The following is a 113,874-nucleotide window of genomic DNA, read 5'->3' as shown; positions in this document are numbered from 1 at the left end:
TCCGGGGCGTCGACGTTGCCGCGCGTGATCACAGTGGACCCCGTGTCCGTGTCCCGGCTGGGCGTTCGACCGTGCGCCTTGTCCACCGCCGCGCGCACGGCCGAACGCCCCATCTCGAAGGGGTTCTGCGCTATCAGACCGCTGATCACGCCCTCGCGCAGCGAAGCGATCTGCTCCTGCGAGGTGTCCCAGCCGATGATCTCGATGTCCCCGGCCCGGCCCGCCTGGCGGACGGCCTCGGCCGCGCCGAGCACGCTGGGCTCGTTGCCGGCGTAGATCCCGTCCAGCTCCGGGTGGGCGGTCAGGATGTCCTGCGTGACCTGCAGCGCCGTGTTGTAGCTGCTCTCGCTGGACTGGCGCGCGACGAGTTCGAGGCCGAGATGCTTGCGCAGGCCGCGCTGGAAGCCCTCCACCCGGGTGTCGTTGGTGTTCGTGCCGGGTTGGAACTCGACCAGCGCGATCTTGCCCCGCCCGCCGAGCTGCTGCGCCAGCAGGTCGGTTCCCCGCTCGGCCGCGGCGACGTTGTTCGTGGCGTACACGGGCACGTCCGCGGGCTGCGGCGTGGTGCCCGAGTCCATGTTCACCACCTGCGTGCCCTGCTCCTCGGCCGTGGCGGTGACCTGCGCCATGGCGCGCGCGTCGGTGGCGGCGTAGACGAGTCCGTCCAGGTCGCCCTGCACGAGCAGGTCCTGCAGCAGGCTCTGCTGCCCGCTCACGTCGGTCTCCTCGGTCACGCCGTCCCAGTGCACGTCCACGCCGGGGCCGCGTGCGGCGCACTCGGCGCCGACGCGGACCTTCTCCCAGAAGCTGAAGCCGATGGCCTTCGGCACGACCGCGACCTTCACCGGGCCGCTGCCGGGCTCGACCGCGCCGGATCGCTCGTGGATCTTCACCTGGCAGCCGGCGACGAGCAGCACCGCCGCCAGCACGCAGGCCAGGGTCTGCCACTTGCGCATCTGCTCGCCTCCCGTCTCACCGAGCCGTGCGTTCCCGCGACCGGACGCGGCCGGCGGTCATCCGGGCTCGCGCCCCAACTTGCGGCGCTGGTAGATGTCCCACCACACGGCGATCCAGATGATCACGCCGATGAGCACGTTCTGGTAGAAGGTCCCGATGTCGAGCTGGACGGCGCCGTTGCGGATGACGGCGACGAGGAAGGCTCCGATCAGCGAGCCGAGCACGGTGCCGCGTCCGCCCATGAGGCTGGCACCGCCGATGACGACCGCGGCGATGACGTCGAGCTCGAGGCCCTCGCCGAAGTTCGGCTGCCCCGAGTTGATCCGCGAGGCCGCGATCATGCCGCCCAGGCCGGCCAGCGCGCCGGAGAGGACGTAGACGTAGGTGGTGTACAGCCGCACCGGAACACCGGACAGCCGCGCCGCCTCCATGTTCGACCCCATGACGTAGGCGTGGCGGCCCAGGCGCGTGCGCGTGAGCACCAGGTGACCCGCGACGGCCACGAGCGCGATCACCAGGATCGGGATCGGCAGCACGCCGATGACGCCCTGCCCGAGCAGCCGGAACGAGTCGGGCGCACCGAAGACCGCCACAGCACCCGTCATGATCAGCACGACCCCGCGGGCGACGCTGAGCATGCCGAGCGTGGCGATGAACGGCGGCAGCCCGACCACGGACACGAGCACTCCGTTGACGAGCCCGGCGAACGCGCCGATCGCGATGCCGCCGAGGACGCCCAGCAACGGGTGCATGCCGAGCTGGGACATGATCAGCACCCCGGTCACGCCGGAGAGCGCGGCCACGGACCCGACGGACAGGTCGATGCCGGCGGTGATGATCACCAGCGTGACGCCGATGGCCATCACGGCGTTGACGGAGGTCTGCGAGCCCAGGTTGAACAGGTTGTCCGCGGTGAGGAACGACGGCGCCACGATCGACAGCACGACGAAGATGACGATCAGCGCGCCGGCGGCGGCCACCTGGGACACGGCGCCGGAGACCCGGTCGGGCAGCGCGCGGAGGAAGCTCTCGGATCGTTCCGGTGTCTGCTCAGTCATGGTTGTCCTTCGCTCCCGTGGCGAGTGCGATGACGCGTTCCTCGGAGAACTCCTGGCGAGCGACTTCTCCGGTGATGCGCCCGCCGCGCATCACCAGGAGGCGGTCGCACATGTTGAGCAGTTCGGGGAGGTAGCTGGAGATGAACACGACCGCTTTGCCGCGGCGCGCGAGTTCGTCCATCTGGCCGAACATCTCGGCTTTCGCACCGACGTCCATGCCCCGTCCGGGTTCGTCGAAGAACAGCACCTCCGCCCCGGTCTCCAGCCACCGCGCGAGCACGACCTTCTGCTGGTTGCCACCGGAGAGCGTGCTCACGGGACGGCCGAGCCACGGTGCGCGGATCCGCAGCGCGTCGCGGTACCGCTGCCCCGCGCGGCGCTCCGCCCCGAGGTTGATCAGGCCGTGCCACATCGGCAGGTTCGCCAGGGTGATGTTCTTGTCCACACCGAGCTGCAGCGCGAGCCCGTCGTGCTTGCGGCTCTCGGTCAGGTAGCCGATCCCGGCGTCGATCGCGTCGGCGGGGCGGCGGATCCGCAGCCGTCGACCGTCCAATGTGATCTCACCGGTGTCGGGGAGCTCGGCGCCGAAGACGGCGCGGGCGAGCTCGGTGCGCCCGGCGCCGACGAGGCCCGCGAGCCCGAGGATCTCCCCGGAACGCACCTCGAAGGAGACGTCGTGGACGTGCGGCTCGCGCGAGAGCCCGGAGACCCGCAGCCGCACCTCGCCGGTCCGGCGCTGCGAACGCGGGTACAGGTTCTCCACGTCGCGGCCGACCATCGAGCGCACCAGCAGCGCTTCGTCCATTTCGGACACCGGCTGCGTGGCGACGACCGCCCCGTCGCGCATGATCGTCACCCGGTCGCCGATGCGGAAGATCTCGTCGAGCCGGTGCGAGATGTACAGCACGGCGATGCCCCGGTCGGTGAGTTCGCCGACGAGCTCGAACAGCTCCTCGGCCTCCTGCTCGGTGAGCGTGGCCGTCGGCTCGTCGAGGATGAGCACGCTCGCGTCCACCGCCAGGGCCTTCGCGAGTTCGACGCGCTGCTGCTGCGCCGTGGACAGGCTGCGGACGCGCCGCTGCGGGGAGACCTCCAGCCCCACGCGGCGCAGCAGCTCGCGGGCGGCGCGCCGCTCCTCCGCGCGCGAGATCCAGCCCGCGCGCCCGGGTTCCCGCCCGATGAACAGGTTCTCGGCCACCGAGAGGTCGCCGGCCAGGGCGAACTCCTGGTGCACCATCGAGACGCCCAGCCCCCGCGCCGCCGCCGGGCCGCGGTAGTGCACCGGGGTACCGCCGATCGCGATGCTGCCGCTGGTGGGCTGCTCGGTCTGGGCGATGAGCTTCATCAGCGTGGACTTGCCAGCCCCGTTCTCGCCGGCGAAGACGTGGACCTCCCCGGGCGGGACCTCGAGCGTCACGTCGGAGACGGCGACCACTCCGGGGAACCGCTTGCCCACCCCGCGCAGCGCCACAGCGGGGATGGGCTCGGAGGACGGGGGCCGCACCTGGTCGCTCACCGCGAGCCTCCCCTCAGACACCGGCGCCATCCGCTCGCAGTGGTGTGGATCATACTCATCCGTGCCACTCCGGGAAAGGGAACGAGCACGTGCAGTATTCACCCGGCTCCGCCGCCCCGCACGCCGGCGGTCCCGCGGTCGGGGTGCGGACGCGGAGTGCGCGGAACCGTAAGCTCGAAACCGGACGAGTACCGCTGAACGGGAGGGACGGACCATCGTGCAGCCGCTGCTGACAGGCGACCCGCAACGTGCCGGGGACTACCGGCTCGTCGCCCGGCTCGGCCGCGGCGCCATGGGCGGCGTGTACCTGGGCCGCTCCAAGGGCGGGCGCATGGTGGCGGTCAAGGTGGTGCGCCCCGACCTCGCCGAGGACCCCGAGTTCCGGGAACGCTTCCGCCGCGAAGTGGACATGGCCCGCTCGGTCGGCGGGTTCTGGACGGCGGCCGTCGTCGACGCCGACCCGGACGCCGAAACACCGTGGCTGGCCACCGAGTACGTCGCCGGCCCCACGCTGCACGGCGCCGTGGCCGAGCACGGCCCGCTGCCCGAACCCACGGTCCGCGCACTGGGGGCCGGCCTCGCCGAGGCGCTGACCGCGATCCACCGGCGCGGCCTGGTCCACCGCGACCTCAAACCGGGCAACGTCCTGCTGGCCCAGGACGGCCCGCGCGTCATCGACTTCGGCATCTCCCGCGCGATGACCGGCAGCACGCTCACCGCCACGGGCATGTTCCTCGGCACACCGGGGTTCTTCTCCCCCGAGCAGACCACGGGCGAGAAGGTCGGCCCGGCCAGCGACGTGTTCTCCCTGGGGACGGTCCTGGTGTTCGCCGCCGCCGGCCACGGCCCGTTCGAGGCGGACAACACCGCCGCCCTGCTGTACCACCTGGCGCACGGCGAACCGGACCTCGCCGGCGTTCCGGACGAACTGCGGCCGCTGCTGGCCGCGTGCCTGAGCAAGGATCCGCACGTGCGGCCCTCCCCCGAAGCGATCGTGGCCCAGCTGGGTGATCTGCACAGCGGGCAGGACTGGTTGCCGGCCGCGCTGACCGCCGCGGTCGCCGATCACGCCACCCGTTCGCGGCAGGTGGCGGCCGCCGGCTCGGACGCGCAGGCGGCGAACCCGCACGCCGCCGTCGCCTCCAGCCCTGCTGGCGCGGCCGGGGCTGCTGGCGCGGCCGGGGGCGAGGGCGCCGCGCCGTCCCCCGAGGCCGCCCGCGGCGACTGGCAGGCCGCGCCCGCCCGTCCCGCGACGAAGCGCCAGCCGGTGCCGGAGCGGAAGGCGCCCGAACCGGCCGAGCGGAGCCACCCGCCCGCCCCGGCGGTGCGCGCGCACGAGCCCGGCCCGGTGTTCCGCACCGCCGGACGCGCCTCGTCGCTGCTGACCGCGCTGCTGTGCGGCCTGTGCCTGTACGTGGTGCTCTGGTCCGCGCGGCACAACGGCGTGCTCCCCGAGGTGCGCCCGCTGCTCACCGCGGGCGTGGCCCTGCTCGCCCTCGCCGCGGTCGTCTCGGCGCTGAGCGTGTTCGTGCCGCGGCTGCGCATGAAGATCAACGCCGACGGCGTGGTGCTCTCGCGCGGCGGGCTGCGCCGGTGCATCCCCTGGGCGCAGGTGCGCCACGTGGCGATCGTGGGCCGCGGCAAGCAGCAGGCGGTGGCGGTGTGGTTCGCCGACGGGGTCGCGCTGCCGCGCACGCGCCTGTGGCACCGGGTGCGGCCCTACCAGGGCGGGGCGCGCGTGTTCCCGCTCGGAGCCACCGGCTGGTGGTGGGCCCGGCGGCAGCAGGCCAAGCGCATGCGCAGCGCGCTGCACCAGTACGCGCCCGGGCGCTACGACGCGCGCCTGCGCTGACCGCGCCGCACCCGCCTGCCGGGGCGCGCAACGAAATCGGCGCTCGGCGGCGGCAGGATGCAAGGAAGCGGCGACACGCACAACGCGCCGCTGCTGAAACCGGCGCCGCCTCCGACCTAGCCTGGGGCCCATGACGGCCGCCGAACTCCACACCGGTCACACCGCGGGCTACCTGCGTCTGGACGAGCGCTACAGCGCGCACAACTACCACCCGCTGCCGGTCGTGCTGCACTCCGGCAGCGGCGCACGGGTGACCGATGTGGACGGCCACGCGTACCTGGACTTCCTGGCGGGCTACTCCGCGCTCAACTTCGGCCACCGCCACCCGGAGCTGGTCGCGGCTGCGGCTGAGCAGCTCGACCGGATCACGCTGACCAGCCGCGCGTTCGGCCACGACCAGTTCGGCCCGTTCTGCCGCGAACTGGCCGAGCTGACCGGCACCGACCGGGTGCTGCCGATGAACTCCGGGGCCGAGGCCGTGGAGACCGCGCTGAAGGTCGCCCGGAAATGGGCCTACCGGCGCAAGGGCGTGCCCGACGGGCAGGCCGAGATCATCGTCGCCGCGGGGAACTTCCACGGACGCACGACCACGATCGTGTCGTTCTCCAGCGATCCGAGCGCCCGCGCGGACTACGGACCGTTCACCCCCGGGTTCGTGAGCACGCCCTACGGTGATGCCGACGCGGTCGCCGCCGCGATCACCGAGCGCACCGCGGCCGTCCTCGTCGAACCCGTGCAGGGCGAGGGCGGCGTGCTCGTGCCGCCGGAGGACTACCTGCCGCGGCTGCGCGCGCTCTGCGACGAGCACGACGTGCTGCTCGTCGCCGACGAGATCCAGTCCGGCCTGGGCCGCTGCGGCGACACGCTGGCCAGCGACGCCGCCGGGATCCGCGCCGACCTGTACACCCTCGGCAAGGCCCTCGGCGGCGGCATCCTGCCGGTCTCGGCGGTGGTCGGCCGCGACGAGGTGCTCGGGGTGCTGCGCCCCGGCGAGCACGGCTCCACGTTCGGCGGCAACCCGCTGGCCTGCGCCGTCGGGCGCGCCGTGGTCCGCATGCTGCGCACCGGCGAGTACCAGCGGCGCTCGCGGGAGCTCGGCGAGCACCTGCACGCGCGGCTGGCCGAGCTGGTCGGCGACGGCGCCGCGGCGGTCCGCGGACGGGGCCTGTGGGCCGGCATCGACCTGGACGTGGAGCGCACCACCGGGCGCGCCACCAGCGAAGCGCTGCTGCGGCGCGGCGTGCTGTGCAAGGAGACGCAGGACAGCACGCTGCGGCTGGCCCCACCACTGGTCATCGATCCCACCGACCTGGACGCGGGGCTGGACGCCGTGGCCGCGGTGCTGCGCGGCGGATAACAGGCCGCGCGGCTTGGCTGGCGTAGCGGGTCGGGTGGGGAACCCCCGTCGGATCGGCCTGCATGCGTGGTGAGGAAGCGGCTGCGCCGCTTGCCTGGCGGGCCGCTGCGGCCAGCACGCGACCCCGATCCGCGCGACGAGTAGGAACACCCGGCCAGGACGGCCGCGCCGCGGCACCGAAGAGCGCCCGCAGCCGCCTCAGTCCCGGGCGAGGGAGGTGAGCCGGCTCAGCGCCCGCAGGTACTTCTTCCGGTACCCGCCGCGCAGCATCTCCTCGGTGAACAGCGAGGACAGCGGCTGCCCGGACACGCGCACGGGGATCGCCCGGTCGTAGAGGCGGTCGGCGAAGGCCACCAGCCGCAGCGCCACGTCCTGGTCCGGCGCGGAGCGGACGTTGCGCAGGTGCACGGCCGTCGCGCCGTCGACGAGCACGCCGTACTTCGACGGGTGCAGACCGGCGAGGTAGTCGCACAGCTCGCCGAACTCGTCGAGGGTGGACCCGTCGGTGGCCTCGGCCAGGCCGAGCAGCTCGTCATCGCTCATCGGATCGGGCGCCGAGGGCATGCCGCGGTGCCGGTAGTCGGGCCCGTCGACGCGCACGACCTGGAAGCGCTCGGCCATCGCGTGGATCTCGCGGAGGAAGTCCTGCGCGGCGAACCGGCCCTCGCCGAGCTTGTCCGGCAGGGTGTTGGACGTGGCGGCGACGTGCACACCGGCCTCGGTGAGCTTGGCGATCAGCTGGGTGACCATCATCGTGTCACCGGGGTCGTCGAGCTCGAACTCGTCGATCGCCAGCAGCCGGTGCCCGGACAACCGCTGAACCGCTTCGGCGAACCCGAGAGCACCGACGAGGTTGGTCACCTCCACGAAGGTGCCGTAGGACTTCGCCCCGCTCACCTCGTGCCACAGCGATGCCAGCAGGTGCGTCTTGCCGACCCCGAACCCGCCGTCGAGGTAGAGCCCCGGCTTGCGGTCCGGCGCGGACTTGGCGCGGCCGAACATCCCCCGCAGCCACGAGCTCCGCCTGGCCGGGGCGCTGCACTGCTCGGCGAACGCGCGGCAGCGGTCCACGGCCTCGGCCTGGCTCGGTTCCTCCGGGTTCGGCACGTAGTTGTCGAAGCGCACCGCGTCGAACCGCGGGGGCGGGGTCATCGCCTGGACCAACTCGTCCGGTGTGATCTCGGGCCGACGGTCGACCAGGCGGGGGATGCTCATATCCGTCGACTGTATCGCCACCTCCCGGGGTTCCGAAGACGACCGCGCGTGCTCCACGTCACCCGACCTGCCGCGACGTTGCACGTCACACGTGGTGGGATGGCGGAATGCACGAACTCGGTGTGGACCAGCTGTGGCCGACCGGCGAGGCGGGCCTCCCGGTGGACCGCCTCGAGCGGTTCTACGCCTACCCGGAGGGGCTGGCGCGGCCGTGGGTGCGGGTGAACTTCGTGTCCAGTCTGGACGGGGCGGTCAGCGTGCAGTCGACCTCGCGCGGGTTGTCCGCTCCGATCGACCAGCGGGTGCTGGTGCTCATCCGCGACCTCTCCGACGTCGTGCTCGTCGGCGCGGGCACCGCGCTGGCCGAGGGTTACCGCGGGGTGCGGCGCACCGAGGTGCGCGCCCAGCGGCGGCAGCACCGCGGACTGGCGCCGGTGCCGCCGATCGCGGTGGTGAGCGCCCGGTGCTCGGTCTCGCCGGAGGACCCGCTCATCACCGACGCGCTGGTGCCGACCATCGTGCTGACCACCGCGGCCGTGCCGCGGCAGCGGCGCGCGGACCTCGCCGCCGCGGGCGCGGACGTGGTCATCGCGGGCGAACAGCAGGTCGACCCGGGGCGCGTGCTGGAGGCGCTGGCCGAACGCGGCCTCCACCGGGTGGGCTGCGAGGGCGGACCGCAGTGGTTCGGCACGCTCGCGGAAGCCGGTCTCGTCGACGAGCTGTGCCTGACGCTGTCACCCGTGCTGGTCAGCGGTGGAGCCGGGCGCATCGCCCAGGGCCCGGCCGTGCAGCCCCCCACGCGGATGAAGCTGGCCTCCGCGCTGCATTCGGAATCGCTGCTGCTGCTGCGTTACCTGAGAATGGCGGAGTGAGGCGGGGCTGCGCCCGGCGAGCGCGCTGCCGGGCCCTCCTCGCCCCGATCAGCACAGCGCATCGGCTTGGAGACCGCCATGGCACAGACCAGCAGCACGCAGTCGAGCGAACAGCAGCAGCACAGCACCACCGGTTCCTCCTCGGGGGAAGCGGAGCAGCGCATTCCGCAGACCCGCGCCGGTGACTCCCCCGCCCGGCTCGCCGACGAGACCTCCCAGGGCAAGACCGCCATCGCCAGCTCCGTGGTGCAGAAGGTCGCGGGCATCGCCGCGCGCGAGATCGCCGGAGTGCACGCCATGGGCGGCGGTGTGTCCCGCGCCTTCGGCGCGCTGCGCGAGCGCATGCCGGGGGGCAGCAGCGGCACCCCCACCTCCGGAGTGCAGGTGGAGGTCGGCGAGAAGCAGGCGGCGATCGACCTCGACGTCATCGTCGAGTACGGCGCGTCGATCGTGGACCTCGCCCGCGCCGTGCGGCGCAATGTCATCACTTCGGTGGAACGGATGTGCGGACTGGAGGTCACCGAGGTCAACATCTCCGTCAACGACATCTACCTGCCGGAGGAGGACGAGGGAGGCGAACCGGGCAGCAGCGGCGGCGGGACCTCCGCGTCCTCCCGCGTGGAGTGACGCGCAGGACTCCGGCGGCGGACCGCTGCCCGTCCACAGCGCTCTTCCCGGCCCCGCCGCGCGGCCGGATTCCACCGCGGTCGCGCGGGCGGAACGGAGGACCCATGGCGACTTCACCGTCGACCCCCGTCGAACCGGGTGCCGCGCGCGGAGCTCCGGACGAGGAGGAGGTCGTCGACCGCATCCGCGCCCTGCTCGACGAGCACCCGGACGTCGCCGGAGCGCACGGCGGCCGGCTCGGCGACATCGCCGCGCACCTGCCGGGGCGCCGCGTGGCCGGGGTGCGCTTCTCGGACGAGCGCGTCGAGATCGGCGTGGCAGCACGCTGGTCCCGACCGCTGCCCGCGCTCGTCGAGGAGCTGCGCGCGGCGGTGCTCGACGTGCTCACCCGGGCCGGTTCGAGCGTGCGCACCGTGGACGTGACCGTGGCCGACATCGAACCCCCGGACGGCTGACCCGCTTCCGGACCACCGCAGCAGGAGCCCCCATGACCCGCGCACCCGAGGACCCGGCCGCGCGCCGCGCGGTGCGGGAGTTCGCCCGCCGGCACCACCCCGACGCCGGCGGGGACCCGGCGGTGTTCGCCGCCGGGATCGAACGGCTCCGCCGCGGGGCCGCGGCGGAGCGGCCGGGCGCGTCCAACGGCTCGGTCCACTTCGTCCGCAGGCCTCCCGGCCTGATCACGCGCCTGCGCCGGTGGTGGGCGCGGCGCAACCGCACCCGCGTGAACTGATCCCAGGAGGGCAGCCTTGAACAGCACCCAGATCGGCCTCCTCGCCGGGCTCGTGCTCGGCACGGCCGCCGTGGCAGGCGGGTTCGTCGGCTTCCTCGTCGCGCTCATCATCGGCCTGGTCGGTCTGATCATCGGCCGGATGGTGGACGGCGAGGTGGAGTTCGGTGACCTGTGGAACCGCGTGCGGGGGCGCAGCCGATGACCGCCACACCAGCCGAGGCCGCGGGCACCGCGGTCTCCCCGCCCGCGCCGCGCGCCCCCGTCGAGGACGGGGCCGAACGCGGCCACCTGCGCATCGACCGGTCGGTGCTGCGGAAGCTGGCCGAGTACGCCGCCGACCAGGCCTGCGGAGGCGTGCGCCCGCGTTCGCGGGTACCCGGGCGCAGCGGCCGCGGACCCCGCGCGCAGCTGTCCGGACCGGACTACGCGCTGCGCGTGCGGGTGCAGGTGGCGGTGCGCTACGCCGAACCGGCCCCGGAGGCGGTCGCACGGGTGCGCGAGCGGATCCGCACCGAGCTGCGGCGCCACGCCCAGGCTGAGGTGCGCAGCGTCGACGTCACGATCACCGATCTGGTGCCCGCCGCCGAAGCCCCGCGTGTGAGGTGAGCATGCGTTCGCTGACCCGGACCCTCGCCGCCGTGGCGGCGCTCGCCGTGGCCGCGCTCGGGCTGCTCGCGGTGGTGGAGACCGCGGCGGCCCTGCTGCGACCGGCCGCGGACGGACTGCTCGTGCCGTGGCGGCCGCTGGCGGCGCAGCTCGGCGCGATCCCCTGGTCGGCCCCGGTGGTGCGCGGGGCCGGGGCGGGGGTCGCGGTGCTGGGCCTGCTGCTGCTCGTGCTCGCCACGGCCGCGCGGCGCAGGCACATCCCGCTGCACGACCCGGCCCCCGGCGTCACCGTGGTGACCGACCGGCGCTCCCTCGCCCGCCTCGTGGCGCACGAGGTGCGCGAACAGCCCGACGTCGAGTCCACCGCGGTGACGGCGCGCAGCGGGCGCGTGCGCATCAAGGCCCGCACGATCGGGGACCCGCAGCGCACGCGGCAGCAGGTCACCGAGAGCGCGCAGCAGGCGCTGTCCGAACTGCCGCTGCCCCGCCGGCCGCACGTGTCCGTGTCGGTGTCCGAAGTCAAGGAGCCGCAGTAGCCAAGGAGCCGCAGTGACCACCACGCCCGAACACCCCACCGCGTCGGCTCCCGCCGCACCGCAGGCCGCCACGGGCAGGCGGGTCGCCGCGCGCCCGGCCCCGCTGTCGCGGACGCTCGGTTTCGAACGCGCGCTGGTCGGCTTCTTCGGCATCCTCGCCCTGGCGGCCGGTGCGGCGGTCGTCGCCGTGGGCCAGGGCTGGTTCGGCGCGGGGCGGGCCCAGCGCCCGGTGGCCGATCCGCTCGTGGTCGGCTGGATCGGCGGCAACACCGCCTGGGCCGCCGTGGCGGTCATCGCCGGCGGGCTCGTGCTGCTCGCCGTCGGCCTGTGGTGGCTGGTCCGCAGCCTGAGCCCGGAGCGCAGACCCGACGTGCGGCTCGACCGGAGCCCGGCAGGCCAGTCCCGGATCACCACCGAAGCGCTCACCCGGGCGGTGCGCGCGGACGCGGCGGACGTGACCGGGGTCACGCGGGCGCACGCGCGCACGGCCGGCAGCCCGCGCGATCCGGGACTGCGGGTGCGGCTCGCGCTGGAGGAGGGCACCGACGTGCGCCGCGTGTGGGAGGAGCTCGACGCGAAGGTCCTCTCCCCCGCGCGGCAGACGATCGGCAGCGACCCGCTGCCCACGGCGGTGCGGCTGGACCTGGACCGCGCACCGCGGCAGCGGGCGCGGTGAGGCGACCGACGACCGCCCGCCGCGCGGACGCAGCCCCGCCGCGGTGCCGGTTCGCCGCGGTGCCGGTTCGGCGCAGCCGTGCCGCGGGTGCTGCTCCCCGCGAGCTCCAGCGGGGAGCGCCCGACGGGTAGCCTGCCCGCCGTGAGCACTCGACGCATCGCGATCATCGGATCCGGCGCCGTGGGCGGGGTATTCGCCCTCGCCGCGCGCCGCGCGGGCCACGCCGTCACGCTGTGCGTGCGCACCCCGTTCGACCGGTTCGACGTGGACACGCCCGGGGGAACCGAAACCGTGCACGCGGACGTGGTCACCGATCCCGCTCGGGTCGGCCCGGTCGACTGGGTCGTGCTCACCACGAAGGTGCAGGACGTGGCCCGCACCGAACCGTGGCTGCGCGCCCTGGACTCCGCTGACGTTCCGGTGGCGGTGGTGCAGAACGGGGTCGAGCACCGCGCCTCGGTCGAACCGCTCGGGCTGCGGGCGCCGGTGCTGCCGACGCTGATCTACGTGGCCGCCGAGCGCCGCAGCCCGGGCCGCGTGCAGTGCCGCTCGGTCCCGTCGGTGATCGTGCCGGACGGGGAACCGGGCGCGGGGTTGCAGCGGCTGCTGGAGGGCTCGGGCATGCGGATCCGCGCCACGGAGGACTTCCGCACGGAGGCGTGGCGCAAGATGCTCACGAACCTGGCGGCCAACCCGATCACCGCGCTGACGCTGCGCCGCCTCGACGTCTTCGACTCGCCGGACGCCCGGCAGCTGGCCTCGAACGTGCTCACCGAGGCGGTGCAGGTGGCCCGCGCCGAAGGCGCCGCGCTCGACAGCGGCGACGTCGAGGCGGTGGTCGCCAACTACGGCCGGGACTACTCCACGGAGAACGGCACCTCGATGCTCTACGACCGGCTCGCCGGGCTGCCGACCGAGCACGAGCACATCACCGCACCGCTGGTGGAGGCCGCCCGGCGGCACGGCATCCCGGTCCCGCACAACGAGACGCTGCTCACCCTGCTGCGAGCGGTCCGCCCCGCACCGGTGCCGGCACCCGAGTGACACCGGCCCGCCCGCGGGTCACATCCGCCGCGTGCGGGTCGACCCGACCGAGGCGATGACGACGCAGGCGACCGCGACCCACTGCCACGGGCCGAGCCATTCGCCGAGCACGGCCAGTCCGGCCAGCGCGGCCACGGCCGGTTCCAGGCTCATCAGCACCCCGAACACGCTCGCGGGCATGCGCCGCAGCGCCTCCAGCTCGAGCGAGTAGGGGATCACCGAGGACAGCAGCGCGACCGCCGCCCCGGCCAGCAGCACCTCGGGCCGCGCGATCTCCGCACCGGCCTGACTGGCCCCGAGCGGCGTCGCCACGAGCGCTCCGAAGGCCATGCCCAGCGCGAGCCCCGCACCACCCCGGGTGTGCTCGCCGAGCTTGCCGCCCACGAGGATGTAGCCGCCCCAGCACACGGCGGCCAGCAGGGCGAGCAGCACGCCGACCACGTCGAGGCCGCCGTCGCCGCGCGCCAGCAGCAGCACGCCCACCGCGGCGAACGCGGCCCACACCAGGTCCAGCTTCCGCCGCGAGCCGAGCACGGCCACGGCCAGCGGGCCGAGGAACTCGATGGTGACGGCCACGCCGAGCGGGATGCGTTCGATGGAGTGGTAGATCGCGATGTTCATGCCCGCGAGCACGGCTCCGTAGCCGGCGATCACCAGCCACGTGCGCAGGCTCCGCCCGCGCAGCGCGGGACGCCACACCGCGAGCAGGACGAGCGCGGCGAACAGCAGCCGCAACCACACCATGCCGCCCGCGCCGACGACGGCGAACAGGTGCTTGGCGAACGCGGCGCCGACCTGGAGGCTGATGACCCCGCAGAGCACGAGCATCGGCGGCGGGATCGCCCCGAACGCCCGGCCGAATCCGACCAGCGGACGGTGCTCCGACTGTCCTCGGGGTGCCTGCGCGGCTCGCACGGTGCGGTGTCCTCCTGTTCGCTCGACTCGTACCGCTCCAACATCTCACCCCGGGCGTGCGATGCTGGGCGCACACCCGGTTCCGCCGCATCGCTGAGGAGTCGTCGTGCCGCGCTGCCCCCGACGGGTTCTGGCCGTGCTGTCGCTGCTCGCGCTGCTGGCCGTGACCGGGTGTTCCGCTGGGCCGTCGCAGCGTCCCGCTGTGGCCGTGCGCGGCGACGGCGGCGAGCAGCAGGTCCCTCCGCAGCCGCGGGCGCCGGCACCCCCGCCCGTTCCGCCGCTGGGACCGCCGGCGCAGGGCGTGCTGCACTGGGACGACTGCACCGACCGCACGCTCGCGGAGATCGGCCGCGCCGAGCCCTCCCCGCTGCGGTTCTCCTGCGCGCGCATGCTCAGCCCGTTGGACGCGCCGGAGCAGCCCGTGCGGGGGATCACCCAGACCGCGCTGGTCAGGACCGGCAGCGGGGATATCCCCCTGGTCCTGCTGAGCGGAGTGCGCGGTGAACCCGGCACGGCAGCGGCCGCGCGGCTCGCCCACGAACTGCCGCGGGAACTGCTGGAGACCTACACGCTCATCGGCGTGGACCGGCGCGGCACCGGCGAGTCCGACGCGGCCGAGTGCATCCCGCCGCACCAGCGCGAGACGATCGTCGGCTTCGACCCGAAGGCCGCGGAGCGCGCCCGGTTGGACGAGCTGCTGGCTTCGGTGCGCAACGCGAGCCAGCAGTGCCTGCTCAGCCTCGACGAACGGCTCCAGGCCTACGACACGCAGCGCACCGCAGCGGATCTGGAGTCGCTGCGCCGCGAGCTCGGTGTCCCGCGGCTGCACATGCTCGCCCGGGGCGAGGCCTCCCGGCTGGCGCTGACCTACGCCGAGCGGCACCCGCGCACGACCGGGCGGATGGTGCTGGACGGGGCGCTCGACCCGCAGCGCGACGCCGTCGGCCGCGCCGAGGACGAAGCCCGGGCGAGCGAGGCGGCGTTCGACGCGTTCGCCGAGGACTGCGCCTCCTCGGGGAGCTGCTCCCTCGGCCCGGACCCGCGGGCGGTGGTCAGCGGGCTGGTGGAACGCACCCGGCAGCGGCCGCTGCCGGCCGGGGGCACCGAGGTCTCCGCCGGGGACGTGGTCCGGGCGATCCAGCTCGAGCTCACCGACCGCGCGGCGTGGCCGCGGCTGGCGGAGGCGTTGAGCGCGGCCGTGCGCGGCGACGGCCGCGGTATCGCGGAGATCCTCGCACCGCTGGTGCGGGGGCGGGGAGAGTCCCCGCCGCGGCTGGACGGCGAGTTGATCACCACGTGCAACGACACGACCCAGCGGGTGCCGCCGGAGCGCGTGGCCCACCACGCCGCCGACTGGGTGAACCGCTTCCCCCTGTTCGGCGGGATCGCGGCGCAGCAGCTGGCGTGGTGCTCGCAGTGGCCGGTTCCGCAGCAGCCGCTGCCGGAACCGGAGGGGCGCGGGATCGGGCCCGTACCGGTGGTGAGCACCGCCGTGGACCCGTACCTGCGGCAGGTGGGCAGTGAGCACATGGCGCGGCGGTTGCCCAGCGGCGTCCTCCTCCGCTGGCAGGGGGCCGGGCACGGTGCCCTCGCCGGTTCCCCCTGCATCGCCCGGGCGGTGACGCGGTTCCTCGTGTCGGGCACTCCCCCACCCGACGACATGGTCTGCCCCGAGTGAGCCGGGCGGGCACCGGCGCGCGGAGCAGCACGGACAGCGGCGTACGACCCCACCCCGCGCAGGAGGGCCCCGCGCAGGAGGCTCGCCGTACGGGGAGGCCAGCGGCGGGGGACCAGCGCCCGGTCCGGCCTCCCCGGCGCGAGCGCTGAACGCCGCCCGGCACGCGTTCGGCGTGCGGCGCGAGCCGGCAACCGGCTCCCCCCGCACGCCGATCGTTCAGCGTGCGGACAGTCCACTAGCAGCTGCCGCAGCAGCCGCATCCGGGTCCGGTGCAATCCCCGCAGCAGTTGCAGCCGCCGAGGTGGACGTCGTGGGTTTCGGTCTCGGTGCGGACCATGGGGACCTCCCGGGTCACGGGTGTTTCCGGCGCCGTCGATCGTGGTCCCCGCGGTACCGCACCGCTACCGCCGCTCGGGGGACAGCTGGAGCACACCCGGTCGGCGCGTTGACGGCTGCGGTGCTGCGCACCACCTCGTCCCGGCCGTGCGCAGGTGATCCCGACCACGCGGAGGGGAGGGAACTCGGCGGTCCGGTCCGCGGCGGTGCGACCCGCGGTCGGCGCTGCGGCATCCCGCCCGGACACCACCCTGCGTTACTGTGAGGCGATGGGACGGCGTTGGCAGGATCCCGCCGAGCAGTTCGCCACCGAGCTGGAAGGGCTGGACCACGACGACCCCGAGGTGCGCGCGTTCGCCGCGCACCTGCAACGCATGCACCACACGTACTCGCGCGCCACCGTCGAGGACATGCTGCGGGGCGTGGACGATTTCGCCGACCACGCCAACCGGGCCCAGGGGCACCGCCGCGTGGTGGTCGTGCTCGTCGTCGGGTTGATCCTGCTCGCGGTGGCGGTGACCGTGTGGAACGCGCTCGTGTACATGGCCCAGACGTTCCTGTGACCCCCGCGCCTGGTGACCCGCGCATCGGCACCGCACGACCTGGCCTCGCGCGCCTGCGGCACCGCGTTCCGCGGCTCGCGGCCACCGCTCCGCCGGCGGTGGCTCCCCGGCGAGCGCCGGCTTCCGCGGAACCTCCCCGGCGCCCGCTCGGCGAGCGGTCGTGCACCGCCGGCCGCGGCGTGCGGGGAGTCGCTCCTATTAACGTGGGGGCATGGATTCGGAGACCCGCAACGCCGCCACGAGCAAGTCCGAGCAGGAGTGGCAGCAGCAGCTGTCCCCCGACGAGTACGCGGTGCTGCGCAACGCGCACACCGAACCGCCGTTCTCCGGCGAGTACGTCGACACCGAGACCGAGGGCGTGTACAGCTGCCGCGCCTGCGGCGCGGAGCTGTTCCGCAGCGAGACCAAGTTCGAGTCGCACTGCGGCTGGCCGTCGTTCTACGATCCCGCGCGCACGGACGCCGTGATCCTGCGCCAGGACCGCTCGATGGGCATGGTGCGCACCGAGGTGCTGTGCACGAGCTGCCACAGCCACCTGGGGCACGTCTTCGAGGGCGAGGGCTTTCCCACGCCCACCGACCAGCGGTACTGCATCAACTCGGTGGCGCTGAGCCTCGAACCGGCGCAGCGGTGAGGCAGCGGTGGACGCGGCGCCTCCGCCGCGTTCACCGGTCAGTCGCGCGCACCGGCCACCGCCGCCGAGCCGGGACCGGGGGTTCCCTCAGGCCAGGCGCTGGACGAGGTCCCCGATCGCCACGCGGCGACCGGTGTAGAACGGGACCTCCTCGCGCACGTGGCGTCGCGCCTCGGTGTAGCGCATCCGCCACATCAGGTCGACCACGCGGTGCGCCTCGTCCGCCTCGAACGCCAGCACCCACTCGTAGTCGCAGAGCCCGAAGGCCGGCACCGTGTTCGCCCGCACGTCCGGGAAGTCCCGCGCCTCCTTGCCGTGGTTGGCGAGCATCGTGCGCCGCTCGTCGTCCGGCAGCAGGTACCACTCGTGGGAACGCACGAACGGGTAGACGCACACGTAGTCGCGCGGTTCCTCGCCCGCGAGGAACGCCGGGACGTGGCTCTTGTTGAACTCGGCGGGGCGGTGCAGCGCCGTCACGCTCCACACCGGTTCGGAGCACCCGCCCAGCGCGGTGCGGCGCCGCAGACCCGTGTAGGCGTCCTGCAGGGCGTCGAGTTCACCGGAGTGCCACCAGACCATGAAGTCCGCGTCCGCGCGCAGGCCGGAGAGATCGTAGACGCCGCGCACGGTCACGTCCGACTCCGCCAGGGAGTCCAGGTAGTCCTGCGCGTCCTTCGCCGCCTGCTCCCGGTTCTCCGGCAGCGTTCCCTGCTCCACCCGGAACACCGACCACATGGTGTAGCGGATCGTGCTGTTGAGCTCCTCGTAGTTCAGCCGCGCCATGCGACCATCGTCCCACCGCGCGCGCAGCGGGCGTCGCGGCCCCGGCGGGATCCCCGCCGAAATCACAGCCCGGGCCGGGTCACGGCAAGGGGACACCCGGCGCGCGGGTCAGCCCGCGACGCGGTCGCGCACGAGCGCCCGGGCCGCGCGCTCCCCCGCGGACGCGCACGCGGGCACGCCCACACCGTCGAGCCAGGAGCCGGCGATTTCGAGCCCGTCGAGCTCCGCCACCCGGTGCCGCACCGCGGCCACGAGGTCGGCGTGCCCCGCGCCGTACTGCGGCAGCCCGCCGCCCCAGCGCACGACCGCGGTCTCAACCGGCTCGGCGTGCACACCGGCTACCTCGGCCAGGTCACCGCGGACGCGGCGCACGAGCTCGGCGTCGGTGAACCGCAGCTCCGGATCGCTCTCGGTGCGACCGATCGACGCCCGCAGCAGCGGTTCCCCGCGCGCGCCGCGCAGGTGCGGCCACTTCACGCTGGAGAAGGTGAACGCCTTCGCGGTGAACGGCGTCCCGTCGGCGTGCCGCTCCCCGCGGGCGATGAGCACCCCGGAGCGCTCCGGCAGGACCGCGCCGGGCGGCAGGGCGAGGCCCACGAGCACCATCGACGCCAGGGCGATGCCGCTCAGCTGCCGGGCCGCCTCCTCGGCGACCCCCTGCAGCAGCCGCGCGGCCGCCGGCGCGGGGACGGCGAGCACGACGCCGTCCACCTCCACGTGCTCGCCCCGCGGCGCGGGGCCGCTCTCCAACTGCCACCCGGTCCCGGTCCGCCGCAGGCCGCGCACCGCGGTGCCGAGCTGCGCGGTCGCCGCGGAGGCGGTGCTCAGCCGCTCGAGCAGCTGCTGGTAACCGGTGCGCAGCGCACCGAACACGGGGCCGGGGCGCGGTTGGCCGCCCGCGGTGCTCGACCCGGCCGCGCGCGCCGCGGCCTCGGTGATCGTCCGAGCTCCGGCGTCGAGGGCGCCGGCCAGGGCGGGCATGGTCGCGCGCAGGCCGAGCCCGTCGGCCCCGCCGCCGTAGACCCCGCCGAGCAGCGGGTCGACGAGCCGGTCGACGACCTCGTCGCCGAGGCGCTCGCGCAGCAGCGCGCCCGCCGGGACGTCGGAACCGTCCCAGGGCACCGGCGGCAGTTCGGACTCGGCCCGCACCGCCGCCGCCCCGGCTTCCGAGAGCACGTCGCCGACCGCGTCCGCGGAGGTCGGCACACCCATGAACGTGCCCCCGGGGATCGCGCGGGTGGCGCCGTCGGCGCGGATGAGCGAGGACGCCCCGCTGGGGTGCACGACCTCCTCGCGGATGCCGAGCTCCGCGGCGAGGTCGAGCACTTCGGGGCGGCGCGCGAGGAACGCCTCCGCGCCCAGGTCGAGGTACCCGCCGGCCAGCGGCACGGTGCGCAGCTTGCCGCCGATCCGATCCGCCTGGTCGAACAGCAGCAGCTCGGCGCGGGGCCCCAGTTCGGCCCGCAGCCGGTGGGCCGCGGTGAGCCCGCTGATCCCGCCGCCGATGATCGCGATGCGCGGCGTCACCGGGCCGTCTCCGCGTGCACGAACTCGACGATCCTGCTCAGCACGTCCGGATCGGTGTCCGGCAGGACGCCGTGGCCGAGGTTGAGCACGTGCCCGCCGGCGGCCGCGCCCTCGGCCAGCACGCGGCGGACCTCCTCGCGCACCACGTCCCACCCGGCGAAGAGCACCGCCGGGTCGAGGTTGCCCTGCACCACGGGCGCGCGCCAGGTCGGTTCCGCTTCCTGCAGGCGGCGCGCCGCCTCGTCCAGCGGGACGCGCCAGTCCACGCCGACCACGTCGGCGCCGGCCGAGCGCATCGCGCCCAGCAGCTCACCGGTGCCGACGCCGAAGTGGATCTTCGGGATGTCGGTGACGTCGGCGAGCTCGGCGAAGATGCGCCGCGAGTGCGGCAGCACGTACTCGCGGTAGTCCCGCAGGGACAGCGCCCCCACCCAGGAGTCGAACACCTGCAGCGCGTCGATGCCGGCGTCGACCTGCACGCGCAGGAAGGCGAGGGTGCTGTCGACGAGCCTGGTCATGAGTTGGTGCCACACCTGGGGCTGGCCGTGCATGAGCGCCTTGGTGCGTTCGTGGTTGCGGCTCGGCCCGCCCTCGACGAGGTAGGAGGCCAGGGTGAACGGTGCGCCCGCGAACCCGATGAGCGGCGTGGTGCCGAGCTCGCCGAGCAGCGCGGTCACCGCGTCCCGCACGGGGGTCACCTGCTCCTCGGCCAGCACCGGCAGCCGGGCGACGTCCTCGCCGGTGCGCACCGGCGACTCCACGACCGGCCCGGTGCCGGGGACGATGTCGAGCTCGACACCGGCGGCGTACAGCGGCAGGACGATGTCGCTGAACAGGATGGCCGCGTCGACGCCGTGGCGGCGCACCGGCTGGGCGGTCACCTCGCAGACCAGTTCCGGGGTGAGGCACGCCTGCAGCATCGGCACGCCCTGGCGCACGCGCCGGTACTCGGGCAGCGAGCGGCCGGCCTGGCGCATGAACCACACGGGGGTGCGGCTGGTGCGCTCACCGCGCGCGGCGGCCAGCAGCGGGGCATCGGCGAGGTCCCGGCGAGCGGAGGCCGGAGCGGGATTCGTCATCGGGGACACGTCCGTAGTCGATGTCGGGGTGGCAGCGCCGTCGGAGGCGGCGGAGCACCGTTCTTCCGACCATCGTCGCACGCCGGAGATCGAGATCGTCGGCGCGGCCGGGACCCGCCGGGGGGCTGCGGCGCGCCCGCCGGGGTGGCGACGAAGATCAGCACCGACTCGGCGTGGCGGCGACAGCGCGCACGGTGCATCCCCGTAGAGTCCCCGGAGTGACGGAGATGTCGGAGGCTGAGGAGTACTTTCGGCAGGCGGTGACCGCGTTGTTGTCGCCGCCGGTGCGCGCCGAAGTCGCGTGGGCCGAGATCACGCCCCCGAAACGCCTGGCCCCGTGGAGCTACGCCCTGCGCGCCGAGGCCACCGGACCGGCCGAGGAGCAGGCGACCGCGCGGCTGGTGCTGCTCTACGACCCGGAGGGGCAGCAGGGCTGGGACGGTCATCTCCGCCTCGCGTTGTACCTGCTGGCCGAGCTGGACCCGGAGCTGGCGGCGGACCCGCTGCTGCCGACGGTCGGGTGGTCGTGGCTGACCGATGCGCTGGAGGAGGCGCAGGCGTCCCACCGCGCGCTGGGCGGGACGGTGACGCTGACGTCGTCCTCCCGCTTCGGCGCGATCACCGGCCCGGCGCGCAGTCACGACCTGGAGCTGCGCGCGTCGTGGACGGCTCCGGACGCGCACCTCGAGCCGCACGCGCGGGCTTTCCACGCGCTGCTGGGGTACGCCAGCGGTCTTCCGCCGGAGGGCGTGGTCATGCTCGGCCGCCACACCGACGGGTAACGGCGGCACCCGGCCCGGCGGAGGCGGAACTCCCAGCACCGCAGCGGGCCCGGCACCGCAGCAGGCCCGCCGCCCCAGCAGTACCGAGGAGCACCGCGGCGCGGCGGACGCCCGCGGGAAGTGACCGCTCGTGCTCCGGGGGCGACCGGTCGGGCTCCGGGATCGAGACGCGGCGCGTCACGAACCGCGGTGGGGCGCGTCCCCTCCGCGGGAGCTGCCGCTCCGCCGGATGCCCGGGGAATCTCGTTGTGCGCGCAAGATCCTGTGATGAGCGTATTGTTGTATGTCGATCGGCCACGAAACGGCGTTAACAAAACACCGGGAGATCACCTGAAAGCGCGAACTCGTGCCGATCTCGTCACAACTCGATCGGGATACATACCCGATTGATCGTCCCACTGACCCGCTTGGGCGGTTACGCTTCCCCCGACGACACCACTTTCGGTCGATCAGTGGCGCGGCTGATTGGTCGAGAGTCCCGGTGCCGGTCGGGGGGCACGACCGACTCCAGGGAGGTAGTGACGTGGCTGCCGTCGGCTTAGGTCAGGCCGCTCGTTCCACGCCGGCCGGCGCGTTGCCGGCCAACATGGTCCCGCACCCGCGGGAAGAGCTGTTCACGGTGCTCGTGGTGGACGACCACCCACTGCTCCGGGAGGCCATATCCTCCCGGCTGTTACAGATGGGTGCCGGCACGGTGCACGAGGCCGCATCGATGGCCGAGGCGAGAGCGCGAGCTCTGGCCACCGGTCCGTGCGACCTCGCGATCCTCGATCTCGGACTCCCGGACGGGACCGGTATCGAACTGGTCACCGAGCTCCGCGGCCAGGGATGGCCGCGGATCGTGGTGCTCGCCTCCTCCGACGACCCCTACGCGGTGCGGGCCGCGTTCCAGGCAGGCGCTCAGGCCTACCTGCTCAAGTCCGCCTCGCCGATGGTCGTCACCGACGGGGTGCGGCGGGTGCTCGACGGGGGTGTGTACGCCGATCCCAGCGTGGCTCCGGTGCTCGCCGCCGGCACGCGCGTCCCCGGGACGGACAACACACCGCGGGAGCTGTCCGCCCGCGAGGTCGAGGTCCTCCAACTCGTGGCCGACGGCCGGTCGAACAAGGAGATCGGCGAAGCGCTCAACCTGTCCGCGCTCACGGTGAAGAGCCACCTGTCGCGGATCGGGCGCAAGCTGGGAACCGGGGACCGGGCGCAGATGGTCGCGTTGGCCATGCGAGCCGGCGTCATCCGCTGACTCGTGGCACATCGAACCCGACGGACCGAGGGCACGGCCCCACGGGAGCCGACCGAACACGTAAAGTCTGGTCACCGTGGAAGCTGCTTGCCCCGAGTCCGTCGGGTCCGGCCCCGCCGAACCCGCTGAACCCGAACCGCTGCTCGAACCGGCCGACGGGGTCCCACCGGTGACCGACACCGTGGAGGCCCTGCACACGGCCGCGCACGCACTCGCCTCCGGCACGGGACCGGTCGCGGTCGACACCGAACGGGCCTCCGGGTACCGGTACTCGCAGCGCGCCTACCTCGTGCAGCTCCGCCGCGCGGGAACGGGCACGCTGCTGGTCGACCCCGTCGCCCTGGCAGGTGAGTTGCACCCGCTCGTCTCGGCCCTGCGCGGAACCGAGTGGATCCTGCACGCCGCTTCGCAGGACCTCCCCTGCCTGGCGGAGCTCGACCTGCACCCGCAGCGGCTGTTCGACACCGAACTCGCCGGGCGCCTGGCCGGCTACGAGCGCGTCTCGCTCGGCGCGCTGGTCGAGCGCGTCCTGGGCCACCGCATGGAGAAGGGCCACGGCGCGGCGGACTGGTCCCGCCGCCCCCTGCCCCGCGACTGGCTCGTGTACGCGGCGCTCGACGTGGAGATGCTCGTCGAGCTGCGGGCGGCGATGCGCGCCGAGCTGGAGCGCCAGGACAAGCTCGCCTGGGCCGAGCAGGAGTTCGAAGCGGTCCGCACCGCCGAGCCCGCGCCGCCGCGCGCGGAGCCGTGGCGGCGCACCTCCGGAATCCACAAGGTGCGCGGCCGGCGGGAGCTCGCCGCGGTCCGCGCGCTGTGGCAGGCGCGCGACGAGTACGCGCAGCAGCGCGACATCGCTCCCGGCCGGGTGCTGCCGGACTCCTCGATCGTGCGGGCGGCCCGGGCGAACCCCGCGACGGAGGCGGAGCTCACCGCGCTGCCGGTCTTCGGCGGCCGGCAGCAGCGGCGCCGCGCGTCGCTGTGGCTGCGCGCGCTGCGCAGCGCGCAGCGGCTCGGCGAGGAGGAACTGCCCGCTCCGGCGAGCGGCGGTGACGGACCGCCGCCGGCGAACCGCTGGTCGGACCGCGACCCGGAGGCCGCGGCGCGGTTGACGGCGGCCCGGTCAGCGCTCAACGACATCGCCGAGCGCTTCGCACTACCGGTGGAGAACCTGCTGCTGCCGGAGTCGGTGCGCCGGCTGTGCTGGCAGCCGCCGCAGCAGCGGGACGCGGCCGGGATCGCCGGGTGGCTGCGCGCGAGCGGCGCCCGCGAGTGGCAGGTCGAACTCACCGCGGCGGCGCTGGCGCGGGCGTTGGGCGAGTAGCGCTCCGAGCGGGTGTGCGAAACCCCACGCCCCAGGTGGTTACCAATGAGTAATCAGCGCTAGAGTGCGGTTACCGGCTGGTAGCTCAGGATCGCCACCGCGGCCCCCGCGGCGTCGACGCTCCGGCCGGCTCGCCAATGTTCACCCACATCGAGTGAGGAGCACGCCGTGGCCGCACCAGCGTCGGCGAACGCCGACAGCCGCAGCCGCCCGAACCGGGCCGCGGCACGGGATGTGGTCTTCGTCGACGGTGTCCGCACACCGTTCGGCAAGGCCGGCGACAAGGGCATGTACGCCCAGACCCGTGCCGATGACCTCGTGGTCAAGGTGATCCGCGAACTTCTGCGACGCCATCCGGACATCCCGCCGGAACGCGTCGACGAGGTGGCCGTCGCCGCCACCACGCAGATCGGTGACCAGGGGCTGACGATCGGACGCAGCGCGGCCCTGCTGGCCGGGCTGCCGAAGTCCGTGCCGGGCTTCGCCATCGACCGCATGTGCGCCGGTGCCATGACCGCTGTGACCGCGGTGTCCAGCGGCATCTCCTTCGGCGCCTACGACGTCGCGATCGCGGGCGGCGTCGAGCACATGGGCAACCACCCCATGGGCGAAGGCGTCGACCCCAACCCGCGCTTCGTCTCCGACGACCTCGTCGACACCTCCGCCCTGGTGATGGGGTCCACGGCCGAGAACCTGCACGACCGGTTCCCCGGCATCACCAAGGAGCGCACCGACGCCTACTCCGTGCTCAGCCAGCAGCGCTACGCGGAAGCGGCGCAGGCGGGCAGGTTCGAGCAGGACTTCGTGCCGGTCGCCACCCGCTCGGACAGCGGCTGGGGCCTGGCGACCGCGGACGAGCAGCCGCGGCCGGGCACCGACCTGGACTCGCTGTCCGGCCTGAAGACCCCGTTCCGCCCGCACGGGCACGTGACCCCGGGCAACGCCGCCGGGCTCAACGACGGCGCCACCGGTTGCGTGCTCACCGGTGCCGACACTGCCGAAGAGCTGGGGCTGCCGGTCGGCATGTACCTGGTCGGCTACTCCTTCGCCGGCGTCGAACCGGAGGTCATGGGCGTCGGTCCGGTCCCGGCCACCGAGAAGGCCCTGCAGCGGGCCGGGCTGGGCATCGACGACATCGGCCTGTTCGAGATCAACGAGGCCTTCGCCGTGCAGGTCCTGGCCTTCCTGGACCACTTCGGCATCGATCAGGACGACCCGCGGGTGAACCCGTGGGGCGGCGCGATCGCCTGCGGCCACCCGCTGGCCTCGTCCGGTGTCCGCCTCATGACGCAGCTGTCCCGGCACTTCGCCGAGCACCCGGAGGTCCGCTACGGCCTGACCACCATGTGCATCGGCTTCGGCATGGGCGGAACCGTCATCTGGGAGAACCCGAACTACCGCGGAGGTGACCGGTGACCGTCACCAACGACAACGCGACGAGCCGCACCAGCGGCGACTTCGCCGCGCTCTTCCCGAACGAGGTCGTCACGCACGCCTGCACCCGCCTGGTCGACGCGCCGGGCCTGGACCGCCCGCTGGCGCTGGTCACGGTGGACAACGGCCACGACCACAAGCGCCCGTCCACCTTCGGACCCGGCGGCCTGGCCAGCCTCGACGCGGCCCTCGACGAGGCCTTCGCCGCCGAACCGGCCGCGATCGCCGTCACCGGCAAGCCGTTCGTCTTCGCCGTGGGCGCCGACCTCGACGGCATCGCGGAGATCACCGAGCGCGAGCACGCCCACGCGGTGGCCCAGGGCGGGCACGACGTCTTCCGCCGGCTGACCGAGTCGTCGGTGCCGACGTTCGCCTTCGTCAACGGCGCGGCGCTCGGTGGCGGGCTGGAGCTCGCCCTGTCCTGCCACTACCGCACCGTCTCGGCCGCGGCGGGCACGATCGCCTTCCCCGAGTGCTTCCTCGGGCTCTTCCCCGGCTGGGGCGGCACCCAGCTGCTGCCGAACCTGATCGGCGCGGACAACGCGGTCACGGTCATCGTCGAGAACGCGCTGAACCAGAACCGCATGCTCGACCCGAAGAAGGCCCGCGACCTGGGCGTCTTCGACGAGCTGCTGGACAGCGCCGACTTCCTCGAGCAGTCGGTGCGCTGGGCCGCGCGGGTGGTCACCGGGGAGCACGCGGTGCAGCGCCCCGAGATCGACCGCGGCCAGGCCTGGGACGACGCCGTGGCCCGCGCCCGCGAGATCGTGCGGAGCAAGACCTCCGGCGCCGCGCCCGGGGTGAACGAGGCCGTCGAGCTCATCGAGCAGGCCCGGCACAACGACCTCGACGCCGGCTACGCCGCCGAGACCGAGGGCCTGGCCGACGCGCTGATGACCGATGAGCTCCGGTCCGGCCTGTACTCGTTCGACCTGACGCAGAAGCGCGCCAAGAAACCGGCCGGCGCGCCGGACAAGTCCCTGGCGCGCAAGGTGACCAAGGTCGGCGTCGTCGGTGCCGGGCTCATGGCGGGGCAGCTGGCGCTGCTGTTCGCGCGCCGCCTGCAGGTGCCGGTGGTCCTCACCGATGTCGACCAGGCGCGCATCGACAAGGGCGTGGCCTACGTCCACGGCGAGATCGACAAGCTCGCCGAGAAGGGCCGCGTGTCGCCGGAGCAGCGCAACCGGCTCAAGGGCCTGGTCCAGGGCTCGCTGGACAAGGCGGCCTTCGCCGACGCCGACTTCGTCATCGAGGCCGTGTTCGAGGAGATGTCGGTCAAGCGGACCGTCTTCGCCGAGCTCGAGCAGCACGTCGGCCCGGAGGCGGTGCTGGCGACGAACACCTCCTCGCTGTCGGTGACCGAGATGGCCGCCGAGCTCGCCCACCCGGAGCGCGTCGTCGGCTTCCACTTCTTCAACCCGGTGGCCGTGCTTCCGCTGCTCGAGGTCGTCCGCGCCGAGCGCACCGACGACGCGGCGCTGGCGACGGCGTTCGACGTGGGCAAGAAGCTGAAGAAGTCCTGCGTGCTCACCGCCGACGCACCGGCCTTCGTCGTCAACCGGGTGCTCACCCGGTTCCTCGGCGAGGTCATCGCCGCGGTGGACGAGGGCACCCCGTTCGAGGAGGCCGACGCGGCGCTGACGCCGCTGGGCCTGCCGATGACGCCGATGGAGCTGCTCGAGCTCGTCGGCCCGGCCGTGGCGCACCACGTGGCCGGGACGATGCACGCGGCCTACCCGGACCGGTTCGGCCTGTCCGAGAACCTGCGCCGCTTCGTCGAGGGCGGGCACACCGGCGTGTGGAGCACCGACGAGTCCGGCAACCGCGTGCTCGACCCGGCCGTGGCCGCGCTGTGGAAGCAGGGCGAGACCCCGTCGACGGCGGAGCAGGTGCGCGAGCGCGCGCTGCGCGCCGTGGCCGAGGAGGCCCGGATCATGCTCGACGAGGGCGTGGTGACCGGGCCCCAGGACCTCGACCTGTGCATGCTGCTCGGCGCCGGCTGGCCGTTCTGGCTGGGCGGCATCACGCCCTACCTGGACCGCTCGGGCATCGCCGAGGCCGTCACCGGCAGGCGGTTCCTCAGCCCGGGGGAGGCGTCCGTGCCGCGGTGACCGCACTGCGCTGAGCACCGGGCCGGGGCGGCGCGGCGCCCCGGCCCGGTGTCGTTCGCGGACCGGTGCCGTTCGGCCCGGTGGTGCGGCCCGGGGCCGCGCGCGACGCGCATCCGGTTCGGATGCTCGCACCTCCTCCCGAAAAGTGATATCACTGCGCTATCCTTGGGGTGGTTGCTCGGGAGGGACCTCCCGAGATCGGACAGCGCGGCGTGCTCCCGGCGGAGCGCAGCCCGCACCCGCGGGGCCGGCACGCGGCAGAACGGAGCGAACATGACGACCGGGACTGAAACCGGAACCGGGACCGGCACCACGGGCGAGGCCGGGGTCACAGGCGAGGCCGGCACCACGGGCGAGGCCGGGCCCCCGAGCCACGAGCGCCGCACCCGCGCGATGGGCGGGTGGGGCGTGCTCGGCGCCGTGCTGCTGCTCGTGGTCGCCGCGGCCGCGATGTACGTGCTCGGCGGCCTGAGCCTCGCCGCGTCCGGCGGCTCCGCCGCGGGCGTCGTCCTGCTCGTGGCCGCCAGCGCCGCCCTCGTGCTGGGAGTGGTCCTGCTCGCCGGGCTGACCGCTGTCGCACCGGGCGAGGCGCGCGTGCTGCAGCTGCTCGGCCGCTACGTCGGCACGCTGCGCACCGACGGCCTGCAATGGGTCAACCCGCTGACCACGCGGACGAAGATCTCCACCCGCGTGCGCAACCACGAGACCGGCACCAGCAAGGTCAACGACGCGGACGGCAACCCGATCGAGATCGCCGCCGTCGTCGTGTGGAAGGTCGCCGACACCGCGCAGGCGATGTTCGACGTGGACGACTTCGAGGAGTTCGTCGGCACCCAGACCGAAACGGCCGTGCGGCACATCGCCAACAGCTACCCCTACGACGCGCAGGGCCGCGACCGGCTGTCCCTGCGGGACAACGCCGACGAGATCACCTCCCGCCTGTCGGGCGAGGTGGCCGAACGCGTGGAGCAGGCGGGCGTGCGCATCATCGAATCCCGCATCACCCACCTCGCCTACGCCCCGGAGATCGCCTCGGCGATGCTGCGCCGGCAGCAGGCCGATGCCGTGGTGGCGGCGCGGCAGCGCATCGTCGAGGGCGCCGTCGACATGGTGGACTCGGCGCTGACCCGCCTCACCCGCGACGGGGTCGTCGAACTGGACGAGGAGCGCAAGGCCGCGATGATCAGCAACATGCTCGTGGTGCTCGTCGGCGACCACGACACCCAACCGGTCGTGAACACCGGCTCGCTCTACACCGGGTGACCGTGGCCTCCGAGCGGAAGAAGGTCCTGCTGCGGTTGGACCCGGCCGTCCACGACGCGCTGGCCCGCTGGGCGGCCGACGAGCTGCGCAGCACCAACGCCCAGATCGAGTTCCTGCTGCGCAAGGCGTTGAGCGATGCGGGACGCCTGCCCGCGGGAACCGGGGCGATGCGCCGGCGGGGCCGGCCATCCAAGTCGGAGGCGGACGGCGGGACCGCCGCCGAGGAGTCGGCCGAACCCGATTGAGCGAACGGTACCGGGTCGCGGACACCGCGAGCGCGGCGACGGCCCGGTTCCGCTCACCGCAGCACCGGTGCCGGTCGCGGTGGACGTCGGCCGCCCCGGACAGACCGACGAGCTGCGCAGCACCAGCGCCCGATCGGACTTCTGGCATTCTGTTCGGTGAAGGAACGAGGTGATGCCCGGTGACCGCACTGATCCAGCACGAGCTGGGACCGTTCACCATCGCCGACTGGCACGCGCTGGCCGCCAGGGAGGACGGCTCGCGCCTGGAGCTGATCGAGGGGTACTGGCTCGTGACACCACCACCGACGGGTCAGCACCAGTGGGCCGCGGACGAGCTGGTGCACGCGTGCAAAACCGCGTTCCGCGCAGCGCAGCACAGCGATCTGCACCCGGTGGGCGGTATCGGCGTCGAGTTCGCGGTGCCGGGGCGGACCGCGCTCGTCCCCGACCTGGCCGTGCTGAACACGCGGCCGATCGGTCCGTCGTTCGCTCCCCGCGCGGTGCTGGTCTTCGGCGAGATCTGGTCACCGGCGAACACGGCGAGCGAACAACGCGACAAGTTCACCACCTGCGAAAGCGCCGGGATTCCGTACTTCTGGAGCCTGACGCAGGACTCGGGCGGAGTCACCGAACTCACCACCTACCGGCTGGACGGCGGGCGGTACCGGGCCGCGGACACCGCGAGCCGCGGCGACGGCCCGGTTCCGCTCACCGCGGCACCGGTGCCGGTCGCGGTGGACGTCGCCGCACTGCGCCCCTGAGAACCAGCCCTGGAACTGGATCGGGTGGTGGGCCGCGTGCGCGGGCGGGTCAGGCGTCGGTCCACCGTGCTGGCTGATCTTCGGCAGCGCACGCCGCTCGGCGCCGGTGCCGGGGACGTAGCGGAGCGCATCCACGAGGGCGCCGGTGGTGCTTCCCCGGGCGACCGCCCGCTGGCCCCGGCAGCCCGGAGGACCGGCTGCCGGGACGTGCGGCCGGGACGTGCGGGCGGGACGTGCGGGCGGGACGTGCGGGACGCCGGTCAGCCCGCGGCCGTGCCCGACTGCTCGCCCTCCACGGCCACCGGCAGCGTCACCTCGTCCTGGGCCTCCACCCGGTCGGCCACCCACTCGGTGATGCGCCGCGCCACGTCCTGCTCGGTCAGGCCGAAGTCCGCCAGCACCTCGTCGCGGGAGCCCAGCTGCGGGAACGCGCTGGGCACGGCGAGATCCCGCATCGGCACCTCGAGGTCGGCGTCGCGCAGGGCCGTCGCCAGCGCCGAGCCGAACCCGCCGTGCCGGCCGCTGTCCTCGAGGCTGACCACGAGGTGGTGCCGCGCGGCCTGCTCGACGAGCGCCTGCGGCACCGGGTAGATCCACCGCGGGTCGACCACGGTCACGCCGATGCCCTGCGCGGCCAGCCGGGAGGCGGCCGCCGCGGCGAGCCCGCCGAAGGCCCCGACCGCCACGAGCAGCACGTCCCGCCGGTCGCCGTCGTCGTCGCGGTGCAGCACGTCGACGCCGCCGACCCGCTCGAGCGCCGGGACCTCGTCGATGACCGGTCCCTTGGGGAACCGCAGCACGGTCGGGCCGTCGTCGACCTCCACGGCTTCGCCGAGCTCCTCGCGCAGCCTCCCCGCGTCCCGCGGCGCCGCCACGCGCAACCCGGGCACGATCCCGAGGATCGACAGGTCCCACATGCCGTTGTGGCTGGGCCCGTCGTCCCCGGTGATACCGGAGCGGTCGAGGGTGATCGTCACCGGCTGCCGGTGCAGGGCCACGTCCAGCAGCAGCTGGTCGAAAGCGCGGTTGAGGAACGTGGAGTAGACGGCGAACACCGGGTGCATGCCGCCCATGGCCAGGCCCGCCGCCGAGGTCATCGCGTGCTGCTCGGCGATGCCCACGTCGATGCAGCGGTCCGGGTAGGCGTCCTGGAACTTCGTCAGCCCCGTCGGGCCGAGCATCGCCGCGGTCATCGCGACCAGGTCCGTGCGCTGCCCGCCGAGGCGCACGAGCTCGTCCGAGTACACGTCCGTCCAGGAGGTGCCCGCGGGCTTCGTCGGCGCACCGGTCTCCGGGTTGATCGTCTTGACCTGGTGCATCTGCTCGGCCTCGTCGTTCTCGGCCGGGGCGAAGCCGTTGCCCTTGCGCGTGACCGCGTGCACGATCACCGGCCCGCCGTACGAGCGGGCCATGCCCAGGGCGTGCTCCAGCGCCCGCAGGTCGTGGCCGTCAACCGGGCCGAGGTACTTGATGCCCAGGTCGGAGAACATCACCTGCGGGCTGAGGGCGTCCTTCAACCCGCTCTTGGCCGCGTGCAGCCCGGTGTACAGCGACCGGCCCACCACCGGGAGGTTGCGCAGCGTGCGGCGCCCGCTCTGCAGCGCCCGCTCGTAGCTGGGGTTCAGCCGCAGCGCGGCCAGGTGCTCGGCCAGACCGCCGATCGTCGGCGCGTAGGAGCGGCCGTTGTCGTTGACGATGATCACGACCGGGCGTTCCGGGTCGGCGGCGATGTTGTTCAGCGCCTCCCAGCACATGCCGCCGGTCAGCGCGCCGTCGCCGACGATCGCGCACACGTGCTGCTGCTCGCCGTTGAGCTGGATCGCGCGGGCGAGCCCGTCGGCGTAGGACAGCGCGGTGGAGGCGTGGCTGTTCTGCACGAAGTCGTGCTCGCTCTCCGCGCGCTCCGGGTAGCCCGCCAGGCCTCCCCGCTTGCGCAGGCGGTCGAAGCCCTCCTGCCGGCCGGTCAGCATCTTGTGCACGTACGACTGGTGCCCGGTGTCGAACACGACGCGGTCGCTGGGCGACTCGAACACGCGGTGCACGGCCAGCGTCAGCTCGATCGCGCCGAGGTTCGGACCGAGGTGCCCTCCGGTGCGCGACACCTTCTCGATCAGGAACGAGCGGATCTCGTCCACCAGCTGCGCCAGTTCGTCCTGCTGAAGTTTCTTGAGATCAGCCGGACTGTGTACGGACCCCAGCAGTGTCACCGCGCCACCTCGCTTGTCTCGTTCCGGGTCGTACCGGGTCGGGGTTCGTCCTGCTGCGCGGACCGTCTTCCGCGCGCCGGGCAGCCGGTCCTCGCAGTCCCCCTCCGGCTCTCGGCGGAGCCCAGTCTACGGACGGTCCGGGAGTTCTCGGATCCGCCGTGTGTGGACTGCCGCCATGGTGCGGCGACCACCGGGGCAACGCACTGGGATGCCGCGCGCGACCGGCCGGCGGCACTGCGCCGCACCGGTTCGCCGCAGGTCAGCGCTGCAGCAACGCGATGCACTCGATGTGGTGAGTCATGGGGAAGGCGTCGAAGACCTCCAGCTCGGCCAGCCGGTAGCCGTGCTCGGCGAACAGGCTCACATCGCGCGCCAGCGCCGCCGGATCGCACGCGACGTGCACCACCCGCGCGGGTCCGCGCGCCGCGACCGCGGTGACGACGTCCTTGCCCGCGCCCTTGCGCGGGGGATCGAGCACGACCACCTCGGGCTCGGGGAGGTCCTCGTCGCGCAGCACGCGCTCGACCGTGCCGGTGCGGCACCCCACCTGCGGCAGATCGGCCAGGTTGGCCGTCGCGTCCGCCACGGCCCGCCGGGACGACTCGACCAGCAGCACCTGCCCGTCCGACCCGGCCTGCTCGGCGAGCCCGGCGGTGAACAGGCCCGCTCCGCCGTAGAGGTCCCAGGCGGTCGCCCCGGGCGAGACCCGGGCGAACCGGCGCACGGTGGCCGCGAACGTCTCGGCCGCGGAGACGTGCACCTGCCAGAAGCCATCGGCCTGCACGTGGAACGTGCGCCCCTCGGCGTACTCGCGGGCGATGCCGCTGCCGCGCACCTGGCGAACGACGGGGTCCGCGCGCCGACCGCGCTGCCGCCGGGGCTTGCTGTCGGTCGCGCTCACGTGCACCTCCCCGGTCCCGTCCCGCGTCACGCCCAGCTCGGCACCCGGGCGCCAGCGGCGGCTCGTCACCGCGGACACGGCGTCCTCGGTGGTGATCGGGCAGTCCTCGATCGGGATGATGCGGTGGCTGCGGTGCGCCCGGAAGCCGGCGTTGCCCGCCTGGTCGACCGCCAGCCGTGTGCGGTTGCGCCACCGCAGCGGCCCCCCGGGCAGCTGCTGGACCTCCACCGGCCAGTCCAGCCCGGCGATGCGTTCGAGCTGCTCGCGGACGACGACGGCCTTCAGCTCGCGCTGGGTGTCCGGCGCGGCGTGCTGCCAGTCGCAACCACCGCAGCGGTCCTGCCCGCGGGAGATGTCGGCCAACGGGCAGGGGGGCGTCACCCTCCCCGCGGCGGCGGCGTGCACCTCGACGGCGTCGGCGCGGCAGAAGGAACCGCCGTGGTCCTCGGTCACCTCCACGAGGACGGTCTCCCCGGGCAGGGTGTGGCGCACGAACACCACGCGCCCCTCGTGCCGGGCGACGCAGTGCCCGCCGTGGGCCACCTGCCCCACGTCCACGACGAACCGCTGACCGGTCCAGTTCGGCCGGGTGCGGTCCGCTGCCACTCGTTCGCTCAACCTGCTGTTCCTCCACTCGCCGCATGCCGCGCAGCGCCGCGCTGCCCGGCCAGATCACCAGCCCGCACGCCTCTCCCCGGTGGATTCCGGATCGGGACGCGGCTGCGGCACCGGGGCGTCGCGCAGGCGTGCGCGTGGCGCGGCCGGTACCGCCCGCGCGCCGAGCGGACCCGGCGCCGCGGAGCTTCGCCGCGGGTTCCGCCGCGGGCTGCGTCCAGCGTACGGGCCGGCCCCGGCGGAGCGCGCAGCACACCGGCCCGCCCCACCGGCGAGCGGCAGTCAGCGCGCTGGGCCGCTCACCGGGCTGCCCCCCGCGGCGCCGGAGGCGGCCTCCAGCTCCTTGCCCGCGCGGCGGATCGCCCACACCGTCACGATCAGGGCCAGGCCGGTGAGCGGGTAGCCCATCGCGATCCGGGCGAACGCGAGCCACCCGGTCTGGCCGGTGTCGTAGAGCCACTCCTGCACGACGTACTTCGCGGCGAACACGGCGGTCCAGGCCAGCGTGGCGATGTCGTAGCCGCGCATCGCCGATCGGTGGTGCCGCCAGGTGTTGCGCTGGCCGTTGAGCAGCGACCACGCAACACCGACCAGCGGCCACCGCACCACCACCGAGGCGAGGAACACCGCGCCGTAGATGAGGCTCGTCCAGATCCCGAGGAGGAAGAAGCCCTTGGCATCGCCCGAGCGGTAGGCGATGAACGAGCACACGGCCACACCCAGCACACCGGAGATCGCCGGCTGCACCGGTTCCCGGCGGACCAGGCGGACCACGGCGATGAGCACCGCGATGCCGATCGCGCCCCAGATCGCCGGCATCAGCCCGGCGATCGAGTTGATCCCCACGAACGCGACGATGGGCACGGCCGAGTAGGCGAGCCCGGACACGCCGCCCATCTGCTCGAGCAGGGTCTGCTCCGGATCGCGCCGCTCGGATCCGGCACCGCTCTGCGCCGCGGACGAGCGCGCGGCGGGACCGCTGCCGTCCTCCGGCTCGTGCGCCGCGTGCGGGTGCTCTGATTCCACGTCGTTGCCCTCCGGCGGAACGTGTCCGGCCTGCGCCGCCTCGCGCGGAGGATCAGCACCGGCCACTGCGGTGTCCTGCCACGAGCCCGGGTCTCCGCAGAGCTCGTGCTCCCCAGCGTAAACGGCCCACGAGGGGTAGCCGCACCCCCGAGCGGCCCGAGCACGTCGATCACCCGGCCGAGGGGGGGCGGGCGGTCCCGCGATCACGCGCCGCGGCGGCCGGCGCGCGGCGCCGCCGGTGCGGCCGCGCTCACGCCACGGCGCGCTGGGTCACCGCGAGCGCCCCGCCCAGTCCGATCAGGGTGAGGCCGCTGGCCACCTGCTGCCGCCGCCACCAGCGCGGGTGGCGCGCGATCCACCCCGCCACCGGTCCCGCGACCAGCGCCAGCACGACGTCGGCGAGCGAAGCGCACACCACGAACACCGCGCCCAGCGCGAAGAACGCCAGCACCGTCGAACCGCGCTCGGAGTGGACGAACTGCGGGATGAACGCGAGGAAGAACATCGCCGTCTTCGGGTTGAGCACCTCGACGACGAAGCCCTGCAGCACGGCCGAACGGTCCGCCCGCTGCCCCGCCAGCTGCGGTTGCGCGCCCGAGCGGCGCAACTCCCACAGCGCCCGCGCACCGAGCCAGACGAGGTAGGCCGCGCCCGCGAACTTCACGAGGGTGAACGCCACGGCCGAGGTGGCCAGCACCGCGGAGAGGCCGAGCGCGGCGGCGACCACGTGCACCGAAGCCCCGCAGCCGTTGCCCAGCGCCGAGCGGATCCCCTCGCGGCGCCCGCCGCGCACGCTGCGCGCGAGCACGTACAGCAGTCCCGGTCCGGGCGCGACGGCGATCAGCACCACCGCCCCGAGGTACACCCACCACTCCGTCACCGTCGGCACGACCCGCACTTTAGGGAGTCCGCGGATTGGCTGTTGAGAGCGGGTGGATGGGGGTAGCTGGGAGGAACCTCCCGCGGCGGGGCGCTCTGCGCACGTGGCGATGAAGCGGCTGCGCCGCCCGCCTGACGGGCCGGTGCGGTCGAGCACATGGCCCGCCAATCCGCGCGGCCCCTCAGGGAGTCCGCGGAGCGGCTGGCGCAGCGGGTGGGCGGGGCTCCAGTGCTGTCGCTGCGGGGTCCCCGGAACCGGGCGACCACGTGCGGCCGGGCGTGGGAGTGCCCGGCGGCGGACGGCGACCCGGTCGCCCGCCGTCGCTCCCGCGGAGTCTCAGCCCTGCGGCGCCGCGGGGCCGCCCGCGGCGGTGGGAGCTTGCTGCCCCGGCTGCTGGGACTGGTCCTGCGCCTGCTCGATGTGCTGCCGGATCGACTCCGGCAGCTCGATGGGCAGCGGCGTGCGCACCGGGAGCGGGTCCTCGCCCCGCACGACGACGGTGTCGTCGAGCACCGCGTAGAGCTGCTTGGTGCACTCGTCGGCCTGCTCGGCCGGACCTGCCGCGACCCCCCGCACCAGCCAGCGCGGACCGTCGACCCCGACGAACCGCAGGGTCGCCTTCGGCGTGTCGGCGGAGAGCTCCAGTCCCCAGTCGCCGCGCTCGGTGCGCACCGTCGCCCCGTCGGAGCGCAACTGGTCGGCGAGCTCGGAGCTCACGTCCGGCCAGAGCCCGCCGCTGCGCGGCGCGGCGAAGGCGCTGACGGTCAGCCGCCCCGCCGGGGTGAGCATGTGCACCGCGCGCACCGGACCGGCCGGATCGACCTCGACCTGGAGCTGGCCGCCCTCCGGCACGGGCAGGCGCACCGACCCGAGGTCCAGCCGCTCGACGTCGTCCTCCGGGGCCTCCTCGACGTCGAAGGGCCCGCCCTCGGCGAGCTCCTCCGAGTCCTCCGCCGGCGCACCGGCCTCCGCCGCGGCCTCGTCGTCCTGCTGACGTCGACGGCCAAAACCGAACATCTCAGACCTCCGTCCTGTGCCGCGCCTCGGCTTCCCCTCCGGACGCCGCCAGCGCCGCGTGCCCGCCGGTCGAACCGTAGCCGCCAGCTCCGCGCTGCGACTCCGGCAACTCGGCGACTTCCTCGAACACGGCGTGCTCGACCCGTTGCACCACCAGTTGTGCGATGCGTTCACCGCGCGCGATCGTGATCGGTTCCGCGGGGTCGTGGTTGATCAAGCACACCTGCACCTCACCGCGGTAACCGGCATCCACCGTGCCAGGCGCGTTGACGATTCCCAAACCAGCGCGCGCGGCCAGTCCGGAGCGGGGGTGCACGAAACCCGCGTACCCTTCCGGCAGGGCCAGCGCGACGCCGGTGCCGACCACGGCGCGCTCCCCCGGCTGCAGCACCACGTCCCGCGTGGTGGTCAGGTCGGCGCCCGCATCACCGGGTCGAGCATAGCTCGGTGCAGGGACGTCGGGGTCGAGTCTCGTCAGCAGGACCTTCACATCGAACACGGTCGGCGAGACTACCCTGAACACGTGCCGGAAAGCGCAGACGCAGGTCCCCCCATCGCGGACTCACCCGATCAGGGACAGACAGTGACATCGAGTAACGAGCCCGTGGCGCGCACCTCCTACAGCGAACGCCTGTACGCCTCCTGGTGGACGTGGCCGCTGCCGCTGCTCATGGCTGTGCTGCTGGCCGCGGAAGTGCACATGGGCTACCCGGGCGTGCGCGCCTGGCTGCCCTACCTCGTCCTCGTGCCCTGCGCCGCGGGCCTCCTGCTGTGGCTCGGCCGCACGCGGGTCGCGCTGCGCGACGGGGAGCTCCGGGTCGGCGACGCGCACCTGCCGCTGCGCTACGTCGAAGACGTGGAACCCGTCCCGCCCGCGGAGAAGCGCCGCTCGCTCGGACCCGATCTCGACCCGGCCGCCTTCGTCGTGCACCGCCCCTGGGTGCGCACGATGGTCCGCGTGTGGCTGGACGACCCCGAGGACCCGACCCCGTACTGGGTCATCAGCACGCGCCGCCCCGAGCAGCTCGCCGAAGCCGTCCGCGCGGCCTCCGCGCGCAGGTGACCTCCCGACGCACGCCCGGCTCGCGGTGCACGACCGGGCCCGACGCACGACCGGGGCCCGACGCACGACTGGGCACACGTTCGCCACGTGTGCCCAGTCCGAGGCGGGCGCCATCCGCGCCCGCGGTGGTCGTATCCGGCGCGTCCCCGCACAACCATTCCCCGCTGCACCTGAATCCGCTCAGGGCCGCGACGAACGATCAGGCGGCGCAATCCCGGCAGACGAGCTGCCCGTTGCGCTCCTCCGCCAGTCGACTGCGGTGGTGCACGAGGAAGCAGCGCGTGCACGTGAACTCATCGGCCTGCTTCGGCAGGACCTTGACGGTCATCTCCTCACCGGAGAGATCCGCACCCGGCAGTTCGAAGTTCTCCGCGATCGCGCCCTCGTCCTCGTCAACGACGCCGGATTGCGCATCGTTGCGCCGCCCCTTGAGTTCCTCCAACGAGTCCTCTGCGAGGTCGTCGGACTCGCGGCGCGGAGCGTCGTAGTCGGTCGCCATCGTGATTCACCCCTGCGTTCAGTGAAGATTGCAATGGTGTGCCGCCGGTCAACGTTCCGGAGTCCGAATTTGTGCCCGGCGATCGCGTGATCGTGGTCTCTCCGGCACCAGCGTCGGACGTCCCGGACCAACGTGTTCCCAGGCGGCACGCCCCTCCAGGCGCGGCGAGGGTAGCTCATCGACCTCCCGGGCACGTGGCTGGTCACCGAAGCGTGTGATGCCAGCGCCGGTGCACTGAGCTGCGCGCCGCGCGGGATCTCACCGCGCCCTCCGGGCCCGGTCGCGACACGCCGGAGGGCGCATGTCACGTCCGTGATCGTGCCCACTTCCCGTCGACCGCTGCCGAACGGGACGTTGTCCCCAGGTGAACGCACGCCGGGCACCGATGATTCCGACGAGGCGCGCGAACTTCCGACGCCGCGCTCGCGCGCCGGCGACACCTCGGCATCGGTCCGGCCACGACTCGCTCGCCCACTCCGCACGCACGCCTCCGACCACCTAGGCTGAGACGTGCGGATGGCGCATCCGCTGACGGGTTGCCAGGCGACAGGGAGGGGCGGGACGTGTCTGCCGTGAGCTCGAAATGGGGTCAGCGCGGCCCCCGCTACCGGCGCCGCCGTCCACTGCCCGGACTGGTGCTGCTCGCCGTGCTCGCGGTGCTGGCCGGGTTCGTGTGGACCAGGGTGTTCGAATCGGTGGAGAACGTCGAGCAGGCCACGCAGTGCAATCCCCCCGGTCCGTCCGGCACCTCCCCGTCCGCCCAGCAGGCCGGGGGCGGGGTGCGGACCGGCGAACTCGCGCACGACGCGGTAGCGGGCGAGGCGCAGCAGGCCCCGGGGCTCGGCACGATGATGCCGCGGGAGGCCCTCGACCGCACCGCCCCGCTGCCACCGGGGCAGGCCCAGATCCGCGTGCTCAACGGCAACGGGGAGAGCCAGCAGGCCTCGCTGGTCACCGACCAGCTCACCACGCTCGGTTTCGACACGTGGGGCCAGCCCGATGACGACCCCGTCTACCCGGAGTACGACCTCACGTGCCACGGGCAGATCCGCTACGGCGCGGACGGGGAGCGGGCCGCCCGCACGTTGAGCCTGATCGTGCCCTGCGCCCAGCTGGTGCGCACCGAGCGGCCCGACGGACGCGTCGACCTCGCCCTGGGCTCGGAGTTCGACGAGGTGCAGACGACCCAGCAGGGCAAGCAGGTCCTGCAGGAGCTGCAGAACTGGGTGCCGAGCGAGCACGGCGGCGACCCGCCCCGCATCGACCCCGAACTGCTCGAGAAGGCGCGCGACGTGCACTGCTGAGCGGCCCGCCGCGCTGCGCAGCACCGCGCCCGCGGCCCCGGGCAGCGCGGTCGAGCCGCGCAGGAGCTGCTGCGCGGGCCCGCCCGCCCCGCCAGGAGCGCGAGCGGGCGCGCAGCGGTCACACCCGCGCCGCGTCGAGGCGCACGAGCGCGTCGGTCAGTTGCCCGGCGATACCCGGGCAGGCGCACACGACCGCCTCCGGGCCGAGCCCGTCGTCCCGGTCCTGACCGGGCAGGCGCACCTGCGCGCCCGCCTCGGCGGCGATGAGCGCGCCCGCCGCCCAGTCCCACCGGTTCAGCCCGACCTCGTAGTAGGCGTCCACCCACCCCGCCGCGACGGCGCACAGGTCGAGCGAGGCCGCCCCGTTGCGACGGATGTCGCGCACCTGCGGCAGCAGGCGGCCGACCACCCCGGCCTGGGCGGAACGGCGCTGCTGCACGTAGGCGAAACCGGTGCCCACCAGCGCCAGGTCGAGCCGTTCGGTCGCGGCGGCCCGCAGCGGTCGGTCGTCCAGGAACGCGCCCTGCCCGAGCCCGGCGCTCCAGACCCGGCCGCTGACGGGTTCCACCACGGCTCCCGCCACCGAGACGCCGTCCTGCTGGGCCGCCAGCGAGACCGCGTACCACGGGTAGCCGTACAGGTAGTTCACCGTGCCGTCGATCGGGTCGACCACCCAGCGCAGTCCGTCGAGGGAGCGCTCGCCCCCCTCCTCCTCGCCGAGCACCGACTCGCCGGGGCGCAGCTCCCCCACGCGCTCCCGCACGAGCCGCTCCACCGCGCGGTCACCTGCGGTGACGACATCGGTTTCGGTGCTCTTGGTGTCCACGGCACCATCGGAAACGGCCTCCTCCCGCACCGCGCGCGCCAAGTCCCCCGCTTCCCGGGCGATCCGGACCGCTGCGGTGCGCAATGCTTCCACGTCGCTCTCGTTCGGCAATCCCACGTACACATCGCACCACAGGGCGGTTAAAGTCTGCACAGCTCTGTCTGAATCGAATTGGAAAGGATCGGCCATGGGCACTGCTCGCGGTTTCGGCGTCGACATCGGCGGGTCGGGCATCAAGGGGTGCCCAGTGGACATCGACGGGGGAGAGCTCGCCGAGGAGCGCATGCGCGTCCCCACGCCCCAGCCGTCGACTCCGGAGGCCGTCGCGGACGCGGTCGCGGAGATCGTCGACAAGTTCGGCTGGCAGGATCGGATCGGCATCACCCTGCCCTGCGTGGTCAAGGAGGGCACCGCCCTCACCGCGGCCAACGTCGACCAGGCCTGGATCGGCACGGACGCGCAGGGGCTGTTCGCCGAGCGCCTCGACAAGCCCCGCGAGGACGTCGTCGTCCTCAACGACGCCGACGCCGCCGGCATGGCGGAGATGCGCTCCGGCGCCGCCGCGGGACACCGCGGGCTCGTGCTCGTGCTGACGTTCGGAACCGGCATCGGCAGCGCCCTGTTCATGGACGGGCACCTGATCCCCAACACCGAGTTCGGGCACACCGAGCTGGACGGCGAGGACGCCGAGGACGTCGCCGCCGCCTCCGTGAAGGAGAACCTCGACCTCAGCTACCAGGAGTGGGCCCCGCACGTGGACCGCTACCTGCAGAGCCTGGAGCGGTTCGTGTGGCCGGACCTCATCGTCGCCGGCGGCGGCGTGAGCAAGAAGGCGCACAAGTGGGTGCCGCTGCTGCAGAACCGCACGCCGGTCGTGGCCGCGGGGCTGCGCAACGACGCGGGCATCATCGGTGCCGCGACCGCGGCCGTGGCGGGGACCTGAGACCCGGCGGGCCGGCAAGATCGACACCGGTTCCCGGCCGAATCGGTCCGCGGCGGAATGACCGCAGGGCACGAGGCGTTGTGCGCGGTGTCGTGCACGGCGATCGCGACGCGCTCCGCCTCGCGGCGGAACGACGCTCACGCGATGTCGTTACAATGGAACACGGATCGCTTGGACCGATGTTCTCCGCCGAGGGCCGCATCGCTTTCCCGACCAGGAAAAACCCGATGCGGTTCTCCGTGGGTGACACGGGCCGGGCGGACCTGGAGTCCCCGACCTTGGCGGCCGAGGTGACGCGCCCTCAGGCCAGCCCCGATCGACCGTCGCGAAAGGGCGTACGTGGCAGCCGCAGAAACCGCAACCCGACGCTCCGGCTCCGCCGAACAAACCGAAGGCGGCGCCCCAGCTGAGTCGGCTCACGCAGAATCGGCCCCTTCCGGAACCGCCACCACGGCGGAGACCGGTGCGGAAGGGTCGAAGAAGTCGTCGACGCGGAAGAGCACGACGAAGAGTTCGAGCAGCGCGAAGTCGTCTTCGGGCCGCAAGAGCACCTCCGGCAAGTCGACGTCCCAGAAGGGCGCGAAGTCGACGCAGAAGTCCGCCCAGGACACCGACGCCAACGGTGACGGCCTCGGCATCGACGAGCCGATCGAGGCCGACCTGACGTCACCGGACGTGGGCGACTTGGCCGACGAAGTGCCGGACGTGGAGATCCCCGAAGAACCGGTCCCGGAAGAGGACGAGGAAGGCGAGACCAAGGACGCCGACTTCGTCTGGGACGAGGAGGAGTCGGAGGCCCTCCGCCAGGCGCGCAAGGACGCCGAGCTGACGGCCTCCGCCGACTCGGTGCGGGCGTACCTCAAGCAGATCGGCAAGGTGGCCCTGCTCAACGCCGAGGAGGAGGTCGAGCTCGCCAAGCGCATCGAGGCCGGCCTCTACGGCGCCGAGCGGCTCCGCCAGGCGCAGGAGAGCGGCGAGCAGCTGGCCACGCAGTTCCGCCGCGACCTGCGGTGGATCGTCCGGGACGGCGAGCGCGCGAAGAACCACCTGCTGGAGGCCAACCTCCGCCTCGTGGTGAGCCTGGCCAAGCGCTACACCGGCCGCGGCATGGCGTTCCTGGACCTGATCCAGGAGGGCAACCTCGGCCTGATCCGCGCGGTGGAGAAGTTCGACTACACCAAGGGCTACAAGTTCTCCACCTACGCCACCTGGTGGATCCGGCAGGCCATCACCCGCGCCATGGCCGACCAGGCCCGCACCATCCGCATCCCGGTGCACATGGTGGAGGTCATCAACAAGCTCGGCCGCATCCAGCGCGAGCTGCTGCAGGACCTGGGCCGCGAGCCCACTCCGGAGGAGCTCGCCAAGGAGATGGACATCAGCCCGGAGAAGGTGCTGGAGATCCAGCAGTACGCCCGGGAGCCCATCTCGCTGGACCAGACCATCGGCGACGAGGGCGACAGCCAGCTCGGCGACTTCATCGAAGACTCCGAGGCCGTCGTGGCGGTGGACGCGGTCTCCTTCACCCTCCTGCAGGACCAGCTGCAGTCGGTGCTGCAGACCCTGTCCGAGCGCGAAGCCGGCGTGGTGCGCCTCCGCTTCGGGCTGACCGACGGCCAGCCGCGCACGCTGGACGAGATCGGGCAGGTCTACGGCGTGACGCGGGAGCGCATCCGGCAGATCGAGTCCAAGACGATGTCGAAGCTGCGGCACCCGTCGAGGTCCCAGGTCCTGCGCGACTACCTGGACTGAGGCGCGAACGCAGCGCGCAGCACTTCTCGCGGAGCCGCCGCCCCGGCCGGGGCGGCGGCTCCGCTGCGTGCTCTCCCCGCCGCACCCGCGCCTCCGGGCGCGCTCGGCAGCGCCCCGCCGCCGTGCGCGCCTCCTGCACCGCCGCGCCTCCCCCCGCGACGGGAGGTTCCGGCCTCGCTCGGCGACACCCCGGCACCCGTCCCGCCGCGTCCCGCGTGGTGGGCGCGGGCGGTCGGCGGTGTTCGCCCGCAGCGGAACGGCGCGCCAGCCGCGCTGTGGCGATTCGCACCTTTCGTCCCCTTCGGCCGAACATCCCGCGCGTCGCGGTCACGCGACCGGAACCGCGAAATCCCTGGTCAGGCGACACTTCGCGAAAATCGCCCGGGACGCGACCGCGCTGTGTAATCAGTTCTACCGGGTCGAACGCACGACGTGACGACCGTCGCGTCCCCGTTCGGGAAGACTGACGCGCGGCTGTGCGTCTGCAAGAGTGGACACCGACGACACCGACCCGGCAGCCAGCGGGCCACCGGTGGTCGTAGCAATCGAGGCGTCGGAGCCCCCGACGCCGGGACGGAGGGAGACCACGATGACCCAAACGCTCACCCGCCCCGAGCTGACCGCCGCCGACCGCTGCGACCGCTGCGGCGCCGCTGCCAAGCTCCGCGCCGTGCTGCCCTCCGGTGGTGAGCTGCTGTTCTGCGGCCACCACGCCCGTGAGTACGAGGACGGGCTGCGCCAGGCCGAGGCCGACATCGCCCAGGACGAGCGCGCGGTCTGACACCGACGAACGACCGGCCGAGTGGCACGTGCCCCGCGGGATCCGCTCCCGCGGGGCACGTGCACGTCGCGGGCCCGTCCTTCGCGGCTCCGCCGAGCGGCTCCGCCGGCTGGGCCAGCACGCGGGCGCGCCGGCAGGCCCGGCGGGCTCCCCCGGTGAGCTCACCGGAAGCGGGCTCACCAGGACCGCAGCGTGGCGATGCGCTCCTCCAGCTGCTCCACCGTGGCCATCGCCGTGGGCGGACCGCCGCAGACGCGCTGCAGCTCGTTGTAGATCGCCCCGTGCGGCTTCTTGGTGCGCTGGTGGTGCAGTGACACGAGCGTGTTGAGCTCCTTGCGCAGGGTCCGCTGCCGCTCCTGCACGCCCTGCGGGCGCTGCTGCTTCTGCTCTTCCCGCTGCTGCTCCTGCTGGCGCTGCTCCTCGGCCCTGGCCTGCTGCTCGCGCTGCCCCACCTCCTGCAACTGCTCCTGCTGGCGCTTGCGCAGCAGGGCGCGCATCTGGTCCGGCTCCAGCAACCCCGGCAGCCCCAGGTACTCCTGCTCCTCCTCGGTCGTGGAGAAGGCCGCGGTGCCGAAGGAGGAGCCGTCGTAGATGACCTGGTCCAGCTCCGCGTCGGCTCCGAGCGCGGTGTAGGTCTTCTCCTCCTCGCCCGGTTCGTCGCGGGTCCGGTTCGCCTCGGCGACGAGTTCGTCGTCCCAGCCCTCCTTCTCCCGGTGCGGCTTGCCGAGCACGTGGTCCCGCTCCGCCTCCAGCTGGCTGGCCAGCTCCAGCAGCACCGGAACGCTCGGCAGGAAGATGCTCGCGGTCTCCCCCGGCCGCCGGGACCGCACGAACCTGCCGACGACCTGGGCGAAGAACAGCGGTGTCGAGGCGCTCGTGGCGTACACCCCCACCGCCAGGCGCGGCACGTCGACGCCCTCGCTGACCATCCGCACCGCGACCATCCAGCGCTCGTCGGACTCCGCGAACTGGGCGATGCGATCCGAGGCGCGCGGATCATCGGAGAGCACCAGCACCGGGTCGTGACCGGTGAGCTGCTTGAGCATGCGCGCGTAGGCCCGCGCGTGCTCGTGGTCGGAAGCGACGACCAGCCCCCCGGCATCGGACATGCCGTCCTTGCGCAGCTGCGTCAGCCGCGTGTCCGCCGCCTTGAGCACGGACGGGATCCACTCCCCCGACGGGTCCAGCGCGGTGCGCCAGGCGCGGGTGGTCTGCTCCGCGGTGAGCGGTTCGCCCAGGCGCGCGGTGAACTCGTCCCCCGCGTTGGTGCGCCAGCGGGCCTCGCCCGAGTAGGCCAGGAACACCACCGGCCGCACGACCCCGTCCTTGAGGGCGTCGGAATAGCCGTAGACGTGGTCGGCCTTGCTGCGCTCGGCCCCGTCGCCGTCGGGCTCGTAGGTGACGAACGGGATCGGGTTGTCGTCGCTGCGGAAGGGCGTGCCGGTGAGCGCGAGGCGCCGCACGGCGGGGGTGAACGCCTCGCGGATCGCGTCGCCCCACGACTTGGCGTCGCCGCCGTGGTGCACCTCGTCGAGGATCACCAGCGTCTTGCGCCGCTCGGTGCGCACGCGGTGCAGGGTGGGGTGCGTGGCCACCTGGGCGTAGGTGACCGCAACCCCGCGGTAGTCGCCGGAGGTCACACCGTCGGTGTTGCGGAACTCGGGGTCGATGGGAATGCCCGCACCCGCCGCGGCCATCGCCCACTGGTGCTTGAGGTGCTCGGTGGGGGTCACCACGGTGACCGCCTCGATCGTGCGGTCGGCGAGCAGCTCGGAAGCCACGCGCAGGCCGAAGGCGGTCTTGCCCGCACCGGGCGTGGCCACCGCCAGGAAGTCGCGCGGCCGCTTCGCCAGGTACCGGGTCAGGGCCCGCCGCTGCCAGTCGCGCAGCGGCCGGGACGACACCTGCGACGGGTCGCTGAGCACGGACCGGACTTCCTGATCCTGCTGCGTTTCGGACACGCTGGCTCGCCACTCCTTTCGCCATCGCATTTCCCACCGGAAGCGAGGAGCCCCCACGGCCACCACCAACACCGCCGCACCGTCGCGCGCCGCGCGCGGGCCGCCGTGCAGCCTACCTCCGAGCCGCGCGTCGCCCCGGTCACACCCGACGGCGACACGGCCCGTGCCGTTGCCCACCCGAGCTCGCCATGGACCATGCTGAACACTGCCATGACTGAACCGAGTCGCTCTGCCCGGCAGAGTCGCACCCCGGGGCCGCCGCACTCCCGGCGGCGGGGACCGTTGCGGCTCGTCACGCGCACCGCGTCGAACGCGTGGTGGGACAACATCTTCTCCGAATCGGCCGCCGCGGCGTTCTGGCAGGCGCTGTCACTGCCGCCGCTGCTGCTCGGGCTGCTGGGAAGTCTCGGGTTCCTCAGCGGCTGGTTCGGCCACGACTTCGTCACCGACGTGCAGGGCGAGATCATCGGCCTGTCGGGGACCGTGTTCAGCCCGCAGGTGGTCGAGCAGATCATCGGCCCGACCGTGCTCGACATCCTCACCGAGGGGCGCGGCGGCATCGTCTCGCTCGGGTTCGTGCTGTCGCTGTTCGCGGGATCGTCCGCGCTGGCCTCGCTCGTCGACTCGATCACCCTGGCGCACCGCCAGGAGCTGGTGCGCAACGCGCTGTGGCAGCGGGTGTTCACGCTGCTGCTCTACCTGGCGTCGCTGGCGGCGGCCGTCGTCGGCCTGCCGGTGCTCACCCTCGGTCCGGGCCTGCTGCCCACGCTGTTCCCCTGGCGGGTGCAGGACGACATCGCGTGGCTGATCCAGCTGCTGTACTACCCGGCCACCGGGATCGCGCTGGTGCTCGTGCTCGCCACGCTGTACAAGGTCGCGCTACCGCGGAAACTGCCCTGGCACCGGGGCGTGCCGGGCGCGCTGCTGGCGATGCTGGTGTTCCTGTGCTCCAGCGCGGGACTGCGGCTGTACATCGCGTGGGTGACGAGCACGGGCTACACCTACGGCGCGCTGGCCGCGCCCATCGCGTTCCTGCTGTTCGCGTTCTTCCTCGGGTTCGCGATCATCCTCGGCGCCCAGTTCAACAACGCGCTGCAGGAGATGTGGCCGGCGCGGATGACCCGGCGAGAACGCCGGCGGTGGCGGCGGCTGGAGATGAAGCGCCTCGCGCAGCGGATCCACACCGAGCAGGGTTACCAGTCCTGGCGGCGCACCCCGGAGAGCGGGAGCGGGCAGGACGAGACGGTTCCGGAGAGCGGGACCGCACCGGGAAGCGGGAGCGGACTGGACGGCGAGGCGGTGCAGGAGGAGGGAACCGAGCGGGAGCACGGGGCGGACGCGGGTCCGCAGGAGCGGCCGGGCGACGACGCGTCGGAACCGCCCGGGCAGCACGGCGCTGCCCGCGGCGGCGACTGCGCGGGGCCCGACCACGGCGGCCCCCGCCCCGAGCAGGACGCGTCGGCGCCGCGACTGGTGCGGCGCGGCGGCGCGGACGGATGACCGCGCCGACCGCGAGCGCGCTCGGGCTGCCCGCCCGCGGCCCGGCACCAGCGCGCACGGACGCGGCGCACCGCGCCCGGCTTCCGGTCACTCGTCGTCGTCCCCCGGCGGGAGCCCGTCGAAGACCTTCTTGCACTTCGGGCACACCGGCGAGTTCGGCTTCGGCGACTTGGTCACCGGGAAGACCTCCCCGCAGAGCGCGACCACGTAGTTCCCCGTGACCGCGCTCTCGGTGATCTTGTCCTTGCGCACGTAGTGGAAGACTTCCGGCCGATCGTCACTGGTCTGGTCGGTGGTGTCGGGCCGGACATCGGTATCGGGCGTCGTCGTCGTGGTCATGCGACCATGATGCCCTACTCCCGGCCCCGAGCGGTGGCGGTGTGACTCGGCGGTGACCGGGTGGTGCCCGCCGCGGGCCGGGAATGCTCAGGTGCTTTCCACCACGCGGTGCTCGGTCGAGTCGATCGCGCGGTGCGAGCGCCGGAACCGGTGCACGTGCTCCTTCTTCCGGGCGGGCCGGTCGTTGGCGATGAGCACCGCCATCCACGGCAGCGGAATGGAAATCGCGATGATGATCAGCGCCAGCCACCACAGCTGGGTGAAGTGGAACACGAGCACCGCCCCGACGAGGCACGGGAAACGCGAGGCCATCATCAGCCCGTACCTGCGGCGCCGCGACGCCTGCTGGTCGTCATAGGACGGCTGCGCCTCGGTGATCAGCACCGGGGTGTCGTCTCTGCGCACGTTGGTCACGACACTACCTCCGGTTGCGATGCTGCCACTTCGCCGCACCGCGCTGCAGATCGGGTGGGCTGCGGATCGGGTGGACGGCACCGGACGGGGACGGGATCCACATCCATGATGTGCCTCCAGCTCCCTGAACGCGACCCCCGGGCGGGGTTCCCCGCGGCGTGACCCGCCGAGCACCGCGCCGAAACCTCCGCGGGTTAGATTCCGGACGGACCACAGCTGGGAGGCGAAGCATGTTCTACACGGCGAGCAAGCAGGTCGTCGGCTCGATCGCACGCAGCGTGTACCGGCCGACGGTGATCGACGCGGAGAAGGTTCCGATGGACGGGCCGGTGATCCTCGCGCCGAACCACATCGCCGTGCTCGACAGCTTCATCGTGCCGCTCGTGGTGGCGCGGCCGGTGGCCTTCCTCGCCAAGGCCGAGTACTTCCAGGGAACCGGCGCCCTCGGGCGGGTGCGGAGCTGGTTCTTCAACGCGATCGGAGCGATCCCCGTCGAGCGCGGGCGCGGCCGCGCCGCGCAGGCCGCCATCTCCGAGGCCGAGCGAGTGCTCCGCGACGGAGGGGCGTTCGGCATCCACCCCGAGGGCACGCGCTCCCCGGACGGGCGCCTCTACCGCGGCCGCACCGGCGTGGCCCGGTTGACCCTGAGCACTGGCGCTCCCGTCGTGCCGGTGGCGCTCAGCGGCACCGACAAGCTCCAGCCCCGCGGGGTGAAGATCCCGCGCCCGCGGCCGGTGACCGTCCGCTTCGGCGACCCGCTGGACTTCTCCCGGTACCACGGCATGGACGGTTCGCTGCCGGTGCTGCGCGCGATCACCGACGAGATCATGTACGCGATCTCCGAGCTCTCCGAGCAGGAGTACGTCGACAAGTACCAGAAGCCCGGATCAGCGGCCGCCTGACGACGGCGCGGAAACCGCGGCGGACCGGCCGGGCGCGACGGCAACGGCAGGTCCCGCGGTTACTGCCCGCCCCGATCCTTGGCCGCAGCCTTCCGCTGCTTCTTGGCGGCCCGCACCTCGGCGAGCGTCTGCTGGTCGACGACATCGGCGATCGAGCGGCGCGCGCCCTCCTCGCCGTAGGCCCCCGCGGCTTCGCGCCAGCCGTCCGGCCGAACGTCGAGCTGCTTGCCGAGCAGCGCGAGGAAGATCTTCGCCTTCTGCTCACCGTAGCCGGGCAGGGCCTCGAGCCGCTTGCGGACCTCCGCGCCGTCCGGGTCCCCCTCGGTCCAGATCCGCTCGGCGTCGCCGTCGTAGTGCTCGAGGACGTGTCCGGCGAGGGTGTGGATGCGGCGCGCCATCGACCCGGCGTAGCGGTGCACGGCGGGCTTCTGCGCGCAGAGGTCGGCGAACTCCTCCGGATCGGACTCGGCGATCCGCTCCACGTCGAAGCCGCCCATGCGCTCGGCGATCTTCTCCGGTCCGGTGAAGGCCAGTTCCATGGCGACCTGCTGGTCCAGCAGCGCGCCGGTGAGCAGCGCGAACGGGTCCCGGCTGAGCAGGGCGTCGGCCTCGTCGTCACCGGTCAGGCTGAGCATGTGCGACATGCCCTCATCCTGGCAGCCACCCCCTCGGACCGGACAGCTCGCTCGTGCGCACCGCCGCGGTGCTCCGGGATCGGAGCACACCCGCTCCGCGCCGACGTGTTGCGCAGCACACCGCAGCGCGCCTCGGTGCCCCGGCGGGACGCGCACCGTGTGACTATCAACCGGTGACTGTTGAACTGACCAACGACCGCATCGATCGCCTCCGGGAGGCGCTGCAGCAGGCCCGGTACGACACCGACGGAGTGCTGGAGCTGGTCGGTCCGCACGCGCAGGCGGCCCTGGGTCGCGGGGAGCCGGCTCCCGCGCTGCGCGCGAGCGCCGACGGCGGCGCCCTCGGCACGCTCGTCCGGTTGTTCCTGCTGGGCGAGACCGAGCCGCGCGCCGCGGTCGAGGCGGCGCTGCACCCGCTGCCGCTGGCGGAGGCCCTGGCCGGCGGGATCGTGCACACCGACGGCGACGGGGTCCGCGCTGCGCTGGACATCCGCCCGCACGGGCTCGGCGACCGGTCCTGGTGGATCGTCTCGGACCTGGATTCGGACGTGCGCGGGTGGGGCGTACCCGCCCACCGCGAGCACGTCCTCGGTGTGGGGCACGCCTCGTTGAGCCTGGTGCGGGCCACCCCGCGCCGCCCCGTCGACTCGGTGCTCGACGTGGGCACCGGCTGCGGGGTGCAGGCGCTGCACGCCAGCACGCACGCGCGCCGCGTCACCGCAACGGACGTCTCCGAGCGGGCCGTGCAGCTGGCCGCGGCGACCTTCCGCCTCAACGAGGTGGAGGTGGACCTGCGGCGGGGCGAGTGGTTCGACCCGGTGCGGGGCGGGCGCTTCGACCAGGTCGTGTGCAACCCGCCGTTCGTCGTGGGAGCCGCGCGCACCGAGTTCGTCTACCGCGACTCGGGGCTGTCCGGCGACGACGCGAGCGCGCTCATGATCCGGCAGCTGCCGGCGCTGCTGACCGAGGGGGGAACGGGCCACGTGCTGGCCTCGTGGCTGCACCGCACCGGTGAGCACTGGGGCGACCGCGTCTCGTCCTGGCTGCCGGGTGGTGGTGTGGACGCGTGGTTCGTGCAGCGCGACGTGGCCGACCCGGCGCTGTACGTGGGCACGTGGCTGCGCGATGCCGGTTACGACCCGCGTTCCGCCGCGGGGCGCCGCGCGGGCGAGGAGTGGCTGCGGTGGTTCGAGGACAACGGGGTCGAGGCCGTGGGCTTCGGCTTCGTCACGCTGCGCCGCGCGGACGGGCGCACCGGGGAGGTCGTCTGCGAGGACCTGCGCCAGGCCTACGACGACCCGCTCGGCCCGGAGTCCGACGAGTGGCTGCGCCGCGTGCAGTGGCTGGCCGAGCACGGCGGTGACGAGGCCTTGCTGCGCAGCCGCCTGGCCACGGCTCCGAGCACGGTGCTCGAGGAGGTCTCCGAGCACGGCGAGGAGGGCTGGGAGCCGGTGGCCCGGCGCCTGCACCGCACCGACGGCCCGGGGTGGCAGCACGAGGTCGACGAGCTCGGCTCGCTGCTGCTGGCGGGGTGCGGGGGCGGGCCCCCCTGGAGGAGGTCCTGGAACTGCTGGCGCTCGGGCACGGACGCGATTCGGAGGAACTGACGCGTTCCGCACTGCCGGTTCTCCGGGAACTGATCCGGCACGGAATGGTCGTTCCGGCGGAATGGTTGGAGGAAACGGATTGAGGGCGGTGGTCAGCCGCGTCACCCGCGCCTCGGTGGCGGTCGGCGGCGACGTCGTCGGCAAGATCGACGAACCGGGACTGTTAGTGCTTTTGGCCGCGACGCATTCCGACGGCCCGGAACAGGTGGGCACGATGTCCCGGAAGCTGCACGAAATTCGGGCGCTGCGCGAGGAGGAGTCCTGCGCTTCCACGGGGGCGCCGCTGCTCGTGGTCAGCCAGTTCACGCTGTACGGATCCACCCGCAAGGGGCGGCGCCCCTCGTGGAGCTCCGCAGCACCGCCGGATCAGGCCGAGCCGCTGGTGCGGGCGGTCGTCGACGCGCTGCGCGAGCGGGGTGCGCGGGTGGAGACCGGCAGCTTCGGGGCCGCGATGGAGGTCGAGAGCGTCAACGACGGACCATTCACACTTTTGGTTGAGGTGTGAATCGGTAACGGGGGTTCTCAGCGAATCCTCAGGAATCCCGCGCAACGGATGTGACGGGGATGACGTCCACGGGGCGGAAACATCGGGAACGAATTCGAGCCCGCACACGTTTTCCGGGTACGAAGCTTCGGCGGCGGGCCGCACGAGGGGGACGTACGAGGAATGCCTCGCGCGGCCTGCCACCCGATGACGCGTCATCGGTCCCAGTACCGACCGTACGCGTCTTGCACAGGATGTAATGGCCCGTCGGTGTGACGTGCGCCCTTCAGTAAGCCCGTCAGGGAGGAAGCTCCATGACCGTCCCGCAGACCGCCAACCCGGATGTCGCCATCACCGAGGCGGACCTGGACAACCAGGGGCCGTCCGCGGACCTGGTGCGGGTCTACCTCAACGGCATCGGGCGCACGGCTCTGCTCTCCGCGCAAGACGAGGTCGACCTGGCCAAGCGCATCGAGGCCGGTGTGTACGCCAAGCACCTGCTGGACACCGAGCAGGATTCCATGAGCCGTGAGCGGCGCAGCGACCTGAACGCCGTGGTGCGCGACGGACGTCGCGCCAAGAACCACCTCATGGAGGCCAACCTCCGCCTCGTGGTGAGCCTGGCCAAGCGCTACACCGGCCGCGGCATGCCGCTGCTCGACCTGATCCAGGAGGGCAACCTCGGCCTGATCCGCGCGGTGGAGAAGTTCGACTACACCAAGGGCTTCAAGTTCTCCACCTACGCCACCTGGTGGATCCGGCAGGCCATCACCCGCGGCATGGCCGACCAGAGCCGCACGATCCGGCTGCCCGTGCACCTGGTCGAACAGGTCAACAAGCTGGCCCGGATCAAGCGCGACCTGCACCAGAAGTACGGCCGGGAAGCCACCGAGGAGGAGATGGCCAAGGAAGCGGACATGTCCGTGAACAAGGTCACCGACCTGCTCGACCACTCCCGCGACCCGGTGAGCCTGGACATGCCGGTCGGCAGCGAGGAGGACGCCCCCCTCGGCGACTTCATCGAGGACGGGGAGAGCGCCAACGCCGAGAACACGGTGATCTCCGGCTTCCTGCAGGACGACCTGCGCCGGGTCCTGAGCACCCTGGAGGAGCGGGAGCAGGCCGTGATCCGCATGCGGTACGGCCTCGACGACGGCCAGCCGCACACCCTCGACCAGATCGGCAGGGCCTTCGGGCTCTCCCGCGAACGGGTCCGCCAGATCGAACGCGAGGTCATGGCGAAGCTGCGCCAGGGCGACCGGGCGGACCGGCTGCGCTCCTACGCCAGCTGACAGCTCGCGACGTTCGCGGTGGCCGGTGGCCACCGCCCGCTCCGGAGGGCCGGACTCGCTGCGCGCGGGTCCGGCCCTCCGCCTGCCGGCCGCCGGAGTGCGGTCCGGTCGCCGGAGTCGACCTCCGGGCCGCGGGGAAGCGCCGTCACTCCCAGCTCGCCTCCTGGTCGGTCGCTTCGGTGGTGAAGCGTTCCTGCCACCGGCTCAGCTCCGCGTCGGTGACACCGTGCTCGCGCAGCCACCCCGCCGCGCCGTCCGGGTAGGCCTCGAAGTGCTCCAGCACCGCCTCGATCGCTTCGGTCGGCGTGGAGATCAGCTCGAGCACCGCCTCCTCGTCCACACCGGGCGGCAGCTCCGGAGCCGCGTCCAGCCGCTGCAGCACGCGGAACATGTTCCGGTCGGTGCGCGCGTAGTCGGCGACGATCGCGTCGGAGCGCGCGCCCGCCGCGCTGAGCAGCATCGCCGTGCTCACGCCCGTGCGGTCCTTGCCCGCGGCGCAGTGGATCAGCCCCGGACCGTCGGCCTCCAGCACCAGGCGGAAGACCTCGACGAGCTTCTTCGGCGCGTCGTTGAGCATCCCCTCGTACAGCACGGTCAGCTCGTGCCGCGTGCCGTCGTCCTCGGCGACGGTGGGGCCCTCGTGCACGTCCTCGATCAGCGGAACGGAGTGCACGGCGCAGCTCTCGGCCAGCGGATGCGGCTTGCCGTTGAGCTCCGCGGGCTGGCGCAGGTCCACCACCACCGACGGCGGCCACTCCTCGACCTCGTCCGGGGCCTCATCGGCCTCGTAAGGAGCATCCGCGCGGTAGAGCACGCCGTGGCGGGTCACCGCCCCGGCCCCGGTGGGGATCCCGCCGACGTCCCGCAGGTTGACCAGACGGTTCACCTTTTCCCCGGTGTGTGACAACTCGCCTCCCTCGCCTGGATCCAGGCGTCGGACCCCAGTTCGCTCGACATGGCCGGGGGCGGGGCACGACGGAGGTGTGCCCGCCCCGCCTCGAGCGTCCCAGCCGCACCGCTCCGCCCGCCACTGCTGCGGGCGCACGGGTCGCCGCGGCCGAGCGCACTGCCGGATCCCGGGGGATCGGCGCCGTCACTGGGGCACGTGCACCTCCTCCTGCTGCAGCACGACGGTGCGCTGGCCCAGCGGTTCGGTCAGCGGCACCGCGACCGGCGGGTAGCGCAGATCCATCGTGCAGTACGCCGGCGGTTCGGGTGTCTCCTCCACGAGCTTGACGGTCACGTGCTCCTCGGTCTGCTCGACCAGCCGGGCGCGCACCTCGCCGCATCCGCCTTCCTGCCCGGTCGCCACGAGGACGCGCCCCCCGTCCTGCGTCCACACCTGGACCGGATACCCCTCGGGCAGCTGCGCATCGATGCGCGCAGGTCCCACCGGGGTGCGCTGTTCGACCGGTTTCGGTTCCGGGTTCGCCGGCGGGCGCGAGCTCGGAGGCGGCTCCGGGGAAGGCGGAGGACCTCCGAAGCCGACGTCGTCGGACTGTCCGCAGGCGGCCGTCGCGAGCAGTGCCGCGGCGACCGCGGCGATCAAACCGTGTCGTCTCATACCCCCAGGACGGAGTCGGGGACCGCTGCGGTTGCCCGCTGCACCGCCCCCTCTTCCCAGTGCGCGGGAAACGTGGCTCCGGTCGTGCACGAATGGTTTCCTCGACGACCAGGAGAGCGCGAAAGGAAGGAACGCCCATGTCCACGACCGCCACGCCCGAGCTGCGGTCAGCACCACGGCACGCCCCGGAACCGGAACCGCAGGGCCGCCCCCGGTGGCTCCCCCTCGGCATCGGAGCTCTGGCCGCCGTCGCGCTGATCACCGCCGCAGGCGCGGTGGCCGATGCCGAGTCGGCCGCGCTGGCGGCCCTGGGGCTGGCACTGGGACTGGCGCTGTTCCACTCCCGGTTCGGCTTCACCTCGGCCTGGCGCCGGCTGGTCTCCGTCGGCCAGTCCTCCGGACTGCGGGCGCACCTGCTCATGCTCGGCGCGGCCTCGCTCCTGTTCGCGCCGGTTCTCGCCGGGGGCATCGGTTTCTTCGGCAACACGCCGGAGGCCAGCGTCCAGCCCCTCGGCTGGGGCCTCGTCGTCGGCGCCGTGCTGTTCGGCCTGGGCATGCAGCTCGGCGGCGCGTGCGCCTCCGGCACCCTGTTCACCGTCGGCGGCGGCAACACCCTGATCGTGGTGACCCTGCTGTTCTTCATCTCCGGATCGGTGCTCGGCGCCCTGCACATGCCCTGGTGGAGCGCCGACGCCCGCACGCTCGGCTCGTTCTCCCTGGCCGAGGACACCGGTCTGGGCTACGGCGGGGCGGCGGTGCTGCAGGTGCTCGCGCTCGCCGCGATCGGCTACGCCGCGTGGCGCTGGACCCGGCGCCGCGGCTCGCCCCCGGCCGACCGCCCCGCCAGCGCCCGCGGCTGGTGGCGCGCCGTCCGCGGCTCGTGGCCGATGTGGGTGGGCGCGCTGCTCCTGGCCGCGCTCAACGCGGCGGTCCTGCTCACCCGCGGCAGCGGGTGGGGGATCACCTCGGCGTTCGTCCTCTGGGGGTCCAAAGCCCTGCAGGCGCTCGGCGTGGACGTGTCCAGCTGGGGCTACTGGCAGGGCGAGAAGGCCGCGGCGCTGAGCGAGCCGGTGCTGGCCGACTCCACCTCGGTGCTCAACTTCGGCATCATCATCGGCGCCCTGATCGCCTCGGCCGCCTCCGGTGCGTTCGTCCTCGTCAAACGACTGCCGATGAAGGCGGTCGCCGCCGCCGCGCTGGGCGGGCTGCTCATGGGCTACGGCGCCCGGCTGGCCTACGGCTGCAACATCGGCGCCTACTTCACCGGCATCGCCTCGTTCTCGCTGCACGGCTGGGCCTGGGCCCTGCTGGCGCTGGCGGGCACCTGGGTCGGCCTGAAACTGCGGCCGCTGTTCGGTCTCGGCGTGCCCAAGCCGGGGGACTCAGCCTGCTGACGCGACCCGGGTGCCGGCCCACTCGCCCACCCACCGGGCGAGTTCGGCGCCCCCGCGGCGCGCCCACCTGAAGTGGCCGAGCTCGGAGGCCCCGGCGTCCGCGGTCGAGTAGTGCGCCAGGGTGCGCGGCGCGTCGACGGCCCTGTGCGCCAGCGCGGACACGGACCCGGGCGGAGCGAATCGGTCCCCGTCGATGCTGACGGCCAGGATCGGCTTGGCCAGCGCCCGCATCGCGCTGTCGTCGTCCCCGGCCGCACCGGGGAGCCGGTACCGGCCCGTGCGCGCCTGGCGCGCCCAGTCGCGCATGACCGGCTCGGGTTGCCGGCCGCCGAAGCCGAACCGGTGGCCGGGCCAGTACCCGGCCGCCCGGGAGACGCCGGCCACGAGCTGGCTGCCGAGCAGCAGCGGCAGTTGCTGCCCCCGCGGGAAGCTGCGGAACCACACCGTGCCGGCGGCGATCAGCGCCACGCCCGCCACGTGGTCGGGCCGGCGTCCGGCGTGCAGCATGGCGAGGTGGCCGCCCAGGCTGTGGCCGAGGTTGAACACCGGCCTGCCCGGGAAGTGCTCGGCCACCAGTTCGTGGACCGCTGCCACGTCGTTGACCAGCTCCTCGTAGCCGAACCGGAGACCGCGCCGCGGAGCGGGCGCGGCCTCCCCCTGGCCGCGCAGGTCGAACGTCACCACGGACACGCCGCACGCGCGCAGCTCGGCGAGGAACGGGGCGTAGTAGCCGGCGGGCACGCCCATCGCCGGCAGCAGCACGGCCACCGGCCCCGCGGTCACCGCACCGGGGTCCCCAGCGGGCTCCGCCCGCACGGTCAGGGTGTGCTGACCGGCCTGCAGCGTGCCGAGCACCTGCTGATCGCCGCCGCGTGCGTCCATGCGCACAAGACTAACGAAACCGTTCGGTTCCGCCCCGGTGCGGTGAGCACGCCCACAGCTCAGCGCAGGCGGCGCGGCCCCGAATCCGGTTTCGCCACCGAGGCCCCCAGGCCGACCCGGGCCCCGAGGAGCGCCACCCCCGCCGATGAGGCCAGCACCGGTTGCAGCACGAGTTCGCGCACCTCCGGCAAGTCCTCCGCCAGCGTGGCCACCCGGGTGACCAGGTCCTCCAACGCGTCCGCGTCCGCCGGTGCCTCACCGTGGTAGCCGGTCAGCAGCGGCGCGGCGCGCGGCGCCCGGAGCAGTTCGGAGACGTCCCGGTCGGACAGCGGAACGGCCCGGTAGGCGGTGTCCCCCAGCAGCTCGCTGGCCACACCGGACAGCCCGAACGAGACCAGCGTGCCGAACGAGGGGTCGTCCGAGAGGCCGACCACGCAGGACGTCGCCCGCTCGGCCATCCGCTGGACGTACACCTCCTCCCCCTCGGAAACCCCCTGCACCTCGGCGCAGGCGCGGCGCACCATCTCCGGATCGCTCACGTCGAGCCGCACGCCGACGAGGTCCGAGCGGTGCCGCCCCCCTCCCCGCACCGCTTTGACCGCCACCGGGAACCCCAGCTCCTCCGCGGCCTCCACCGCGGCCGCGGTGGAGGCGACGCGCCGGAACGGCACCATGCGGATGCCGTAGCAGTCCAGCAGCTCCACAGCCCGCTCGTCGGTCAGCTGGTGGGAAGCGCCCCCTGCCGCGCGCACCCACTGCTCGACCAGCTCGCGCGCCCGTTCCCGGTCCGTGCCGGCGGGCCGCACGAAATGCCCCTGCGGTTTCGCCCGCCACTGCGCGTACCGGTTGACACGGGCCAGCGCCGCCACCGCCCGCTCCGGGCTCGGGTACGAGGGGACCGAGCCGCGGCCGAACGTGCCCTCGCTGCCGGGAACCGCCAGCTCGTCCGGCACGCCCTCGCCCGCCAGGAACGTCGTCACCACCGGTTTGGCCCCCAGGGCCCCGGTGTCGTCGAGCACGCGCCGCATCGCGCGGGCGTACTCCGCACCGGGCACCGCCACGGGCGGGGAGAACACGACCACCAGCGCGTCGACGTCCTCGCGCAGCGCGGCGTCGCGCACCGCGGCGGCGAACTCCTCCGGCCCCGCCGAGGCCCCCACGTCCACCGGCTCGCTCGCCAGGTGCAGGTCCTGGGCCCGCACCATGTCCGCCGCCAGCATGCCCAGCGCCGAGGAGTTGCCCACGACCGCCACCCGGTCGGAGCGCGGCAGCGGCTGGTGCTCCAGCAGCAGTGCCACGTCGAACATCTCCGGCAGCGTCTCCACCCGGATCACGCCGGAGTGCTCGAACAACGCCTGCACCCCCGGCTCGTCGATGCGCGCCGAGGTGGCCGCCAGACCGGCGCGCACCGCGTTGCGCCCGGACTTGACCGCCACCACGGGCTTGCTGCGCGCCAGCCTGCGCGCCAGCCGAGCGAACTTGCGCGGATTGCCGAACGACTCCAGGTACAGCAGCACCACGTCGGTGTCCGGGTCGGTCTGCCAGTACTGCAGCAGATCGTTGCCGGACACGTCGGCCCGGTTGCCCGCGGAGACGAACGTCGACACGCCCAGGCCGCGCTCGGTGGCCGCGTCGAGGATCGCCACGCCCAGCGCACCCGACTGGCAGAAGAAACCGGTGCGGCCCCGCCCCGGCAGCCGCGGCGCGAGGCTCGCGTTGAGCCGCTGCGAGGGCTCCGTGTTGACCACGCCGAGCGCGTTCGGCCCCACCACGCGCATGCCGTGCACCCGGGCGGCGCGCACCATCTCGCGCTCCACCTCGCGGCCCTCCGCCCCGCGCTCGCCGAAGCCCGCGCTGAGGATGACCAGCGCTTTCACACCTTTGGCCAGGCAAGCGTCCAACACCTCGGTCACCCCGGCAGCGGGGATGGCGACCACCGCCAGGTCGACGTCGTCGGGAATGTCGAGCACCGAGGCGTAGGCGCGCACGCCGGACACGGCCCGGTGCTCGGGGTGCACCGGGTAGACCGGCCCGGTGAACTCGGCCATGAGCAGGTTCGACAGCACCGCGTGGCCGATCTTGTCCGGTTCGGCGGAGGCACCGATCACCGCCACCGAGCGCGGGTGCAGCATGTTGTGCACGCTGCGGGCCTCCGCCGCCTGCTCGCGCTCGCGGGCAACGGCGACGGACTCCTCGGTCGGGTCGATGTCGAACTCCAGGTGGACGACGCCCTCCTCGATCTCCCGGCTGATCTGGTAGCCGGCGTCGCGGAAGACCCGCACCATCCCGCTGTTCTCGGCGAGCACTTCCGCGACGAACCGGCGCAGGCCGCTCTCGCGCGCGGCGGCCGCGAGGTGCTCCAGCAGGATCGACCCGATCCCCCGCCCCTGGTGGTCGTCGCGGACGACGAACGCGGCCTCGGCCGAGTGCTCCTGCGCCAACTGGTCGTAGCGCCCCACGGCGACGATCTCCTCGCCGAGCACCACGACCAGGGCGACTCGCCGGCTGTAATCCACCCGGGTGAACCGGTCGACGTCTCGCCGCGGCATCCGCGGGTACGGGCCGAAGTAGCGGTAGTAGCGGGTCCGTTCGCTCAGCTTCCCGTGCAGGTCCAGGATCCGGTCGGCGTCAGCGGGAGTGATCGGGCGCAGGTGCACCGTCCCCCCGTCGCTGAGGACGACGTCCGCCTCCCAGCGCCGCGGGTAGTCCTCCGGCAGCTCGTCCTGCTCATCCCCCACTTGCTGCGCGGGTTCTTCCACCTCGAACTCCTTCAGTCACGGCCGTCCGCCGGATCCAGACCGTGCAGCGGGAACACCGCGTGGCGGGTGTCGCGGATCGCCGTGTCCACCGGTCGCTCCGTCACCCCGGACCACCGGTCGAACCGCGGGTCGGCGTGGTCGGTCAGGCTCGTGGGCACGGCGCCGTCGGGCAGGGCCCGCGTGACGTGGGCGATCCAATCCGCCGGGATCGTGGTGTTCGGTGCCAGGTCCCTGTCCAACACTGTGGCCAACAGATGGGTCCAGGCGCGGGGAACGACACGCACCAGTGAGTACCCCCCGCCGCCGAGCACGAGCCATTTGCCGCCCGCGTACCGCTGGGCCCAGTCCCGCAGCGCCTGGTAGCAGGCTCGCTGACCGTCCACCGAGAGCGCCAGGTCGGCGAGCGGATCGTCCTCGTGGGCGTCCGCGCCGCACTGGGTCACCAGCACCTGCGGGCCGAACGAGGCCAGCAGCGAAGGCACCACCGCCGAGCAGGCGCGCAGCCAGTCGGCATCCCGCGTGCCCGGCGGCAGCGGCAGGTTCACCGCCGAACCGTCGGCCGGCGGCTCCCCGATCTCGTGGGAGTAGCCCGTGTGCGGCCACAGCGACGCCGGGTGCTGGTGCAGCGAGATCGTCAGCACGCGCGGGTCGCCGCGGAAGGCTTCCTGCACCCCGTCGCCGTGGTGCACGTCGACATCGAGGTAGGCGATCCGCTCGACCCCTCGCTCGAGCATCCGCGCGATCGCCGCGGCGCAGTCGTTGTACACGCAGAACCCTGCGGCCCGGTCCCGCATCGCGTGGTGCAACCCGCCCGCCAGGTTGACGGCGCGGTCGGCCTGGCCCGACGCGATGAGGTCCGCGGCCAGCGTCGAACCTCCCACCACCCGCGCGGAAGCCTCGTGCATCCGCTCGAAGATCGGGTTGTCCTCCGTGCCGAGACCGTGCCCCACCGCGGAGCCCACCTCCGGGGCCGCACGCACCGCCCGCAGGTACTCGGCGCTGTGCACCCGCAACAGCTCCTCGTCGCCGGCGACGCCGGGACGGTGCGGGTCGACCCCGTCGAGCAGGCCGAGCCCCCGGGCGAGCCGCATCGTCAGGTCGAGCCGCACCGGGTGCAGCGGGTGGTTCCCGCCCAGGTCGTACTCGAGGAGCTCGTCGTCCCACACCACCGCTGATCGGATACCCATGGCGGCACGCTACCGCCCGAGCAGGACGTGCCAAAGGGATGCGCGCCGCGGGGCCGGCTGCTCCTCCCCGCCTCCCGCGCGCAGCCGGGACGGTGCACCCGAGCGCGAGCGGCACGCGCACCCGCACGGCACGGCCCTCGAGGCCCACGGGGGCGGAGACGGGGCACGGCCGCGCCGCCCGCCGGCCGGGCGGCCCCGGCCGCCGACCGCACCACCCACCGGCCGGGCGGCCCCGCCGGATGGCCCCAGCGACACCGGCGACCGTGGTCAGTGCGGTGGCTCGGCGCCCGTGGCCACCGGGCGCTGCGGGTCGGTGACCCATTCCGACCACGAGCCGGGGAACAGCGCCGCCGGCCGGTCCGGGGAGGTCACCCCCGCCTGTTCGAGCGCCAGCACCAGCGAGCACGCGGTCACCCCCGACCCGCAGTAGGCACCGGGCACCTGCCCGCTGCGCACGCCGCGCTCGGCGAACCAGCCGGCCAACGACTCCGCATCGCGCCAGCGTCCGGCCGCATCGGTGAGCTCGCCGAACGGCGCGTTGACCGCACCCGGGACGTGCCCCGCCCGCTGCTCCACCGGGTCGGTCTCACCCCGGTAGCGCTCCGGGGCGCGCGCGTCGAGCAACGTGCCCTCCCGGGCGAGGCGCGCTGCCTCGTCGGCGTCGAGCACCGGCATGCCACCGGGGCGAACGGTGACATCCCCGGGCTCGGGCTCCGGGACCGCCGTGGTGGTCGGCATCCCCGCGGCCCGCCAGGCAGCGCAACCGCCGTCGAGGACCCGCACCGCGGGGTGCCCCGCCCACCGCAGCAGCCACCACGCGCGGGCGGCGGCCGAGCCGTTGTCGGCGTCGTAAACGACCACCGGCCGGGAGGCGCGCACACCGGCCCGCCGCAACGCGGCTTGCAGGTCCTCCGGGTCGGGAAGCGGGTGCCGACCGGTCCCCGGCCCGGGAGTTCCGGACAGCTCCGTGTCCAGATCCACGAACACCGCGCCCGGCAGGTGCCCCGCCGCGTAGACTTCCCTGCCGGGCGGCCCGAACAGCGACCAGCTCACGTCGAGCAGAGCCGGGCGCGGCTCGTGGTCGAGCTCGGACATGAGATCATCGGGACTGATGAGCGGATGCATGACGGCCTTTCGTGACTGACGAGGTCTGTCGGAATCCTGTAAGTCCACTGCCCAGCCACTGACGGCTTGTCGCGGAACCGGGCTAGCATCGGGGTTGGGACTGAATGGGGAGCCGACGTGAACGATCTCATCGATACCACTGAGATGTACCTGCGCACCATCTACGACCTCGAGGAGGAAGGGGTCGTCCCGCTGCGGGCGCGCATCGCCGAGCGCCTCGAGCAGAGCGGCCCGACGGTGAGCCAGACGGTGGCCAGGATGGAGCGGGACGGCCTGCTCGCCGTGGCCGAGGACCGCCATCTCGAGCTCACCGAGGAGGGACGGGCGCGCGCGGTCAGCGTGATGCGCAAGCACCGTCTCGCCGAACGCCTCCTCATCGACGTCATCGGCCTCGAGTGGGAGGAGGTCCACAACGAGGCCTGCCGGTGGGAACACGTGATGAGCGAGGCGGTGGAGCGCAAGCTCGTGAAGCTCCTCGGGCATCCGGACACCTCGCCGTACGGGAACCCGATCCCGGGACTGCAGGACCTCGGCATCGAACACGTGGCCAACGCCGCCGAGCGCGAACTGCAGCGCGTCGACGAATTCGCCCGCGCCGGTGGCGGCAAGGCAACGGTCCGCCGCATCGCCGAGCACGTCCAGCTCGAGCCGGAGATCATGAGCCAGATCAAGCGGATCGGCGTCGTCCCCGGCAACGAGGTGGAGGTCATGCCGACCGTCGGTGCGACGAAACCGATCGAGGTGCACGGCAACAACGGCTCCACCCAACTGCCCGCCGGGATCGCGCACGCGGTGATGGTGCTGCCGAAGTGAGCGCGCTCGACTCCACCGCACCCGCGGGCACGACCCCTGCTGCACGCGCGTCCCGCGTCTTCACCGAACACCACGGCGGCTCGCCGGAGACGGTCTGGTCCGCGCCGGGCCGCGTGAACCTCATCGGGGAGCACACCGACTACAACGACGGGTTCGTCCTCCCCTGCGCGCTGCCCCACCGCACCGCGGTCGCCGCACGCGGACGCACCGACGGCGGCTTCAGCCTGGGCACGCTCGACACCGATGGGCGCCTGCACACCGCCTCCACATTGTCGCTCGACACCGCTCCGCCCGGGGACTGGACGGCCTACCCGCTCGGTGTCGCCTGGGCGCTGCGCGCCGCGGGCTACCCGAGCACGGGTGCCGACCTGATCATCGCCGGTGACGTGCCCCACGGGGCCGGCCTGTCCTCCTCGCACGCGCTGGAGTGCGCGACCGCGCTGGCGCTGCTGGACCTGCTCGAGCTCGCCCCTGGAGAACCGGGCGCCCCGGGGCTGGGCGAGGTCGCCGTCCTCGTCCAGCGCGCCGAGAACGACTACGCGGGTGCACCCACCGGGCTGCTCGACCAGACGGCGTCCCTGCGCTGCACCGCGGACAACGCCCTGTTCTACGACGTGCGCACCGGCACGCGGGAGCACGTCCCGTTCGCCCCGCACGCGGCCGAGCTGGAGCTGCTCATCATCGACACCCGGGTGAGCCACTCGCACAGCGGATCCGCCTACGGGCAGCGCCGCGCGGGGTGCGAGCGGGCGGCGGAGCTGCTGGGCGTGCCCGCACTGCGCGATGTCGCGCCCGCCTCGCTGGAGGACGCGCTCGCGGATCTGCCCGACGAGCTGCGGCCGCTGGTGCGCCACGTGGTCACCGAGAACGAACGCGTCCGCCGGGCGGCCGAGCACCTGCGCGCCGGCGAGTACGCCGCCCTCGGCCCCCTGCTCAACGCTTCGCACGAGAGCCTGCGCGTGGACTACCGGGTGTCGTGCCCGGAGCTCGACCAGGCCGTGGCCGCCGCCCTCGAGGCCGGCGCGATCGGCGCCAGGATGACCGGCGGCGGATTCGGCGGCTCCGCGCTCGCGCTCGTGCCCGCGGGCGCGCGCACCGACATCGCACGAGCGGTGACGGACCGTTTCGACCAGCACGAATGGCGTCGGCCCCGGTTGTTCACCGCCGTGCCCGCCGCCGGGGCGGGCAAGGACGGCTGACCGCGCGGGCGGCGTGCCGGTTGCCGACAACGTCCACCCAGGAAAGGGAGAACACAGGTGAAGCTGCTCGTCACCGGCGGTGCCGGCTACATCGGGAGCGTGTGCGCCGCTCGCCTGCTCGAAGCGGGGCACGAGGTCGTCGTCGTCGACGACCTCTCCACCGGGCACGCCGACGCCGTCCCGGCCGGCTGCCGGTTCGTGCGCGGCGACATCGCCGAGTGCGCCGACGAGGTCCTCGCCGAGGGCTTCGACGGGGTGCTGCACTTCGCCGCCAAGTCGCTCGTCGGCGAGTCCATGCAGGAACCGCACAAGTACTGGCAGGGCAACGTGGTGACCTCGCTGCGCCTGCTGGAAGCGATCCGCGCGCGCGGTGTGCCGCGTCTGGTGTTCTCCTCCACGGCGGCGACCTACGGCGAGCCCACCGAGGTGCCCATCACCGAGGGCGCGGCGACGCGGCCCACCAACACCTACGGGGCGACGAAGCTCGCGATCGACCACGCGATCACCTCCTACGCCACCGCGCACGAACTCGGCGCGGTGAGCCTGCGCTACTTCAACGTGGCCGGCGCCCACGGCGGGTTCGGGGAGCGGCACACGGTCGAGACGCACCTGATCCCGCTGGTCCTGCAGGTCCCGCTGGGGCAGCGCGAACACGTGCAGATCTTCGGCGAGGACTGGCCGACCGCCGACGGCACGTGCGTGCGCGACTACATCCACGTCGTGGACCTCGCGGACGCGCACCTGCTGGCGCTGCAACAGGCGGCTCCGGGTACCCACCGCATCTACAACCTGGGCAACGGGACAGGGTTCTCGGTGCGTCAAGTCCTCGACACGTGCCGGGCGGTCACCGGACACGACATCCCCGCGCACGTGGCCCCGCGTCGCGCCGGCGACCCGGCGACCCTCGTGGCCGCCAGCGACGCCGCACGGAACGAGCTCGGCTGGCGCCCCCGACGGGCCGATCTGGACGTGATCGTTCGGGACGCCTGGCAGTTCGCCCAGCGAGGCCTGCCGACCTGAGGGCCCACCCGGTGCACTGCGCGGCGCTCGCCGGTGGGGCTCATTCGGCGCCGTCCTCGTCGAGGCCGATCTGCGCATCGGTCGCGGCGTCCTCGGCGATGCGGCGCAGCTTGTCCGGCGGCAGACCCGCGTTGATCGCTCTCCGCAGCAGCAGTCCCAGCGTGTGCTCCGGTCGGCAGTGCTCGATGCGCTCGAGGGCCACGCTCGCCAACGCGCCGTCGCCGCGCAAGTAGGCCGAGAAGGCCAGCAGCGCGGCCACGTCGGCCACTTCCGGGTCAGGAGCCTTGCGCACGAGCGTGAGCCACAGCTGCTCGGCCGCCGCGGCCTTCGGGCCGAGCGCTGTTCCCAGCACGAGGTCCCGGACCTGCGTCTGCGACACGGCCAGGAGCACCCGCAACAGGTCGTCTTCGGTGAGCGCGCCGCCTTGGCCGGTGCGTTCGATGGCCCCGAAGACCGTGCGGATCTCGTCGCGCACCGGGCGCTCCCCCGCGCCTTCGCGTTCGCTCAACATCGTGTCCAGGCGGTCCGAACGCCACTGCCGGGTCGCCGTGGACTCGGGAGCGACCAACTCGGTCAGCTCGTCGCGGTCCCGGAAGGCCACGACGCCGGCGGCGGTCATGGCGGCCGCGACAGAGGAGCTGCGCACGTCCGGCAGCTGACCGTGGCAGTCGTTCTCCCGGAAACAACGCCACGGGGCGCCCGTGCTGATCTCCGGGGCCCACAGGGCGTGCACGAACCCCATCCCGGCCCGGCGCGCGGCCTGCTCGAGGTGGTCGACGAGTTCCGCGTGCGGCAGCTCCGCGTGCTCGTCCCGCACCGCCTCCGCGGAGCGGTGCTCGTTCACCTCCGCGGCGGCAGCGCACCCGGGCGGGCAGTGCGCACGGCAGCGGTGGGGCCGGCGCGCTCCGATGACGATCGCGAACAGCGCGTCCACGCGCTGCGCGGCCAGCGGCCCGTCGAGCAGGTACCGCACCGCCTCGGCGTGGCGAGTCGCGCACGGCAGGTCCATGCGCAGAGCCGAACCGAGCGAGCTGTCCCCTTCCTCCCCGCGGAGGGTGAGCACGACCAGCGAGTCCGCGGGCGTGAACCCGACCAGGTGCGGTAGCGCGGCGAGCAGCTCTTCCGGGCGGGATACGGATACCGAAATGTTCAGCGGTGTCGTCGTCATGCCTCCACGATGGAAACCCCTGCGACTGGGCGAAAGAACGAAACGAAAAACTGTGGACAGATCAAGCCCTTGTGGACAGATCTGCCGGAATGGAAAGCATCTTCGCCCGATGGTGCGTCACCCGATCAAGAGTCCGCACTGCCTTCCCCGAGATCTGCGCTGATCAGCAGCGTGCACGGAGACCCGCCGCGCGCCGTTTGGGGCAAGACCCGTTCCGCTGCGAAGGCGGCGATGGCCGACACGCCGAGGTACCGGCTGCGGCCCCCGCGGGATAAAGTCGCCGCAGAACCCGAGCAAGGAGCGAACGATGCCCCACCCCGCCGCACTGACATCGACCGGCCTCGTCGGCGGTTTCCTCGTGGCGCGGAACACCGGCCACCGCTACGCGGCCGGAGCCGTCGCTGGCGCCGCCGGACTGGGCGCGATGGAACTGTGCCGCCGCCGGCGCGGAATCGCCCCCGCCCTGGCGCTCGGCGCGATCTACGCCGCCGCCCTCGCCGGTTCGCACCCGCTGGCGAAGAAGCTCGGCGCGTGGCCCTCGGTGGGCACCGCCACCGCGGCGACCGCGGTGGCGGGCCACGTCCTGTCCCGGCCACACCGCGCGTGACGGCTCACCGCGCGGGACGAGCACGCTCTGCCGGCGGTCCCGCCACCGGTGGCGACGCGACCACCGGCGAGGGCCTGTTCACCGTGGGCGATTCCCCTCGCCCGCACATCGCCGACCGGGCACGATGGCGGACATGCGACTTCTCGTCCTCGGTGGAACGTCCTTCCTCTCCCAGCAGATCGCCCGCGATGCGGTCGCACGCGGCCACGAGGTGGTGTGCGCAGCGCGGGGCCGGTCCGGCTCGGTTCCCGCCGGTGCCGAGCTCGTCGCTGTCGACCGCGACCGGCCCGATGCGATCCGCTCGCTGACGGGCGAGCGGTTCGACGCCGTGGTGGACGTGGCGACCGGCTCGCTGGGATGGGTGCACGATGCGCTCGAGGTGCTGGCCGCGCACGTGGCGCACTGGACCTTCGTCTCCAGCATCAACGCCTACGCCGACACGAGCACCCTGGGGCAGACCACCGACGCACCGCTGTGCGAGCCGGTCGCGGATACCCGGCACCACGCGTTCACCGAGCTGACCGTCGAGTTGTACGGCGGGATCAAGGTCGCCAGCGAGAACGCCGTGCGGGAGCGGATGGGCAGCGACCGCAGCTTCATCGTGCGGCCGGGAATCATCAGCGGTCCCGGAGATCAGATGGACCGCTTCGGATACTGGACCGCACGATTCGCCCGGGGCGGTCGGGCCGTCATCCCCGATGCTCCCGAGCAACCCATCCAGCACATCGATGTCCGGGACCTCGCGGCGTGGATCGTCATCGCGGGGGAGCAGCGCCTCGCCGGCACCTTCGACGCGGTCGGTCCGGTCACCGAACTCGGAACGGTGTTCCGGGCGACGGCAGAGCTCGTCGGATCCGCCGATCTCGAACTCGTGCCCGTGGCAGCGAGCACGCTGACCGAAGCCGGGGTCAACCCGTGGGGCGGTCCGAGGTCGCTGCCGCTGTGGTTGCCGGAAGACTGGCGCGGGCTCGTCGCACACGACGCCGCCCCGGCACTCGCGGCCGGATTGCAGTCGCGAAGTCTCGCCGAAACCGTGCGCACGGCGCTCGCCGACGAGCGGGCGCGCGGTCTCGACCGCACCCGTGCGGCCGGGCTGTCCCGCGACGAGGAGCAGAACCTCCTCGACCACCTCGGCACATCACCGTGATACCGGCACCACGGGTGTGCGACATGGACGAAACCCCAACATCCGCGCCGTGCGGTGCTCTTCCGCCGACCGCCCTCGCGAACGCACGCGCCACCGATTCCCCGGTACCTGTTCGACGGTGTTGCAAACCGCTGATCGCGAGCGGCCGTGGGGACCACTTGTCCAACCACGCCACGCAGTCCTTGCTGCTTTCAGCGAACTGGCGGCCCGCGGGGTTCGTCTACGGTCTGGACGAAGACGATCCGGAGCTGTTTTTCACGGCACCGTGCTCTGACTGAACTAGCACTCGCCGACGTTTGGTCGCCTCCGGCTTGAGAAACCGGACCGCCGCTTCCACGCCCGGCCCTCCAGGCATCGAATGCAACATCGTTGACCCCGGTCCAGTCCGCGCAGGCCGAGTCACCTGGAAGGGGAGCCGACCAGTGCGGTCGACTCCCCTTCCACCAGCACCTGCACGGCTCCGCGTCAGGTGCTCAATGCTGCACGAGAGGCAACGAATCCCGGTTTCAGCTGCAGCCGGAGGTCGAACCGCAGCCCTCGCAGACGTAGCAGGAGCCGGACGGACGCATCTTCGTACCGCACGTCATGCACAGCGGGGCGTCCGCGGCCTTGCCGAGCTGCAACTCCAGCAGGTCCGTGGAACTGCCGACCGCGCGGTCATCAGAATCCTGCGAGTCCCGCTCCGCGGACTCCCGGGAACTCCGGTCGGAGCCCTGCTTGTCGTAGTCGACGGTGGAGCGCAGGGTGTCCAGGTCGACCTCCCCCTGCGGGGACTCCGCCGAGTCCTCGCCGTTCACCTGCGCTTCGCGCTCGGCGATCGTGAAAATCCCGAGCTGCGCCCGCTTCTCGTACGACAGGTAGTCCAGCGCCAGCCGCCGGAACAGGTAGTCGAGCACGCTGCTGGCCATGCGCACGTCGGGATCGTCGGTCATCCCCGCTGGCTCGAAGCGCAGGTTCTGGAACTTCGAAATGTAGAACTCCAGCGGAATGCCGTACTGCAACCCGACGGAGATGGACATCGAGAAGGCGTCCATGACACCGGCCAGCGTGGAGCCCTGCTTGCCGAGCTTGACGAAGATCTCCCCGAGCCCGTCGTCCGGGTACTCACCGGCGTGCAGGTACCCCTCGGCGCCGCCGACGGTGAACGACACCGTCTGGCTCGGCCGCTTCTTCGGCAGCCGCTTGCGGACCGGGCGGTACTCGATCTGCTTCTCGACGGTCTTCTCCTCGGAGCCCTTCTCGCTCTTGCCGGCCGAGAGGGGCTGGCCCACCTTGCAGTTGTCCCGGTAGATCGCGAGCGCCTTGAGGCCGAGCTTCCAACCCTCGAAGTACAACTGCTCCACGTCCTCGACGGTGGCCTCCTCGGGCATGTTCACCGTCTTGGAGATGGCTCCGGACAGGAACGGCTGCACCGCGGCCATCATGCGCACGTGTCCCATCGGGGCGATCGAGCGCTTGCCCATGGCGCAGTCGAACACCTCGTAGTGCTCCGGCTTCAGCCCGGGGGCGTCCACGACGTGACCGTGCTCGGCGATGTACTCGACGATCGCTTCGGTCTGCTCCTCCTGGTAGCCGAGCGCGCGCAGCGCCCGCGGAACAGTCTGGTTGACGATCTGCATCGAGCCGCCACCGACGAGCTTCTTGAACTTCACCAGCGCGAGGTCCGGCTCCACCCCGGTGGTGTCGCAGTCCATCATCAGCCCGATCGTCCCGGTGGGTGCGAGCACGGAGGCCTGGGCGTTGCGCCACCCGTTGCGGGCGCCGATCTCGAGCCCGTCCTGCCACACCCTCGTCGCGAGCTTGTGCACCGAGGCGTCGTTGTGGTGGTAGGTGCGCACCAGGTCGTTGGCGGCGGCGTGCTTGCGCATCACCCGCTGGTGCGCCTCGGCGTTGCGGTTGTAGCCCTCGAACGGGCCCACCGCGCCCGCCAGCTCCGCGGAGCGCTTGTAGGCCGTACCCGTCATCAGCGAGGTGACGGACGCCGCGAGCGCCCGGCCGCCGTCGGAGTCGTAGGCGTGGCCGGTGGCCATCAGCAGGGCGCCGAGGTTGGCGTAGCCGATGCCCAGCTGCCGGAACTTCCGCGTGGTATCGCCGATGGCCTCGGTCGGGAAGTCAGCGAAGCAGATCGAGATGTCCATCGCGGTGACGACGAGCTCGACGGTCTTCTGGAACAGCTCCGCGTCGAACGTCAGGTCCTCGCGCAGGAACTTCATCAGGTTCAGCGACGCGAGGTTGCAGCTGGAGTTGTCCAGGTGCATGTACTCCGAGCACGGGTTGGACGCGGTGATCCGCCCCGTCTCGGGAGCCGTGTGCCAGTCGTTGATCGTGTCGTCGTACTGCAGGCCGGGATCGGCGCACTCCCAGGCGGAGTTCGCCATCGTGCGGAACAGGTCCCGCGCCCGGACCGACTCGACGACCTCACCGGTGGTGCGGGCGCGCAGCCCGAACTGGCCGTCGCTCTCCACCGCGCGCATGAACTCGTCGGACACGCGGACGGAGTTGTTGGCGTTCTGGTACTGCACCGACCACGAGTCGTCCCCGCCGAGGTCCATGTCGAACCCGGAGTCGCGCAGGGCCCGGATCTTGTGCTCCTCGCGGGACTTCGTCTCGACGAACTCGGCGACGTCGGGGTGGTCGACGTCCAGCACGACCATCTTGGCCGCACGGCGGGTGGCCCCGCCGGACTTGATGGTGCCCGCCGAGGCGTCCGCGCCGCGCATGAACGACACCGGGCCGGAGGCCGTGCCGCCGGAGGAGAGCAGTTCCCGCGACGAGCGGATGCGGGACAGGTTCAGGCCGGCGCCGGAACCGCCCTTGAAGATCAGGCCCTCTTCCTTGTACCAGTCGAGGATCGACTCCATCGTGTCGTCGACCGACAGGATGAAGCACGCCGAGACCTGCTGCTTCGACGAGGTTCCGACGTTGAACCACACCGGGGAGTTGAAGCTGAACACCTGGTTCAGCAGCATCCAGGTCAGTTCGTGCTCGAAGACCTCGGCGTCCTCGTCGGTGGCGAAGTACCCGTGCTCCATGCCGGAGGCCACGTAGGTCTTGACCACCCGGTCGATGAGCTGCTTGAGGCTGTTCTCCCGCTCGTCCGAACCGGCGGCCCCGCGGAAGTACTTGCTGGTGACGATGTTGACCGCGTTCACCGACCAGAAGTCGGGGAACTCCACACCCCGTTGCTCGAAGTTGACCGAACCGTCCCGCCAGTTGGTCATCACCACGTCACGGCGCTCCCAGGTCACCTCGTCGTAGGGATGCACCCCCTCCGTGGTGTAGACGCGCTGCACCCGGATGCCCCTGTCCCGGGCATCTGCGTCCGGTTCCCCCGTTGCACCGGCCGGGCTACCAACGGTCTCCGTCATGACCTGACCCTCTTCCTTGTCGCTCGCTCGTCGTGCATTTCCCCGTCCGGTCGCGCCGTCCGGTTCGGTCGTGTCGCGCGCGGCGCCGCCGCGCACCGCCCGCTCGGCAGTCCGCTGCCGGGCTACCCGTCGCCGCGCTGCGCCCCACCAGCTTCGGCGGGCGCATCGCTGCGCACGGCCCGCAGGTCCGCGATCTCCTCGTCGAAGTCCTCGACGGAGGAGAAGTTGCGGTAGACGCTGGCGAACCGGAGGTAGGCGACCTCGTCGAGATCGCGCAGCGGCCCCAGGATCGCCAAACCGATCTCGTGGCTGGGCAGCTCGGCCACGCCCAGCGACCGCACCTGCTCCTCCACCTGGTGGGCCAACTGCTGCAGGGCGTCCTCGGCGACCGGACGTCCCTGGCAGGCGCGGCGCACGCCGCGGACCACCTTCTCCCGGCTGAAGGGCTCGGTGACACCGGAACGCTTCACCACCGAGAGGACGGGTTCCTCGATGGTGGTGAAGCGGCGACCGCACGTCGAGCACGAACGCCGACGGCGGGTCGCCTGCCCTTCGTCGACCTCGCGCGAGTCGACCACTCGCGAGTCCTCGCAACGACAGAACGGACACCGCACCGGTATGCACCCCCTGCCCAGCACCAACCGCGCGGACCGCGTGGGACGCGCTCCGCACCGCTGGACCGGGAAAACGTAAAGAGCCCAAGCTGTGGAGTAACTACAAGGGCGTAACTACTAGATGTTGTGGTCGACTCTAGACAGGTTCCCGAGCGGACGCAAACCGACACGCGCGACCCGCGCCACCGGCCGAACCGATCTCCGCTCCCGCTGCACCCCGGCACTCCGACGGGCCGCGAAGCCCGAGTCGCCCTCGCCTCCCCGCGCACGGGGGAACCCCGAGTGCGACCCGCTTCAGCGCGCCGAGACGACTTCCGGCCGCCCCTCGGCGTCCAGCACCCCGACGCCCCCGAAGAACCCCAGCAGGGCGGTGGTGAGGGCGACGAACAGCAGCACCGCGCCCAGCACCGACCACTCACCCCAGTCGCTCCGGCCACCCGCGGGGCGCCGGGACGATCCCCCGGTGCACGGATACCGCGCCGGTCCGGAGCAGCCGCGCGCTCCCCGGCCGCCTACTTTCTCATCCGGACCTGCAGCACCGGCCACGCCGTACCCGCGCCCGCAGCGCCCCGCGAATCCCGTGCACACCCGGGTGAAGACCACACCCGAAGGCCGCTCGTGCACCCCATCGCCCCCTTCCCGCGCCACACCGTCGGACCAACCCCACATCGGGTGAACCACAGCACCGCCGAGCACTGCACCGGGCGGACAGCTCGATCGAAAGGATGTTCGATCGAACCTGCGTGCGATTGTGCACCACGGTGCCGCGGAACGCGAGCGCCGGGCGTCGAAATTAGCTCGAACAGGTGTTTTGATGTGCCGCGGGCATGCGTCTACTGTGGAAACCGCAGAGCATGGGAATGTGGAACCGCAGGAAACGCTCGACCAACGGGCGCGGCTGCCCCACGTGACCGGGCTGCAACCGGTGACCGGACTGCAACAGCGCGAACAGGAGGCAGTGGTGACAAGCGACATGGTGAGCGCTCTTCCCGACAGCGCGGGGAGCACGCCCGAGGAGGCCGCCGCGCAGGTCGACCTGCCGACCGTCCCGGAGCAGGGCGAATCCGGGGAGGATCTCAGCGAACGGCAGCGCAAGGTGCTGGAGGCCATCCGTGACTGGATGCGCGACCACGGCTACCCACCGAGCGTGCGCGAGATCGGCACGGCGGTGGGCCTGACCTCCACCTCCTCGGTCGCCTACCAGCTCCGCGTCCTGGAGCGGAAGGGCTACCTGCGCAAGGACCCCCACCGCCCGCGCACCGTGGGTGTGCTCGTCGGCGGCGACACCGAATCCGCGTGGGCCGCGCAGGCCAACCCGGCGTACGTGCCGCTCGTCGGCCGCATCGCCGCCGGTGGGCCGATCCTGGCGGAAGAGGCCATCGAGGACGTATACCCGATGCCGAAGGAGATCGTCGGCGACGGGACGCTGTTCCTCCTGCGCGTCGTCGGGGACTCGATGGTCGACCTGGCCATCACCGATGGCGACTGGGTGGCCGTGCGCCAGCAGCCGGAGGCCGAGAACGGCGACGTCGTGGCCGCGATGATCGAGGGCGAGGCCACGGTGAAGACCTTCAAGCGGACCGAGGAGCACGTCTGGCTCGTGCCGCACAACTCGGCCTACGAACCGATCCTCGGCGACGAGGCGAGCGTCCTCGGCAAGGTCGTCGCGGTCATGCGCCGGCTCTGAGCAACGGCCCGCACGACGCAGCCGGGTCCCTCACGAGGAGGCGCGCGCGAACTCGCGCAGCGCATTGGCCAGTTCCGGCCGTGCCTTCACGCGCATCCGCGTTCCGTCCGGCGTGTGCTCCTCATCTATGACCGAGCCTTCCGAGTAGGCGCGGGAGACGAGCTCCCCCCGGTGGTACGGCACGAGCGCGTCCACGAACACCTCGGGGCGCGGCAGCCGCGAGGCGATCTCCTCGCGCACCTCGGCGATGCCGGAGCCGCCCTGCGCGGAGACGAACATCGCCTCCGGCAGCAGCTGGCGCAGCTCCACGACGCGCGTGTCGTCGACCGCGTCGATCTTGTTGACCACCAGCAGCTCGGGCGGCATCCGCACACCCTGCTCCTGGGCGATGCCGCTGATGACCTCGCGCACCGCCGCGACCTGCGCTCCCGGCTCCGCCTCGGCCCCGTCGACGACGTGCACCAGCAGGTCGGCACCGGTGACCTCCTCCAGGGTCGAGCGGAACGCCTCGACCAGCTGGTGCGGCAGGTGCCGCACGAAGCCCACGGTGTCGGTCAGCGTGTACGGGTAACCATCCGGGGTCACCGCGCGCCGCACCGTCGTGTCCAGCGTCGCGAACAGCTCGTCCTCGACGAGCAGGCCCGCCCCGGTCAACGCGTTCAACAAGCTCGACTTGCCCGCGTTGGTGTAGCCCGCCACGGCCACGCTCGGCACGGCGTTGGCGTTGCGCCGGCTGCGCTTGGTCTCGCGGACCTTGCGCATCTCCTCCAGCTCCTTGCGGAGCTTGGTCATGCGCTTGTGCACGCGCCGCCGGTCCGTTTCGAGCTTCGTCTCACCAGGGCCGCGGGTGCCCACGCCCCCGTTGCCGCCGCCGGCGCGGCCACCGGCCTGGCGCGACATCTTGTCGCCCCAACCCCGCAGCCGGGGCAGGAAGTACTGCAGCTGGGCCAGCTCGACCTGCGCCTTGCCCTCCCGGGAACGGGCGTGCTGGGCGAAGATGTCCAGGATCAGCGCAGTCCGGTCGATGACCTTGACCTTGAGCTTCTCCTCGAGCTGGCGCAACTGCCCCGGGGCGAGCTCGCCGTCGCAGATCACCGTGTCCGCGCCGGTGGCGAGGACGGCGTCGCGGAGCTCGTGGACCTTGCCCGCACCGATGAACGTGCCGGGATCGGGCCGGTTGCGCCGCTGGACGAACCCCTCGAGCACTTCCGACCCGGCCGTGCCGGCCAAGCGGGAGAGCTCGTTCAGCGAAGCCTCGGCGTGGACCGCGTCCCCGTCGGTCCACACCCCGACGAGCACCACGCGCTCCATGCGCAGGCGCCGGTACTCGGCCTCGCTGACGTCGCTCAGCTCGGTGGACAACCCGGTCACGCGCTTGAACGAAGCACGCTCCGCCCGGTCCAGCTCGCCCGCGGACGGGGTGTCCGCGGGAAGAAGTCCTTCGTACCCGTCGGCTTCGGCCACGGAGCCGGGGGAACCGGTGTGGTCGACGTCGGCGGACCAGGTCGCAGAATTCCTCATATCACCGACCATTGTTCCACGCCTGGCCACCGAATTTCACCGTTGCGGCTCGGCAGACCACAGCGCGGGTGTGACGCGCCCCTCGGCGACGAGCACCGCGGGCCCCGTGAGCACGGCGGTCTCGGCGGTGACGGTGACGCGCACCGTGCCGCCGGGCACGTGGACGGTCCGTTCGCCGACCCCCGCCCCGTCCGCGTGCAGCGCGGCGACGGTCGCGGCGACCGTGCCGGTGCCGCAGGACCGGGTCTCGCCCACGCCCCGCTCGTACACGCGCATCCGGATCTCCTCGTCGCTGAGGCGGTCCACGAACTCCACGTTGACACCGCGCGGGAAGACCGCGGGATCGTAGTCCGGACCGGTGCTCAGGTCGAGGGTGCTCACCCAGTCGTCCAGCACGCAGGCCAGGTGCGGGTTCCCGACGTCGATGGCCAGCCCGGGGCAGGTGACAGCGCCGAGCGTGGCCGCCGACCGGTCGAAGACCTTGGCCAGCCCCATGTCGACCGACACCCGGCCGTCCTCGTGCACGATCACCGGGCGCACGCCCGCGCGGGTCCCCACGCGGAGCTCACCGGGGGCGGCGTAGCCGGCGGTGGCGAGGTAGTGCGCGAACACCCGCACGCCGTTGCCGCACATCTCCGCCAGCGACCCGTCGGCGTTGCGGTAGTCCATGAACCACACGTCGCCGGGAACGTCCTGCGGGGCGTCGGCGACCTCGCTCGCCCGGACCACGCGGAGCACGCCGTCCGCACCGACCCCGGAGCGGCGGTCGCACAGCGCGCGGACGCGCTGCTCGGTCAGTTCCAGATCACCGTCCGGATCCGGCAGCAGCACGAAGTCGTTCTCCGTGCCGTGCCCCTTCACGAACGCGGGCCCCTGCTGCGACTGCACACCGCCAGTCTACGGCGTGAGCAGCTCCCGGATCGGGCCCACCAGGTCCTCCCCCGCGGGGAACCAGTGGATCCGCCGGTCACGGCGGAACCACGAGCGCTGCCGCCGCACGAACCGGCGGGTGAGCTTCGCCGTCTCCGCTGCGGCCGCGGCCATGTCGCCCTCACCGGCGAGCTCGGCGAGCACCTGCTGGTACCCCAGGGCGCGGCTCGCGGTGCGCCCCGAGCGCAGCCCCCGCGCCTCCAACCGGCGCACCTCCTCGACCAGCCCCTTGTCGAACATGTCCGCCACCCGCCGGTCGACGCGCTCGTCGAGCTCCGCGTTGGGGCGGTCCAGCCCGACCAGCACCGCGCCGTACCGCCCCGGTCCCGGTTCGGGCAGGTTCGCCGAGAAGGGGCGACCGGTGATGTCGATGACCTCGAGCGCGCGGACGATGCGCCGGCCGTTCGTCGGCAGGATCGACTCGGCCGCGAGCGGGTCCCGCTCGCGCAGCAGCTCGTGCAGCCACTGCGCGCCGGCGGCGGAGAGCTCCCGCTCCCACCCGGCCCGCACGTCCGGATCGGTGCCGGGGAAGGAGAGCTCGTCGACCACCGCCTGCACGTACAACCCCGAACCACCGACGAGCACCGGGGTGCGGCCGCGGGAGCGGGCGCCCTCCACCGCGGTCCGCGCCTGCGGCTGGTACGCGGCGACCGAGGCCGTTTCGGTGATGTCGAGGACGTCGAGCTGGTGGTGCGGGATCCCCCGCCGGTGCTCCACGGGCAGCTTCGCGGTGCCGATGTCCATGCCCCGGTAGAGCTGCATCGCGTCCGCGTTGACCACCTCACCGCCGAGCTGTTCGGCGAGGGCCACGGCGAGGTCGGACTTGCCGGTCGCGGTGGGGCCGACGATCACGAGCAGCGGTGGCGCATCGGAATTCGCGGACACCCCTCGACGGTACTGCTCGCGGACCGCACGACCGCGCCGCGGTCAGCGGCCGGCACGTGCTCACCCGGCGCCGGCGCTGCACCCACCGCACCGGCGCGGCACCGCCCGGTGCCTGCGCGGCATCACACGGCGAGAGCGCGGCGCCACACGGCGACGTGGTAGGTGACCCCGAACGGGGCGGCCGAGTACTCCACCTGCGAGTCCCACTCCCCTCCTGCCCGCTCGGCGGCAGCAGCGGCGGCCCACAGCGCGGGCACGCCGGGAACGCCCAGCTCCCCTCCCGCCCCGGCGTCGAGCTCGCGCAGACCGGCGATGTCGGTGGTGGCCAGCAGCGAACGCACGTGCTCGTCGAACGCGGGAGCCCGCGGGTCCGGGGCGTACGGGGAGCGCTCGTCGCAGCGGTTGGAGCCGTCGGCGAACACGAGCAGGGCGCGGGCACCCGAGCCGTCCGCGAGGGCGGTCCCGGCACGCCGCGCCCGATCGGCCGAGGTGTCCGGGCCGAGCAGCTGCACCTCGACCGAGCGGTGCCCGGCCTGTTCCCGCAGCAGTCCCGCCACCAGCACCGGCAGCGGCAGCGTCCGGTCGGCCCGCCCGGCGGAGCGCTCGCGGGAGAGGGTCACCACCCGGTCCACGCCGAAACCGGCGAAGCTGCCGATGGTCCCCGCCGCACATCGACGTTCACCGGACTGATCCACCCCGAGAGCCACCCACTCGGTGGCCTCGTCAGTCAGACTGGACACAGCCCGCGAACACGCGTCCCGGAGCTGCTGGACCTCCGGGGTGGACCGGACGGTCAACTCGGGAACCAGCAGCGGTGGGCACGGCAGCACGACGATGTGGGAGAGCACGACGCGCACCGTAACGGCCGGCACGACGCACGTGCGCACCGCGCGTCCGCTCCCGCTCGCCGTCCGCCGCGTGGTCCGGGTTACCTTGCCCGAACAACTCGCCCGAACAGCTGGCCGAGCGAGCACGGCAGGGCAGCGCGGGCGAGCACAACCGAAAACCAACGCGGGTTTCGCCACCGCCGCGGTCGACGGCTCACCGACCGTGGAGTACCGATTCCCGAGCCGACCTGTTTGAATGCGCCAGCGGACACCGGACACCGCCCCCTGCGGTCCCGGCGCCGCTTGCTGGGCCCCGCGACAACCACCGCGGGGCGCCCGTTGCACCCACGAGCGGGCACGCGAGGAGGAAGCCGGCCATGACCAACCAGGACACCAACCCCGAGGCCGCCGGGCACCCCACGGACCCGGACGAGCCGTCCCGCACGCCGCCAGCCGTGCCGAGCGCGGCAGCCGACCCGGCCCGTTGGGGACGCGTCGACGACGCGGGAACGGTGTACGTGCGCACCGACGACGGTGAGCGCTCCGTCGGTTCCTGGCAGGCCGGCGATGCCACCGAAGGCCTGGAGCACTTCGCGCGGAAGTTCGACGACCTGCGCACGGAGGCCGAACTGCTGGAGTCCCGGCTGAGCACGCAGGCGGGCGACCCGAAGCAGACGCTCACCAGCGCCCGCCACCTGCGCGACCGGGCCACCGGCGCGGACGTGGTCGGCGACCTCGACGCGCTGCACCGGAGGATCGAGCACGTCATCGCCCGGGCCGAGCACGCCGTGGAGCAGGCCAAGCAGGCGCGGGAGCAGGCCCGCGCGGAGGCGACGGCGCGGAAGGAAGCGCTCGTGGCCGAGGCCGAGCAGATCGCCGCCGAGTCGACCAACTGGAAGTCCGCCGGCGACCGGCTGCGGCAGATGCTCGACGAGTGGAAGAGCATCCGCGGCGTCGACCGCAAGACCGACGAGCAGCTGTGGCGGCGGTTCTCCAAAGCGCGGGACGCCTTCAGCCGGCGGCGCGGTTCGCACTTCGCCGAACTGGACCGGCAGCGCGCCGCGGCCAAGTCGCGCAAGCAGGAGCTCGTCGCCGAGGCCGAGTCGCTGACCGAATCGACCGACTGGGTCGAGACCGCGCAGCGCTACAAGAACCTCATGTCCGAGTGGAAAGCCGCCGGACGCGCGCCCAAGGACAGCGAGGAGGCCCTGTGGAAGCGGTTCCGCGCCGCGCAGGACCGGTTCTTCAGCCGCCGGTCGGAGGCCTACGCCGCCCGCGACGCGGAGTTCCAGGAGAACGCGCGGCAGAAGGAGGCGCTGCTGGCCGAGGCCGAGCAGATCGACCCGTCGGCCGGTCTGGAGGCGGCGCAGCAGCAGCTGCAGCGGATCCAGCAGCAGTGGGACGGGATCGGCAAGGTGCCGCGGGACCGGATGCGGGAGCTCGAGGGACGCCTGCGGACCGTGGTGGACCGGGTCCGCTCGGCGGCCGACGCCCGGTGGCGCCGCACCGATCCGGAGGCGCAGGCACGGGTGGCGCAGTTCCGCGAACGCGTCGAGCAGTTCGAGTCGCAGGCCGCCAAAGCGCGAGCGGCCGGCGACGAGAAGCGCGCGCAGCAGGCCGAGCAGCAGGCGCAGCAGTGGCGGGAATGGCTCACCGCCGCGGAGCAGGCGCTGGCCGACCGCTGATCACCCGCCGGGGCGGCGCCTGCGCACCGCCCCGCTCCGGCGGCCGGTGGAGCGCGTTCGCAGCGGCCCGTGCACCGAGCGAGCGCACCCGCGCCCGCAGCCCGCCACCGGCTGCCGCCGTCCCACCAGGAGCGCTGCGACGGCGGCGGTCGATGGCGCCCGCACGCACCGGGCTCAGTCGCGGCTCCACATGATGCGCACCCACTGCACGGCCAGCACGATCATGCACAGCGCGGCGAGCACGAGGCCCAGCCCCGGCCCCTCCTGCGGATTCGTCTGCCGCGACCAGATCGCGATCACGCCCTCCAGGCTCACCACGGCGCCGAGCGCGCCGGTGAGGAACGACAGCGCCCAGCGGCGCGTGATCAGGGTCAGCGCGCTCAGCCCGAGACCGACGATCGTCGAATTGATCGCGAACATGTGCGGCAGCAGCCCCACGTCCAGCGACTCCGCGGTCCGCCCGACGAGCACCTGCCACCCGGTGGCGCTGCCGACCCAGGGCAGCACCCACGACAGCACGAGCACCAGCATGACCGCAGCGATGGTCACCGCGCGCCTGCCCGGGTCGATGCGCCGCAGCACCTCCTTCTCGGCGCGGGAGAGCTCCCGGGTCACCTGGCGCTCGGTATCATCCGGACCGGCCGCCCGCGAGGTGTTCGGCTCGTCCCCGGATCCGTGCTCGCTCAACACCCACACCCCTGCTGGCTGCTCGTCGCCTCGGCCGGCGCACCGACCGCGGGCAGGCCCAGGCTGACCCCCGAGGTCTTCGGGCGGACGCCTTCCTCCCAGTGGTCCCCGGCGCGGGTGCGGCGGTGCGTCAGCACATCGGTGTCCGCGACCAGGTGGTGCGGGGCCGCCCGTGTGACGGTGGTGTGCACGACATCGCCCGGGCGGAGCTGCCCGTCGACGTTCCCGGTCGGCGTGAAGTGCACGAGCCGCCCGTCCCGAGCGCGCCCGGTCAACCGGTGCGTCTCGCTGTCCTTGCGGCCCTGCCCCTCGGCCACGAGCAGTTCGACGGTGCCGTCGACGAGCTTCTCGTTCTCCTCGGCGGAGATCCGGTTCTGCAGCTCGATCAGCCGGTCGTAGCGCTCCTGCACGACCTCCTTCGGCAGGTGGCCGGGCAGCTCCGCCGCGGGCGTGCCGGGGCGCGGGGAGTACTGGAACGTGAAGGCGCTGGCGAACCGCGCCTGCCGCACGACCTCCAGCGTGGCCTCGAAGTCCTCCTCGGTCTCCCCGGGGAAGCCGACGATGATGTCGGTGGTGATGGCCGCGTGCGGCATCGCTTCGCGCACGTTGCGCACGATGTTGAGGAAGCGCTCCGAGCGGTAGGAGCGGCGCATGGCCTTGAGCACCCGGTCGGAACCGGACTGCAGCGGCATGTGCAGCTGCGGGCAGACGTTGCCGGTCTCAGCCATCGCCGCGATCACGTCGTCGGTGAAGTCCCGCGGGTGCGGGGAGGTGAACCGGACGCGTTCCAGGCCGTCGACCTCGCCGCACGAGCGCAGCAGCTTGCCGAACGCCCGGCGGTCACCGAACTCGACGCCGTAGGCGTTGACGTTCTGCCCGAGCAGCGTCACCTCGAGCACGCCCTCGGAGACCAGCGCGTCGACCTCGGAGAGGATCTCGCCCGGCCGGCGGTCCTTCTCCTTGCCGCGCAACGAGGGAACGATGCAGAAGGTGCACGTGTTGTTGCACCCGACGGAGATCGACACCCAGCCGGAGTAGGCCGACTCGCGGCGCGCGGGCAGGGTGGACGGGAACGTCTCGAGCGCTTCGCGGATCTCCACCTGGGCCTCGTCGTTGTGCCGCGCCCGGTCGAGCAGGGTGGGCAGCGCGTCGAGGTTGTGCGTGCCGAAGACCACGTCGACCCACGGGGCGCGACGCGTGATCGCGTCCCGGTCCTTCTGCGCCAGGCACCCGCCGACGGCGATCTGCATGTCGGGGTTGCGCTGCTTGGCCGGGCGCAGGTGGCCGAGGGTGCCGTAGAGCCGGTTGTCGGCGTTCTCCCGCACCGCGCACGTGTTGAACACGATGATGTCGGCCTCCGACTCCGGCTCGGCTCTGACGTAGCCCGCGTCCTCGAGCATGCCGGCGAGGCGTTCGGAGTCGTGCACGTTCATCTGACATCCGAACGTGCGAACCTCATACGATCGTGGAACGGTGCGCTCGGGCATGCTCCCACCGTATCCCCTGGTGACACGGGCACACGACGCGGCCCGTGCCCAGCGGGACCGCCGTCCCCGCAGCCGCGACGCCCGCGGACCCGCGCCGCACGGCCCGCGGTTGCGACCCCGCACCGAACGCGTCACCGGAACGCGTAACCGATCCGCAACTTCTCGTCACCGCGCAGGTATGGACGTGCCCCGGCTGCGCGCCTAGATTTCGGTGATCACCAGCACCGGTCACCATGTCGCGGGAGCGCGGATGAGCACGAACGCACCGGACACGCCCATGATCAGCATGTCCGGCGTGGACAAGCACTTCGGTTACGCGCACGTGCTGCGCGGCATCGACCTGGACATCCCGGCCGGGCAGGTCGCCGTCGTCCTCGGTCCCTCCGGTTCCGGCAAGTCCACGCTGTGCCGCGTGGTCAACCGGCTCGAACCGGTCGACGCGGGAACGGTGGCGATCGACGGCACCCCGCTGCCGGCCGAGGGGCGCGAACTCGCCCGCCTGCGGGCCGATGTCGGCATGGTCTTCCAGCAGTTCAACCTGTTCGCGCACAAGACCGTGCTGGACAACGTGACGCTCGGCCCTGTCAAGGTGCGCGGCCGGGACCGCGCCACCGCCCGCGACGAGGCCGTGCAGCTGCTGGAGCGCGTCGGCATCGCCGACCAGGCCGACAAGCACCCGGCGCAGCTGTCCGGCGGACAGCAGCAGCGCGCCGCGATCGCCCGCGCACTGGCGATGCGACCGAAGGTGATGCTCTTCGACGAACCGACCTCCGCGCTCGACCCGGAGATGGTCACCGAGGTGCTCGACGTGATGACCGGGCTCGTCGAGGAGGGCATGACGATGCTCGTGGTCACCCACGAGATGGGGTTCGCGCGCCGGGCCGCTCACCGCGTGCTGTTCATGTCCGGCGGCGAGGTCGCCGAGGACTCCACCCCCGAGGAGTTCTTCACCGCTCCCGCGAGCGCACGCGCCCGGGACTTCCTCGACAAGATCCTCGTCCACTGAAGCGAGCGGTGACCGACGTGCTGACTCAGCTGAACCGCACCCCCCGAGGCAGCGGGAGCGCGCGCCGCTTCCGGTGCGCCGCCGCGTTCGCGGCCGTCCTCGCCCTCGCCCTCACCGCCTGCGGCAACCCGGAGAACCGGCTGGCCCAGGGCACGGAGAACCGCCCCGACGTGCAGGTGGTGCACGACCCGGGCTTCGCACCGGGCACGACGATGGCGCGGCTGCACGACCAGGGCAGCATCCGCGTCGGCGTCAAGTTCGACCAGCCGCTGTTCGGGCTGCAGACCGCGGAGGGCGCGATCGGGTTCGACGTCGAGATCGCCCGCATCATCGCCGGTCGGCTCGGCATCTCCCCGGACGACATCACGTGGGTCGAAGCACCGAGCAAAACCCGCGAGGAGATCATCGAGCAGGGCAAGGTCGACATGGTCGTGGCGACCTACACGATCAACGACGAGCGCCGCGAGCGCATCAGCTTCGCCGGGCCGTACTACGAGGCGGGCCAGGACCTCATGGTCCGCGCCGGCAACACGAGCATCACCGGACCGGAATCGCTGCGCGAGACGGGCGCGAAGGTGTGCTCGGTGACCGGCTCGACTCCCTCCGAGGAGATCCGCGAGTACGTCGACGACGACCAGCTCGTGCTGTTCGACGTCTACTCCAAGTGCGCCGACGCGCTGCGCACCGGTCAGGTGCAGGCAGTGACCACCGACAACGTCATCCTCATGGGGCTCGTCGCCGAGAGCGGCGGGAAGTTCGAGCTCGTCCGCAACACCTTCACCTCCGAGCCCTACGGCATCGGCATCCACCGCGGCGACCGGCGGTTCTGCGAGTTCATCAACCGCAGCCTCGCCGACGCCGCGCGGGACGGCACCTACCGGCAGGCCTGGGCAGCCACGGCCGGGGCGGTCGCACCGGAGACACCGCGACTGCCCGAGCCCGACCCCTGCACCTGAACGACCGCCGACCCCGCTCGCCGGCGGCCCGCCGGGCTGCGCGCGAGCCGCACGCTCCGGAGCGCCCATGCACGTGATCGTCGACAACCTCCCCGAATACGCCAGCGGCCTGGTGCGGACCCTGCGCATCTGCCTGTACTCGGGCGTTCTGGCGCTGCTGCTCGGCGTGGCCGCCGCCGCGTGCCGCGTGTCCCCGCTGCCGCCGCTGCGCGCCGTGGGCACCGCGTGGGTGACGGTCCTGCGCAACTGCCCGCTGACGGTCGTGCTGTTCTTCATGGCCTTCGGCCTGCCGGAACTGGGCGTCAACGGGTCGTACTTCTGGTTCGGCACCGCCGGGCTCGCGCTGTACACCTCGGCGTTCGTGTGCGAAGCGGTGCGCAGCGGCATCAACTCGGTACCGCCGGGGCAGGCGGAAGCGGCGCGGGCGATCGGGCTGCGCTTCGACCAGGCCCTGTCGCTGGTGGTGCTGCCGCAGGCGGTGCGCACCGTCATCCCGCCGCTGGGCAACGTGCTCATCGCGATGATCAAGAACTCGGCGATCGCCGGCGCCTTCGGCGTCGGCGGTGACCTCTTCGCCGTCGGCGAGTCGCTGACCTCGGCGCAGGGCTACGCCGCACTGCCGGTGCTGGCCGGCGTCGTCCTCGGCTATCTCATCCTCACGATCCCGGCGGGGCTGCTGCTCGGCGTCGTGGAACGAAAGGTGGCGCTCGCCCGATGACCGACTCGGTGCTGTACGAAACCCCCGGTCCCCGCGCGCAGCGGCGCTCCCGGCTGTGGAGCATCGCCGTCAGCGCCGTGCTGGCCCTCGTGCTGGCCTGGGTCGTCGCCCGGCTCGCCCTGGCCGACCAGTTCACCGTGGCCAAGTGGGGTCCGATCATCGATCCCACCGACGGCACGTTCCTGCCGCTGTGGCGGCTGATGGGGCTGGCGCTGGTCAACACGCTCGCCGCGGCCGCCCTGGCCATGGCCCTCTCGCTGCTCGTGGGCACCGCGCTGGCGCTGACGCGGATCACCGGCGCCGCCTGGTACCGCTGGATCATCGTCGGCACCGTCGAGCTGCTCCGCGGCGTGCCCGTGGTCATCGCGATCTTCTTCGCCTACCGGGTCCTGCCCGAGCTCGGCCTGGACCTCTCGGCGCTGTGGTTCCTGGTCATCGGACTGACCGCGTACAACTCGGTGATCATCGCGGAGATCATCCGCGCCGGGGTGCTCGCGGTGCCGCGCGGGCAGGGCGAAGCGGCCTCCGCGCTCGGCATGCGGCGCGGCCAGGTGCTGCGGAGCATCCTGCTGCCGCAGGCCTTCCGCGCGATGTTGCCGGCCCTGATCAGCCAGCTCGTCGTCATCGTCAAGGACACGTCGCTGGCGTTCATCATCTCCTACCCGGAGACGCTGCGGCAGGCGCAGATCATCATCCAGAGCCTGCACAACCCCATCCCGATGTACCTCACCGTGGCCGCGCTGTTCATCGCGATCAACTACGCGCTCACGCGGCTGGCCGTCCACGTCGAACGGCGCCTGGGCCGCTCCCGGAGCACCCGCACCGCCGAACGCGAACTCGCACCGACGACGGGCAGCTGAGCGGCGCTGCCGGCCTCACCGGGGCTCGGCGGGAACGTCCCGCTCACCCAGCGTCGCGTCGTAGGCGCGCTGCCACGCGCCGCCGGCGATCGCCTCGTCGAGGTAGCCGCGCAGCTCCTCCCGGAAACGCCGGTCCCCGGGCGGCACGGTGACCACCCGCGATCCGCCGTCGACCACGGCGTAGGTGCCCGCCGCGGGCAGACCGCCCTGCGGCGGCCCCAGCAGCAGGTCGACGTTCCCGCCGGCGACGCCGTCGCGGAGCATGCTCCCGGGCAGCCGGCGGAACGCCACCTGCGTCTCCGGATCGAGACCGAGCCGCTCGGCGAGGAGCTTCGCGATCTCCACGTCGAACCCGCTGTACTCGCCGGCGCCTTCGCGCGTGACGAACTCGGGCGCGTCGGCGCTGACCCCCACCAGCAGCTTGCCCCGCTGCCGGATCTCCGCCAGCCGCGGCGAGGAGGACAGCCCGACATCGGTGTCCGGCGCCGCGGAGGACGTCCCCGGAGCAGCGGGACCTGCCGAGGAGGACGGAGCCGACGGCTCCGGAGGCGGGCCCTGCGCCGCGTTCTCGGGCGCGCCGCACGCCGCCGCCCCGCAAACCACCACCGCCGCGACGGCGGTGCTCACCGCCGCCCGTGCCGTCAGAGTGCGCATCCCGTCCCAGCCTCGCCGGATCCTCGCCGTTGCCGATCGCTCACGCGACCCGATCAAGCCTGGCACACCGTCCCCGCGAGCACCACGATCCTGCCCGGTGCCCAGGCCCAGGCACCGCGGAGCTGCCGGTAGCTCCGGCGCGGCCGGCCGCGCCGGAGCGCGCGTCCAGGAACCCGTGATGACGGCTTTGTCCCACTGGATCGTTTGGGAAAACGGGACCTCACCCACTAGTGTGTTCGCTGTCATAGGCGCCAACGACGTCGCCACGCATCCACCACGAACGGAGGCGATCTATGTCGTCGCATGGCAGCCCGCACCGCGTCGTCGCGGAAGTGACCCAGCGGATCGCCGAGCGCAGCGAGCCGAGCCGCCGTGCCTACCTCGACAGGATGCGCGCCGCCGCGTCCACCGAACCCGTCCGCGCCGACATGCCGTGCAGCAACCTCGCCCACGGCTTCGCCGCCTGCAGCGGCACCGACCGGCTCAGCATCCGCGGCGCGCGGAAACCGGGCGTGGCGATCGTGTCCGCCTACAACGACATGCTCTCCGCTCACCAGCCCTTCGCCGACTTCCCCGCGTGGATCAAGGACGCCGTACGCGAAGCCGGCGGTGTCGCCCAGTTCGCCGGTGGCGTTCCCGCCATGTGCGACGGCATCACGCAGGCGCGCACCGGGATGGAACTGTCGCTGTTCTCCCGCGAAGTGATCGCCATGGCCACCGGGGTGGCGCTGTCCCACGAGATGTTCGACAGCGCACTGCTGCTCGGCGTGTGCGACAAGATCGTGCCCGGCCTGCTCATCGGCGGGCTGTCGTTCGGCCACCTGCCGATGCAGCTCGTGCCCGCCGGACCCATGCCGTCCGGCATGCCGAACAGCGAGAAGAGCCGCATCCGCCAGCAGTTCGCCGAGGGAAAGGCCACCCGCGAGGACCTCCTCGACGCCGAAGCGGCCTCCTACCACTCCCCCGGCACCTGCACCTTCTACGGCACCGCGAACTCCAACCAGCTCGTCGTGGAGGTCATGGGCCTGCAGCTGCCCGGGACGAGCTTCGTGCCGCCGAACACCCCGCTGCGCCAGGCGCTCACCGAGCACGCCGGCAGGCGCGCCGTCGAGCTCGACACCCCGCTCGGGGAGGTGGTCAACGAGCGGTCGCTGGTCAACGGCGTCGTCGGGCTGCTGGCCACCGGCGGATCGACCAACCACACGCTGCACCTCGTGGCCATCGCCAAAGCCGCCGGAATCGAACTGACCTGGGACGACTTCAACGACCTCTCCGCGGTGGTGCCGACGCTGGCGCACGTCTACCCCAACGGCAAGGCCGACATCAACCACTTCGCCGCCGCCGGCGGCGTGCAGACCCTCGTCGGCCAGCTGCTCGACGCCGGCCTGCTGCACGCCGACGTGCCCACCGTCGCCGGGCGCGGACTCGACCACTACCGCAGGCAGCCGTTCCTCGAGGACGGGCAGCTCGTCTGGCACGAGGGCCCGCGCACGAGCCAGGACACCGCGGTGCTGCGCAACATCGACGAGCCTTTCGCCTCCGACGGCGGGCTGCGCGTGCTCACCGGCAACCTCGGCCGCGGCGTGACCAAGATCTCCGCTGTCAGCCCGGAGCACCAGACGGTCACCGCGCCCGCGCGGATCTTCGACGACCAGCAGTCGTTCACCACGGCCTTCCAGCAGGACGAGCTCACCGAGGACGTCGTCGTCGTGATCCGCAACCAGGGCCCCAAGGCCAACGGGATGCCCGAACTGCACGGGCTCACCCCTGCGCTCGGCGTGCTGCAGGACCGCGGGCAGCAGGTCGCGCTGCTCACCGACGGGCGCATGTCCGGCGCGTCCGGCAAGATCCCCACGGCGATGCACGTCACGCCGGAAGCGAGCGCCGGCGGTGCGCTGGCGAAGCTGCGCGACGGCGACGTGGTGCGCTTCGACGCCACCCGCGGAACGCTGGAGGTGCTCGTCGGCGACGAGGAGCTCGCCGCGCGCGAACTCGCCCCGGCCGCACCCAGCGTCCAGCACGGCACCGGCAGGGAGCTGTTCGCCGCCTTCCGCGACGTCGTGGGACGCGCCGACCACGGCGCCAGCGTGTTCACCGCGTTCCAGCAGCACACCAGCGACCAGCCCGCATGAGCGACCCCACAGGACGGAGGATCATGGACAGCACCGACCTGCTCGAGCTGAGCCCGGTCGTGCCCGTCGTCGCCCTCGACGACGCCGCGGCCGCCGCGCCGCTGGCCAACGCGCTCCTGCGCGGCGGCATCACCACGATCGAGGTCACCCTGCGCACCCCGGCCGGGCTGCCCGCGATCGAACGGATCGCCCGCGAGGTCCCGGACATCGTCGTCGGCGCCGGAACGGTCACCGAACCCGGGCAGGCCAAGCGGGCCGCGGACGCCGGAGCGCGCTACATCGTCACCCCGGCGGCCACCGACCGGCTGCTCGACGACGTCGCGGGCACGGGCCTGCCCTACCTGGCAGGCGTGAGCACCGCCTCCGAAGCGATGCATGTGGCCGAACGCGGGGTCACCGCGATGAAGTTCTTCCCCGCCGGCCCCAGCGGGGGCGTGCCCTACCTCAAGGCGCTGGCCGGACCGCTGCCGCACCTGCGGTTCTGCCCCACCGGCGGGGTCACCCCGGACAACGCGCAGGACTACCTGGCGCTGCCGAACGTGGGGTGCGTCGGCGGAACCTGGCTGACGCCGAAGGAATCGCTGCTCTCCGGCGACTGGGCCACCGTGGAATCCCTCGCCGCGCAGGCCGCTGCGCTGCGGTAGGACCGTCCGCGTCAGCGGTGCGGCACGGCTGCGGGCCGGGTGCGGGAGGCGCACCCCGCATCCGGCCCGGCACCCGCATCGGTCGGCAGGGCGTCGGCCGCCCGCTCGCGGTGCCGTGCGGGCCGCATCTACCGGCGCTCGGGGCGTACCGGGCTCGGGGAGCGTGCTGCGGCCCGGGACACGCTGCGACGCGCTCGCGAACCCAGCGGCACCGCGCACACCCCAGCGGCCCAGCTGCACCGCTGCGGCCGGAGAGGTGCGCGACCGGAAATGCCTGCTGACCAGGTGGGAACCGCGCGCACCCGAAGGACGGGCGTTCAGCCGGTGGGGGCGGCGATGCGCGCCACCGCCTCCTCCACCGAGTCGCACACCGGCACGCCGGTCTCCACCAGCGAGGCCCGGCTCATCACTCCGGTGCTCACCAGCACGCAGTGCGCACCCACCTGCGCCGCGGCCTCGGCGTCGTCGACGACGTCACCGATGAGCACCGCCTCGTGCGGCCGCCGACCGAGACGTTCCAGGTGGCGCTGCAGGTAGGCCGCCTTGGAACCGCCGCCGACCTGCTCGCGGATCCCGTCGACCCGGTCGAACAGCTCGGCCAGGCCGAGCTTCTCCACCAGCGGAACGAGCTCCTCGTGGAACCACATGGACAGCAGCGACTGGCTGCCGCCCGCCTCGGCCCAGACGTGCAACCGCTCCGGCACCCCGTCGGCGAGCCCGCAGGTGTGCAGCAGCTCGCGGTAGGCGTCGTGGTACAGCGCATCGATCCGCGCCCAGTCCGCCGCATCGAGGGAGCGGTCGAGCAGCCGCTCGTAGCAGGCCTGCAACGGGCGGCTGAAGATCGCCCGCCAGTGCTCCAGATCGATCGGGGCACGTTCGAACTCCTCGCACACCGCGTTCACCGCGGCGAGAACGGCGTGGTTGTCGGCCAGGAGCGTGCCGTTCCAGTCCCAGACGATGTGCTCCGGACGCGGACGGGACGGGGCTTCTCGGTCAGCCAAAGCAGTCACGTGCGCCCACTCTAGCGGCCGGAAGACGATCGCGGTGCGGACGTCGTCACGGAATCTCCTCGTCCAGCTCCGACCCGTCCGCACCGGAGGACTCGAGCTCTTCGCGCACCACGCGGAAGGCGAGCCCCTCCGCGTAGCCCCGCCGCGCGAGCATGCCCACCAGCCGCCGGGTCACCGCGGCCGCATCACCACCGCGCGAGGCGGCCAGCTTGCGGCGCACGAGTTCCCGCGCCCGCTCCTCCTCGTCCTCGTTGTCCGCAGTGGCCAGAACGGAGGCGATGATCTCCTCGTCGATGCCCTTCTTGCGCAGCTCGTACCCCAGAGCGCGACGCCCCAGCCCGCGCGAGCGCCTGCGGGAGGCCACCCACTCCTCGGCGAAGGCCGCGTCGTCGATCAGCCCGGCGGCGGCGAACTTGCCCAGCACGCTGTCGATGACCTCGGCGTCGACCTCCTTGCGCGCCAACGCCTCGCGCAGCTCCGCACGACTGCGGGCCCTGCTGGTCAACAGCCGGTAGACCGTTTCCCGCGCGTACTGCTCCGGATCCTCCGCGGCCTCCGCACCTCGCCCGGAGCCGCGCCTCCGAGATCCACCGCCGCGCTCCGCCTCGTCCGGAGTCGCGGCGGAGTCCGCCGAGGTGTCCACCGAACCGCTCGGGACGTCTATCGAAGGGACCGGGTCGTCCGTCGAAGGGACCGGGGCGTCCTCGGTTCCGGCGCGCCCTGCTGCGCGCTCGGTGGAGGCTTCCTCCGAGCACTGCCGCTCTGCTGTGCCGCGGCGGCGGGGAGGCCGCGTTCCCCCTCCGCCGCCGCGCTGCTCACCACCTGCCATGACGGATCAGAAGTCGACCGGAGCGGCCTCGTCGTCACCGCCGTCCTCGGCGGCCTCGGCGGAGGTTCCCGCGTTGGCGCCGAGCCCGATCTTCTCCTTGATCTTCTTCTCGATCTCGTTGGCGGTGTCCGGGTTCTCCCGCAGGTGCTTGCGAGCGTTCTCCTTGCCCTGGCCCAGCTGGTCGCCCTCGTAGGTGTACCAGGCCCCGGACTTGCGGATGATGCCGTGCTCGACGCCCATGTCGATGAGCGAGCCCTCGCGGCTGATCCCGACGCCGTAGATGATGTCGAACTCCGCCTGTTTGAACGGCGGTGCGCACTTGTTCTTCACGACCTTCACACGCGTGCGGTTGCCGACCGCGTCGGAGCCGTCCTTGAGCGTTTCGATCCGGCGCACGTCCAGCCGCACCGAGGAGTAGAACTTCAGCGCCTTTCCGCCGGTGGTGGTCTCAGGCGAGTTGTGCACCATCACGCCGTCCACGAAGTAGTTGTGGTTGCCCTCCACCTCGATGTCGTAGCGGTGCATGCTGCGGGTCTCCGGCTTGACGTGCACATCGAGGATCCGCGAGGGCACCAACCGCTGCTGCGGCTCGGAGTAGCGCGGCTCGACGGCGAACTGCTCCTGGAACCGCGGCAGGAGCTTGTACTGCATCGACGGGTGCACGTACGGCGCGATGAGCTCGTGGAACGCCCTCGTTCCCGCAGCGGAGAACTCCAGCCGCGCGATGTTGCGCTCGCCCCGCACGGCCAGGGAGACGTCGAGACCGTAGGTGTCGCGCAGGTACTCGACGAGGCGCTGCCTGCTGCCCTCGCTCATCGCCTCGACGCAGATCTGGCTGCGCCCGCTGCCGCCCCGGGTGCGCTCCTGCGCCCCGTTCGACCGCAGTTGGAACGTGCCGTCGTCCATGTACCACACGGCCAGCGCCAATGGTCCGAGCGTTTTCAGGTAGTCCCACGAGAGGTGCTTCTTGCCGTCGCCGAAGGAGACGGCCTCGTGGATCTCGTGCAGCTCGGGAAGCGGGCTGAAGTCGGCGAAGGCGGCCCCCTGCTCGTTGCTCGTGCGTGAACAGGAGACGTTGCCGAGCAGCTCGCACTTCCAGTCGAGGTAGTCGTGCTGCTGGCCCCCGTGGCCCATCCGGAAGCGGACCCCGTCCCGGTCGCGCCGGTTCGGCGACAGGTTCCCATCCCCCATGAGGGCGCCGAGCACGACCTGCCACTGCTGCTCGTTGAGCAGGTGCTCCTCCGCGGTCAGCACGCGGTCACCGGCGCCGAGTTCACCGGCGTGTCGCCACCCGCCCGGAGTGCGGATGAGGTGGTTCTCGGTCGCGGCGAACTGCGAGCGCCCGTTGCCACCGGAGCGCGCGACGGTGAACTGGAGGAACTCCTCGGCCGGACCGTTGTCGAACCAGTTCACGACCTTGCGCGGGACGATCCGGTCCGCCTCGGGGTCGTAGGACAGGACCTCGACGTCCCTCTTCTGGTCAACGATCTTGCCGATCTCCTCCTGCGAGCCGTCTGCGAGCGTGACGCGGGTGGAGTAGTTGAAGCACCCGAACATCACGCCGACCTTCTCGCGCAGCTGGTTGATGAAGATCGCCGTGGTCTTGGCGCTGTACAGCGCCGAGGTGAGCTTGCGCAGCGCCTGGCTCATCAGCCGCGCCTGCAGGCCCACGTGGCTGTCGCCCATCTCGCCCTCGATCTCGGCCTTGGGCACGAGCGCGGCCACCGAGTCGATGACGATGGCGTCCAGCGCGCCGGAGCGGATCAGCATGTCCGCGATCTCCAGCGCCTGCTCGCCGGTGTCGGGCTGGGCCACCAGCAGCGAGTCGGTGTCCACGCCGATGGCCTTGGCGTAGTCCGGGTCGAGCGCGTGCTCGGCGTCGATGAAGGCCGCGGTACCCCCCTGCTGCTGGGCCCCGGCGACCGCGTGCAGCGCCACCGAGGTCTTCCCGCTGCTCTCCGGGCCGAAGACCTCCACGATCCGCCCCCGCGGCAGCCCGCCGGTGCCCAGAGCCACGTCCAGCGAGATCGAGCCGGTGGGGATGACCTCGATGGGAGCCCGCGTCCCCTCGCCGAGGCGCATCACCGAGCCCTTGCCGTACTGCTTGTCGATCTGCGCGAGAGCCAGCTCCAGCGCCTTGTTCTTGTCCTGGTTCTTGTCCGCCTTGTCGGCTGCCATCGGGGTCCACCTCGGGGTACGTCAGGTCCGTTCGTCGCCACGCTAAGCGGAGGGACCGACACCGCAGTCCGTCGGGCGCTACCGGCGCGGTTGTCCCACACCCCCATCGTAGGCGAAACTCTGTTCGATCACCTGGCCGACACACCCTCGTTGTCACCTGTTCGTGCCACAGTGGCGATCACCCCCGTCAGCGCGGACACTCAGCAGTGTCGCGCCCGCGTTCGGCGTCCCGCGCTGAACGTCCCGCGCTGAACGTCCCGCACTGGGGCGGGCGCGCAGCCTGGGCGCGGGCGCGCAGCGAACCCACCGCGCACCCGAGGAGGTGCCGACCATGCGGATGGATCGTTATCTGCCAGCAGACCACCCGTTGAGCCGAATCTACCGGGTCGGTTCCGCGATCTTCGGAGCCGGACTGGCGATCTTCGGAGCGCTCGGGCTGTCGAACAGCGTCCCGCTGTTCACCACCCGCGGCATCGACGTCCTCGGCCTGTCCAGCAACGGGCTCCTGGCGCTGATCTCCGTGGTGGTCGGCGTCGTCCTGGTGGGCGCCGCGGCCTGGGGCGGTCTCGTGGCCTCCACCACCACGACGACCATCGGGGGGCTGTTCTTCCTGTCCGGGCTGGTCAACCTCGGCCTGATCAACACCCCGTGGAACGTGCTGGCGTTCCGCTTCGAGAACGTGGTGTTCAGCTTCGTCGCCGGGTTGCTGCTGGTCTTCCTCGGCTCCTACGGGCGGATCAGCGGCGGGCTGCCGGAGGACAACCCGTTCGTGCGCTACCGCCACCACGAACCGCCCACGGACGAGGTGCCGGAGCAGCGCGCCGCGGACGAACGACGCGTCGAGGAGCTCACCCCGCTGGCGCGCGCCGAGATCGCCTTCGCCGAGGGGCACCCCACGCCGGAGCAGGACCGGCTCGTGCGCGCCCGGGCGCGGGAGCACCAGCGCGCGGAGCGGCAGCGGGCCTACGCGCACCACGCCTCGCACGGGCGCAGCCCGGAGCGGCAGATCAGCTCGCAGAACCCGTGGGCCGACTACTCCGAACCGGAGCACCCGGAGGTTCCGCCGCGGTGACCTGACCGCACCGCCGGTAGCCGCCGGTCCAGCGGCTACCGGCGGGCCGCGGGCACGCCGAACTCCTCGCACACCGCGTTCCAGACCTCCTTCGGCGGCGTCCCGGCCTCGATCGCCTCGTCGACGGTGCGCCCCCCGAGCGAGGTCAGCACGTGGTCGCGCGCGAGCATGTCGGCGCGGAGCTCGCCGAACTCGGCGGTCATCCGCTCGCGGAACAAGGTGTGACGCATCGCCGACCAGCTTACGGGTGCTTCGTACGCTGGAGGCATGGTGCTGCTGCTCGCCCAGGCCGATCCCACCGGCCTGACCACGCCGCTCGGCAAGCTCGTCATCGGGGCGGGCCTGCTCGTCGTCGTGGTGCTCGCCGTGAAGTTCCTGTGGGATCAGCGCAACCGCTGACGCCCGACACGCCGCGCACCGCACGCGCGTCCCCGGTGCGGTGTCGGTCCCGTGCGCCAGCATGGGGGCATGGACGACGTGCTGGAGGCGTTCTCCCCCGCCACGCAGGAGTGGTTCCGCGGAGCGTTCGCCGCTCCCACGCGCGCCCAGCACGGCGCGTGGAGCACCATCGCGGCCGGCGAGCACACCCTGGTCGTCGCCCCGACCGGTTCGGGCAAGACGCTGGCGGCGTTCCTGTCGAGCCTGGACCGGCTCGCGGCCACCGGCCCGCCGCAGGACCCGCAGCACCGCTGCCGCGTGCTCTACGTGTCACCGATGAAGGCGCTCGCGGCGGACATCGAGCGGAACCTGCGCTCGCCGCTGGCGGGGATGCGCCAGGCCGCGCAGCGCCGCGGGGAGGAGCCCCCGGACATCACCGTGGGGGTGCGCACCGGGGACACGCCCTCCGAGGCCCGCCGCTCGTTCGCCCGCAAACCGCAGGACGTGCTGGTGACGACCCCCGAGTCGCTGTTCCTGCTGCTGACTTCCGCGGCGCGGGAGGCGCTGCGCGGTGTGCGGACGGTGATCCTCGACGAGGTGCACGCCGTCGCGGGCACGAAGCGCGGGGCGCACCTGGCGCTGTCGCTGGAGCGGCTGGACGCGCTGCTGCCGCGGCCGGCGCAGCGGATCGGCCTGTCGGCGACGGTCCGCCCGGTCGACGAGGTCCGCACGTACCTGGCAGGCGGGCGCCCGGTGCGCCTGGTGCAGCCGGAGCACCCCAAGCAGGTCGAGGTGCGGGTGGAGGTGCCGGTTCCGGACATGGCCGAGCTGAGCGGCGCGGAGGGGCCCACCGGGGCGGGGCGGCCTGCTGCGGCCTCAGCGGCGGGGGCGGACCGGCACGCCTCGATCTGGCCGTCGGTGCGGGAGCGCGTGCTCGAGCTCGTGCGGCAGCACCGGTCGACGATCGTGTTCGCCAACTCGCGCCGGCTGGCCGAACGCCTCACCGCGGGGCTCAACGAGCTCGCAGCCGAGCAGGAGGGGGACGAGCCCGCGGTGGCCGAGTTCCCGGCCGCGGCTCCGGGCGCGTCCGGTGTGACCGCGGGCAGCGACCGCACTGTGGCGCGGGCGCACCACGGGTCGATGTCCCGGGAGCAGCGCTCGCAGGTGGAAGACGAGCTCAAGTCCGGCTCGCTGGCCTGCGTGGTGGCCACCTCCTCGCTGGAGCTGGGCATCGACATGGGCGCGGTCGACCTGGTGATCCAGGTGGAGACGCCGCCGAGCGTGGCCTCCGGGTTGCAGCGCATCGGGCGGGCGGGGCACCACGTGGACGCGGCTTCGCACGGGGTGGTGTTCCCCAAGTTCCGCGGGGACCTCATCGGCTGCGCGGTGGTCGGCGAGCGGATGGCCGAGGGGCTCATCGAGGAGCTCTCCTACCCGCGCAACCCGCTGGACGTGCTGGCCCAGCAGGTCGTGGCGATGGTGGCGATGGCGGACTGGGGGTTCGCCGAGCTGGCCGGTGTGGTGCGCAGGGCCGCGCCGTTCGCGGGGTTGCCGGATTCCGCGCTGCGCGCGGTGCTGGACATGCTCGCGGGCCGCTATCCGAGCGAGGAGTTCGGCGATCTGCGGGCGCGTCTGGTGTGGGACCGGGTCGACGAGGAGCTGCGGGCCCGCCCCGGGGCGCAGCGGCTGGCCGTCACCTCCGGGGGCACGATCCCGGACCGGGGGCTGTTCCTCGTGACGACACCGGGTGAGGGGGACGGCCGCGGCGGCACGCGCGTGGGCGAGCTCGACGAGGAGATGGTCTACGAGTCGCGCGTCGGGGACACGTTCCTGCTGGGGACCTCGGCGTGGCGGGTGGAGGACATCACCCACGACCGGGTCGTGGTCGTGCCCGCCCCCGGGCAGGCGGCGCGGATGCCGTTCTGGCGCGGGGACTCGCCGGGGCGCCCGCTGGAGCTGGGGCGCGCGCTGGGGGCCTTCGTCCGGGAGCTGGCTTCCGCGGAGGAGGACGCGGCGCGCGAGCGCATCGCCGCGGCCGGGCTGGACAAGTGGGCGCAGGACAACCTGCTCTCCTACGTGGCCGATCAGCGGCAGGCGACGCGGCACGTGCCGGACGACCGCACCGTGGTGGTCGAGCGGTTCCGCGATGAGCTGGGCGACTGGCGGCTGGTGGTGCACTCGCCGTTCGGCGCGCCGGTGAACGATCCGTGGGCGCTGCTCATCGGCGCGCGGCTGCGCGAGCGCCGCGGGGTCGACGCCCAGGTGGCCGCCTCCGACGACGGCATCGTGCTGCGGATGGCCGACGCGTGGGACGAGTCCGGCGGCGAGGTGGTGCCCACCGCCGAGGACGTGCTGTTCGATCCGGACGAGGTGCGGCAGGCCGTCACCGACGAGGTCGGCGGTTCGGCGCTGTTCGCCGCGCGGTTCCGGGAGTGCGCCGCGCGCGCGTTGCTGCTGCCGCGGCGCGATCCCGGGCGGCGAACCCCGCTGTGGCAGCAGCGCCAGCGGGCGGCGCAGCTGCTGTCCGTGGCCTCGCGGTACGAGGAGTTCCCGATCGTGCTGGAGGCGATGCGGGAGTGCTTGCAGGACGTCTACGACGTGCCCGGGCTGACCGAGGTCATGCGGGACGTGGCGGCGCGGCGGACCCGGGCGGTCGAGGTGGAGACGCCGAGCCCGTCACCGTTCGCGCGGAACCTGCTGTTCGGCTACGTGGGGATGTTCCTGTACGAGTCGGACGCGCCGCTGGCGGAACGCCGGTCGGCCGCGTTGAGCCTGGACTCCACACTGCTGAGCGAGCTCCTGGGGTCCGAGGCGCTGCGCGAGCTGCTCGATCCGGACGTGGTCGTCGAGGTGGAGCAGCGGCTGCAGCGGCTCAGCGAGGAGCGCCGCGCCTTCGACGTCGAGTCCACGATGGACGTGCTGGCCTCGCTCGGTGATCTGTCCACGCGGGAGGCCGAGCAGCGGGGTGTCCGGGCGGAGTGGTTGGAACAGCTGCAGGCGCAGCACCGGGTGCTGCACGTGCGCATCGCCGGAGAACCGCGGTGGATCCCCATCGAGGACGCGGGCAGGGTGCGCGACGCCCTCGGGGTGGCGCTGCCCGTGGGAGTGCCGGAGGCGTTCACCGAACCGTCCGCGCACCCGCTCGCTGAGCTGCTGATCCGCCACGCCCGGTGCCGCGGGCCGTTCACCGCCGAGTCCGCGGCTCAGCGCTTCGGCCTCGGCGTCAGCGTGGTGCACAGCGTGCTCGACCAGTTGACGGCCGGCGGCCGGCTCGTCAACGGCGAACTGCGCCCCCTGCAGGCGGGTGGTGGGGGCACGCTCGAGTACTGCGACAGCGAGGTGCTGCGGCGGCTGCGACGAGCCTCGCTGGCGCGTCTGCGGGCCGAGGTCGAACCCGTCGACCAGCGCGCTCTGGTCCGGTTCCTGCCGTCGTGGCACGGCATCGGCGCGCAGCAGCGGCACGCGCCGACCGCCGAGGACACCTACGCGGTCGTCGAACAGCTCGCCGGTGTTCCGGTCCCCGCCAGCGCCCTGGAGTCGTTGCTCCTGCCGGCCCGGCTGCCCGGGTACCGGCCGGCGCTGTTGGACGAGCTGACCTCGAGCGGCGAAGTGACCTGGGTCGGATCCGGGGCGCTGGCCGGCGGGGACGGCTGGATCGCGGTGGCGCCGACGGATGTGGCGGACCTGCTGCTGCCGGACCTGCCGGAGGAGCCGCTCGACGCACCGCTGCAGCAGGCGGTGCAGACGGCGTTGGCAGGAGGTGCGTTGTTCTTCCGGCAGCTGGCCGACCGCGTCGGGCAGGAGCAGGTGGCCCGTGGGGAACCTGCGCCCTCTGACGAGGAGGTCACCACGGCGCTGTGGGACCTGGTGTGGGCGGGGCGGATCACCAACGACACCCTCTCTCCGCTGCGGGCGAGCCTCGGCGGCGGGACGGCGAAGCACCGCCCCCGGCGTTCCGCTCCGCGCGGGCGGTACGCGGGCCTGCGGGCGGGGCGCCCGAACATGCCGAGTCGGACCGGTCCGCCCACAGTGTCCGGACGGTGGTCTCTCGCGCCACTGTCCAGCGAGGACGCCACGCGGCGGGCACATGCGCGCACCGAGTCGTTCCTCGAGCGGCACGGGGTGCTCACGCGGGGCGCGCTGGACATCGAGCGCCACACCGGCGGGTTCTCCGCCGTGTACAAAGTGCTGCGCACGATGGAGGAGTCGGGCCACTGCCGGCGCGGTTACGTCGTCGAGGGACTCGGTGCCGCGCAGTTCGCCGTGCCGGGGGCGATCGACCGCCTGCGTTCCTTCTCCACCTCCGAGGACTCCGCGGAGAGCGAGGACGCGGCCCTCGTGCTCGCCGCGGCCGACCCGGCGCAGCCGTTCGGTGCTGCGCTGGACTGGCCCGAACCGCGAAGCGAGACGCGGCACCGCCCGGGTCGCAAAGCCGGCGCACTCGTGGTGCTGGTCGCGGGGCAGGCCGTGTTCTACCTGGAACGTGGTGGGCGGTCGCTGCTGTCGTTCACCACGGACGAGTCGCTCCTGCGCGCGGGGGCGGCCGGCCTGGCGAAGGCGGTCCAGCACGGGTGGTTGGAGCAGGTGACGGTGCGCCGCACCGATGGCGAGGGAGTTTGGGGAACGCGGTTGGCCGAGCTGCTCACCGAGGCCGGGTTCCGCGTCACGCCGAAGGGGTTGCGGTTGCGCTCCTGACGTCGAACTGCTCCCGGCTCCGGGATTCCGGAGAGCGCCCCGGATCGGACCCGTGACCGGCACAGCGCACCGGCGCGGCGTTCAGGAGCGGTCCTGGTCAGGACACGCCGTGCGTGGACAGCCGGAGAAGCCCCCACAGCTGAGCCGTGGCCCGCACGTCCCCGGCGATGGTCACCGCCCGGTCCGGCAGGCGTCCCCACAACCACAGGTAGACACGATCCGGATCACCCGTGACCACCGCATCCGCACCACGTGGGCACTCCCGTGGTGGCCACAGCGCGACACCGCGCTCATCCGCGCAGGCCATCCAACTGTTGCCCGGGGTGCGCACGTGCACCGCGCAGGGGTGCGTACCGGCCATGCCGAGCACGGGCAGCCGGTGGGCGAACCACAGCCGCAGCACCTCGTCGATGCCGTCCTCGGCGATCGCGGTGGGCACGGGACCGTGTCCTTCACCGGTGGCCGACTCCACGTCGACGCGCCCGAGGAGCGTGGCATGGGTCAGTCGCCGCAGCCAGAAGCGGACCGTGCCGTCCGCGGGCCACCAGGTGGAGCACGATTCCCACGGCGAGCGGGTCCCGAATTCGGCCAGCAGCGCCGCCAAGCGGTCGACGAACCGCTCCACCGGGGCGGCCACGTCCGTGCGCCCAGGGGTGACCTGCTCCGGGGTGGCCTGCGCTGATGCGGTCCGCTGCCGCGTGTCCAACCGGCCCAGTGCCGCGTCGTACTCGCCGACCAGGTGCCGGACCGTCTCACCGGCCGTTCTCCCGGAAGCCCCGGAGACCGGTGCCTCCTCCCGGCACCGCCGCGCGCTGTCGGCGAAGGCGCGCCCCTCCTTGCCGAGGGTTTCACGCAGCCCCTCGGGGGTGGGAGCGCGCGCCGCGCACGACAGCGGGCCCAGCCGGTCCGTGCTCTCAGCGCGCCGTGCGGACCCGGTGCATCCGTCCCCGCCCCGCCCGGGCGGTAGGAGGCCCTCCTTCGCCCCCGCGTGCGCGTGCCCCGGGCTCACGACAGCACCTCCAGCAGGCTGCGCTCGGCGACGGCGAGGAACTCACCCGAGCGGAGCTGCAGCTCCTCGGCTTCCTCCCCGGAGATGCGGGCCCCCGCTTCCACCGCGGCCCTGCGCTCCGAGCGCGCGGCGAAGTAGCCGGCCCACTCGCGCAGCTCGGGGACCGCCTCGGTCAGCAGCGACCACACGCTGGCGGGTTTCGCGCTCGTGCGGTACCGGGAGCGCGCCAGGACCAGCGCCGTTGCCGCGCGGAACGCAGCGATGTGCGCCTCCACGTACCGCTGCTCGGCGGTCTCGGCGTCCTGGGCGAGTTCGCAGCAGTTGCGCGCTTGGGCGAGCAGGGACAGCGGCCCCGAGGGGCACGCGGCGTGCCGCGGTGCGCCCACCGGCCGTTCGGAATTCCGCTGCACGGGGATCAGCGGCGGTTGGGTGGCGGATTCGAGCGATGACGCCATGACAGACCTCCAGACGGATACTCCTGCTCACGGACTTCGACTCACGAAGGAGGCGCCGGCTCACGAAGGAAGCACCGACTCGCGAAGAAAGCCGTTCGAATGTCCGTTCGACATGTTCGACTGTAGATCTCCGCCGACCGCGGTTCAAGGCGTTTTCGATCGCCAGTTCGAGTGAGCGTTCGACTGCCCGTTCGAACGGCACCCGGTTCGAGCGGACGCGGCCGGGAAGCGCACCGCGCCCCGGTTCTCCCCACCCGGCGGCGCTCCCCACGCGGCGGCGAGAAGCGCTAGTGTGCGGGCCGTGACCGCCGCACCATCCCCACGCTGCGCCAGGCTCGCGGAGTTCTCCGCGCACGACCTCCGCGCCCGGCTGGCCGAAGCGCTGTCGCTGTACATCGCCGCGATGAACTACCCCGAGGCCACGGCCCAGCAGCGCGCCCCGATGTGGACCGCGCACATGCTGCGCCCCGGCTGGCGCTGCATCGGTGCGGTCAGCGACGAGGACGAGCTCGTCGGCATCGGCTACGGCTACCTCGGAACCCCCGGCCAGTGGTGGCACGAGCAGGTGCGCCGGGGGATGGTGCACGCGGGGCTCTCCCCGGAGGGGTGGCTCGACGACTACTTCGAGCTCACCGAGCTGCACGTGCGCCCGGACTGGCAGGGCTCCGGACTCGGCGAGGACGTCGCCCGCCGGCTGCTGTCCCCCGCGCCCGCGGCGGCGGTGCTGCTGTCCACCCCGGAGGGACCGACGCGCGCGTGGCGGCTGTACCGGCGCATGGGGTTCCAGGACGTGCTGCGCCAGCACCGGTTCGCCGGGGACCCGCGCCCCTTCGCCGTGCTCGGCCGCTCGCTGCCGTGCGAGGACGCCGAGCAGTAGCACCGCACCCGCCGGTGCGCCCAGGCGAGCTGGCGGAGCACCAGCGGGTGGTCCGCGGCCTCCGCCCGCGCACCACCCGCGGCGGGAGCCCGCACCGGACGGCGCTCGCGCGAGTCCCGCCGCGGTGGCCCGGCGCGCGGTGTCCCCGCCGCCCGGTGGCGCCGGATCAGATCCGCGCGAGCTGCTCGCGCAACGTGTCCAGCCCCATCGGCCCGAGCTCGAGCGCCCGGCGGTGGAACTCCTTGCGGCTGAAGGACGCCCCGTGGCGTTGGTGCGCCTCGTCCCGGGCGGCGCGCCACAACCGCTCCCCGAGCTTGTACGAGGGGGCCTGCCCCGGCCAACCCAAGTAGCGGTCGACCTCGTCGCGGACGTGCTCCGGATCGGCCACGGTGCGCTGCAGCAGGAACTCCCGACCGAGCTCGGGCGTCCAGTGCTCCCCCTCGTGGAACCCGGTCCCGCGGGGGATCTCCAGCTCCAGGTGCATGCCGATGTCCACGACCACCCGGGCGGCGCGGAACAGCTGCTCGTTGAGCATGCCCAGCAGGTACGCCGGGTCCTGCAGGTAACCGAGCTCGCGCATGAGCCGCTCGGCGTACAGCGCCCACCCCTCGCCGTGGGCCGAGACGAAGCACGCCAGCCGCTGGAACCTGTTGAGCCGCTGCGCCTCGTGCACCGCCGTGCCCACCTGCAGGTGGTGCCCCGGAACGCCTTCGTGGTAGACGACCGGGACTTCGCGCCACACCGGGAACTCGGTGCGGTCCTGCGGGAGCGACCACCACATCCGCCCGGGGCGCTGGAAGTCCTCGGTGGGGCCGGTGTAGTACGCCCCGACCCCGCCGCCCGGCGGCGCGATGCGGCACTCGAGGGTGCGCAGCGGTTCCGGGATGTCGAACTCCACGCCGGCCAGCTCGCCGATCGCCGTGTCGGCGAGCTGCTGCATCCAGTCCCGCAGCGCGTCCTGCCCGCGGATCCGGTAGCGCTCGTCCTCGTCGAGCGCACGCGCGACCTCGGCGACCGAGGAGCCGCTGCTGATGCCGTCGACCAGCTCGCGCATCTCCCCCTCGAGCGCGGTGAACTCGGCCCAACCCCACTCGTAGGCCTCGCGCAGGTCGAGGCGCGCCCCGAGGAAGTACCGCGACCACAACCGGTAGCGCTGCTCGCCGACCGCGTCCTTGGCCGGCGCCTGCGGCAGCAGCTCGGTGCGGAGGAACTCGGCCAGGTCCCCGTAGGCGCCGGCGGCGAGCTCCGCGCCGCGCTCGAGTTCCCGGTGCAGCGCGGGCTCCTGCTGCCCGGCGCGGTTGATCATCGCGGCGAAGAAGGACTCCGAACCGTCCTTGCCGGACCAGGTGTCGCACTGCTCGGCGACCCGGCGGACCTGGCGCGCCGCGGCCACGTCACCCCCGCGGGCCGCCTCGCGCAGGCTCGCGCACAACCCTCCGACGGCCTCGGGCATCGCCGCGAGCCGCCGCGCGATGGTGCGCCACTGCTCCGGGGTGTCCCCGGGCATGAGGTCGAAGACCTGGCGCAGGTCCTGCACGGGGCTGGCGATCACGTTCAGCGCGGACATGTCCGCACCGGACTCGTGCAGTTCGACGTCCAGGCCGACGCGCTCCCGGAACACGGCCTGCGCCACGCGTTCGCCCTCCTCGCGCGGTTCGGCGCCGCTGACGCGGGCGAGCGCGCGCTTGGCGAGGTCGGCGCGGGCGCGGTGGCCGTCCGGGGAGTAGTCGGTGAGCCTGTCCTCGCCACCGGAGATGCCGAGCGCGGTGCCCGCGATCGGGTCGAGCGCCACCAGATCCGCCACGTACTGGTCACTCTCGGCATGGATGCCGTCACGATCAACTGCCATGCGGACACGCTACCGCGCGGCGGCGCCGCGAGCGCGGTCTTCTCCGCCGCAGGTGCGAGCGCTTCGCCGGAATGCTCCCGCGCTGGGCACCGGGGTTCACCGGCGCGTGGCGAGCACCCGGCGAAGCCGGCGGCCTCGTGCCACTCTCAGTTCCGTGGACACCACGAACCGCCGCCGGCGTCCGCGGGGTGCGCGCACCGCGCTGCTCGTGGCGCTGCTCGTCGCGGCGACCGTCGCGCTCACCGGCTGCCTGCACCTGAGCGCGTCGATCAACATCACCGACGACGACCGCGTTTCCGGCGAACTGCGCGTTTCCACGCGAACGGCCGCCGGGCAGGAACCGTTCCGGGTGGAGCCGCCGCCGCACCTGGCCGACCGGGTGACCGTCGAGCCCTACACCACCGAGGGGCGGCAAGGATCGCACCTGTCCTTCCACGACCTGACCTTCCACGAGGTCGAGACCCTCGCCAAGGAGCTGAGCCCGAGCGAATCGCGCTACGAGGTCACGCTGCGGCGGAACGGCACGCTCGTCGACGCCAACGCGCGGGTGGACCTGACCCCGCTGGCCAACACCAACTCCTCGGTGCTCGTGCGGATCAGCGCGCCGGGGCAGATCACCAACAGCAACGGGCAGGAGAGCGCGGGAACGGTGACCTGGAACCTCGAGCCCGGCGAGGTCACGCACATGGCGGTGACCTACCAGTACTCGAGCTCGGCCGTCGGGCCGTGGACGTTCTGGGCCGCGGTCGTGGGGCTGGGCACGCTGGGCGTGGCGGTGCTCGTCGGACTGCTGGCGCTGCGGACGCACCTGCACACCCGCGTCTCCCCGGAGGGAGCCGCTGGTGCGGTACCGGAGTCGCGGTCGTGACTCCGAGCGGTCGCGCAGCGCAGCGGGTTCGGCACTGCTCCGGACCGCCCCCGCCGACCGCGTGACGCGCGTATCGCGGAGGATGGAACCGTGTCCGTCCCCCGCACCGAACCCGTCCCCGACGGCCCGCCGCGCGGCGTCGGCTACGACGACGACCTGCCCGAGCACGTGCACCGCGCGCTGACCGACTACCTGCAGCGGCGCGTGCGCGAGGTGGCCGAGTTCAGCGAGGCCTTCCGGGACGCCGCCGCCGAGCTGGACGGCTTCGTCCTCGGCGGTGGGAAGCGCCTGCGGCCCACGTTCGCCTGGTGGGGGTGGCGCGCCGTCGGCGGTGCGGCGCACGGACCCGCCGCTGCGGCGATGCTGCGGGCCGCCAGCTCCCTCGAACTGCTGCAGGCGTGCGCGCTCGTGCACGACGACCTCATCGACGACTCCGACACGCGGCGCGGCAACCCGACGGTGCACCGGGCGTTCGCGCGCCACCACCGGGAGGCGGAGCACGCCGGGCGGCCCGAGCAGTTCGGGATGACCGCCGCGGTGCTGCTCGGTGACCTGGCGCTGACCTGGTCCGACGACATGTTCTTCGACGCCGGCCTGGAGGCCGGTGCGCTGCGCCGCGGCATGCGCCCGTGGCAGGCGATGCGCACGGAGGTGCTCGGCGGGCAGTACCTGGACGTGCTGGGCCAGGCCGGCGAGGACGAGTCCGCCGCGGCCGCGCTGCGCGTGTGCGCGCTCAAGTCGGCCTCGTACACGGTGCAGCGGCCGCTGGAGCTGGGCGCGGAGATCGCCGGCGGCACCCCGGAGGCGGTGGCGGCGCTGCGCCGCTTCGGTTCCGACATCGGCGTGGCCTTCCAACTGCGCGACGACCTGCTCGGGGTCTTCGGCGACCCCGCGGTGACCGGCAAACCCGCCGGAGACGACCTCCGCGAGGGCAAGCGGACCGTGCTCGTGGCCGAAGCGTTCGACCAGGCGCAGCAGCGCGGTGACACCGCCGCTGCGGAGGAGCTGCGCTCCGCGCTCGGCGACCCGGAGCTGACCGGGGCCGGTGTGCGGCGCGTGCGGGAGCTGCTGCACCGCGTCGGAGCCGACGCGGCGGTGGAGCGGCGGATCAGCGAGCTCACGGGTTCGGCGATGCACGCCCTGCGCAGCGCCGACCTGGCCGAGCCCGCCGCGACCCGGTTGGCGGAACTGGCGGTGACGGTCACCGATCGGGCCCGGTGACGCGCGTGCGCGCGGTGGCCGGTCCGACCGACCGGGTGGTGGTCATCGGCGCCGGGCTCGCCGGCCTGGCGGCGGCGCTGCACCTGGCCGGGACCGGCCGGGAGGTCACCGTGGTGGAGCGCGCCGCGGTCCCCGGCGGCCGGGCCGGGCGGGAGGAGCGCGGCGGTTACCGCATCGACACCGGACCGACCGTGGTGACGATGCCGGATCTGCTCGACGAAGCGCTGGCCGCGGTGGGCGACTCGCTGCGCGAGCGGGTGGAGCTGGTGCCGCTGCACCCCGCCTACCGGGCGCGGTTCGCCGACGGCAGCGCCCTCGACGTGCACAGCGACGCCGAAGCGATGGAGGAGGAGGTGCGGCGGTTCGCCGGACCTCGCGAGGCGCGCGGGTACCGGCGGCTGCGCCGCTGGCTGACCGCGATGTACCGGGCGGAGCGGGACCGGTTCATCGACGCGAACTTTGACTCGGCGGCCGACCTGCTGCGGCCGGAGCTGGCCCGCGTCGCCTGGCTGGGCGGGTTCGGACGGCTCGAGCGCGCCGTGCGGCGCTTCCTGTCCGATCCGCGCGTGGTGCGCGTGTTCTCGTTCCAGGCGCTCTACGCGGGGTTGAGCCCGCAGCGGGCGCTGGCGCTGTACTCGGCGATCCCCTACATGGACACGGTGGGCGGCGTGTGGTTCCCCCGCGGCGGGACACACGCCCTGCCGCGGGCCCTGGCCGAGGCGGCTGCCGGAGCGGGGGTGCGGTTCCGGTTCGGCGAGGAGGTCACCGGGCTGGAGCGCCGGGGCGCTCGGGTCGCGGCGCTGCGCACCACGACCGGCCGCCTGCCCGCCGACGCCGTGGTCAGCACCGCCGACCTGCCGGAGACGTGGCGGCTGCTGGGAGGGGCGCCGCGGCGCGAGCCCACCTGGGCGCACTCGGCCGTGGTGTGGCACGTGGGCAGCGGCGCCCCGCTGACGGACGCGCACCACACGATCTCGTTCGGCGCGGCGTGGTCGGGCACGTTCGCGGAGCTGAGCCGCGGGCGGCTCATGAGCGATCCCTCGCTGCTGGTGACGCGGCCGACGGCCACCGATGCGGCGCTCGCCCCCGCAGGCCGCGAGCTGCAGTACGTGCTCGCGCCGTGCCCGAACCTGCGGAGCGGTGCGATCGACTGGGACCGCGTCGGCCCCGCCTACCGGGACGAGCTGGCGGGAACGCTGCGGCGCCGCGGGTTCCTCGCGGACGGCGACGAACCCGAGACCCTGTCGCTGGTGACCCCGGCGGACTGGGCCGCGCGGGGGTTCGCGGCGGGCACCCCGTTCTCCGCGGCGCACACGTTCGCGCAGACCGGTCCGTTCCGGCAGCGCAACCTGGCGCGCGGGTGGGACAACGTCGTGCTCGCCGGTTCCGGCACGACGCCCGGCGTCGGCGTGCCCTCGGTGTTGCTGTCCGGCAAGCACGCGGCGCAGCGGATCACCGGGCAGAGCAGCACCGGGCAGCGCGCCACCGGCGGCTGACCGGCGCGGCCGGCACCCGGGCTGCGGTGCAGCCGCGGGGGTACTCCCCCGCGCGGGAGCGGGCACGTCGCCCACCCCCGCGCGGGGCCGTTCCGACTTCACCGCAGCGCCACCGGCCCGCACCACCGGGGGCGGAGCCGGCGCGGAGCGCTCAGAAGCCCATGGCCTGGGCCCGCCTCTTGACCTCGCGTCCCCGGTTCTCGCACAGCGCCTGGATGGGGCTGCCGGGGAGGGTGTCGTCCTCGGTGAACAGCCACCGCAAGATCTCGTCGGGGTGGTACCCGGCGTCGCTGAGCAACGTGATCGTGCCGGGGAGCCCCTTGACGATGCCGTCCTCGGTGAGGAAAGCGGCCGGGACGCTCAGCTCGCCGTCGCGGCGCATGGCGAGCAGCTGACCCTCGCGGATCAACTGGTGCACCCGGGTGACCGGTCGGTTGAATCGCTTCGCCACTTCGGGGATCGGGATGAGCTCCACCTCGGGAGCGAGTACATCCGGAGCTGCAGGAATCGCACTCACGTGAACCACGATGCCACACCGCCCCCGAACCTGCGTTGCACCGGACGGGCTACACCGCGGGCCGCCCCTCCTGGATCGTGGCACCGGACACGGACCAGTGAACCGCGCCGCCTACGATCGATCCCGTGATCGGAGAGCAGACCGGTTCCGCGTGCCGCGGCGCAGGCGCACAGCGTCCGTCGTGCCCTGGCTCACCTGCCACAATCGGCCGGACACGACGACTCGGGTTGGCGACACATGGCTTCTGAGGAAGATTCCGGACGCAACGGGTCCGCGTCGTTGCTCGGCTCCCTGCTGGAAGGCCGGTACCGGGTGGACGAGGTGCTCGCGCGCGGCGGCATGTCCACCGTCTACACCGGTGTGGACACGCGCCTGGATCGCCCCGTGGCGATCAAGGTGATGGACTCCCAGCACTCCGGGGACCGCTCCTTCGTGGAACGCTTCGAGCGGGAAGCGCGCACCGCGGCCCGGCTCGACCACCCGAACATCGTCGCCGTCTACGACCAGGGCGTGGACCGCAGCCCCGCGGGCGACCACGTGTTCCTGGTGATGCAGCTGGTGCGCGGCTGCACCCTGCGCGACCTCATCCAGCAGCACGGCCGCCTGTCGCTGCCGGTGGCGCTGAGCGTGCTGGAACCGGTGCTGTCCGCCCTGGGCGCGGCGCACCAGGCGGGCATGGTGCACCGCGACGTGAAGCCGGAGAACGTGCTGATCGGCACGGACGGGACCGTGCACGTGGCCGACTTCGGCCTGGTGCGGGCCGCCGCCTCCGCGGGCACCACCAGCGGCGGCGTCATCCTCGGCACGGTCGCCTACCTCTCGCCCGAGCAGGTCACCACCGGCGACGCGGACCCGCGCAGCGACGTGTACGCGGCCGGGGTGGTGCTCCACGAGATGCTCACCGGCCAGCCGCCGTACGTCGCCGACAACGCGCTGTCGGTCGCCTACCGGCACGTCAACGAGGACATGCCCCCGCCGGGGGAACAACTGCCCGACCTGCCACCGGCGGTGGACGCGCTGGCCGTGCGCGCCACCCGGCGCGATGCCGCGGAGCGGCCGGCCGACGCGGAGGCCTTCCGCACCGAGCTGGTCCGGCTGCGCCAGGACCTGGGCATCGCCCCGGTGCCCGTGCCGGTGCCCACCGATGCCGAGCGCACCGAGCGGATGACCCCGGCCGGACCGCCGCTGCGGGAGACGCGCGCCTACCACCCGGGGGCGGCGGACTCCCCCGGCCCGCGCGGGACGCGGGCGCTGTCCCGCCCGGCGCAGGAGGTGGGCGCGGACGCCGCGGACACGCGGGAGATCGCCGCGGTGGAGACCGGCCGCCGGCGCTGGCGCCGCAGCGGACTGCTGTGGGCCCTCGGGGTGCTGGTGCTGGTCGGCCTGCTCGGCGCCGGCGCGTTCTACCTCGGGGCGCGGCAACAGGTCGACGTGCCGCACGTGGCCGGCCAGCCGGAGCAGCAGGCCACCACCGCCCTCCGCGAGGCGGGGCTGCAGCCGGAGGTCACGCGGGAGCACAACGACGACACAGCGGAAGGTCTCGTGCTGCGCACCTCGCCGGAAGCCGGCTCGCGGGCCTCCGAGGGCGGTTCGGTGCGGGTCGTGGTCTCGCTGGGCAAACCGCAGGTACCGGAGATCGCACCGGGAACGAGCGTGACCGACGCGGAAAGCGCGCTGCGCGACGCGCAGCTGCGTCCGCAGCGGGCCGGCGAGGAGTACCACCGCACGGTTCCCGAGGGGCACGTCATCCGCGTGGATCCGCAGCCCGGCACGCGGCTGCCCTCCAGTGCCCAGGTGCAGCTCGTGGTCAGCAGGGGTCCGCGCCCGGTGCCGGTCCCGGACGTGTCGGGGGCCGCCCAGCAGGAGGCCTTCCAGGCGCTGCAGCAGGCCGGGTTCACGCCGTACGTGGCGGGCGAGGAGTTCAACGGCGACGTGGCGGGCGGTCACGTCATCCGCACCGACCCCGAGGGCGGCACGACCGTGCAGCAGTCGGGCGAGGCGCGCGTCGGCGTGGTGGTGTCCAACGCCGTGTCGGTGCCGAACTTCAACGGCAAGTCGGTGCAGCAGGCACAGCAGATGGCGGCCGAGGCGGGTCTGCAGCTGAAGGTGCGCAGCCTCTTCGACCGCGAGGGCGGGCTCGTGCTGGGACAGCTGCCCATGGCCGGGCAGCGCGTGGAACCCGGCTCGACCGTCTCGGTCAACGCGTTCTGACCGTCCGCGGAGCGCTCGCGGCGGCCACCGGTGTGTGACGTTGCTCGCGTCCCGGTGGTCGCCCGCGCCTGCGCGTCTCGCTGACCAGGCCGAACCCGATCTCGGCACGAACCGGGGCCACGCGGGCGTACCGCCGATGCCCTCATGATCGGGACGATATGGAACTATGGGGCACGTCATGGCCCCGATGAACTCCCCGACGCCGTTCCCCGAAGCCGCCGAGCCCCCGCCCCGCACCTCCCCGCTGCGGTGGCACGACCTGTTCCGCGGCCCCCTTCCGCTGCGCACGATCGCCCTGGGCGCGGCGGGCTCGCTGCTGGTGCTGCTGGGCTCGCTCGGAGCAGGTGGCACGCTCATGCGCGATCCGGTCCTCGGCGACGGGCCGCTGTCGCTGATCCGGTACGGGCACGGCCGGGAGCTCGCCCTCGCGGTCACCTACCTCGGTTTCGCGGTGCTGCTGTGGGCGTGGATCCGCCTCGGACGCGGGGTGCTGGCACACCTGGTCCCGGCCCGCGGCGTGCTGCTCGCCGGGGCCGCGTGGATGGCTCCGCTGCTCATCGCCCCGCCCCTGTTCACCCGGGACGTGTACAGCTACCTCGGCCAGGGGCTGCTGGTCGTGCACGGCCTCGATCCGTACGCCCTCGGTCCCGCCGTGCTCAACGGGCCGATCCCGGAGAACGTGCACCCCACCTGGCACACGACGCCCGCGCCGTACGGGCCGCTGTTCATCGCGATCTCCACGGTCATGGCCTGGGCCGTCGGCGAGCACGTGCTCGTGGGCGTGATCGCGTTCCGGTTGCTGGTGCTGCTCGGGCTGGTGCTGTTCGCGGCCGTGCTGCCGGGGCTGGTGCGCCACCTCGGCGGACGCCTGCCCGTGGCGCTGTGGATCGCGGTGGCCAGCCCGCTGACCGTCACGCAGCTCGTCGGGGGGCCGCACAACGACCTGCTCGTGGTCGGACTGCTCGCCGCGGGAGCACTGCTGGCGCTGCGCGGCTTCCACGTCAGCGCGGTGGCGGTGGTGACGGTGGCCATGGCGATCAAGGCGACCGCCGGAGTGCTGCTGCCGTTCCTCGTGTGGATCTGGGCCAGCAACCGCGAAGGCCCCCTGGGGTGGCGGTTCCTGCGCTCGGTGGTGCCGGCGCTGGGCGTCTTCGGAGCCGTGTTCGGCGCGTGCACGGCCGTCGCCGGTGTCGGGTTCGGCTGGCTGCCCGCCCTGTCCGCGCCCAGCATCATCGTCAACTACCTGTCGGTGCCCACCGGAGTCGGCCAGGCCGTGCACGGTCTCGTCTCGCTGTTCGCCGACGTCCCCGGCGCCGTGTTCATCGAGACCGGTCGCGCCCTCGGCATGCTCGCCCTGGCCGGAGTCCTCGTGCACCAGTGGTGGCAGGCCCGCAACGGCGGTGCCGAGGCGATCCGCCGCGCGGCGATCGCCCTGTGCGCGGCGGCGCTGCTCGGCCCGACCGTGCTGCCGTGGTACCTCAGCTGGTCGATGGCCCTGGCGTGCGCGCTGCCGTGGTCCAAGCGGGCGCTGACGGTCCTCGTGGGCGGGCAGGTGGTGCTCGTCCTCGCCTACTACCCCGATGGCGAGCAGGGGATGTTCAACTGGCCGTACATGGCCGGAGTGGTCGCGCTGGCGCTGCTGGCGGCCGCCTCCCTCCTCCGGTTCGACCCGCTGAACCTGCACGGGCCGCGTCCGGCGCGCGGCGACGCGAGCGCACCGGACGACGCGCACCCGGAGGCCGGCATCGCGCTCGACGAACCGGCCACCGCGGGGGCGGGCGAGCACACCGACCGGAGCTCACGGCGCGGCTGAGGCGCCGCGGCCGGGCCGGAGCCGCCCCCGCCCGGGAACGCGTACGCGCGACGACCGCATCCCCTGCGGGACGCGGCCGTCGCGCGCCGCTGCTCGGTCGGATCAGTTCCGCAGCATCTCCGCCACGAGGAACGCCAGCTCCAGCGACTGCTGGGTGTTCAGCCGCGGGTCGCAGGCGGTCTCGTACCGACCGCCGAGGTCGGTGTCGGAGATGTCCTGCGCCCCGCCGAGGCACTCGGTGACGTCCTCGCCGGTCAGCTCGATGTGCACGCCACCGGGATGGGTGCCCAGCTTGTGGTGCACCTCGAAGAAGCCCTGCACCTCGTCGACGACCCGGTCGAAGTGCCGCGTCTTGTAGCCGGTGCTGGACTCGTGGGTGTTGCCGTGCATCGGGTCGCACTGCCAGATCACGTCGTGCCCGGAGGCGCTGACCTTCTCCACGATGGCCGGGAGCACGTCGCGGACCTTGTCGTTGCCCATGCGGGTGACCAGCGTCAGCCGGCCCGCCTCGTGGTGCGGGTCGAGCCGCTCGACGTACTCCACGGCCTGCTCGGGCGTCGTGTCCGGGCCGATCTTCACGCCGATCGGGTTGGCCAGCAGCTCGGCGAAGGCGATGTGCGCGCCGTCGAGCTGCCGCGTCCGCTCCCCGACCCACAGGAAGTGGCCGGACAGGTCGTACAGCCGGGGCGTGCCGTCGCGGTTCTCCAGCCGCAGCATCGCCCGCTCGTAGTCGAGGACGAGCGCCTCGTGGCTGGCGTAGAACTCGACGGAGTGCAGGCTCGAGTCGTCGACGCCGCAAGCCGACATGAACCGCAGGGCGCGGTCGATCTCGGCGGCCACCGACTCGTAGCGCTCCCCCGCCGGGGAGTTGAGCACGAAGTCCTTGTTCCAGTCGTGCACCTTGGCCAGCGCGGCCATCCCGGCCCCGGTCAGCGCGCGGGAGAGGTTCATCGTCGCGCTCGCGTTGGCGTAGGCGCGGATGAGCCGGGACGGGTCGTGCTCGCGCGCCTTCTCGTCCGCGGCGAGCGAGTTGACCATGTCGCCGCGGTAGGCGGGCAGGCCGAGGGCGTCGGTGTCCTTGGACCGCGGCTTGGCGTACTGCCCGGCGAGCCGGCCGACCTTGACCACGGGCATGCTCGCGCCGTAGGTCAGCACCACGGCCATCTGCAGCAGCGTGCGGATGTTGCCGCGGATGTGCGGCTCCGTGTTGTCGGCGAAGGTCTCGGCGCAGTCACCCCCCTGCAGCAGGAACGCCTCACCGCGGGCCACGGCGGCGAGGTTGTCGCGCAGGCGGTCGACCTCGGACGCCACGGTGACCGGCGGTACGCTCTCCAGCACCCGCCGGACCTGCTGGGCCTGCTCCGGGTCCGGCCATCGCGGCTGCTGCGCTGCGGGCCGGGCGAGCGCGTCGTCGAGACGCGCCCGCAGCTCCGGCGGCAGCGGCGGGAGATCGGGGAGCTCGTCAACGGGTACGTCTACGGTCCAGTTCACGCACCCCAGAATAGGCGGCTCCGCCACGGATTTTTCACCCGGGAGAAGCGCGTCACACGTGGTGCGCTAACCGAACAGCACTTCGGCCTCGGCGTAGCGCTCCAGCGGCACGGTCTTGAGCGCAGCAGTCGCCTCGCGCAACGGGACGCGCACGACATCGGTGCCGCGCAGCGCGACCATGCTGCCGAACTCGCCGGCGGTGACCGCTTCGATCGCGTGCAGCCCGAACCGGGTGGCCAGCACGCGGTCGTAGGCCGTGGGCGGTCCGCCGCGCTGGGTGTGCCCGAGCACCACCGCGCGGGACTCGTGCCCGGTGGCCTCGGCGATCTCGTCGGCCAGCCACGTGCCCACGCCGCCGAGGCGGACGTGCCCGAACGCGTCCCGCTCGCCGGTCGCGAGCAGCTCCGCACCGCCTTCGGGGACCGCTCCCTCGGCCACGACGATGATCGGCGCGTACTCGCGCTCGAACCGCATCCGCACCCAGTCGCAGACCTTGGGCACGCTGAACGGCTGCTCGGGCACGAGGATCACGTTCGCACCGCCGGCGAGCCCGGAGTGCAGCGCGATCCAACCGGCGTGGCGGCCCATGACCTCGACGACGAGCGCGCGGTGGTGCGATTCGGCCGTGGTGCGCAGCCGGTCGATGGATTCGGTGGCGATGTGCACCGCCGTGTCGAAGCCGAAGGTGTAGTCGGTGGCGGCGAGGTCGTTGTCGATCGTCTTCGGCACGCCGACCACGGGCACTCCCTCGCGGCCGAGCCGCTCGGCCACGCCCAGCGTGTCCTCGCCGCCGATCGCCACCAGCGCGTCGACGCGTTCCCGCTCGAGCGTGCGCTGGAGGCGGGCGACCCCGTCGTCGAGCGCGTACGGGTTCGTGCGCGAGGAACCGAGGACGGTGCCGCCGCGGTCGAGGATGTGCTCGACGTCGTCGAGACCGAGGGGCTGCACCGCCCCCTCGAGCGTGCCCTGCCACCCGTTGCGGAATCCCACGATCTCGTGGCCGTACTCGGACACGCCGCGCCGCGTGACCGCGCGCAGCACGGCGTTCAACCCCGGGCAGTCACCGCCACCGGTGAGCACGCCCACCCGCATCCCAGTCGGCATCCGCGCCACCTCCTCCTGTCGAGCGATCCGAAAGCGGTGATGCAGATCTCACCGCGGAGGCGCCAGAGTGGCACGGCCTGGATCGGTGCAGCAAGCACTGTCGATCACTTGGGGTACCCGAGGAGCCGCCCCGTCTCCTCGATCACCTTCCAGCGGCGCAGGTTGTGCCGCGCGTCGGCCAGGGCGTCGTGCGCGTTGTCCGGCGGGGCGGGCAGCCGCGGCTTGCCGACGTCCTCCCAGCGCTGCCGCAGGTCGCGGGTGAACTTCGGGATCTGGGCCGGCAGCGCGGGCATCGGCCCCCACAACTGGGCCAGCGCGACGTGGTCGTAGGCGGCGTACCAGGCCCACAGCTCGACGTCGCCGGAACCGCCCCCGGTCACGAACCGGAAGAGGTCCTCGCGGATGCGGGCCCGCGAACACCACGCGGAGTCCGAGGGCGGCGGCAGCTGCGGCAGCACGTACCGCCGCACCCACGGGCCCGCGCGCCCCTCGTCGAACTCGGTGGACACCGCGTAGAACTCGCGTCCGGACTCGTCGACCACGCCGATCGACACCAGGTCGATGGTGTTCCCGTCCTCGATGAACTCGCAGTCGTAGAAAAACCTT

At 73.0% G+C, this 113,874-nt stretch carries 101 protein-coding genes and 3 pseudogenes (2 of these 104 only partly in view); 55 read left to right on the top strand and 49 right to left on the bottom strand.

The window, feature by feature from the left end:
- The 3 genes in view from ACYVJE_RS11700 to ACYVJE_RS11690 are tightly spaced (at most 57 nt apart) and all read right to left on the bottom strand, a layout consistent with a single transcriptional unit that may run on beyond the window.
- On the bottom strand, positions 1-956 hold the 5' portion of the coding sequence (locus ACYVJE_RS11700; RefSeq protein ID WP_461144446.1) for a sugar ABC transporter substrate-binding protein. The gene continues 46 nt to the left of window position 1, outside the view; only the first 956 of its 1,002 coding nucleotides appear in the window; its start codon is at positions 954-956; its stop codon lies off the left edge, out of view.
- Between the two features lie 57 nt (positions 957-1,013).
- Positions 1,014-2,015 (bottom strand): ABC transporter permease, encoded by a 1,002-nt coding sequence (locus tag ACYVJE_RS11695; RefSeq protein ID WP_459159078.1) that lies wholly within the window; start codon positions 2,013-2,015, stop codon positions 1,014-1,016.
- Positions 2,008-3,531: a sugar ABC transporter ATP-binding protein gene (locus ACYVJE_RS11690; RefSeq protein ID WP_461144445.1), complete on the bottom strand. Its 1,524-nt coding sequence runs from the start codon at positions 3,529-3,531 to the stop codon at positions 2,008-2,010. The genes ACYVJE_RS11695 and ACYVJE_RS11690 overlap by 8 nt, the downstream gene beginning before the upstream one ends.
- Before the next feature lie 217 nt (positions 3,532-3,748).
- Between ACYVJE_RS11690 and ACYVJE_RS11685 the strand changes: the two genes are divergently transcribed.
- Positions 3,749-5,383 carry a serine/threonine-protein kinase gene (locus ACYVJE_RS11685; RefSeq protein ID WP_461144444.1) on the top strand — a complete coding sequence of 545 codons (1,635 nt, stop codon included), beginning with the start codon at positions 3,749-3,751 and terminating at the stop codon, positions 5,381-5,383.
- Between the two features lie 130 nt (positions 5,384-5,513).
- Complete coding sequence (rocD, locus tag ACYVJE_RS11680; RefSeq protein ID WP_459159075.1) at positions 5,514-6,740, top strand: ornithine--oxo-acid transaminase; 1,227 nt, start codon at positions 5,514-5,516, stop codon at positions 6,738-6,740.
- A gap of 198 nt (positions 6,741-6,938) precedes the next feature.
- Here the strand turns inward: rocD and zapE are convergent, their stop codons facing one another.
- Positions 6,939-7,955, bottom strand: a complete 1,017-nt coding sequence (gene zapE / locus ACYVJE_RS11675; protein WP_459159074.1) for a cell division protein ZapE — start codon at positions 7,953-7,955, stop codon at positions 6,939-6,941.
- 107 nt (positions 7,956-8,062) lie between these two features.
- On the opposite strand from zapE, the gene ACYVJE_RS11670 reads away from it, so the two are divergent.
- The 9 genes from ACYVJE_RS11670 to ACYVJE_RS11630 all read left to right on the top strand — a co-directional run bounded on the left by ACYVJE_RS11670 (position 8,063) and on the right by ACYVJE_RS11630 (position 13,049).
- Positions 8,063-8,827: a pyrimidine reductase family protein gene (locus ACYVJE_RS11670; protein WP_461144443.1), complete on the top strand. Its 765-nt coding sequence runs from the start codon at positions 8,063-8,065 to the stop codon at positions 8,825-8,827.
- 78 nt (positions 8,828-8,905) lie between these two features.
- Entirely contained in the window at positions 8,906-9,454 is a 549-nt protein-coding gene (locus tag ACYVJE_RS11665; RefSeq protein ID WP_461144442.1) for an Asp23/Gls24 family envelope stress response protein, read from the top strand.
- 104 nt (positions 9,455-9,558) lie between these two features.
- Positions 9,559-9,909, top strand: a complete 351-nt coding sequence (locus ACYVJE_RS11660; protein ID WP_461144441.1) for a hypothetical protein — start codon at positions 9,559-9,561, stop codon at positions 9,907-9,909.
- Between the two features lie 32 nt (positions 9,910-9,941).
- Positions 9,942-10,187: a hypothetical protein gene (locus tag ACYVJE_RS11655; protein ID WP_459159070.1), complete on the top strand. Its 246-nt coding sequence runs from the start codon at positions 9,942-9,944 to the stop codon at positions 10,185-10,187.
- A gap of 16 nt (positions 10,188-10,203) precedes the next feature.
- A complete protein-coding gene (locus tag ACYVJE_RS11650; RefSeq protein ID WP_459159069.1) occupies positions 10,204-10,389 on the top strand; it encodes a hypothetical protein in 186 nt (61 codons plus the stop codon).
- Entirely contained in the window at positions 10,386-10,793 is a 408-nt protein-coding gene (locus ACYVJE_RS11645) for an Asp23/Gls24 family envelope stress response protein (protein WP_459159068.1), read from the top strand. Before ACYVJE_RS11650 ends, ACYVJE_RS11645 begins: the two co-directional genes overlap by 4 nt.
- Before the next feature lie 2 nt (positions 10,794-10,795).
- Positions 10,796-11,329, top strand: a complete 534-nt coding sequence (locus tag ACYVJE_RS11640) for a DUF6286 domain-containing protein (protein ID WP_459159067.1) — start codon at positions 10,796-10,798, stop codon at positions 11,327-11,329.
- Positions 11,330-11,342: 13 nt separating this feature from the next.
- Positions 11,343-12,005, top strand: a complete 663-nt coding sequence (locus ACYVJE_RS11635; RefSeq protein WP_461144440.1) for an Asp23/Gls24 family envelope stress response protein — start codon at positions 11,343-11,345, stop codon at positions 12,003-12,005.
- A 141-nt stretch (positions 12,006-12,146) separates the two neighbouring features.
- The gene (locus ACYVJE_RS11630) at positions 12,147-13,049 is read left to right on the top strand and encodes a 2-dehydropantoate 2-reductase (RefSeq protein WP_459159065.1); all 903 of its coding nucleotides are present in this window, start codon (positions 12,147-12,149) and stop codon (positions 13,047-13,049) included.
- An 18-nt stretch (positions 13,050-13,067) separates the two neighbouring features.
- Here the strand turns inward: ACYVJE_RS11630 and ACYVJE_RS11625 are convergent, their stop codons facing one another.
- Complete coding sequence (locus ACYVJE_RS11625; RefSeq protein WP_461144439.1) at positions 13,068-13,964, bottom strand: EamA family transporter; 897 nt, start codon at positions 13,962-13,964, stop codon at positions 13,068-13,070.
- 106 nt (positions 13,965-14,070) lie between these two features.
- On the opposite strand from ACYVJE_RS11625, the gene ACYVJE_RS11620 reads away from it, so the two are divergent.
- From ACYVJE_RS11620 to msrB, 3 genes are all read left to right on the top strand, one after another.
- On the top strand, positions 14,071-15,642 hold the full coding sequence (locus ACYVJE_RS11620; protein ID WP_461144438.1) for an alpha/beta hydrolase: 1,572 nt from the start codon (positions 14,071-14,073) through the stop codon (positions 15,640-15,642).
- A 605-nt stretch (positions 15,643-16,247) separates the two neighbouring features.
- Positions 16,248-16,541: a hypothetical protein gene (locus tag ACYVJE_RS11615; protein ID WP_459159062.1), complete on the top strand. Its 294-nt coding sequence runs from the start codon at positions 16,248-16,250 to the stop codon at positions 16,539-16,541.
- Positions 16,542-16,752: 211 nt separating this feature from the next.
- Positions 16,753-17,175, top strand: coding sequence for a peptide-methionine (R)-S-oxide reductase MsrB (gene msrB / locus ACYVJE_RS11610; RefSeq protein ID WP_459159061.1), 423 nt, complete (start codon positions 16,753-16,755; stop codon positions 17,173-17,175).
- 87 nt (positions 17,176-17,262) lie between these two features.
- On the opposite strand, the gene hemQ is transcribed toward msrB, so the two are convergent.
- The 3 genes from hemQ to hemE form a co-directional block, all read right to left on the bottom strand.
- Positions 17,263-17,958 (bottom strand): hydrogen peroxide-dependent heme synthase, encoded by a 696-nt coding sequence (gene hemQ, locus ACYVJE_RS11605; protein ID WP_459159060.1) that lies wholly within the window; start codon positions 17,956-17,958, stop codon positions 17,263-17,265.
- Positions 17,959-18,066: 108 nt separating this feature from the next.
- Positions 18,067-19,485, bottom strand: coding sequence for a protoporphyrinogen oxidase (gene hemG / locus ACYVJE_RS11600; protein ID WP_461144437.1), 1,419 nt, complete (start codon positions 19,483-19,485; stop codon positions 18,067-18,069).
- Positions 19,482-20,564, bottom strand: coding sequence for a uroporphyrinogen decarboxylase (gene hemE, locus ACYVJE_RS11595; protein WP_459159058.1), 1,083 nt, complete (start codon positions 20,562-20,564; stop codon positions 19,482-19,484). The genes hemG and hemE overlap by 4 nt, the downstream gene beginning before the upstream one ends.
- A gap of 218 nt (positions 20,565-20,782) precedes the next feature.
- Between hemE and ACYVJE_RS11590 the strand changes: the two genes are divergently transcribed.
- The 8 genes from ACYVJE_RS11590 (at position 20,783) to ACYVJE_RS11555 (ending at position 29,721) form a co-directional block, all read left to right on the top strand.
- Positions 20,783-21,346, top strand: a complete 564-nt coding sequence (locus tag ACYVJE_RS11590; RefSeq protein ID WP_461144436.1) for a DUF3000 domain-containing protein — start codon at positions 20,783-20,785, stop codon at positions 21,344-21,346.
- Between the two features lie 523 nt (positions 21,347-21,869).
- Entirely contained in the window at positions 21,870-22,586 is a 717-nt protein-coding gene (locus ACYVJE_RS11585; RefSeq protein ID WP_459159056.1) for a response regulator, read from the top strand.
- A gap of 76 nt (positions 22,587-22,662) precedes the next feature.
- Positions 22,663-23,907 (top strand): HRDC domain-containing protein, encoded by a 1,245-nt coding sequence (locus tag ACYVJE_RS11580; RefSeq protein WP_461144435.1) that lies wholly within the window; start codon positions 22,663-22,665, stop codon positions 23,905-23,907.
- A 168-nt stretch (positions 23,908-24,075) separates the two neighbouring features.
- Positions 24,076-25,323 carry a thiolase family protein gene (locus tag ACYVJE_RS11575; protein ID WP_461144434.1) on the top strand — a complete coding sequence of 416 codons (1,248 nt, stop codon included), beginning with the start codon at positions 24,076-24,078 and terminating at the stop codon, positions 25,321-25,323.
- Positions 25,320-27,452 carry a 3-hydroxyacyl-CoA dehydrogenase NAD-binding domain-containing protein gene (locus ACYVJE_RS11570; protein WP_461144433.1) on the top strand — a complete coding sequence of 711 codons (2,133 nt, stop codon included), beginning with the start codon at positions 25,320-25,322 and terminating at the stop codon, positions 27,450-27,452. The genes ACYVJE_RS11575 and ACYVJE_RS11570 overlap by 4 nt, the downstream gene beginning before the upstream one ends.
- Before the next feature lie 393 nt (positions 27,453-27,845).
- Positions 27,846-28,715, top strand: a complete 870-nt coding sequence (locus ACYVJE_RS11565; protein ID WP_459159949.1) for an SPFH domain-containing protein — start codon at positions 27,846-27,848, stop codon at positions 28,713-28,715.
- 2 nt (positions 28,716-28,717) lie between these two features.
- Positions 28,718-28,960: a type II toxin-antitoxin system antitoxin gene (locus ACYVJE_RS11560; protein WP_459159052.1), complete on the top strand. Its 243-nt coding sequence runs from the start codon at positions 28,718-28,720 to the stop codon at positions 28,958-28,960.
- A gap of 179 nt (positions 28,961-29,139) precedes the next feature.
- Entirely contained in the window at positions 29,140-29,721 is a 582-nt protein-coding gene (locus ACYVJE_RS11555; protein ID WP_461144432.1) for a Uma2 family endonuclease, read from the top strand.
- 260 nt (positions 29,722-29,981) lie between these two features.
- Here the strand turns inward: ACYVJE_RS11555 and dxs are convergent, their stop codons facing one another.
- The 6 genes from dxs to dut form a co-directional block, all read right to left on the bottom strand.
- Positions 29,982-31,928, bottom strand: a complete 1,947-nt coding sequence (dxs, locus tag ACYVJE_RS11550; protein ID WP_461144431.1) for a 1-deoxy-D-xylulose-5-phosphate synthase — start codon at positions 31,926-31,928, stop codon at positions 29,982-29,984.
- Positions 31,929-32,187: 259 nt separating this feature from the next.
- Entirely contained in the window at positions 32,188-33,435 is a 1,248-nt protein-coding gene (locus tag ACYVJE_RS11545) for a class I SAM-dependent RNA methyltransferase (protein WP_461144502.1), read from the bottom strand.
- Between the two features lie 291 nt (positions 33,436-33,726).
- Positions 33,727-34,536, bottom strand: coding sequence for a DUF3159 domain-containing protein (locus ACYVJE_RS11540; RefSeq protein WP_461144430.1), 810 nt, complete (start codon positions 34,534-34,536; stop codon positions 33,727-33,729).
- A gap of 184 nt (positions 34,537-34,720) precedes the next feature.
- On the bottom strand, positions 34,721-35,359 hold the full coding sequence (locus ACYVJE_RS11535; RefSeq protein ID WP_461144429.1) for a LysE family translocator: 639 nt from the start codon (positions 35,357-35,359) through the stop codon (positions 34,721-34,723).
- Between the two features lie 327 nt (positions 35,360-35,686).
- Positions 35,687-36,367, bottom strand: a complete 681-nt coding sequence (locus ACYVJE_RS11530) for a DUF3710 domain-containing protein (RefSeq protein WP_459159048.1) — start codon at positions 36,365-36,367, stop codon at positions 35,687-35,689.
- A gap of 1 nt (position 36,368) precedes the next feature.
- Entirely contained in the window at positions 36,369-36,866 is a 498-nt protein-coding gene (dut, locus tag ACYVJE_RS11525) for a dUTP diphosphatase (RefSeq protein ID WP_459159047.1), read from the bottom strand.
- A gap of 84 nt (positions 36,867-36,950) precedes the next feature.
- Between dut and ACYVJE_RS11520 the strand changes: the two genes are divergently transcribed.
- Complete coding sequence (locus ACYVJE_RS11520) at positions 36,951-37,430, top strand: DUF3093 domain-containing protein (protein ID WP_461144428.1); 480 nt, start codon at positions 36,951-36,953, stop codon at positions 37,428-37,430.
- Between the two features lie 199 nt (positions 37,431-37,629).
- Here ACYVJE_RS11520 and ACYVJE_RS11515 read toward each other — a convergent pair whose 3' ends face one another.
- Entirely contained in the window at positions 37,630-37,929 is a 300-nt protein-coding gene (locus tag ACYVJE_RS11515; protein WP_459159045.1) for a DUF4193 domain-containing protein, read from the bottom strand.
- Positions 37,930-38,501: 572 nt separating this feature from the next.
- On the opposite strand from ACYVJE_RS11515, the gene cei reads away from it, so the two are divergent.
- On the top strand, positions 38,502-39,233 hold the full coding sequence (gene cei / locus ACYVJE_RS11510; protein WP_461144427.1) for an envelope integrity protein Cei: 732 nt from the start codon (positions 38,502-38,504) through the stop codon (positions 39,231-39,233).
- Between the two features lie 118 nt (positions 39,234-39,351).
- Here cei and ACYVJE_RS11505 read toward each other — a convergent pair whose 3' ends face one another.
- Positions 39,352-40,152 carry an inositol monophosphatase family protein gene (locus ACYVJE_RS11505; RefSeq protein ID WP_461144426.1) on the bottom strand — a complete coding sequence of 267 codons (801 nt, stop codon included), beginning with the start codon at positions 40,150-40,152 and terminating at the stop codon, positions 39,352-39,354.
- A 94-nt stretch (positions 40,153-40,246) separates the two neighbouring features.
- On the opposite strand from ACYVJE_RS11505, the gene ppgK reads away from it, so the two are divergent.
- The 3 genes from ppgK (at position 40,247) to ACYVJE_RS11490 (ending at position 43,535) form a co-directional block, all read left to right on the top strand.
- Positions 40,247-41,002 carry a polyphosphate--glucose phosphotransferase gene (ppgK, locus tag ACYVJE_RS11500; protein ID WP_459159042.1) on the top strand — a complete coding sequence of 252 codons (756 nt, stop codon included), beginning with the start codon at positions 40,247-40,249 and terminating at the stop codon, positions 41,000-41,002.
- Between the two features lie 339 nt (positions 41,003-41,341).
- Positions 41,342-42,754 carry an RNA polymerase sigma factor gene (locus tag ACYVJE_RS11495; RefSeq protein ID WP_461144425.1) on the top strand — a complete coding sequence of 471 codons (1,413 nt, stop codon included), beginning with the start codon at positions 41,342-41,344 and terminating at the stop codon, positions 42,752-42,754.
- A 589-nt stretch (positions 42,755-43,343) separates the two neighbouring features.
- The gene (locus ACYVJE_RS11490) at positions 43,344-43,535 is read left to right on the top strand and encodes a DUF7455 domain-containing protein (RefSeq protein WP_459159040.1); all 192 of its coding nucleotides are present in this window, start codon (positions 43,344-43,346) and stop codon (positions 43,533-43,535) included.
- Between the two features lie 176 nt (positions 43,536-43,711).
- Here ACYVJE_RS11490 and ACYVJE_RS11485 read toward each other — a convergent pair whose 3' ends face one another.
- The gene (locus ACYVJE_RS11485) at positions 43,712-45,496 is read right to left on the bottom strand and encodes a DEAD/DEAH box helicase (RefSeq protein WP_459159039.1); all 1,785 of its coding nucleotides are present in this window, start codon (positions 45,494-45,496) and stop codon (positions 43,712-43,714) included.
- A 282-nt stretch (positions 45,497-45,778) separates the two neighbouring features.
- Here ACYVJE_RS11485 and ACYVJE_RS11480 point away from each other — a divergent pair, with 282 nt between their 5' ends.
- Complete coding sequence (locus tag ACYVJE_RS11480) at positions 45,779-46,996, top strand: YihY/virulence factor BrkB family protein (protein ID WP_461144424.1); 1,218 nt, start codon at positions 45,779-45,781, stop codon at positions 46,994-46,996.
- Positions 46,997-47,083: 87 nt separating this feature from the next.
- On the opposite strand, the gene ACYVJE_RS11475 is transcribed toward ACYVJE_RS11480, so the two are convergent.
- Both ACYVJE_RS11475 and ACYVJE_RS11470 read right to left on the bottom strand, forming a co-directional pair.
- On the bottom strand, positions 47,084-47,335 hold the full coding sequence (locus ACYVJE_RS11475; RefSeq protein WP_459159037.1) for a DUF3039 domain-containing protein: 252 nt from the start codon (positions 47,333-47,335) through the stop codon (positions 47,084-47,086).
- Between the two features lie 87 nt (positions 47,336-47,422).
- A complete protein-coding gene (locus tag ACYVJE_RS11470) occupies positions 47,423-47,749 on the bottom strand; it encodes a DUF3099 domain-containing protein (protein WP_459159036.1) in 327 nt (108 codons plus the stop codon).
- Positions 47,750-47,979: 230 nt separating this feature from the next.
- Between ACYVJE_RS11470 and ACYVJE_RS11465 the strand changes: the two genes are divergently transcribed.
- Positions 47,980-48,651 carry a lysophospholipid acyltransferase family protein gene (locus ACYVJE_RS11465; protein ID WP_459159035.1) on the top strand — a complete coding sequence of 224 codons (672 nt, stop codon included), beginning with the start codon at positions 47,980-47,982 and terminating at the stop codon, positions 48,649-48,651.
- A gap of 59 nt (positions 48,652-48,710) precedes the next feature.
- Here ACYVJE_RS11465 and ACYVJE_RS11460 read toward each other — a convergent pair whose 3' ends face one another.
- Positions 48,711-49,295 (bottom strand): HhH-GPD-type base excision DNA repair protein, encoded by a 585-nt coding sequence (locus ACYVJE_RS11460; RefSeq protein ID WP_459159034.1) that lies wholly within the window; start codon positions 49,293-49,295, stop codon positions 48,711-48,713.
- A gap of 164 nt (positions 49,296-49,459) precedes the next feature.
- Here ACYVJE_RS11460 and ACYVJE_RS11455 point away from each other — a divergent pair.
- From ACYVJE_RS11455 to ACYVJE_RS11445, 3 genes and pseudogenes are all read left to right on the top strand, one after another.
- A pseudogene (locus ACYVJE_RS11455) lies at positions 49,460-50,976 on the top strand (DUF7782 domain-containing protein).
- The gene (gene dtd / locus ACYVJE_RS11450; RefSeq protein ID WP_459159032.1) at positions 50,973-51,398 is read left to right on the top strand and encodes a D-aminoacyl-tRNA deacylase; all 426 of its coding nucleotides are present in this window, start codon (positions 50,973-50,975) and stop codon (positions 51,396-51,398) included. Before ACYVJE_RS11455 ends, dtd begins: the two are co-directional and overlap by 4 nt.
- A 293-nt stretch (positions 51,399-51,691) precedes the next feature.
- Positions 51,692-52,669 carry a sigma-70 family RNA polymerase sigma factor gene (locus ACYVJE_RS11445; protein ID WP_459159031.1) on the top strand — a complete coding sequence of 326 codons (978 nt, stop codon included), beginning with the start codon at positions 51,692-51,694 and terminating at the stop codon, positions 52,667-52,669.
- A gap of 145 nt (positions 52,670-52,814) precedes the next feature.
- Here the strand turns inward: ACYVJE_RS11445 and ACYVJE_RS11440 are convergent, their stop codons facing one another.
- A complete protein-coding gene (locus ACYVJE_RS11440; protein WP_459159030.1) occupies positions 52,815-53,555 on the bottom strand; it encodes a tyrosine-protein phosphatase in 741 nt (246 codons plus the stop codon).
- Positions 53,556-53,762: 207 nt separating this feature from the next.
- A complete protein-coding gene (locus ACYVJE_RS11435; protein ID WP_459159029.1) occupies positions 53,763-54,233 on the bottom strand; it encodes a hypothetical protein in 471 nt (156 codons plus the stop codon).
- A 137-nt stretch (positions 54,234-54,370) separates the two neighbouring features.
- Between ACYVJE_RS11435 and ACYVJE_RS11430 the strand changes: the two genes are divergently transcribed.
- Positions 54,371-55,627, top strand: a complete 1,257-nt coding sequence (locus tag ACYVJE_RS11430) for a YeeE/YedE family protein (RefSeq protein WP_461144423.1) — start codon at positions 54,371-54,373, stop codon at positions 55,625-55,627.
- Here the strand turns inward: ACYVJE_RS11430 and ACYVJE_RS11425 are convergent.
- From ACYVJE_RS11425 to ACYVJE_RS11410, 4 genes are all read right to left on the bottom strand, one after another.
- Positions 55,616-56,509 (bottom strand): alpha/beta hydrolase family protein, encoded by an 894-nt coding sequence (locus ACYVJE_RS11425; RefSeq protein WP_461144422.1) that lies wholly within the window; start codon positions 56,507-56,509, stop codon positions 55,616-55,618. The genes ACYVJE_RS11430 and ACYVJE_RS11425 overlap by 12 nt on opposite strands.
- 59 nt (positions 56,510-56,568) lie before the next feature.
- The gene (locus ACYVJE_RS11420; protein WP_461144421.1) at positions 56,569-59,268 is read right to left on the bottom strand and encodes a bifunctional acetate--CoA ligase family protein/GNAT family N-acetyltransferase; all 2,700 of its coding nucleotides are present in this window, start codon (positions 59,266-59,268) and stop codon (positions 56,569-56,571) included.
- A gap of 11 nt (positions 59,269-59,279) precedes the next feature.
- Positions 59,280-60,455, bottom strand: coding sequence for an acetoin utilization protein AcuC (locus ACYVJE_RS11415; RefSeq protein ID WP_461144420.1), 1,176 nt, complete (start codon positions 60,453-60,455; stop codon positions 59,280-59,282).
- Between the two features lie 267 nt (positions 60,456-60,722).
- Positions 60,723-61,580 carry a sulfurtransferase gene (locus ACYVJE_RS11410; RefSeq protein ID WP_461144419.1) on the bottom strand — a complete coding sequence of 286 codons (858 nt, stop codon included), beginning with the start codon at positions 61,578-61,580 and terminating at the stop codon, positions 60,723-60,725.
- A 117-nt stretch (positions 61,581-61,697) separates the two neighbouring features.
- Here ACYVJE_RS11410 and ACYVJE_RS11405 point away from each other — a divergent pair, with 117 nt between their 5' ends.
- The 3 genes from ACYVJE_RS11405 to galE are packed head-to-tail and all read left to right on the top strand — an operon-like array spanning position 61,698 to position 64,612.
- Positions 61,698-62,393 (top strand): metal-dependent transcriptional regulator, encoded by a 696-nt coding sequence (locus ACYVJE_RS11405; protein WP_461144418.1) that lies wholly within the window; start codon positions 61,698-61,700, stop codon positions 62,391-62,393.
- On the top strand, positions 62,390-63,592 hold the full coding sequence (gene galK, locus ACYVJE_RS11400; RefSeq protein ID WP_459159022.1) for a galactokinase: 1,203 nt from the start codon (positions 62,390-62,392) through the stop codon (positions 63,590-63,592). Before ACYVJE_RS11405 ends, galK begins: the two co-directional genes overlap by 4 nt.
- A gap of 57 nt (positions 63,593-63,649) precedes the next feature.
- Positions 63,650-64,612 carry a UDP-glucose 4-epimerase GalE gene (gene galE / locus ACYVJE_RS11395; protein WP_459159021.1) on the top strand — a complete coding sequence of 321 codons (963 nt, stop codon included), beginning with the start codon at positions 63,650-63,652 and terminating at the stop codon, positions 64,610-64,612.
- A 40-nt stretch (positions 64,613-64,652) separates the two neighbouring features.
- Here galE and ACYVJE_RS11390 read toward each other — a convergent pair whose 3' ends face one another.
- Complete coding sequence (locus ACYVJE_RS11390) at positions 64,653-65,780, bottom strand: DUF4192 domain-containing protein (RefSeq protein ID WP_461144417.1); 1,128 nt, start codon at positions 65,778-65,780, stop codon at positions 64,653-64,655.
- Between the two features lie 307 nt (positions 65,781-66,087).
- Between ACYVJE_RS11390 and ACYVJE_RS11385 the strand changes: the two genes are divergently transcribed.
- A complete protein-coding gene (locus ACYVJE_RS11385; protein ID WP_461144416.1) occupies positions 66,088-66,387 on the top strand; it encodes a hypothetical protein in 300 nt (99 codons plus the stop codon).
- Positions 66,388-66,520: 133 nt separating this feature from the next.
- Positions 66,521-67,534, top strand: coding sequence for an NAD-dependent epimerase/dehydratase family protein (locus tag ACYVJE_RS11380; RefSeq protein ID WP_461144415.1), 1,014 nt, complete (start codon positions 66,521-66,523; stop codon positions 67,532-67,534).
- 506 nt (positions 67,535-68,040) lie between these two features.
- On the opposite strand, the gene ACYVJE_RS11375 is transcribed toward ACYVJE_RS11380, so the two are convergent.
- Both ACYVJE_RS11375 and nrdR read right to left on the bottom strand, forming a co-directional pair.
- Positions 68,041-70,902, bottom strand: coding sequence for a vitamin B12-dependent ribonucleotide reductase (locus ACYVJE_RS11375; protein ID WP_461144414.1), 2,862 nt, complete (start codon positions 70,900-70,902; stop codon positions 68,041-68,043).
- Positions 70,903-71,024: 122 nt separating this feature from the next.
- On the bottom strand, positions 71,025-71,516 hold the full coding sequence (nrdR, locus tag ACYVJE_RS11370) for a transcriptional regulator NrdR (RefSeq protein ID WP_459159016.1): 492 nt from the start codon (positions 71,514-71,516) through the stop codon (positions 71,025-71,027).
- 973 nt (positions 71,517-72,489) lie between these two features.
- On the opposite strand from nrdR, the gene lexA reads away from it, so the two are divergent.
- Positions 72,490-73,203, top strand: a complete 714-nt coding sequence (gene lexA / locus ACYVJE_RS11365) for a transcriptional repressor LexA (protein ID WP_459159946.1) — start codon at positions 72,490-72,492, stop codon at positions 73,201-73,203.
- Positions 73,204-73,233: 30 nt separating this feature from the next.
- Here the strand turns inward: lexA and hflX are convergent, their stop codons facing one another.
- From hflX to ACYVJE_RS11345, 4 genes are all read right to left on the bottom strand, one after another.
- Positions 73,234-74,724, bottom strand: a complete 1,491-nt coding sequence (gene hflX / locus ACYVJE_RS11360; RefSeq protein WP_461144413.1) for a GTPase HflX — start codon at positions 74,722-74,724, stop codon at positions 73,234-73,236.
- Positions 74,725-74,760: 36 nt separating this feature from the next.
- Positions 74,761-75,612, bottom strand: a complete 852-nt coding sequence (dapF, locus tag ACYVJE_RS11355; RefSeq protein WP_461144412.1) for a diaminopimelate epimerase — start codon at positions 75,610-75,612, stop codon at positions 74,761-74,763.
- A 9-nt stretch (positions 75,613-75,621) separates the two neighbouring features.
- Positions 75,622-76,539, bottom strand: coding sequence for a tRNA (adenosine(37)-N6)-dimethylallyltransferase MiaA (gene miaA, locus ACYVJE_RS11350; RefSeq protein ID WP_461144411.1), 918 nt, complete (start codon positions 76,537-76,539; stop codon positions 75,622-75,624).
- 122 nt (positions 76,540-76,661) lie between these two features.
- Positions 76,662-77,387, bottom strand: coding sequence for a class III extradiol ring-cleavage dioxygenase family protein (locus ACYVJE_RS11345; protein WP_461144410.1), 726 nt, complete (start codon positions 77,385-77,387; stop codon positions 76,662-76,664).
- A gap of 356 nt (positions 77,388-77,743) precedes the next feature.
- Here ACYVJE_RS11345 and ACYVJE_RS11340 point away from each other — a divergent pair, with 356 nt between their 5' ends.
- Positions 77,744-79,051 carry a DUF349 domain-containing protein gene (locus ACYVJE_RS11340; protein WP_461144409.1) on the top strand — a complete coding sequence of 436 codons (1,308 nt, stop codon included), beginning with the start codon at positions 77,744-77,746 and terminating at the stop codon, positions 79,049-79,051.
- 174 nt (positions 79,052-79,225) lie between these two features.
- On the opposite strand, the gene ACYVJE_RS11335 is transcribed toward ACYVJE_RS11340, so the two are convergent.
- Both ACYVJE_RS11335 and miaB read right to left on the bottom strand, forming a co-directional pair.
- Positions 79,226-79,738 (bottom strand): Rv2732c family membrane protein, encoded by a 513-nt coding sequence (locus ACYVJE_RS11335; protein WP_459159010.1) that lies wholly within the window; start codon positions 79,736-79,738, stop codon positions 79,226-79,228.
- Positions 79,735-81,225 carry a tRNA (N6-isopentenyl adenosine(37)-C2)-methylthiotransferase MiaB gene (gene miaB / locus ACYVJE_RS11330; protein WP_461144408.1) on the bottom strand — a complete coding sequence of 497 codons (1,491 nt, stop codon included), beginning with the start codon at positions 81,223-81,225 and terminating at the stop codon, positions 79,735-79,737. Before miaB ends, ACYVJE_RS11335 begins: the two co-directional genes overlap by 4 nt.
- A 250-nt stretch (positions 81,226-81,475) precedes the next feature.
- On the opposite strand from miaB, the gene ACYVJE_RS11325 reads away from it, so the two are divergent.
- The 4 genes from ACYVJE_RS11325 (at position 81,476) to ACYVJE_RS11310 (ending at position 84,765) form a co-directional block, all read left to right on the top strand.
- Positions 81,476-82,231: an amino acid ABC transporter ATP-binding protein gene (locus ACYVJE_RS11325; protein ID WP_461144407.1), complete on the top strand. Its 756-nt coding sequence runs from the start codon at positions 81,476-81,478 to the stop codon at positions 82,229-82,231.
- A gap of 17 nt (positions 82,232-82,248) precedes the next feature.
- Positions 82,249-83,187 (top strand): glutamate ABC transporter substrate-binding protein, encoded by a 939-nt coding sequence (locus tag ACYVJE_RS11320; RefSeq protein ID WP_461144406.1) that lies wholly within the window; start codon positions 82,249-82,251, stop codon positions 83,185-83,187.
- 67 nt (positions 83,188-83,254) lie between these two features.
- Entirely contained in the window at positions 83,255-83,905 is a 651-nt protein-coding gene (locus ACYVJE_RS11315; RefSeq protein ID WP_459159006.1) for an amino acid ABC transporter permease, read from the top strand.
- Positions 83,902-84,765 (top strand): amino acid ABC transporter permease, encoded by an 864-nt coding sequence (locus tag ACYVJE_RS11310; protein ID WP_459159005.1) that lies wholly within the window; start codon positions 83,902-83,904, stop codon positions 84,763-84,765. The genes ACYVJE_RS11315 and ACYVJE_RS11310 overlap by 4 nt, the downstream gene beginning before the upstream one ends.
- 15 nt (positions 84,766-84,780) lie before the next feature.
- On the opposite strand, the gene ACYVJE_RS11305 is transcribed toward ACYVJE_RS11310, so the two are convergent.
- Complete coding sequence (locus ACYVJE_RS11305) at positions 84,781-85,419, bottom strand: transporter substrate-binding domain-containing protein (protein ID WP_461144405.1); 639 nt, start codon at positions 85,417-85,419, stop codon at positions 84,781-84,783.
- Positions 85,420-85,712: 293 nt separating this feature from the next.
- On the opposite strand from ACYVJE_RS11305, the gene edd reads away from it, so the two are divergent.
- Together edd and eda are read left to right on the top strand one after the other, a co-directional pair.
- On the top strand, positions 85,713-87,551 hold the full coding sequence (gene edd / locus ACYVJE_RS11300) for a phosphogluconate dehydratase (RefSeq protein WP_461144404.1): 1,839 nt from the start codon (positions 85,713-85,715) through the stop codon (positions 87,549-87,551).
- A gap of 23 nt (positions 87,552-87,574) precedes the next feature.
- Positions 87,575-88,195 carry a bifunctional 4-hydroxy-2-oxoglutarate aldolase/2-dehydro-3-deoxy-phosphogluconate aldolase gene (eda, locus tag ACYVJE_RS11295; protein WP_459159002.1) on the top strand — a complete coding sequence of 207 codons (621 nt, stop codon included), beginning with the start codon at positions 87,575-87,577 and terminating at the stop codon, positions 88,193-88,195.
- 317 nt (positions 88,196-88,512) lie between these two features.
- Here eda and ACYVJE_RS11290 read toward each other — a convergent pair whose 3' ends face one another.
- The 5 genes and pseudogenes from ACYVJE_RS11290 to recA form a co-directional block, all read right to left on the bottom strand.
- Complete coding sequence (locus ACYVJE_RS11290; RefSeq protein WP_459159001.1) at positions 88,513-89,205, bottom strand: HAD family hydrolase; 693 nt, start codon at positions 89,203-89,205, stop codon at positions 88,513-88,515.
- Between the two features lie 46 nt (positions 89,206-89,251).
- Complete coding sequence (locus ACYVJE_RS11285; RefSeq protein ID WP_461144403.1) at positions 89,252-89,848, bottom strand: regulatory protein RecX; 597 nt, start codon at positions 89,846-89,848, stop codon at positions 89,252-89,254.
- A 192-nt stretch (positions 89,849-90,040) separates the two neighbouring features.
- Complete coding sequence (locus ACYVJE_RS11280) at positions 90,041-90,559, bottom strand: hypothetical protein (RefSeq protein ID WP_461144501.1); 519 nt, start codon at positions 90,557-90,559, stop codon at positions 90,041-90,043.
- A gap of 177 nt (positions 90,560-90,736) precedes the next feature.
- Positions 90,737-91,591, bottom strand: a pseudogene (locus tag ACYVJE_RS11275) (LAGLIDADG endonuclease); the annotation flags it as partial.
- A pseudogene (recA, locus tag ACYVJE_RS11270) lies at positions 91,583-92,212 on the bottom strand (recombinase RecA); the annotation flags it as partial. The pseudogenes recA and ACYVJE_RS11275, both read right to left, overlap by 9 nt.
- A gap of 337 nt (positions 92,213-92,549) precedes the next feature.
- Between recA and ACYVJE_RS11265 the strand changes: the two are divergent.
- Complete coding sequence (locus tag ACYVJE_RS11265; protein ID WP_461144402.1) at positions 92,550-93,284, top strand: DUF4383 domain-containing protein; 735 nt, start codon at positions 92,550-92,552, stop codon at positions 93,282-93,284.
- A 35-nt stretch (positions 93,285-93,319) separates the two neighbouring features.
- Here the strand turns inward: ACYVJE_RS11265 and ACYVJE_RS11260 are convergent, their stop codons facing one another.
- The gene (locus ACYVJE_RS11260) at positions 93,320-93,514 is read right to left on the bottom strand and encodes a DUF3046 domain-containing protein (protein WP_461144401.1); all 195 of its coding nucleotides are present in this window, start codon (positions 93,512-93,514) and stop codon (positions 93,320-93,322) included.
- Positions 93,515-93,551: 37 nt separating this feature from the next.
- Here ACYVJE_RS11260 and ACYVJE_RS11255 point away from each other — a divergent pair, with 37 nt between their 5' ends.
- Together ACYVJE_RS11255 and ACYVJE_RS11250 are read left to right on the top strand one after the other, a co-directional pair.
- Positions 93,552-93,683, top strand: a complete 132-nt coding sequence (locus tag ACYVJE_RS11255) for a hypothetical protein (protein ID WP_459158997.1) — start codon at positions 93,552-93,554, stop codon at positions 93,681-93,683.
- 69 nt (positions 93,684-93,752) lie between these two features.
- A complete protein-coding gene (locus ACYVJE_RS11250) occupies positions 93,753-98,357 on the top strand; it encodes an ATP-dependent helicase (protein WP_461144400.1) in 4,605 nt (1,534 codons plus the stop codon).
- 97 nt (positions 98,358-98,454) lie between these two features.
- On the opposite strand, the gene ACYVJE_RS11245 is transcribed toward ACYVJE_RS11250, so the two are convergent.
- Entirely contained in the window at positions 98,455-99,366 is a 912-nt protein-coding gene (locus ACYVJE_RS11245; protein WP_459158995.1) for a maleylpyruvate isomerase N-terminal domain-containing protein, read from the bottom strand.
- The gene (locus tag ACYVJE_RS11240; protein WP_461144399.1) at positions 99,363-99,821 is read right to left on the bottom strand and encodes an SAV_6107 family HEPN domain-containing protein; all 459 of its coding nucleotides are present in this window, start codon (positions 99,819-99,821) and stop codon (positions 99,363-99,365) included. The genes ACYVJE_RS11245 and ACYVJE_RS11240 overlap by 4 nt, the downstream gene beginning before the upstream one ends.
- Positions 99,822-100,122: 301 nt before the next feature.
- Here ACYVJE_RS11240 and ACYVJE_RS11235 point away from each other — a divergent pair, with 301 nt between their 5' ends.
- A complete protein-coding gene (locus ACYVJE_RS11235) occupies positions 100,123-100,698 on the top strand; it encodes a GNAT family N-acetyltransferase (protein ID WP_459158993.1) in 576 nt (191 codons plus the stop codon).
- Between the two features lie 166 nt (positions 100,699-100,864).
- Here the strand turns inward: ACYVJE_RS11235 and ACYVJE_RS11230 are convergent, their stop codons facing one another.
- Positions 100,865-102,547: a DUF885 domain-containing protein gene (locus ACYVJE_RS11230; RefSeq protein WP_461144398.1), complete on the bottom strand. Its 1,683-nt coding sequence runs from the start codon at positions 102,545-102,547 to the stop codon at positions 100,865-100,867.
- Positions 102,548-102,701: 154 nt separating this feature from the next.
- Here ACYVJE_RS11230 and ACYVJE_RS11225 point away from each other — a divergent pair, with 154 nt between their 5' ends.
- The 3 genes from ACYVJE_RS11225 (at position 102,702) to crtI (ending at position 106,132) form a co-directional block, all read left to right on the top strand.
- Positions 102,702-103,415, top strand: coding sequence for a DUF3153 domain-containing protein (locus ACYVJE_RS11225; RefSeq protein WP_461144397.1), 714 nt, complete (start codon positions 102,702-102,704; stop codon positions 103,413-103,415).
- Positions 103,416-103,505: 90 nt separating this feature from the next.
- Positions 103,506-104,636, top strand: a complete 1,131-nt coding sequence (locus tag ACYVJE_RS11220) for a polyprenyl synthetase family protein (RefSeq protein ID WP_461144396.1) — start codon at positions 103,506-103,508, stop codon at positions 104,634-104,636.
- A 5-nt stretch (positions 104,637-104,641) separates the two neighbouring features.
- A complete protein-coding gene (gene crtI, locus ACYVJE_RS11215; protein ID WP_461144500.1) occupies positions 104,642-106,132 on the top strand; it encodes a phytoene desaturase family protein in 1,491 nt (496 codons plus the stop codon).
- Positions 106,133-106,283: 151 nt separating this feature from the next.
- Here crtI and ACYVJE_RS11210 read toward each other — a convergent pair whose 3' ends face one another.
- Positions 106,284-106,649: an Rv2175c family DNA-binding protein gene (locus ACYVJE_RS11210; RefSeq protein ID WP_459158989.1), complete on the bottom strand. Its 366-nt coding sequence runs from the start codon at positions 106,647-106,649 to the stop codon at positions 106,284-106,286.
- Positions 106,650-106,886: 237 nt separating this feature from the next.
- Here ACYVJE_RS11210 and pknB point away from each other — a divergent pair, with 237 nt between their 5' ends.
- On the top strand, positions 106,887-108,860 hold the full coding sequence (pknB, locus tag ACYVJE_RS11205; RefSeq protein WP_461144395.1) for a Stk1 family PASTA domain-containing Ser/Thr kinase: 1,974 nt from the start codon (positions 106,887-106,889) through the stop codon (positions 108,858-108,860).
- A 187-nt stretch (positions 108,861-109,047) separates the two neighbouring features.
- On the top strand, positions 109,048-110,673 hold the full coding sequence (gene mptB / locus ACYVJE_RS11200; protein ID WP_461144394.1) for a polyprenol phosphomannose-dependent alpha 1,6 mannosyltransferase MptB: 1,626 nt from the start codon (positions 109,048-109,050) through the stop codon (positions 110,671-110,673).
- Positions 110,674-110,775: 102 nt separating this feature from the next.
- Here mptB and ACYVJE_RS11195 read toward each other — a convergent pair whose 3' ends face one another.
- From ACYVJE_RS11195 to ACYVJE_RS11185, 3 genes are all read right to left on the bottom strand, one after another.
- Entirely contained in the window at positions 110,776-112,176 is a 1,401-nt protein-coding gene (locus ACYVJE_RS11195; protein ID WP_459159943.1) for a class II 3-deoxy-7-phosphoheptulonate synthase, read from the bottom strand.
- Positions 112,177-112,230: 54 nt separating this feature from the next.
- Entirely contained in the window at positions 112,231-113,256 is a 1,026-nt protein-coding gene (locus ACYVJE_RS11190) for a 6-phosphofructokinase (RefSeq protein WP_461144499.1), read from the bottom strand.
- A gap of 116 nt (positions 113,257-113,372) precedes the next feature.
- Positions 113,373-113,874, bottom strand: partial view of a polyadenylate-specific 3'-exoribonuclease AS gene (locus tag ACYVJE_RS11185; protein WP_459158986.1) — the 3' portion only. Its footprint extends 8 nt past the window's final position; the window shows 502 of its 510 coding nt (coding positions 9-510); its start codon lies beyond the right edge, outside the window — the gene reads right to left on this strand; the stop codon is at positions 113,373-113,375.

This window comes from Salinifilum aidingensis (assembly GCF_054782015.1).
The sequence above is the reverse complement of the archived record's forward strand: the minus strand, read 5'-3'. Positions and strand labels throughout refer to the sequence as shown.

Excerpts from the sequence above, each read along its gene's own strand:
- ACYVJE_RS11695 (WP_459159078.1), bottom strand. The coding sequence starts at position 2,015 with ATGACTGAGCAGACACCGGAACGATCCGAGAGCTTCCTCCGCGCGCTG.
- rocD (WP_459159075.1), top strand. The coding sequence starts at position 5,514 with ATGACGGCCGCCGAACTCCACACCGGTCACACCGCGGGCTACCTGCGT.
- zapE (WP_459159074.1), bottom strand. The coding sequence starts at position 7,955 with ATGAGCATCCCCCGCCTGGTCGACCGTCGGCCCGAGATCACACCGGAC.
- ACYVJE_RS11670 (WP_461144443.1), top strand. The coding sequence starts at position 8,063 with ATGCACGAACTCGGTGTGGACCAGCTGTGGCCGACCGGCGAGGCGGGC.
- ACYVJE_RS11665 (WP_461144442.1), top strand. The coding sequence starts at position 8,906 with ATGGCACAGACCAGCAGCACGCAGTCGAGCGAACAGCAGCAGCACAGC.
- ACYVJE_RS11660 (WP_461144441.1), top strand. The coding sequence starts at position 9,559 with ATGGCGACTTCACCGTCGACCCCCGTCGAACCGGGTGCCGCGCGCGGA.
- ACYVJE_RS11655 (WP_459159070.1), top strand. The coding sequence starts at position 9,942 with ATGACCCGCGCACCCGAGGACCCGGCCGCGCGCCGCGCGGTGCGGGAG.
- ACYVJE_RS11645 (WP_459159068.1), top strand. The coding sequence starts at position 10,386 with ATGACCGCCACACCAGCCGAGGCCGCGGGCACCGCGGTCTCCCCGCCC.
- ACYVJE_RS11640 (WP_459159067.1), top strand. The coding sequence starts at position 10,796 with ATGCGTTCGCTGACCCGGACCCTCGCCGCCGTGGCGGCGCTCGCCGTG.
- ACYVJE_RS11615 (WP_459159062.1), top strand. The coding sequence starts at position 16,248 with ATGGGACGGCGTTGGCAGGATCCCGCCGAGCAGTTCGCCACCGAGCTG.
- msrB (WP_459159061.1), top strand. The coding sequence starts at position 16,753 with ATGGATTCGGAGACCCGCAACGCCGCCACGAGCAAGTCCGAGCAGGAG.
- hemQ (WP_459159060.1), bottom strand. The coding sequence starts at position 17,958 with ATGGCGCGGCTGAACTACGAGGAGCTCAACAGCACGATCCGCTACACC.
- hemE (WP_459159058.1), bottom strand. The coding sequence starts at position 20,564 with ATGACGAATCCCGCTCCGGCCTCCGCTCGCCGGGACCTCGCCGATGCC.
- ACYVJE_RS11565 (WP_459159949.1), top strand. The coding sequence starts at position 27,846 with ATGGGCGGGTGGGGCGTGCTCGGCGCCGTGCTGCTGCTCGTGGTCGCC.
- ACYVJE_RS11530 (WP_459159048.1), bottom strand. The coding sequence starts at position 36,367 with ATGTTCGGTTTTGGCCGTCGACGTCAGCAGGACGACGAGGCCGCGGCG.
- ACYVJE_RS11515 (WP_459159045.1), bottom strand. The coding sequence starts at position 37,929 with ATGGCGACCGACTACGACGCTCCGCGCCGCGAGTCCGACGACCTCGCA.
- ppgK (WP_459159042.1), top strand. The coding sequence starts at position 40,247 with ATGGGCACTGCTCGCGGTTTCGGCGTCGACATCGGCGGGTCGGGCATC.
- ACYVJE_RS11490 (WP_459159040.1), top strand. The coding sequence starts at position 43,344 with ATGACCCAAACGCTCACCCGCCCCGAGCTGACCGCCGCCGACCGCTGC.
- ACYVJE_RS11475 (WP_459159037.1), bottom strand. The coding sequence starts at position 47,335 with ATGACCACGACGACGACGCCCGATACCGATGTCCGGCCCGACACCACC.
- ACYVJE_RS11465 (WP_459159035.1), top strand. The coding sequence starts at position 47,980 with ATGTTCTACACGGCGAGCAAGCAGGTCGTCGGCTCGATCGCACGCAGC.
- ACYVJE_RS11460 (WP_459159034.1), bottom strand. The coding sequence starts at position 49,295 with ATGTCGCACATGCTCAGCCTGACCGGTGACGACGAGGCCGACGCCCTG.
- ACYVJE_RS11445 (WP_459159031.1), top strand. The coding sequence starts at position 51,692 with ATGACCGTCCCGCAGACCGCCAACCCGGATGTCGCCATCACCGAGGCG.
- ACYVJE_RS11435 (WP_459159029.1), bottom strand. The coding sequence starts at position 54,233 with ATGAGACGACACGGTTTGATCGCCGCGGTCGCCGCGGCACTGCTCGCG.
- ACYVJE_RS11430 (WP_461144423.1), top strand. The coding sequence starts at position 54,371 with ATGTCCACGACCGCCACGCCCGAGCTGCGGTCAGCACCACGGCACGCC.
- ACYVJE_RS11425 (WP_461144422.1), bottom strand. The coding sequence starts at position 56,509 with ATGGACGCACGCGGCGGCGATCAGCAGGTGCTCGGCACGCTGCAGGCC.
- ACYVJE_RS11415 (WP_461144420.1), bottom strand. The coding sequence starts at position 60,455 with ATGGGTATCCGATCAGCGGTGGTGTGGGACGACGAGCTCCTCGAGTAC.
- ACYVJE_RS11410 (WP_461144419.1), bottom strand. The coding sequence starts at position 61,580 with ATGCATCCGCTCATCAGTCCCGATGATCTCATGTCCGAGCTCGACCAC.
- ACYVJE_RS11390 (WP_461144417.1), bottom strand. The coding sequence starts at position 65,780 with ATGACGACGACACCGCTGAACATTTCGGTATCCGTATCCCGCCCGGAA.
- ACYVJE_RS11385 (WP_461144416.1), top strand. The coding sequence starts at position 66,088 with ATGCCCCACCCCGCCGCACTGACATCGACCGGCCTCGTCGGCGGTTTC.
- ACYVJE_RS11380 (WP_461144415.1), top strand. The coding sequence starts at position 66,521 with ATGCGACTTCTCGTCCTCGGTGGAACGTCCTTCCTCTCCCAGCAGATC.
- ACYVJE_RS11375 (WP_461144414.1), bottom strand. The coding sequence starts at position 70,902 with ATGACGGAGACCGTTGGTAGCCCGGCCGGTGCAACGGGGGAACCGGAC.
- lexA (WP_459159946.1), top strand. The coding sequence starts at position 72,490 with ATGGTGAGCGCTCTTCCCGACAGCGCGGGGAGCACGCCCGAGGAGGCC.
- hflX (WP_461144413.1), bottom strand. The coding sequence starts at position 74,724 with ATGAGGAATTCTGCGACCTGGTCCGCCGACGTCGACCACACCGGTTCC.
- ACYVJE_RS11340 (WP_461144409.1), top strand. The coding sequence starts at position 77,744 with ATGACCAACCAGGACACCAACCCCGAGGCCGCCGGGCACCCCACGGAC.
- miaB (WP_461144408.1), bottom strand. The coding sequence starts at position 81,225 with ATGCCCGAGCGCACCGTTCCACGATCGTATGAGGTTCGCACGTTCGGA.
- ACYVJE_RS11325 (WP_461144407.1), top strand. The coding sequence starts at position 81,476 with ATGAGCACGAACGCACCGGACACGCCCATGATCAGCATGTCCGGCGTG.
- ACYVJE_RS11315 (WP_459159006.1), top strand. The coding sequence starts at position 83,255 with ATGCACGTGATCGTCGACAACCTCCCCGAATACGCCAGCGGCCTGGTG.
- ACYVJE_RS11310 (WP_459159005.1), top strand. The coding sequence starts at position 83,902 with ATGACCGACTCGGTGCTGTACGAAACCCCCGGTCCCCGCGCGCAGCGG.
- ACYVJE_RS11305 (WP_461144405.1), bottom strand. The coding sequence starts at position 85,419 with ATGCGCACTCTGACGGCACGGGCGGCGGTGAGCACCGCCGTCGCGGCG.
- edd (WP_461144404.1), top strand. The coding sequence starts at position 85,713 with ATGTCGTCGCATGGCAGCCCGCACCGCGTCGTCGCGGAAGTGACCCAG.
- eda (WP_459159002.1), top strand. The coding sequence starts at position 87,575 with ATGGACAGCACCGACCTGCTCGAGCTGAGCCCGGTCGTGCCCGTCGTC.
- ACYVJE_RS11280 (WP_461144501.1), bottom strand. The coding sequence starts at position 90,559 with ATGCACCGCTACGACATCGAGGTGGAGGGCAACCACAACTACTTCGTG.
- ACYVJE_RS11265 (WP_461144402.1), top strand. The coding sequence starts at position 92,550 with ATGGATCGTTATCTGCCAGCAGACCACCCGTTGAGCCGAATCTACCGG.
- ACYVJE_RS11260 (WP_461144401.1), bottom strand. The coding sequence starts at position 93,514 with ATGCGTCACACCTTGTTCCGCGAGCGGATGACCGCCGAGTTCGGCGAG.
- ACYVJE_RS11255 (WP_459158997.1), top strand. The coding sequence starts at position 93,552 with ATGGTGCTGCTGCTCGCCCAGGCCGATCCCACCGGCCTGACCACGCCG.
- ACYVJE_RS11250 (WP_461144400.1), top strand. The coding sequence starts at position 93,753 with ATGGACGACGTGCTGGAGGCGTTCTCCCCCGCCACGCAGGAGTGGTTC.
- ACYVJE_RS11240 (WP_461144399.1), bottom strand. The coding sequence starts at position 99,821 with ATGGCGTCATCGCTCGAATCCGCCACCCAACCGCCGCTGATCCCCGTG.
- ACYVJE_RS11230 (WP_461144398.1), bottom strand. The coding sequence starts at position 102,547 with ATGGCAGTTGATCGTGACGGCATCCATGCCGAGAGTGACCAGTACGTG.
- pknB (WP_461144395.1), top strand. The coding sequence starts at position 106,887 with ATGGCTTCTGAGGAAGATTCCGGACGCAACGGGTCCGCGTCGTTGCTC.
- mptB (WP_461144394.1), top strand. The coding sequence starts at position 109,048 with ATGAACTCCCCGACGCCGTTCCCCGAAGCCGCCGAGCCCCCGCCCCGC.
- ACYVJE_RS11190 (WP_461144499.1), bottom strand. The coding sequence starts at position 113,256 with ATGCGGGTGGGCGTGCTCACCGGTGGCGGTGACTGCCCGGGGTTGAAC.